The following is a 112236-nucleotide window of genomic DNA, read 5'->3' on the forward strand; positions in this document are numbered from 1 at the left end:
CGCACCCGACGCCGGTTCCACCACGGGCACCGGTGAGTCGGAGACCTTCGTCGGCCGGGTGGCCGGCCAGGACGTCGGCTACGCGGGCGAGACCGGCGCGGAGCGGCGCCAGGCCGCTGCCGAGGAGAACTGACGGCCCCGTCCGGGGGCTCGCCGTCCGTCAGTCCTTCGGGCGCCTGCCGATCTTCGAGCCGAGCCAGGTGAGCGGGTCGAACCTCCGGTCCACCACCCGCTCCTTGAGCGGGATGATGCCGTTGTCGGTGAGGTGGATGCCTTCGGGGCACACCTCGCTGCAGCACTTGGTGATGTTGCAGTAGCCGAGCCCGAAGTCGTCCTGCGCAGCGTCCCGCCGGTCGGTGACGTCGAGCGGGTGCATGTCGAGCTCGGCGAGCCGGATCAGGTAGCGCGGGCCGGCGAAGGCGCCCTTGTTGCCCTCGTGGTCACGGATGACGTGGCAGGTGTCCTGGCAGAGGAAGCACTCGATGCACTTGCGGAACTCCTGGGAGCGTTCGACGTCGACCTGCTGCATCCGGTGGCTGCCGTCCGCCTCACGCGGTCGCGGGTTGAACGCCGGGATCTGCGCGGCCTTGTCGTAGTTGTAGGACACGTCCGTGACCAGGTCGCGGATCACCGGGAAGGTGCGCAGCGGGGTGACGGTCACGGTGTCCCCCTCGCCGAAGGTGCTCATCCGCGTCATGCACATCAGTCTCGGACGGCCGTTGATCTCCGCGCTGCACGAGCCGCACTTGCCGGCCTTGCAGTTCCACCGGACGGCGAGGTCCCCGGCCTGGGTCGCCTGCAGCCGGTGGATGACGTCGAGGACCACCTCGCCCTCGTTGACGTCGACGGTGAAGTCCTGGAGGTCGCCACCGGTGACGTCGCCGCGCCAGACCCGGAAGCTGGCCGCGTAGGTCATGAGACCTCCTCGAAGATCTCGGCGAGCTCGCCGGGCATCTGGGGGAGCGGTTGCCGGGTCAGCGCCACGGAGCCGTCGGGGGCCCGGGAGCAGACGAGGTTGGTCCGCGCCCACTCGGCGTCGGTCGCCGGGAAGTCGTCGCGGGTGTGCCCGCCGCGGCTCTCCTGCCGCTCCAGCGCGGCCCGGGCGATGCACTCGCTGACGACGAGCATGTGCGGCAGGTCCAGCGCCAGGTGCCAGCCGGGGTTGTACTGGCGGTGCCCCTCGACCGACAGGTTGGCCACCCGCTCCTTGAGCGCGGCGATCCGCTCCAGCGCCTGCTCCATCTCCGGAGCGGTCCGGATGATGCCGACCAGGTCGTGCATCGTCTGCTGCAGGTCGTGCTGCACGGCGTAGGGGTTCTCACCGCCCTCGCGGTCGAACGGCGCCAGGGCGGCGCGGGCTGCGTCGGCGAGGGCCTCGTCGGGCAGCGCGATCCGGTCGATCCGCTTCAGCGCGTGCTCGGCCGCGGCCAGGCCGGCCCGTCGGCCGAAGACCAGCAGGTCCGACAGGGAGTTGCCGCCGAGCCGGTTGGACCCGTGCATGCCGCCCGCGACCTCGCCCGCCGCGAACAGCCCCGGCACGCGGGCCGCCTCGGTGTCGGGGTCGACCTCCACCCCGCCCATCACGTAGTGGCAGGTGGGTCCGACCTCCATGGCCTCGGCGGTGATGTCGACCTCGGCCAGCTCCTTGAACTGGTGGTACATCGACGGCAGCCGCTTGCGGATGTACTCGGCCGACCGGCGGGAGGCGATGTCCAGGAAGACGCCGCCGTGCGGAGTGCCGCGACCGGCCTTGACCTCGCTGTTGATCGCGCGGGCGACCTCGTCGCGGGGGAGCAGCTCCGGCGGGCGCCGGTTGTTCTTCTTGTCGTCGTACCAGCGGTCCGCCTCGTCCTCGGTCTCCGCGGTCTCCTTGCGGAAGAAGTCGGGGATGTAGTCGAACATGAAGCGGTTGCCGGCCGAGTTCTTGAGGACGCCGCCGTCACCGCGCACGCTCTCGGTCACGAGGATGCCCCGCACCGACGGGGGCCAGACCATCCCCGTGGGGTGGAACTGCACGAACTCCATGTTCACCAGCGTCGCGCCGGCCTGGAGCGCCAGGGAATGCCCGTCGCCGGTGTACTCCCAGGAGTTCGACGTCACCTTGTAGGACTTGCCGATGCCGCCGGTCGCCAGCACGACCGACGGCGCCTGCCAGGCGACGAACCGCCCGGACTCCCGCCAGTAGCCGAACGCGCCGGTCACTCCGTCGTCGTCGGTGAGCAGCCGGGTGACCGTGCACTCCATGTAGACGTCGATGCCGAGGGCGACGGTGCGCTGCTGGAGGGTGCGGATCAGCTCGAGCCCGGTGCGGTCCCCGACGTGCGCGAGGCGGGCGTAGCGGTGGCCGCCGAAGTCGCGCTGGCTGATCAGGCCGTCGGCCGTCCGGTCGAACAGCGCGCCCCAGTCCTCGAGCTCGCGCACCCGGTCGGGCGCCTCCTGTGCGTGCAACTGGGCCATGCGCCAGTGGTTGAGCATCTTCCCGCCGCGCATGGTGTCGCGGAAGTGCACCCGCCAGTTGTCCTCGGGGTAGAGGTTCGCCATGGCCGCGGCGATGCCGCCCTCGGCCATCACCGTGTGCGCCTTGCCCAGCAGCGACTTGCAGACCACGGCGGTGCGCGCGCCGTTCTCGTGGGCTTCGATCGCGGCCCGGAGGCCTGCACCCCCCGCCCCGACGACCACGACGTCGTACTCGTGCCTCTCGAGCTCCATCAGGAGAACCCCATCCTCAGAAGAAGCGGAAGTCGGTGATCGTGCCGGTGGCCAGGAGGAAGACGTAGGCGTCGGCGATCGCGACGCTGAACAGCGAGAGCCAGGCGAACTTCGCGTGCGAGGCGTTGAGCTTCGAGACCTGGGTCCAGGCCTTGTAGCGCAGCGGGTGCTTCGAGAAGTGGTTGAGGCGGCCGCCGACGATGTGCCGGCAGGAGTGGCAGGACAGCGAGTAGAGCCACAGCAGGGCCGCGTTCGCCAGGAGGACGAGGGTCCCGACCCCCATGTGTCCCCACTCGCCGGTCTCGTCGCGGAACCCGAGGATCGCGTCGTAGGTGAGGATGACGTTGAAGAGCAGCGCGCCGTAGAGCGCGTACCGGTGCAGGTTCTGGATCAGCAGCGGCGGCCGCGACTCACCCGTGTACCGCTTGTGCGGTTCGCCGACGGCGCAGGCCGGGGGAGAGAGCCAGAACGACCGGTAGTAGGCCTTGCGGTAGTAGTAGCAGGTCGCCCGCAGCCCCAGCGGGATCACCAGGATGTAGATGGCCGGGGAGATGAACGACGGCCCGGTGAAGAACTCCGGGAAGGTGTCGCCCTCGCAGCCGGTCGTGATGCAGGGCGAGTAGAACGGCGAGATGTAGGGCTCGGCGAAGTAGTACGCGTTCTGGAACGCCCGGAAGCTCGAGTAGACGACGAACGACAGCAGCACGACGACGGTGATCAGCGGCTGCAGCCACCACCGGTCGGTGCGCAGGTGGCGTGCCCGGATCGCCGCCCGCCGGGGCGCCGGTCCGCCATCACCGCGACCAGGGGTGACCGCCCCGGTGCCGCGGGGCGCGGTCGTCGTCACGAGGTCGTGCGATGGAAGCCGTGGCCGGGCGTGGGAGGTTCCGCTTGGTCTGGCCCGACCGGCATCGCTGCCTCCAGCTACGTCGCTGACGCCGCCCCACGCGGCGGAGGAGCGCAGTGGATCACGGACTCGGGGGAGGGGAAAGGGCTTTCCGGGCGGGAATCCGCCCTCGCCGGGCGTGTCCCGGGCGACACGGCCGCGCCCGGGGCCCGTTGACGGCGTCGTGTCCGGAGAGCCAGGTGATGGGCCAGGATGGTCGTCCGCACCCGCCCCAGAACAGGAGCACCGTCCGTGACCTCGCCCTCGGGACAGCAGCCGCCGGCCCCCATGCTCGTGCCGAAGTTCTTCGTCAAGCAGCGGATCACGCTGATGGTGAACCGGTACGAGGTCGTGGCCGCCAACCCCGACGGCACCGAAGGACACCTGCTCGCCCTGGCCGAGCAGAAGCGGATGAAGCTCAAGGAGGAGGTCGTCTTCTTCTCCGACGAGTCGAAGACCCGGCGGGTGTTCTCCTTCAAGGCTCGTCAGGCGCTGGACGTCTCTGCCGAGCACGACGTGTTCGACGAGAACGGCCGGGCGCTGGGCATGTTCAGCAAGCAGTTCGGGGCCAGCCTCATCCGCTCCACCTGGAACCTGTCGGTGCCGGGGCTGGAGTCCGTCGGCCGGGAGCGCCGTCCCGCCATCGCGGTCCTCCGTCGCGTCTGGGACGTCCTCCCCGTCGTCGGCGACGTCTGGGTGCCCTTCGTCTTCCACTTCGACTTCGTCGACAGCGCGAGCGGCGCGGTCGTCCTGGTCAGCGAACGCCAGAAGGCCATCCGCGACCGCTACGAGGTGACGGTGCCCGACCCGCGACTGGACTTCCGGGTCGCGGCGTCGATGGCGGTGGCGCTGGACGCCTTGCAGAGCCGCTGACGCGCGCGGGAAGCCCGACGCCCGGCGCTGCGTTGCACCGGGCAACCAACGTGAAGGGCTCTTCCATGCGCATCCCGGTGTCCATCCTCGACCTGGCCCCCATCCTCCGCGGGGAGTCGGCGACCAGCAGCATCGCGGCCAGCGTGGCTCTCGCGCAGCGCGCGGAGAAGCACGGGTACCGCCGCGTCTGGTACGCCGAGCACCACAACATGCCCTCGATCGCGTCGTCGGCGACCAGCGTGCTCATCGCGCACGTGGGTGCGCACACGCGCTCCATCCGGCTCGGGGCCGGCGGCGTGATGCTGCCCAACCACTCGCCGCTGACGATCGCCGAGCAGTTCGGCACGCTGGACGCGATGTACCCCGGCCGCATCGACCTGGGGCTGGGGCGGGCGCCCGGCAGCGACCAGAACACCATGTACGCCCTGCGCCGGAACCCGGACTCCGCCGACCGCTTCCCCCAGGACGTGCTCGAGCTGCAGGGCTACCTCGCGGGGGAGACCCGGGTGGCCGGAGTCGACGCGATCCCCGGCAAGGGCTCGGACGTGCCGCTGTACGTCCTCGGCTCGTCGATGTTCGGCGCCACCCTGGCCGCCGCGCTCGGTCTGCCCTACGCCTTCGCGTCGCACTTCGCGCCGCAGATGCTCCAGCCCGCGGTGGCTGCCTACCGGCGCGAGTTCCGCCCGTCGCGGCAGCTGGCCGAGCCGTACGTCATCGCCGGCGTCAACGTGGTGGCCGCCGACACCGACGAGGAGGCCCATGCCAACCTCGGGGCCGTGAAGCGGAACCTGGCCATCGGGCTCTTCGGCCGGGGGCAGACGCTCAGCGACGAGCAGGCCGACCAGTTGCTGGCCCAGGGGGCGGGCACGCACGTCACCTCGATGCTCACCCACACGGCCGTCGGCACCCGCGCCGAGGTGGGGGAGTACCTGGACCGGTTCCTCAAGACCGCCGACGCCGACGAGCTGATCGTCGCCCACCAGGCACCGACGACCGAGGCCCGGCTGCGGTCGGTCACGCTGCTCGCCGAGGCCCTGGAGGACCTCGGCGCCTGACGGCCCCGGGCCGCCTCCGGACGGCGGGTCCGCGCCCGCGCGCATACGGTCGACGCATGCGCATCCGACGTTCGATCGCGACCCTCTTCACCGTCACGGCCCTCTTCTCCGGCGGGACCGCGACCCTGACCGCCTGCGGCTCCGACACGGCGGAGGACACCGTCGAGAACGACACCGAGAACGACGTCGAGGAGGACGAGGGCAGCGAGGACGACGACTGACGTCCGTCCGCGTCGGCCCTGGATGCCCGGGGACTCCCCGGTCAGGCCGGGCCGGGCGGGCGCTCGGCCAGGAGCCGGCGCGACGCGCGGCAGGCCCAAGCCTCGGCGGCCAGCTCGGTGAGCGACTGCCCGTCGAGCTCCTCGAGCCGGCAGAGCACGATCGGGTAGCCGTCGAAGTGCGTCGTCGTGAAGTACAGCTCGGGCTCTTCGGCGATGAGTGCCTGCTTGGCGCCCTCGTCGGGGACGTAGGCGGCGACCACGGGACCGGTCGGCGCGGCGTCCCCGAGCTCGGCGGCGTCCTTCTTCCCGAGCGGGCGCTCCCAGACGAAGCCCTTGCCCTGCACCAGCCACTGCCGCCAGCCGCGCGTCGTCCCCTCGCTCGTGGCCGGCAGTGCCAGGCAGATCCGCGCGACGTCGTCCCAGGTCGCCATGTCAGGCCTCCGCGTGCCGGCTCACCAGGCGGCGCGGGGCGCGGGCGGCCCATGCCTCACCGGCGAGCTCGGTCAGTGACTCGTCGTCGAGCCGGTCGAGCCGGCAGAGGACCGCTGCCCACCCGTCGAAGTGCGACGTCGTGAAGTAGATGTCGGGCTGGTCCGCGAGGAGCGCCGCCTTGGCGCCCTCGTCGGGCACCGACGCCACCAGGACGGGGCCCTCCGGCGCGTCCCTGCCGAGCTCCTCGAGGTCGGTGCGGTGCAGCGGGCGGTCGCGCAGGAAGGTCCTGCCCCGCACCAGCCAGCGACGACGCCCGCTCGCGGAGACCGCCTCGGAGGTGCCGGGCAGCGCGAGCGCGATCCGCGCGACGTCGTCCCAGTTCGGCACGCCCGCAGCCTACGGAGGTCGGCCCTCCCGGCAGAGGGGTTGCTCCCCCGTGCGAGGGGGGCTGCCGACGTCTCGGGTTGCCGGCGCTGCAGAAGTCCGGTCGAACGGCCGATAGGGCTGCCATGCGTACGAAGCGACCTCGCGACGCCGAGGGCACGGCTGCCCGGGTGCGCGGTGCCGAGCGCCCACTGCGGATCGTGCGCGTCCTCGCCGTCCTCTTCGCCGGCACCTGGGCGGCGGGCCTGGCCGCCGGTGCCCTCGGCGCCACCGGCATCGGTGCGCTGCTCGCCTCCTCCGGCAAGCTGGTGTTCTTCGTCGGACTGGTCGCCATCCTCGTCGTCCGTGGCTTCGGGGCGAGGGAGGACCGCGGCTCCTGGTGGCTGCTGGCCGGTGCCGTCGCCTCCTACTTCGCCGGTGCCCTGGCCTTCGAGATGTACTACCGCTTCCTGCCCGTCGCCCCGCGACCGTCCTGGTCCGACCTGGGCTACATGGCCTTCTACCCGCTGGCGTTCGCCGCGCTCCTCGTCATGCTCCGCACCCGGCTGCGCCGCCTCACCGCGGCCACCTGGCTGGACTGCCTCGTCACCGGCCTGACCGCTGCGGCCTTCGCGGCGGCGGTGGCGCTGGGCGCGCTGGTCCGCGAGACCGACGGCGCGCTCGGCGCGATCCTGGCGGGCGTCGCCTATCCGATCGCCGACCTCCTGCTGCTCAGCCTGCTGGCCGGTGGGCTCGTCGTCATCGGCCGAGGGGCCGGGGCGAGCTGGTGGTGGCTGGCCGGGGGCGTCGCGCTGTTCGTCGTCACCGACACCGTCTACTCCTACCAGGTCGTGCACGGCCTCTACACGGTCGGCGGCCCCCTCGACGTCGCGTGGAGCGGCGCGTTCCTGTGCCTCGGCCTGGCCGCCTGCCAGCGCGGTCGCAGCGGCACGGCCACCGGGCTGGAGGGCCGGCTCGCCATCGTCGTCCCGGGCGTCTGCGCGCTGGCCGCGGTCGGCCTGCTGTTCTGGGGCTACCTGCGCGGCGGTGACCCGATCGCAGGGGTGCTGGCGCTCGGGGCCGTGCTGGCGGCGCTCGCCCGCACGGGCCTCACCTTCCGGGACGTCCGGGCCCTGGCCGACAGCCGTCGCCAGGCGCGGACCGACGAGCTCACCGGGCTGCCGAACCGGCGGTCGGTCTTCGAGGCGCTGCAGGCCGCGAACGGGCGGCTGCGTGCCGGGGAGAGCGTCGCCGTCCTCGTACTGGACCTGGACCGGTTCAAGGAGATCAACGACTCCCTCGGCCACGCCGTCGGGGATGCGCTGCTGCGGCAGGTCGGGCCGCGGCTCGCCCGCGAGCTCCGTTCGGAGGACGTCCTGGCCCGACTGGGCGGCGACGAGTTCGTCGTCCTGGCCTCCGACCTCGACGACGCGGACGCCGGGGCGCTGGCCAAGCGCCTGCTCACGCAGCTGCGGCAGCCCTTCCGCGTGGGCAGCATGACCCTCACCGTCGACGCCAGTGTCGGGGTCGCCATCGGTCCCGAGCACTCGGTGACCGCCGAGGAGCTCCTCCAGCTCGCCGACCTGGCCATGTACTCGGCGAAGGCCGGCCGCGGCGGCGTCGCGGTCTACGACGACGAGCGCGACGGCTCCGGCCGCCACCGCCTGGAGGCCGTCGAGCAGCTGCGCGCCGGCATCTCCGGCGGCCAGCTCGTCCTGCACTACCAGCCCAAGCTGGCCCTCGGCACCGGCGAGGTGGAGGGCGTCGAGGCCCTGGTGCGCTGGGAGCACCCCACGCGGGGGCTGGTGTACCCGGACCAGTTCATCGAGCTGGCCGAGTCCGCCGGGCTCATGGCCTCCCTGACCACGCGCGTCGTCGAGCTCGCCCTGGCCCAGTGCCGCTCGTGGGCCGACCAGGGACGCTGGCTGACCGTCGCGGTCAACGTGAGCCCGTCGAACCTGGTCGACGAGCAGTTCCCGGGAGAGGTCGCGCGGCTGCTGGCTGCGCACGACCTCCCGTCGGGCGTGCTCACCCTCGAGGTGACGGAGAGCATCCTCATGGAGGACCGCGACCGCGCCGTCGGCGTGCTGACCCGGCTGCGCGATGCCGGCGTCGGCGTCTCCATCGACGACTACGGCACCGGCTACTCCAGCCTCGCCTACCTCGCCACGCTCCCGGTGACCGAGCTGAAGCTGGACCGCGCCTTCGTCGGGGAGATGGCCGGCAGCCCGCGGGCGGAGTCCATCGTCACCTCCACGCTGCAGCTCGCCCACGCCATGGGCCTGTCCTTCGTCGCGGAGGGGGTGGAGGACCAGGGCACCCTGGACACGCTCACCTTCCTCGGGTGCGACGTCGTCCAGGGCTACCACGTGAGCCGGCCGTTGCCGCCCGAGCAGCTGTGGGCGTGGCTGTCCGAGCGCGCGTCCGAGGAGCTCGCCGTCCTCTGAGGGTCAGCTCTGGGGGATCGGGAAGACGAGCAGCGAGCTGGACGCCGTCGCCACCGACTTCCCGGCGGCGTCGAGGACCTCGCCCTCGGCGAAGGCCACCCGCCGGCCCGGCTTGATCACGCGCCCGACCGCGGTGAGGGGCCCGCTGCCCGCGTGCACCGCCCGCAGGTAGTTCACCTTCAGCTCGATCGAGGTGTAGCCGACACCGGCGGGCAGCGTCGTGTGCACCGCGCACCCGGCGACGGTGTCGAGCATCGTGCAGACCAGCCCACCGTGGACGACGCCGATCGGGTTGTAGACCGACTCGTCGACCTCGCAGGTGAACTCGACGCGGCCCTCCTCGATGTGCGTGATGCCCATCTGCATCAGCATGGCGATCGGCGGAGGCGGCAGGACGCCGTCCCGGATGGCCTCCATCGTCGCGAGGCCGGTGCGCTCCGATGCTCCGGCCGCGGTGATCAGCGGGTCGTGCCAGGTGACGGTCCGCGAGCGCGGGTCCCCCCAGCTCTCGGGTGCGGTCGCGGTCGTGGGCTCAGCGGTCATGCCGTCTAGGTTCGCACATCGAACTCAGGTGCAGAGCTCCCGGTACGACGAAGGACCCATCCCGCACCGGGATGGGTCCTTCATCGCAGGGTCCGAGCCGCTCGTCAGCTCTTGGGTCGCGCTCCGGCGCGGAGGGCACCGAGCAGGTCGTGGTTGAGCCGGGAGATCGTCTCCATGGAGATCCCCTTGGGACAGGCGTGCGAGCACTCCCCGATGTTGGTGCAGCCACCGAAGCCCTCGCGGTCCTGCTGGGCGACCATGTTGACCACGCGGTCGTCGCGTTCCGGCTGGCCCTGGGGGAGCAGCCCGAGGTGGGTGACCTTCGCGGCGGTGAACAGCATCGACGACGCGTTGGGGCAGGCGGCGACACAGGCGCCGCAGCCGATGCAGGTGGCGGCGTCGAACGCGGCGTCGGAGTCCTTCTTGGGCACCGGGGTGGCGTGCGCCTCGGGGGCGGTCCCGGTCGGGACCGAGATGTAGCCACCGGCCTGGATGATGCGGTCGAACGCCCGCCGGTCGACGGCGAGGTCCTTGATCACCGGGAACGGGCTGGCCCGCCACGGCTCGATGTCGATCTTGTCGCCGTCCTTGAAGGACCGCATGTGCAGCTGGCAGGTGGTCGTCTGCTGCGGACCGTGCGCCTCGCCGTTGATCATGACCCCGCACATGCCGCAGATGCCCTCGCGGCAGTCGTGGTCGAAGGCCACCGGGTCGTCGCCCTGCATGATCAGCTGCTCGTTGAGCACGTCGAGCATCTCGAGGAACGACATGTCCGGCGAGATGTCGGTGACCTTGTAGGACACCATCTTGCCCTTGACCGACGGGTCCTTCTGGCGCCAGATGCGCAGGGTCAGGTTCATGCCGCGCTTGCCGGCGTCGGTGTTCCCGACGCTGGACTGCATGGCGTCCTCACGTGTGGCTGTCACTTGAAGCTCCGCTGTATCGGTGTCACTTGTAGCTGCGCTGGGCCAGGTGGACGTACTCGTACTCGAGGTTCTCCTTGTGGAGCACCGGCGGCTCGCCCTCCGGCCTCCACTCCCAGGCGGCGACGTACGCGAAGTTCTCGTCGTCGCGCAGCGCCTCGCCCTCGGGGGTCTGGCTCTCGGCCCGGAAGTGGCCGCCGCAGCTCTCGCGGCGGTGCAGCGCGTCGATGCACATGAGCTCGCCGAGCTCGATGAAGTCGGCGACCCGGCCGGCGTGCTCCAGCGTCTGGTTGAACGAGTGCCAGTCGCCGGTGACCTTGAGGTTGCTCCAGAACTCCTGGCGGATCTCGCGGATGCGGTCGATGGCCTTGCGCAGGCCCTCGTCCGTGCGCTCCATGCCGCACAGGTCCCACATCAGCTGGCCCAGCTCGCGGTGGAAGGAGGCCGGCGTGCGGGTGCCGTTGATGTTGAGCAGCTTCTGCGTCTGCTCCTGCACGCCCCGCAGCGCCTCGACGGCAGCCGGGTGGGAGTCGTCGACCTTCTCGAACGGGCCGTCGGCGAGGTACTCGGTCATGGTGGCCGGCAGGACGAAGTAGCCGTCCGCCAGACCCTGCATCAGCGCCGAGGCGCCGAGGCGGTTCGCGCCGTGGTCGGAGAAGTTGGCCTCACCGATCACGAACATGCCGGGGATCGTGGACTGCAGGTCGTAGTCGACCCACAGGCCGCCCATCGTGTAGTGCACGGCGGGGTAGATCCGCATCGGGACCTGGTAGGGGTCCTCGCCCGTGATCTGGGCGTACATGTCGAAGAGGTTGCCGTACTTGGCCTCGACGGCCGGGCGGCCGAGCCGCTCGATCGCCTCCGCGAAGTCCAGGTAGACACCCAGGCCACCGGGGCCGACGCCGCGGCCCTCGTCGCAGACGTTCTTGGCCTGCCGGGAGGCGATGTCGCGGGGCACCAGGTTGCCGAACGCCGGGTAGAGGCGCTCCAGGTAGTAGTCGCGATCGCCCTCGGGGATCTCCCGCGGGTCGCGGTCGTCGCCGCGCTCCTTGGGCACCCACACGCGCCCGTCGTTGCGCAGCGACTCGCTCATCAGCGTGAGCTTGGACTGGTAGTCGCCCTTGACCGGGATGCAGGTCGGGTGGATCTGCGTGTAGCAGGGGTTGGCGAAGTAGGCGCCCTTCTTGTGTGCGCGCCAGATCGCCGTGGCGTTGGAGCCCTTGGCGTTCGTGGAGAGGTAGAAGACGTTGCCGTACCCGCCGGTGGCGAGGACGACGGCGTCGGCGAAGTGGGTGCTGATCTCACCGGACACCAGGTCGCGGGCGACGATGCCGCGGGCGCGGCCGTCGACGATGATCAAGTCCAGCATCTCGGTGCGCGCGTGCTGCTCGACGCTGCCGGCCGCGATCTGCCGCTCCAGCGCCTGGTAGGCGCCGTACAGCAGCTGCTGACCCGTCTGGCCGCGCGCGTAGAACGTGCGCGACACCTGGGTGCCACCGAAGGAACGGTTGTCGAGCAGGCCGCCGTACTCGCGGGCGAACGGCACGCCCTGGGCGACGCACTGGTCGATGATGCTGACGCTCACCTCGGCCAGGCGGTGCACGTTGTTCTCGCGGGAGCGGAAGTCGCCGCCCTTGACCGTGTCGTAGAAGAGCCGGTGCACCGAGTCGCCGTCGTTGCGGTAGTTCTTCGCGGCGTTGATGCCGCCCTGCGCGGCGACGCTGTGCGCGCGGCGCGGGCTGTCCTGGTACCAGAACGACTTGACCTTGTAGCCGGCCTCGCCGAGCGTGGCGGCGGCCGAACCGCCGGCCAGGCCGGTGCCGACGACGATGATCGTCATCTTCCGGCGGTTGGCCGGGTTCACCAGGCGGCCGCGGAAGCGACGCTCGCTCCAGCGCTCGCCGATCGGGACGTCGGTGGGGGCCTTGGTGTCGGCGATCGGCTCGCCGGTGGTGAAGAGTTCGAGAGGCATTGCTGGGGAACTCCTTAGTCCACGAGCCCGAAGAGGACGCTGAAGGGCACGAGCAGGAAGCCGCCGATGAGCAGCGTCGAGAACACCAGGGCGAAGGCGTTGACCGTGCGCTCGCGGCGGCGGTTGCTCTGACCCAGGGTCTGCGTGACGCTCCAGATGCCGTGCCGCAGGTGCATGCCCAGCAGGATCAGCGCGACGACGTAGAACGCGGTGATGAACGGGTTCTGGAAGCTGGCGACGAGCCGGTCGTAGGGCGTCGAGTCGGTGCCGTCGGGGTTCACCGCACCGACCGTGAGGTCGAGGATGTGCCAGATGATGAACAGCAGCACGATGACGCCGCCCCAGCGCATGGTGCGGGACGCGTAGCTCTGGGCCACCGACTTCTTCGTGACGTACGCCTGCGGGCGGGCCTTCTTCGCCTGGCGCCACAGGGAGACCGCGGCCCAGAAGTGTGCGACGACGGCGACGACCAGGACGATGCGGACGATCGTCAGCACGGTCTGGTGGGGGACGGCCGGCTCGCCGACGGTCCGGATCCACTCGGAGTAGCTGTTGAACGAGTCCCGGCCCGCGAAGACCTTGAGGTTCCCGACCACGTGGGCGACCAAGTACAGCAGCATGACGATGCCGCTGACGGCCATCACGACCTTCTTGACCACCGAGTTGGTCTTCGCGACCTTCGGTGTTCCGCGCCCTGTGTGCGTCACTGTCACCACATGCACAAGTTAGGCCGCGTGGACCGTTGCGGCGAGGTAAACACGTGGTGACTCAGCTCTCGTAAGGCTGCCCTCACCCGGCTCCACGCCATAGGGTCATCCGTTGCGCGGCGCCCGGCCCCGCGCTCGGCCGAAGGGAGAGGACGACGTGCCCGGACCCACCAGAGGATTCCTCGGACGCCGCGCCCGCGACCCGCGCCTGCCCCCGGGTCAGTACGACGTCGGCAGGGACTGGCCGGTGCTCACCGCCGAGCCCACGCCGCGGATCGCTCCCGAGACGTGGAGCATCACCGTCGACGGGAAGGTCGAGACGCCCACCACCTGGACCTGGGACGAGGCGCACGCCCTGCCCCCGTCGGAGTACCGCGGCGACATCCACTGCGTCACCACGTGGTCGAAGTTCGACACGCAGTTCGGCGGGGTGAGCGTCGACACGCTGCTCGAGGCCGCCCGCCCGACCGCCGAGGCGCACTTCGTCATGGCGACGTCCAAGACCGGGTACACGACCAACCTGCCGCTGGAGCACGTGACCGGGGGCAAGGCCTGGGTGGTCTGGGAGTTCGACGGCAAGCCGCTGCCGATCGAGCACGGCGGCCCGGTGCGGCTGCTCGTCCCGCACCTGTACTTCTGGAAGAGCGCGAAGTGGATCAGCCGGCTGACCCTCCTGACGCGCGACCAGCAGGGCTTCTGGGAGCAGAACGGCTACCACGACCTCGGCGACCCGTGGCGTCAGCAGCGGTACCAGGGCGATTGAGCGGCGGCGTGAGCGAAGGGCTGGGCCTCGGCGGCCCCGAGGCGCCCCGCGGCGGCTGGCGCACGGCGACCGTCTCGCGCGTGCGCCGGCCCATCCAGCGCTCGGTGGAGCTGCGCCTCGACGTGCACGACCGCATCGACCACATGGCCGGGCAGCACTACGTCGTCCGCCTCACCGCGGAGGACGGGTACACCGCCCAGCGGTCGTACTCGGTGGCCTCCGCGCCGGGGGACCCGCTCGTCGAGCTGTTCGTCGAGCGGCTGGACGACGGAGAGGTCTCCACGTACCTGGCCGACGTCGTGGAGCCCGGTGACGAGCTGGAGGTGCGCGGGCCGATCGGCGGCTGGTTCGTCTGGGACGGCGACACCCCGGCGCTGCTGGTGGCCGGCGGGTTCGGCGTCGTCCCCTTCGTGGGGATGATCCGGCACGCCCGCGCGCTCGGGCGGCTGGACCTGCTCCGGGTGGTGGTGTCCAGCCGGACCCTGGCCGAGCTGCCCTACGCCGACGAGCTGATGGACGCCGGGGCGCTGGTGATCCTCACCCGCGAGGCGCACGGCATCCGGCCGGCCGGCCGGCTGACCGCCCCGGACCTGCTGCCCCTGTGGGAGCCGGGGCAGACCGCCTACGTGTGCGGGTCGGCCTCGTTCGCCGAGGCCGCCAGCCAGCTGCTGGTCGGCATGGGCTTCCCCGCCGACGGCGTCCGGGTGGAGCGCTTCGGGCCCACGGGGGCACTCGCCTGAGCCGGGGCGGCTCAGCCGCCGGCAGCCGGCCGGTCAGATCCAGCCGTGCCGGCGGGCCTCGACGACGGCGGCGTGCCGGTTGGGCGCGCCCAGCTTCACCGCCGCCGCGGACAGGTGGTTGCGCACGGTGCCGGGGGAGAGGTGTGCCCGGGCGGCGATCTCCTCGACCGGCGCGCCGCCGGCGGCCAGCTCCAGGATGTCGGCCTCCCGCGGTGTGAGGGGGCTGTCGCCGGCGCTGATTGCCTCCGCCGCCAGTTCCGGGTCGACGTAGCGCCCGCCGCGGTGGACGGTGCGCACCACGTCGCTGAGGACACCGGCCGGCACGGTCTTGGGCAGGAAGCCGCGGACCCCCGACGCGAGGGCGCGCTTGAGGTGACCGGGGCGCCCGTGGCCGGTCACGATCACCAGCCCGCAACCGGGCAGCTCGGTGGCCAGGTCGGCGGCGAGCGAGATGCCGTCGCGGTCGGGCAGCTGGAGGTCCAGGACGGCCACCTCGGGGGCGTGCGCGCGGGCCATGGCCAGTGCCTCGTGCGCGGACGCCGCCTGGGCGACCACCTCGAGGTCATCCTCCAGCGAGAGGAGTGCCGCCAGCGCCGACCGGATGAGGTTCTCGTCATCGGCGAGCAGGATGCGGATCACGCGGCGGCCCCGGCCGGCAGCCTGGCGTCGACCGTGAAGGTGCCGGCGTCGGACTCCGCCCGGAGCCGGCCGTCCAGGGCGGCCAGCCGCTCGGCGAGCCCGGTGAGCCCGCTGCCCCAGCCCGCGCCCTCGTCGCCGGCGCCGTCGTTGACCACGGTGAGTCGGACCTCCCGCTCGGTGACCGTCAGGGTGATGGTGCACGCGGCGGCGCTGCTGTGCCGCAGCACGTTGGTGACCGCCTCGCGGACGACCCAGCCCAGGGCCGCGTGGAGCTGCTCCGGGAGGCCCGTCCCCGCGCCCTCGCCGACGACGGTGCAGGCGACGCCCGCCGCCCGGAGCACCGACCGGGCGCCGGCCAGCTCGCTCGCGAGGTCGGCGGAGCGGTACCCGCGCACGACCTCGCGCACCTCCCGCAGCGACCCCTCCGCGATCCGGCTGATGTCGGCCAGCTCGTCGGCCGCGCCCGCGTGGCCCCGTCGGACCAGCTCGGCGGCCAGCTGGGACTTGACCGCGATCGTGGACAGGTCGCGGCCCATCACGTCGTGCAGGTCGCGGGCGAACCGCAGCCGCTCCTCGGCGACCGCCAGGTGGAGCTGGACCTCCCGGCTGCGCGCCATCTCGCGCACGACGTCGAGCACCCAGACCGAGAACCGGAACCCCGTGACCACGGCGAGCACGGTGACGGAGAGCACGACCGCCAGCACCGCCGCGGCCGGCGCCCCGGCACCGTCGAGGTAGGCCACGAACGCGCTCAGCACGCCGATGACGATCGCCGGCGGGCAGAGCCGGCGCGTGGTCCACACCGTCGAGCACGCCGTCAGGACCGTGCCCAGGGGGAGGGCCACCGCCCAGAACACCACGGGCGTCGGCCCGTCGCCCCGCAACGCCCAGACCCCCACGCCCGCCGTCACACCGGCCGCGGCGAAGGCGGCCACCACCGGGAGCACGGGGAGTGGTTCGTCCCGGCGGTGCGCGGCCAGCCCGGTGCGGGCCACCACGATCGAACCGGCCGCCGTGGCTGCGCAGGCCGCCATGAAGAGGCCCACCCCGTGCGGCGGCGCGGGCTCCGCCCCGCCGTCGACCAGGGCCAGGGCGAAGAACGGGAGCGCACCGAGGAACGAGTAGAACGTCCACCTCGTGTAGAGGTAGAGACGATCCGTGTCGGAGCTGCTGCTCCACCACCTGACGACGTTCGGCACGGCGCCCATGCTGCCGGAGCGCCGTGCCACCGCCGTGCCGACCCGACTTCTCGCCGTGCCGACCCGACTTCTCGCCGTGCCGACCCGACTTCTCGCCGTGTCGGCCTGGTGGGTCACCGGCGCGGGGCCCAGCGGAAGCCCCGCCGCGCGAGCACCGCGCCCACCACGAGCCAGCCGGCCAGCACCGCCAGCGGCAGCGGCGCGGCGCTCCACGCCCCGGCCAGGTCCACCACGTCGCCGTCCCAGGTGCGCCCGGACAGGCCGAGCCGACTCAGCTCCACGACCGGGGTGAGCGGCAGGTACCGCGCCGCGGTGGCGAGCGCCTCGGGCATGAGCGACAGCGGGAAGAACAGCCCGCACAGACTGGAGGAGATGACCAGCAGGGGCAGCGCGGTGATCTGGGCGCTCTCCGAGGTACGGGTGAACGCCGTGCTGGCGGCAGCGAGCATCAGCATCAGGGCCGCGCCGCACAGCAGCGCCACCACCGGCAGGACCACGTCGACGGGCGCCGACCACTCTCCGATGACGGCGACCCCCAGCGCGACGACCGCGATCTGGCCGGCGGTGACCAGAAGGGTGGGGGCGGCGATGCCGAGGACGACCTCGAGTCCGGTGAGCTCCCCGGTGCGCATCCGCTGCAGGATCTGTTCCTCCCGGCGGGCCACGAACGTGGTGAGCAGGTTGTAGTACGTGAGGAACACCAGCATCACGCCGATGGCGGTGACGACGAGCTGCGGGCCGACCGGCCCGACCTCCTCGCCGATCCCGAGCGCCGGCACGGCCGCGACCAGGAGCAGCGGGAGCAGGACCGAGTTCACGACCGCGGTGCGGTTGCGGAGGAAGAGGCGGAGCTCGGCGCCGGCCAGGGCCAGCGTGCGGCTGACCCTGCTGGGCCCGGCGTCGACAGGGGCGTGAGCGGCGGTGATGGCGGCGGACATGGCGATCTCCTCAGCGGGATCAGGGATTCAGCGGGTCGGGACCGGGGTGCCGTCGGCGACGGCGAGGAAGGCCTGCTCCAGCGAGGCGGCACGGGCCTGGAGGCCACCCAGCTCCACGTCGTGGTCGGCGGCCCAGGTCAGGAGCGTGGTCAGGTCCGCCTGGAGGGCGCGGGTGTGCACGTCGACGGAGGGTCCGGGTGCGACGACGTCGGCGCCGGGCAGGGCGGGCAGCGCCGGGGCGTCGGCGGGGAGGGAGAACCGGATGGTCGAGGGCTGCGTCCCGGCGATCTCGGCGGGGGTCCCGGACAGCTCGATCAGCCCGGCCCGGAGCACGGCGATCCGGTCGGCGAGCTCCTCCGCCTCCTCCAGGTGGTGCGTGGTGAGCACGACGGCGGTGCCGCCGTCGACCATCTCGTGGACCAGACCCCACACCGCGCGGCGGCTCTCCGGGTCCAGCCCGGTGGTCGGCTCGTCGAGCACCAGCACCCGGGGGCGGCCCAGCAGGGCGAGGGCGAGGTCGAGCCGACGGCGCTCCCCACCGGACAGACTGCGCACGCGGACGTCCGCCCGATCGGTCAGGCCGACCTGCCCGAGGGCTTCGTCCACCGGCCGCGGATCGGTCAGCGTGCGCTGCCAGGTCGAGACGGTCTCCCGGACGCTGAGATCACCCGGCAGCCCGCTGGACTGCAGCAGCACACCGAGGTGCGGACGGACCGCCGCGCGCTCGAGGTGCGGGTCGGCGCCGAGGATGCGCACGGTGCCGCCGTCGGGCCGCGCCAGGCCCTCGAGCACCTCGAGCGCCGAGGTCTTGCCCGCACCGTTGACGCCGAGCAGGGCGAACACCTCGCCGGGCTGCACCGCGAAGGAGATGCCGCGCACCGCCTCGAAGGCGCCGTAGCGGCGGCGCAGGCCCGTCACCTCCACGGCCGGGACTGCGGCGTCAGGTCGCGGGACGGGCCGGACGGGGGCGTCGACTGGTTGCACGCTGACCTCCTCGAGTGGCCCGCCGGCCCCTCGTGGGGCCGTTCCGCCGGGCTCGACCCCACGGTGCCGCCGGTTCCGGCGCAGGTCGCGTGCGGTCCCTCACGATCTCGCGCGGTTCGTTCCCGGAAGACCCGTGACTGGTGTCAGGGGTGCACCGTGCGGTGGAGCGGCGGACCTCCGCGTGGGTGGCGGCCTCCCGGGGTACGGGCGCGGTGGACGGGGCCGATCGGCCGGCGCCCACGAGGAGGCACCGTGTCGGTCGACCATGCGCGCGAGGAGCTCGGCCGGAGCGACGCACCGGCGGAGGACGAGGTCGTCGAGGCCTTCGACCGCATCGTCGGCGAGGGGGCCCAGCGGCTGCACCGGACGTGGCGCGAGGTGCTCACCACCGGCCTCGCCGGGGGGCTCGAGGTCGGCGTCGGGGTGCTCGCACTGCTCGCCGTCTACGCCGAGACCGGCAGCCACCTGCTGGCCGGGCTGGCCTTCAGCATCGGGTTCATCGCTCTCCTGCTGGCTCGCAGCGAGCTGTTCACCGAGGGGTTCCTCGTGCCCGTGACGGCGGTGGTGGCCGGACGCGCCGGGGTGTCCCAGCTGGCCAAGCTGTGGGGCGGCACGCTGGTGGCCAACCTGATCGGCGGCTGGCTGGTCATGTGGGTGGTGGTCCACGCACTGCCGGAGCTCGGCACGACGGCGGTCGAGTCGTCGCTGGAGTTCGTGGACGCCCCCCTGGACCTGCAGTCGGTCTGCCTGGCCTTCCTCGCCGGGAGCACCATCACACTGATGACCCGCATGCAGCACGGCGCCGAGACCGAAGGCGCCAAGCTCGTCGCGGCCGTGGCCGGCGCCTTCGTGCTCGCCGGGCTCGTCCTCTTCCACTCCATCCTCGACTCGCTGATCATCTTCGGCGCGCTCCACGCCGGCGCCCCGTTCGGCTACGTCGACTGGCTGGCCTGGTTCTGGTACGTCACCCTGCTCAACATGGCGGGCGGGCTGCTCGTCGTCACCCTGCTCCGGCTGGTGCGCAGCAAGGAGCTGATCGAGCAGGAGCGGGAGGAGGTGCACGCCGGTCACTGAGCGCGCGCCTCTCGCCGCTCGCACGCCGTGGTGGCCATGCTGGTCGCGTGATCGAACTGGTCGGTCTGACCAAGGCGTACCGCACCCGGGTCGCGGTCGACGACCTCACCGTCACCGTCGAGCCCGGCCGGGTGACCGGCTTCCTCGGGCCGAACGGCTCGGGCAAGACGACGACGATGCGCTGCGTCCTCGGCCTCACCCGCCCGACGTCGGGGACGGCTCGTGTCCTCGGCCGCCCCTACCGGGAGCTGGCCCGGCCGATGCGTCGGGTCGGTGCGCTCATCGACCCCCGGGCGCGCCATCCCGGCCGCACCGCGCACGCGCACCTGCTGGCGCTGGCGCAGAGCAACGCCCTGCCACCCCGCCGGGTGGACCACGTCATCGAGATGGTCGGCCTCGAATCGGTCGCCCACGAGCGGGTACGCGGCTTCTCGCTCGGCATGGGTCAGCGGCTGGGCATCGCGGCCGCCCTCCTCGGCGATCCCGACGTCCTGCTGCTCGACGAACCGGTCAACGGGCTGGACCCCGAGGGCATCCGCTGGGTCCGGGAGCTGCTGCGCGACCTCGCGGACGAGGGCCGGACGGTGCTGGTGTCCAGCCACCTGATGAGCGAGATGGAGGACACCGCCGACCACCTCGTCGTCCTCGGCCGCGGGCGGCTGCTGGCCGACGTCCCGATGGCCGACCTGCTCGGCGCGCACTCCGCCGTTCGGGTCCGCAGCCCGCAGGCGCCGCTGCTCGCCTCGGCGCTGCGGCGGGCCGGCGGCATCGTCGAGCTGCAGCTGGACGGCTCGCTCCGCGTGGAGGGCCTGGATGTCCCCCGGGTCGGTGACGTCGCCTTCGAGGCCGGGGTGCGGCTGCACGAGCTCACCCGGGTCACCGCCTCCCTCGAGGCCGCCTACCTGGCCCTCACCGGCGACGACGTCGAGTACCGGGCGGTGGCGCCGTGAGCCGGGTGCCCTTCGGGGCGCTGCTCCGCAGCGAGTGGACCAAGCTCCGCTCCGTGCAGGCCACCTGGTGGTGCACCGGCCTGTACCTGCTGGTCGTCGGGGCCGCGGGCTGGCTGGCCGCCGCGAGCACCGACGGCGCGGCACAGGCCGACATCGCGGTGCAGACGGCGCTCACCGGCTTCGGCGTCGGCCAGCTCCTCCTCGTCGTCCTCGGGGTGCTGGCAGTGACCACCGAGTTCGCCTCCGGCCAGGTGCTGGTGTCGCTCACCGCGGTGCCCCGCAGGACCCGCCTGCTCGTCGCGAAGACGGTGGTCGTGGCCGCCTGGTGCGTCCTGCTCAGCGCAGTCCTCGTCGTCGTGTGCGCGCTGGCCGCACGCACCCTCACCGCCGTGCCCGGTGGCGTCCGGCCGACCGACCCCGCCGTGCTGCGGACCCTCGGTCTGCAGGTGGCGGCCGCCGGTCTGGTCGGGGTCCTGTCGGTCGCGCTGGGGGCGGTGCTGCGGTCCACCGCGGGGTCGACGGGCGCGGGCGTGGCGCTGACGTTCGTCCTCCCACCCGCCTTCGCGCTCGCGGGTGGGGAGATCGCCTCGCGGGTGTCCCAGGGGCTCCCCGCGCTGCGGGTGGGGCAGGACGCCTTCCTCGCCGTCGGCACCCCCTGGCCGGTCGGCATGGCGATCCTCGGCGCGTGGGCGGCCGTCGTCTGGGTCGGCGGAGCGGTGCTGCTCGAGCGGCGCGACGTCTAGGGGGTCGACGGACCCTCGCTGGTCCCCGTCTCCGTCGTCGTCGCCGGGGCGGTGCTGGCCGGAGGGGCGGTGCTGGTCGGAGGGGCGGTGCTCGTCGGAGGGGCCGTCGACGTCGGCGGTGCCGTGCTGGTGGGCGGCGCCTCGGTGGTGGTCGCGGGCGCGGACGTCGCGGGTGCCTCGCTGGTCGCCGGGGCCGAGCTCGCGGGCGCCTCCGGGCTCGGGGCAGCAGTCGTGGACGCCGCCACGGCCGCGGCCGGCGCCGGGGCCGATGTCCGGGGGGTCGTCCGTGCAGTGGTGCGGGCGGGGGTTGCGCGCGCCGCCGCCCGGGCGGTCGCGCCGGAGCCGGACTCCCGACCGCCCCCGGCCGCGGCGGCCGGCTGCGCCTCGGGGGTGCCAGCTGCCGGAGGGGCGGGCGGGCCGGCGACCCAGTCGGCCGGGTTCCACGTGGGCTCGCCGATCTCGCCGCCGGGCTCCCGCACCGGGTCCCGGCGGCTGTCGTCACCGGTGCCGACCGCGCCGGCGACCCGGTCACCTGCGGCGGCGGTGCCGTCGCCGTTCGCCGCGGGGACCACCAGGGCCAGGTACGCCGCGATCGCCACCAGGCCGACGACGGCCAGGGCGTCCAGCGGTCGGCGCCATCCGGGCATGGTCAGCCACGGTTCGGCCGCGGCGCGCCTGCCGCCCTGGGTGCGCGGACCGCGATCCGCAGGCTTCTGCGCCACGGGAGCCCCCGAAGGTCGTCGATGCTGGACGTGGCACACCTTCGTCACGGGGGCCGATGCGTGGGACGTGCGTGTCGCCGCACACGGGCCACGGCCGGCGTCCACGGCGGGTGGGCACGCACAGCGACCGGGGGAGTGCGCGCGGTGCGGCGGTGCGGCCGATCAGCCCCGCGCCGCGCGCCGGATCGCGGCCACGTACCGGTCGGTGGCCAGCCGCTGCGCGAGCAGGCTGGCCGGTCCGCCCAGCCGGGCCAGCGGCGAGGCCAGCCGGAAGAAGACGCGGATCTCGTAGACCACGGCGCCGTCGGGCGTCAGCCGGACGAGGAAGCACTCCTCCCCGCTCTCGGGGTGCCCGGGGAGCGTGCCGTAGGCGAAGCCGCGTTCGTCGCCGTCCGTGCGCGCCCAGACGACGCGGCATGGGATGTCGTAGCCGAGGCGGGGGAGACCCGCGGTCAGCACGACGACCGTGCCCGGCTCGCTGCTCGGCCCCGTGGCACGGACCCGCAGGCCGGCACCGCGCTGGGCCCGCCAGTCGAAGACCGCGGCCGCCGCCCGCTGGAAGTCCCCGCGTCCCCGACCGACGACGGCCCTGCGGTGCGCGCCCCGGAAGCCGGCGGGCACCTGCCCGGACCGGGCGGTGCCGACGGGGGAGTAGGTGAGCGGCGCGTCCAGCAGCAGGGCGGGGTCGGCCGCGCGGAGCAGACCCATCAGTGGGTCGGCGGCGCGTCGGTCACGTGCTCAGTCTGGTGTGGCGGCGGGTAGGACCGCCCGGTGGAGACCCGGGCGGCCCTGGTGGTCGGCGCGAGCAGCGACATCGGCGCGGCGATCGCCCACGCCCTGGCCACCGGCGGCTTCGACTGCCTGCTGTGGGGTCGGGACCGCGCGCGGCTGTCCGCGGTGGGTTCGCGGTGGGATGTCGTGGACCTCCGGTCGCCGGACGACGTGCGGGCGGGGATCGGCCGGCTGCCGGCCCGGTTGTCCGCCGTGGTCTACGCCGCCGGCCTGTTCGACCGGGCGCCGGCCGACACCGGGGACCCGGACGTGTGGGACGAGCTCGTGACGGTGAACCTCGCCGCGGCCATGCGGGTCACCCGCGGCGTGCTGCCCGCGCTGCTCGCCGCGGCGCCGTCGTCCCTGGTGCTGCTCGGTTCACTCGACGTCCGCGACCGCGACGTCGCCGTCACCCTGCTGTCGCCGGGACTCGTGGCAGCGGGAGCGGGGCTGGGCGCACCCGGCGTCCGGCCGGAGGAGCTCCTCCAGCCGGCCGACGTCGCCGACGCCGTCCGGTGGGTGGTCGGGACGCCGCCGCACGTCTGCCCGGTGGAGGTCGAACTGCAGCCGCAGCGGTCGCCAGGCACCGGCTAGGTTGACGGCACTGTGCTCCCCGCCGTCACCGCCACCCGCTACGTCACCCCGCTGCGCGAGGGTGGCTCGCTGCCGGGGCTCATGGAGGCCGACGACCTGGGCACCTACGTCGTGAAGTGGCGGGCGGCGGGCCAGGGCGTGAAGGTCCTCGTCGCCGAGGTGGTCTGCGCGGAGCTCGCCCGCGCGCTCGACCTGCCGGTCCCGGCGCTGGTGACCGTGGACGTGGCGCCGGAGCTGGCGGTGGGGGAGCCCGACGTCGAGGTCCAGGAACTGCTGCAACGCTCGGCCGGGCGCAACCTCGGGCTGGACTACCTGCCCGGTGCCCTGGACTTCGAGGCCGGGGCCGACGGCGTCGACCCCGAGCTGGCCGGCCGGGTGCTCTGGTTCGACGCGCTCGTCGGCAACGTCGACCGGTCCTGGCGCAACCCGAACATGCTGTTCTGGCACGGGCGCCTCCAGCTCATCGACCACGGCGCCGCGCTGACGTTCCACCACCACTGGCCCGGCGCGGAGGCGGCCGTCCGCCGCCCCTACGACGCCACCTCCCACGCCCTGCTCGAGTGCGAGCCCCGGGTCCCGGCGGCCGACGCCGCGCTGGCCGGCCGGGTGACGCGGCCCCTGCTGGAGAACGTCCTGGCTCAGGTGCCCGACGACTGGCTGGAGGAGGAGCCGGGCCCCCTCCGTACCCGCTACGTCGACCAGTTGCTCGCCCGCCTCGCCGCCCGGGACGCCTGGCTTCCGGGCCTGGTGGCCGCCGCCGAGGCGGGCGGCGGCGGCCGGCGCCGGGCCCCGCGTGGGGAGAACCGGCCGTCGTGGCTCGGTCCGCCACCGCCGGAGGGAGTGACCCAGCGATGAGCGGGACGGCGAAGAGGGAGACGTTCGAGTACGCGGTGCTGCGCGTCGTCCCCCGGGTCGAACGGGGGGAGGCGCTCAACGCCGGCGTCCTCGTCTACTGCCGGCAGCGCGACTACCTGGGCTCCCGCGTGCACCTGGACGTCGACCGGCTGCGGGCACTCGACCCGACGGCCGACGCCGAGGCGATCGGCCGGGCGCTCCAGGCGGCCACCGACGTGTGCAGTGCCGCGCCCGGTGCCGGGGCGGCCGGTCGGGAGGCGCTGGGCTCACGGTTCCGCTGGCTCACCGCGCCGCGGAGCACGGTCATCCAGCCGGGGCCGGTGCACACCGGCCTGACCGAGGACCCCGACGCCGAGGCCGACCGGTTGCTCCGCCTGCTGGTCCTGCCCGTCCAAGGCTGACAGCCCCGGGAGAGACGCGCCGGGAACGATCGACCGCTGTCCCGCGGTCACCATCCGTTCACGGACGGTCCATCCCCCGGAGGGAATGGCTGCTTAGCGTCCGCAGCGCCCCGCTCCCGACCAGAGGCCTCTGATGACCGACGTGCAGGAACCCCCGGCCCGTGCGCTGCTGCCCCTTCTCGACTCCGTGCGCCACGGCAGCCGGAGCCACGCGACGTGCTTCTACAAGTGCGGCAACGCGTGCGACTCCGCCATCCCGAACCAGACCGACAACCCCACCTTCGCCGATGTCGCGCAGGCCGCCTTCAGCCGCCGCAACCTGCTCAAGGCGGCCGGTGTCAGCGCTCTGGTCGTGGCCGCGGGCCCAGTGGGGGTCGCCGCGGCGTCGGACCGGCGGGGTGGCCCCGGCCGGCCGTCCGGTTCCCGCGGGGACCTGACCTTCCAGCCGGTCGAGCAGAACCTCCAGGACGAGCTCATCGTCCCGCCCGGCTACCGGTACTCGGTGGTCATGGGCTGGGGCGACCCGGTCGAGCGGGGTGCCCCCGCCTTCGACATCGACGCCCAGACGCCCGAGGCCCAGGCGAAGCAGTTCGGCTACAACTGCGACTACATCGGCTTCCTGCCGCTCGACGGCCGCGGCCAGCGCTTCCTCCTGGTGGTCAACCACGAGTACACCAACGAGCAGCTCATGTTCCGCGGGGTCGCCAGCGAGACCGCGCCCACGACGCCCGAGCAGAAGAAGATCGCGATGATGGCGCACGGCATCTCCGTCGTGGAGGTCCAGCGCGAGGGCAACTCCGGGAGCTGGAAGCCGGTGCGCGACGGTGAGCGCAACCGCCGGATCACCGCGGTCACCCCGATGGAGCTGACCGGCCCGGTCGCGGGCTCGCCGTACGTGCGGACCAGCGCCGACCCGCGCGGGCGCACCGTCCTGGGCACGCTCAACAACTGCGCCGGCGGCATGACCCCCTGGGGCACGACGCTGCACGGCGAGGAGAACTTCAACCAGTACTTCGGGGCGTCCACGCCGGTGACGGAGAACCCGAAGGAGCCCCGGTACGCCCGGTACGGCATCACCGCCTCGGCCCCTCCTGGCCGGCGCTGGCACGAGGTCGACCCCCGCTTCGACCTCGCGCGCGAGCCCAACGAGGTCAACCGCTTCGGCTGGGTGGTGGAGGTCGACCCCTACGACCCGCGGTCGACGCCGAAGAAGCGCACGGCGCTCGGCCGGTTCAAGCACGAGGGCGCGAACGTGCAGATCGCCGAGGACGGCCGCGTCGTCGCCTACTCCGGCGACGACGAGCGGTTCGACTACATCTACAAGTTCGTCTCCCGGAAGAAGATGAAGCGGGGGAACGACCGGCACGCACGGGCGCACAACCTGACCCTGCTCGACGAGGGCGACCTCTACGTCGCGCGGTTCGTCGGCGACTCCCCGGCGGCGGAGATCGACGGGAGCGGCCGGCTGCCGAGCGACGGCGAGTTCGACGGCTGGGGCCAGTGGATCCCGCTGGTCAAGGACGGCCGCTCGATGATCCCCGGCAAGGACGTGGCCTGGGTGCTGACGTTCACCCGCCTGGCCGCCGACCGCCTCGGCAAGCGGCTGGACCGCAACGGCGACTTCCCCGACCCGGCAGCCCCCGTGGTGGTCGACGCGGCGAAGGTGCCGACCCGCATGGACCGCCCCGAGGACATCCAGGTGAACCCGGTCAACGGACGGGTCTACGCCGCGCTGACCAACAACTCCGAACGCAACGGCACGGCGGGCCGCGGTGCCGACGAGGCCAACCCGCTGACCCGCTCCTTCGGCTACTCGAACGGGACCTACGCCGAACGGGCCGGCAACCGGAACGGGCACGTCATCGAGTGGGAGGAGACGCGGGGGATCGCCGGCGACCGGTTCGCCTGGCGCATCTTCCTCGTGGCCGGGGACCCGGCCCGCCCGGAGACCTACTTCGCGGGGTACGACAAGTCGAAGGTCAGCGCGATCTCCTGCCCGGACAACCTGGAGTTCGACCCCGCCGGCAACCTGTGGATCTCCACCGACGGCAGCGTGCTCTCGCGGGTGAACCAGGCCGAGGGGACCGTCGGGGGCACCAACGACGGGCTGTTCGCCGTCCCCACCCAGGGACGCGAACGGGGTCACCTCAAGGCGTTCCTCACCGTCCCGCTGGGCGCCGAGTGCAGCGGTCCGCTCATCACCGGTGATGCCCGGTCGGTGTTCGTGGCGGTCCAGCACCCCGGCGAGACGTCCGGCTCGACCGTGGACACCCCGACGAGCACCTGGCCCGACCGCCGGCCGGTCCGGCCCTATCCGCGCCCCAGCGTGGCAGTGGTCTTCCGGCAGGACGGCGGCCGGGTGGGCAGCTAGGGGCGGCGGCCGATCCGACGGCTACCGGGCGGAGGTCTTCCGCCCGGTAGCCGTCCGACCAGCGTCGATACAGCCGCTGTCGTCAGTCGGGGAGCAGCGCGTCGATCCGCCGGGCCAGCTCCAGGTCGAGGTCGGTGACCCCGCCGGCGGAGTGCGTGACCAGGCCCAGGTGCAGCGTGCGCCAGCGGAGATCGACGTCGGGGTGGTGGTCCATCTCCTCGGCGACGTCGGCGATCGCGACGATGGCGGCGACGGCGTCCCGGAAGGACGGCAACGCCACCGTGCGCCGGAGGCCGTCCCCGTCGCCGGACCAGCGCGGCAGGCCGTGCAGGGCGGCGGCGATCTCGTCGGGGGAGAGGCGGGGTGGCCGGGTCATGCGCCCATGGTGACGCGCAGGAACGGCCGACGCGAGGCCCTTCTTCAGGTGTGCAGGCCGCACTCGATCTTGTTCTTGCCGGCCCAGCGACCGGCCCGCGGGTCCTCGCCGGGGGCCACGGGACGGGTGCAGGGCTCGCACCCGATGGAGCCGTAGCCGATCTCGAACAGCGGGTTGACCGGCACCTGGTGCTCGGTGGTGTAGGCGTCGACCACGTCCTGGGTCCAGGCCGCGATCGGGTTGACCTTGACCATGCCGCGCTTGGCGTCCCAGTCGACGAGCCGGGTCGCGGCACGGGTCGGCGACTCGTCCCGACGAATTCCGGAGCCCCATGCCACGAAGCCGGCCAGCGCCTCGGCGAGCGGGGTCACCTTGCGCAGCGAGCAGCAGAGGTCGGGGTCCCGCTCGTAGAGTCTCGGCCCGAACTCGGCGTCCTGTTCCGCGACGCTCAGCGGCGGCGTGACGTTGAGCAGCGTGATCGGCAGGACGCTGCTGATCCAGTCGCGGGTGCCGATCGTCTCGGCGAAGTGGTAGCCGGTGTCGAGGAAGACCACGTTCACGCCCGGCACCACCCGGCTCGCCAGGTGCGAGAGCAGGCCGTCGGCCATCGACGACGTGACGGCGAACCCCGCGCCGAACGTGTCACCGGCCCACCGCAGCACGGCGAGCGCCTGCTCCACAGAGTCGGTGATGCCCTCGAACCGGGCGTCGGCGGCAGCAGCCAGTTCCGGGGTCGGCAGCACGGCGGTCGTCACCCGGTCACCCCCGTCGCGATCAGGCGGACCGTGAAGGCCCGCAGGCAGGCGCCGCAGCGCCAGGCGTCGGCGCCGTCCCCGTGCGGGGTCAGCTCCTCGTCGCCGCAGTACGGGCAGTGGAACACCGGCAGCTGCCGGGTCCTTCCCGTCCCCGCCTGGTCCGTCACAGCAACCAGTCCTCGTCCGCGCGGGAGACGTAGTGCGCGAACGACTCGCCGTCGGTCCGGCGCTCCTGGAAGCCGCGCAGCACCCGCTCGCAGTAGTCGGCGGTCTCGGCCTTGGTCACCTTGTGGCCGCGGAACTTGCGGCCGAAGGTCGCCTCGACACCGAGGTGGCCGCCCAGGTGCACCTGGAAGCCCTCGACCATCTCGCCGTTCGCGTCCTTCACCATCGAGCCCTTGAACCCGATGTCGGCGGTCTGGAACCGCGCGCAGCTGTTGGGGCAGCCGTTGACGTTGATGCCGATCGGCACGTCGAAGTCCGGCAGCCGCTTCTCCAGCTCCGCGTAGAGGTCCTGCGCGTGCTGCTTGGTCTCCACGATCGCCAGCTTGCAGAACTCCAGGCCGGTGCAGGCCATCGTGCCGCGGCGGAAGGCGCTCGGGCGCACCTGCAGGTCGTGGACCGCGAGGGCCTCGACCAGCGCCTCGACCTTCTCGTCGGGGACGTCGAGGATGACCAGCTTCTGCTGCGTCGTCGTGCGGATCCGTCCCTGCCCGTACTCGTCGGCCAGGTCCGCGATCGTCGTGAGGAGGGAGCCGCTGATCCGGCCGGTGCGCAGCGCGAAGCCGACGGCGTTGGCGCCGTCCTTCTGCTTGCTGACGCCGACGTGGTCGCGCTGGTCGTGCTTGGCCGGCGGCGGCGGCGGACCGTCGGGGAGCGCCTCGTGCAGGTACTCGTCCTGCAGCACCTGGCGGAACTTCTCCGGACCCCAGTCGGCCATCAGGAACTTGATCCGGGCGCGGTTGCGCTGCCGGCGGTAGCCGTAGTCGCGGAAGACGCTCGTGCAGGCCGCCCACACGTCGGTGACCTGGTCGGGCCGGACGAAGACGCCGATGCGCTGGGCGAACATCGGGTTGGTCGAGAGCCCGCCGCCGACCCACAGGTCGTAGCCGGCCTCGCCGTCCTCGTTCACGACGCCGAGGAAGGAGACGTCGTCGATCTCCGGCTCGGTGCAGTGGTCGACGCAGCCGGACATCGAGGTCTTCCACTTGCGGGGCAGGTTGCTGAACTCGGGGCTGCCCACGTACTTCGCCACGGTGTCGGCGATGACGCCGGTCGCGTCCAGCACCTCGTCCTCGAGGATCCCGGCGAGCGGGCAGCCGAGCATCACGCGCGGGACGTCACCGCAGGCCTCCATGGTGCTCAGGCCGACCGACTCGAGCCGGCGCCAGATCTCCGGCACGTCCTCGATGCGGATCCAGTGGTACTGCACGTTCTGCCGGTCGGTGACGTCGGCGACGTCCCGCCCGAAGTCGGTGCTGATACCGCCGATGACCCGCAGCGCGTCGCTCGTCAGCTGCCCGCCGTCGATGCGGGCGCGCATCATGAAGTAGGAGTCCTCGAGCTCCTCCGGCTCCAGCACGGCGGTCTTGCCGCCGGGGATGCCCTGGGCGCGCTGGGTGTACAGCCCCATCCAGCGCATCCGCCCACGGAGGTCACCCGGGTCGATGGAGTCGAAGCCGGCCTTCGCGTAGATGTCGATGATCCGCTGGCGGACCTCGAGGCCGTCGGAGTCCTTCTTCATCCGCTCGTTGGGGTTGAGCGGTTCCCGGTAGCCGAGCGCCCACTGACCCTGCCCCCGTTGGGGGCGGGTGCTGGTGCGGGGAGGGGTGGTCACGTCGAACTTCTTCCTGCGCTCACCTGCTCCGCGACCGCCGGCCGTCGGGAGGAGGGGCGCTGCAGATCGGGGGCGCAGCGGAGGCTGCGCGGAGGGACCGGGCTCAGCGCTGAGCGCGACAGACGGCGCTGGAGACGAGCGCCAGGTCGATGTGCAGACGCGCGACGAGAAGGCTGCCGCGGTCGGTCATGCCCCGATACTCCCATATCCCGACCGATCCGGTGTGTGACCCGGACGATGCGGGGGCGGCTGCGGCGCGGCTCAGCGCCCGGGGGAGTCCCCGAACGACCGCCAGGCGTCCTCGAGGGCGACGATCTCGGCGACGTGACCAGGCAGCTTGCCCGTGACCACGTCGGCCAGCGTCACCTCCTCGAGGACCCGGCGGTATCCCTCGCGGGCCGCGACCCAGACCGACGCCAGCGTCTCGGCGGCGCCGGGGTACTCGACGTCCTCCGGACGCTTGCCGTGCACCTCGGCCAGGAAGCCCTGTTCCACCCGCATCACCCGGGCGATGGAGATCTCCGCCGGGGGGAGGGCCAGCCGGTACCCGCCCTCGCGGCCCCGCTGGCTGGTGACCAGACGCGCGTGCTGGAGGTCGCTGAGGATCGTCTGCAGGAAGCGGGCCGGGATGCCCTGCGAGGTCGCGATCCGCTCGGCGGTCAGGGCCTCCGGGGCGACGGCGGCCAGCTCGAGAGCGGCGCGGACGGCGTAGTCCACGCGGGCGGTGATGCGCACTGTGCTCCTTCTTCTCCCGGGTCCCGATGCCCCGGTGTCCTCCCGTGTCCGTCCTGCCGTGTCCGTCCTGCCGGGTCCTGCAGCCCACATCCTGCCTGCTCTGCGAGGCTGGCCCCGTGTCCCGGCTGCGATTCACCACCTTGGTGGAGGCACCCCTGACCGTCGCCTTCGACGTGGCGCGGACGCTGGGGCGGCCGTGGGGCGCCCCGCTGGAGGAGGTCGTGTCGGTCCGGCCGTACCGCGACGTCTACGCCGTCGGCCCCGGCTCGGGGTGGCGGTGGCTGACCCATTCCCGCCGGTTCTCCGCGACCGGGACCGGCACCGTCGTCGACGAGCAGGTCGACTGGGAGACCGGTGCGCCCCGGGTGCTGGGCGGCCTGCTCGACCAGGGGGTGCTGCGCCGGCGCATCCAGGCAGCGATGCGGTCGCACCTGGACGCCTACGCCGCGGCGGCCGAGCGCCGGGCGCTGGACGTGGTGCAGGTCGTGGGTGCGGCGATCGTGTCCGACGGGCGCGTCCTCGTCGCCCAGCGGACCGGCGGTCCCTACGACGGGATGTGGGAGTTCCCCGGTGGCAAGGTCGAACCAGGGGAGTCCGACCTCGCCGCGCTGGTCCGTGAGTGCATCGAGGAACTGGGTGTCGCGATCGTACCCGGGTCGTTCGTGGGGGAGGTACTGCTCGACGGCGTGGTGGGCGGCGGTCCGCCCGGCGCCTCGACGCTGCGGGTCTGGGGGGCGCGCCTCGACGGCGGCGAGCCGGTGGCCCACGAGCACGCCGCGCTGCGGTGGATGCGGGCCGACGGGCTGGAGGACCTCGACTGGATCCCGGCCGACCGTCCGCTGCTCCCCGCCGTGCGCCGGCTGCTGGCCGGCCGCTGATCACTCCGGAGACGACGACGGACGCCGCGCTCCGGGGGAGCGGCGGCGTCCGTCGAGGAGGTCCTACCAGGAGGGCCTAGGACTTGAAGGCGTCCTTGACGTTCTCCACACCCTGCTTGAGATTGCTCTTCGACTCTTCCTTCTTGCCCTCGGCCTGGAGGTCGCGGTCGTCGGTGGCGTCGCCGACGGCCTGCTTCCCCTTGCCCGAGACCTCTTCGATCTTGTTGGTCAGTTTGTCCGTGCCGCTCATCGGTGCACTCCTCTGTCAATCGATCGTTCCGTGTCGATCACTCCCGGCACGCGTTACCCACGGTGCCCCGGACCTGAACCTCCGCAGGTCAGCGGGCCGCAAGCTGTCCGGCGAAGAGGCCCGGCGGGCGGAAAGACGTGCCCGGCCGCGGCCTGCGCGGGTGTCGAAGTTACGGTCGTGGTGCAGATCGTGAGCCCAGGTCACAACTCGATGACGTACGTGGACACCCCCTTCGGGGCGTGCCTAGGGTCCATCCGTCGTACAGGGGAGGTTCACCTCCCGGGTGCGTTTCGCTCGTGACCAAGCAGTCGTCCGATCGCCCGTCGAGGCGCGGATCGACCTGTCCGTTCCCCCCGCTCGAAGCGGGACGAGGGAGGCCTTGCACGTGAAGTTGAGCAAGCGGAGTAGTTCGCTCGTCGCGACGGCCATCGCCGCCGCGCTGCTGATGACCGCCTGTGGCGGCAGCGACGAGGGTGAGGAGGGCGGCACCGCCGACGGCGGAGGTACCTTCAGCATCTACATCGGTGAGCCGGAGAACCCGCTGATCCCGGGCAACACCACCGAGAGCGAGGGCCACCAGGTCATCTCCTCCCTGTGGACCGGCCTGGTGGAGTACTCGGCCGACGGTGAGGTCGAGTACACCGGCGTCGCCGAGACGATCGAGTCCGAGGACAACACGACCTGGACCGTGACCCTCAAGGACGGCTGGACCTTCCACGACGGCACCCCGGTGACGTCGCAGTCGTTCGTCGACGCGTGGAACTACACGGCCCTGAGCACGAACGCCCAGGGTGCGTCGTACTTCTTCTCGAACATCGAGGGCTACGACGACCTCCAGGGCGAGACGGACGACGCGGGCAACCTCGTCACCCCGCCCGTGGCGGAGGAGATGAGCGGCCTCCAGGTCGTCAGCGACACCGAGTTCACGGTCACCCTGGCGACGCCGTTCGCCCAGTTCCCCGTGACCGTCGGCTACAACGCCTTCTACCCGCAGCCCGAGTCCTTCTTCGAGGACCCGGAGGCGGCCGGCGAGCAGCCGGTCGGCAACGGCCCCTTCCAGGCGGAGGAGCCGTTCGTCCAGGGCACCGGCTTCACGGTGACCCGGTTCGACGACTACGCCGGCGAGCAGCCCGCGAACGCCGACTCGGTCGAGTTCCGGGTCTACGCCGACCAGGGCACCGCGTTCACCGACCTGCAGGGCGGCAACCTCGACGTGCTGCCCGACGTGCCGCCGGACGCTCTGGCCTCGATCGAGGACGAGTTCGGGGACCGCTTCCTCGAGGCGCCCTCGTCCGGGTTCCAGTACCTGGGCATCCCGACCTACGACCCGCGGTTCGCTGACGAGCGCGTGCGGCAGGCCCTGTCGATGGCCATCGACCGGCAGGCGATCGCCGACGCCATCTTCTCGGGTGGGCGCACGCCGGCGGACTCCGTGGTGGCTCCCGTCGTCGAGGGCTACCGCGAAGGCGCCTGCGAGTTCTGCGAGCTCGACGTCGAGCGCGCCAACGAGCTGCTGGACGAGGCGGGCTTCGACCGCAGCCAGCCGATCGACCTGTGGTTCAACGCCGGTGCCGGTCACGACGCCTACATCGAGGCGGTCGGCAACCAGCTGCGCGACAACCTGAACGTCGAGTACACGCTCCGCGGTGACCTCGACTTCGCCGAGTACCTGCCGCTCCAGGACGAGAAGGGCATGACCGGCCCGTTCCGGCTCGGCTGGAGCATGGACTACCCGAGCCCGCAGAACTACCTCGAGCCGCTCTACTCCACCGCGGCCCTTCCCCCGGCGGGCTCGAACACGTCGTTCTACTCGAACCCCGAGTTCGACGCGCTGATCCAGCAGGGCAACTCGGCGAGCAGCAGCGAGGAGGCCATCGAGTTCTACAACCAGGCCGAGGACCTGCTGCTCCAGGACATGCCCATCATCCCGATGTTCTACGAGCTCGAGCAGGCCGCTCACTCGGAGAACGTCAGCGACGTGGTCATCGATGTCTTCGGTGACATCGACGTCGCAGCGGTGTCCGTCACCAGCTGACGCACCAGCACGACCCGCCGGGGGCGCTGTCTCGACGGAGACGGTCGCCCCCGGCGGCGCGTGGTGCCCCGGTCGGGGGCACGATGGAATCCGGCGTGACCACCGACCGTGGTCGCGCACCTTCGGCACGACCCGCTGATGGCGGTCGCGCACATCCCTGAGGGGGAACATGGGCCGCTACGTAGCGCGCCGCCTCTTGCTGACGATCCCCGTCCTGCTCGGCGCGTCCTTCTTGATCTTCGCGATGGTGTACGCGCTGCCCGGCGACCCCATCCGCGCCCTGGCCGGTGAACGGCCGCTGTCGCCGGCCGTGATGGCCCAGCTGCGCGACGACTTCAACCTCAACGACCCGCTCGGCGTCCAGTACCTGAAGTACGTGGGCGACCTCCTGCAGGGCGACCTCGGCACCGACTTCCGGGGCCGGGCGGTCACGGAGACCATCGCCCGCACGCTGCCGGTCACGGTGAAGCTGACCGCGGTCGCCGTCGGTTTCGAGATCGTGATCGGCATCGTCGCCGGGGTGCTCGCGGGCATCCGCCGCAACGGGTACTTCGACAACCTGGTGCTCGTCTCGACGACGATCATCGTGTCGATCCCGATCCTGGTGCTGGCGTTCGTCACCCAGTTCGTGTTCGGGCTGAAGCTGGGCTGGTTCCCCATCGCCGGCACGCAGGAGGGGATCTACAGCTATCTGCTCCCCGGCCTCGTACTGGCCTCCGGGTCGCTGGCCTACGTGGCCCGGCTGACGCGGACGAGCCTGGCGGAGAACCTGCGCGCCGACTACGTCCGGACCGCGCGGGCGAAGGGCCTCCCGCAGCGGACGATCATCGTGCGGCACACGCTGCGCAACAGCCTGATCCCGGTCGTCACGTTCATCGGCGCGGACATCGGGGCGCTGCTCGGCGGCGCGATCGTGACCGAGTCGGTCTTCAACCTGCCCGGCATGGGGCGCGAGGTCTACAACGCGGTGCGCCAGCAGGAGGGCGCGGTCGTCGTGGGCATCGTGACGCTGATGGTGTTCTTCTTCATCTTCTTCAACCTGGTCGTGGACGTGCTCTACGCCGTCCTCGACCCGAGGATCCGTTATGACTGACTCGCAGCAGCAGCAGGACCTGCTCCATGACGAGGTCCAGGCGGGGACGACGACCGGCCTCGCCAGCCCGTCGGTCGACGTCACGAACGACCGGCAGAACAGCCTGTGGAGCGACGCGTGGAAGGCGCTCAAGCGCAATCCGCTGTTCTGGATCGGCGCGGTCCTCGGACTCGTCTTCCTCGTGATGGCGATCGTGCCGCAGGTGTTCGCCCGCGGCGCCGACCCCCGCGACTGCGACCTCGCCAACTCGCGGCAGACGCCGTCGTCCGCGCACTGGTTCGGCTACGACCAGCAGGGCTGCGACTACCTGGCCAACGTCGTCTACGGCGCCCGCAGCTCGCTGATCATCGGCGTGGTCGCCGTGCTGGTCGTGCTGCTGCTGGGCATCGTCGTGGGGGCGATCGCCGGCTACTTCGGCGGCTTCACCGACGGCCTGCTCTCCCGGGTGGCCGACATCTTCTACGGGCTGCCGCTCATCCTCGGCGCGCTCGTGCTGCTGCGGGTGGGGCCGTCGACCGACCTCCCCATCATCAGCTCCCGCGGTCCGGGGGCGGTCGCCATCGCCCTCGCGCTGTTCGGCTGGATGACGGCGATGCGGCTGGTCCGCTCGCAGGTCATCGCGGTCAAGAGCTCCGACTACGTGGCCGCGGCCCGGGCCATGGGCGCGTCCAGCCCGCGCATCCTGGTGCGGCACATCCTGCCGAACGCGGTCGCGCCGGTCCTGGTCTACGCGACCATCACCATCGGCGTGCTGATCGCCGCCGAGGCGACGCTCAGCTACCTCGGGGTGGGCCTCCAGCGGCCGGCCATCTCGTGGGGGCTGCAGATCGACGCCGGGCAGGACCTGCTGCGCACCGCGCCGCACCTGGTGCTGTTCCCCAGCCTCATCCTCACCCTGACGGTGATGGCCTTCATCATGATGGGCGACGCCCTGCGCGACGCCCTCGACCCGAGGCAGCGAGCATGACCACTCTTCCCGGTTCCGCCCCGTCCGTGCGGGACGGCGGCGGGTCGGCGCCGATCCTCGCCGTGGAGGACCTGTTCGTCGAGTTCCGCACCCGTGAGAACGTCGTCAACGCGGTCAACGGCATCAGCTACACCGTGTCGTCGGGGGAGACCCTGGCGATCCTCGGCGAGTCCGGGTCCGGCAAGTCGGTCTCGGCGCAGGCGATCATGGGCATCCTCGACACCCCGCCCGCGCAGGTCCCGAACGGCGAGATCTGGTTCGAGGGCCGGAACCTGCTCACCCTCCCCGCGGAGGAGCAGCGCAAGGTCCGCGGACCGGGCATCTCGATGATCTTCCAGGACGCGCTGTCGTCGCTGAACCCCGTCTACAGCGTCGGCTTCCAGATCGGCGAGATGTTCCGGGCGCACCGCGGCCTCTCGCGGAAGGAGGCCAAGAAGCACGCCGTCGAGCTGATGGACCGCGTCCGCATCCCGGCCGCCGCCCAGCGGGTGAACGACTACCCGCACCAGTTCTCCGGCGGCATGCGGCAGCGCGTGATGATCGCGATGGCGATCGCCCTCGACCCGAAGATCCTGATCGCCGACGAGCCGACCACCGCCCTCGACGTCACCGTGCAGGCGCAGGTCATGGACCTGCTCAAGGACCTGCAGCGGGAGACGGGGATGGGGCTGGTGCTCATCACCCACGACCTCGGGGTGGTCAACGAGGTCGCCGACAACGTGGCGGTCATGTACGCCGGCCGGATCGTCGAGCGCGGCACCGTCGACGACGTCTTCACGCGCCCGGCGCACCCCTACACCGAGGGCCTGATGAACTCGGTGCCGAACGTCGAGGTCAAGGGCGGCAGGCTGCAGCCCATCACCGGTCAGCCGCCGAACCTGTCCAAGATCCCGTCCGGCTGCCCGTTCCACCCGCGCTGCGCACGCCGTCGTCTCGGCGCGGAGGCGGCTCCCGGTCGCGACTGCGCCGGCGACCGTCCGCCGTTGCGCCTGGTCGTCCCCGGTCGCGAGGCAGCGTGCCACTACAGCGAGGAGGTGCTCGGTGTCTGAAGCCGCCGGAGCCACCGCAGCATCCGTCCCGTCCGACTCCGAGTCCGCCCTGCCACCGGCGCCCCCACCCGGGGCCCCGCTGCTGGAGATCAAGGGCCTGAAGAAGCACTTCCCGCTGACCCAGGGAGTCGTCTTCAAGCGGACCGTCGGGCACGTCCGCGCCGTCGACGGCGTGGACCTCACCCTTCGCCGCGGCGAGACGCTCGGCCTCGTCGGCGAGTCCGGCTGCGGGAAGTCGACGGTCTCCAAGCTGCTGGTCGCGCTGGAGAAGCCCACTGCCGGCGAGATCCTCTACAAGGGCCGGGACGTCGCGAAGATGGGCGGCCGCGCGCTCAAGCAGTACCGGCGCGAGGTGCAGATCATCTTCCAGGACCCCTACGCGTCGCTGAACCCGCGGATGACCGTCGGCGACATCGTCGCCGAGGGCTGGTCGGTGCACGCCGACATCGCGCCGCGCAAGGGCCGGCTCCAGCGCACCCAGGAGCTGATGGACCGGGTCGGTCTCAACCCCGACTTCGTCAACCGCTACCCGCACCAGTTCTCCGGTGGCCAGCGGCAGCGCATCGGGATCGCGCGGGCCCTGGCCCTGCAGCCGGAGATCATCGTCTGCGACGAGCCGGTCTCCGCGCTGGACGTGTCGGTCCAGGCCCAGGTCGTCAACCTGCTCGAGGACCTGCAGGACGACTTCGGCCTGTCCTACCTGTTCATCGCCCACGACCTGTCGGTGGTGCGCCACATCTCCGACCGCGTCGCCGTCATGTACCTGGGCAGCGTGGTGGAGGAGGGCACGGACGCGCAGGTGTACGGCTCGCCGTCGCATCCCTACACGCAGGCGCTGCTGTCCTCCGTGCCGCTGCACGAGCCGGCCCTGCGGGGGCAGAAGGACCGCATCCTGCTCCAGGGTGACGTGCCCAGCCCGGCCAACCCGCCCTCGGGCTGCCGGTTCCGCACCCGCTGCTGGAAGGCGCAGGACATCTGCGCCGTCGAGCCGCCGGCGCTGGTGGACCGCGGCCAGGGGCACCCGTCGGCCTGTCACTTCGCCGAGGCCCGCACCGTCGTCCCGGTGGACGTGGACTGAGTCCTGTCAGGACGATCCGGCAGGATCCTGGCGTGACTGCTGATCGCCGCATGCTGCTCGTCCACGCCCACCCCGACGACGAGACGATCAACAACGGCGCCACCATGGCGCGGTACGTCGCCGAGGGGGCGCAGGTCACCCTGCTCACCTGCACGCTGGGGGAGGAGGGCGAGATCCTCGTGCCGGAGCTCGAGCAGCTGGCCGCCGACCAGGCCGACCAGCTGGGCGGCTACCGGATCTGGGAGCTGCGCGCGGCGATGGACGCAGTCGGGGTGAGCGACATCCGCTTCCTCGGCGGGCCCGGCCGTTACCGCGACTCCGGGATGATGGGCGTGCCGTCCAACGGCAACCCGCGCGCCTTCTGGAACGCCGACCTCGACGAGGCGATCGGGCACGCGGTCGCCGTGGTCCGCGAGGTACGGCCGCAGGTCGTCGTCACCTACGACGAGAACGGCGGCTACGGCCACCCCGACCACATCCAGGCCCACCGGGTCGCGATGGGGGCGGTCGCGGCCGCCGCGGACCCCGCGTACCGGCCCGACCTCGGTGCGGCATGGACGACGGCGAAGGTCTACTGGTGCTGCGTTCCGCGGTCGGTGCTGCAGCAGGGCATCGATGCCATGGCCGCGGCCGGCGACACGACCTTCTTCGACGGCGCCACCAGCGCCGACGACATCCCCTTCGGCGTGCCGGACGAGGACGTGACCGCGGCGGTGGACGGCCGGGCGTTCGCCGCGCACAAGGACGCCGCGATGCGCGCCCACCCGACGCAGATCCTCGTGGACGGGCCCTTCTTCGCACTCTCCAACAACCTGGGCCTGGAGGTGGCCGGGGTGGAGTACTACCGGCTCGTCCAGGGCGAGCGCGGTCCCGCGGGCCCGGGCCCCGAGGGCTGGGAGGACGACCTCTTCGCCGGCACGGCCGGATGAGGGCCGCCGGCGAGCGGGCCGGCTGGGTCCTGGTCGCCGTCGTGGTGGCCGGCTGGCTGGCGCTCGTGGAGGTGTTCTGGCTGCCGCTGCGGGTCGGCGGTGTCCTGGTGCCGCTGTCGATCGTGGTCGCGGTCGTCGGCAACCTCATGCTCCCGGCGGCCGTCCTCCGGCTCTCCGGCAGCCGGCTGGCCGCCGTCCTGCCGGCGGTGGTCTGGCTGGTCGTGGCGGTGGGCGCGATGGTCCGGCGTCCGGAGGGGGACCTGGTCATGACCGGCGGCGGAGCCACCGGCGTGGTCAACCTGGCGTTCCTGATGCTCGGGGTCGTGGCGGCGGCGTTCTCCGTCGGCCGGGTGCTGGGCGGGCCTCGGCGTCCGCCGCTCAGGTCGGAGAGCGCGCCGGCGCCGGACCCAGCCGGTAGTGGTACCGGTGGTGCTCGGTGAAGCCGAGCCGTTCGTAGAGGGCGAGCGCGCCGGCGTTGTCGCCCGAGACCTGCAGCAGGCAGGAGTGCCCACCCCGGTCGCGGGCCCACGAGCCCAGCGCCGCCATGACCGCCGTCGCCAGGCCGCGCCGGCGCCACGCGTCGTCGACGGTCACCGCGGTCACCACCAGCCAGCCGTCGACGACCACCCCGCGGGCGACGGCCGCCGTCGGGGCTGAACCCGGAGCGGTGCGGACGGCGGCGAACACCGGGTCGTCGGCGTTGGCGAGGACGGCCGAGGCGACCGGCGGGAGCGGGGTGCCGCGGTACCGGTAGCCGCGCAGCCATGCCTCGTCCGGAGTCGGTGCCAGCTCGACCGGCACCGACGGCTCCGGCCAGGACCCGAGCGAGGCGGTCAGCACGAGGACGTCCTCCCCGCGGGCCCAGCCGGCGGCCGCGAAGGCGTCGTCGGCGGCCTCGCTCCCGGGTGACGGCACCTGGGCCATCGGCCGAGCGCCCCGTGCGGCGTACCACCGGGTCACCGCCGCGACGGCCGTGGGGAGGTCGGAGGGCGGATCGCCGACGACGAGCGCGGAGTTGGCGCGCCCGGAGAACCCGCCGCCGGCCCGCAGCAGCCAGTCGCCGTGCCGCTCCTCCTCGAGCCCGCGCCAGGTCCGGGCGGCCAGCCGCTCGAGATCGGGGACGCCGGGCATGGTCCCGATCATGCCGGGGGTAGGCAGCGGGCTAGGACGGCTGGTGGGTCCCGCGTCGGGAGGGGAGTCCGCGCTGGACCGGGATGGCAGTGCGGGGCACGGACGTCGGCTGGTCGGCCAGCCAGGCGAGGAACCGGTCGGCCGGCTGGGGCCGGGCGATGTGGTAGCCCTGCGCGTAGTCACAGCCCCAGGCCCGCAGTGCGGCCAGCGTGGCGGCGTCCTCGACGCCCTCGACCACCATGCTCATGCCCAGGTCCTCGCTCAGCTGCAGCGTGCTGCGGACGATGGCCGCCGCCCGCTCGTCCGACGTCAGGTTGCTGGCGAAGCTGCGGTCCAGCTTCAGCTCGTCCACCGGGAGGGCCCGCAGGTAGGCCAGCGACGAGTAGCCCGTCCCGTAGTCGTCGATGGACAGGCGGACGCCCAGGCGGCGCAGTGCGGCCATCACCTGCTGGCTGCGCGCGGCGTCGGACATGAGGACGTCCTCGGTGATCTCGAGGACGAGCGACCCGGCCGGCACGCCGAAGGCGTCCAGCAGCATCTCGACCTGCTCCGGCAGCGCGACGTCCTGCAGGTTGGACACCGACAGGTTCACCGCCACCGACAGGTCGAGCCCGTCGGCGCGCCAGGCCTGCAGGTCGCGCAGCGACCGCTCGAGCACCCGGAGTGCGAGGCGGCGCATCAGCCCGGCCTGTTCGGCCAGGGGCAGGAAGACGTCGGGGTAGAGCAGCCCCCGCTCGGGGTGGTTCCACCGGACGAGCGCCTCCACGCCGGTCACGCAGCCGGTCCGGAGGTCCAGCTTGGGCTGGTAGTGGACGTCGAGCTGGTCGGTGTCCAGCGCCGTCCGCAGCTGTTCGAGGGTCTCCAGGCGGTCGCGCGAGGCCGGGGTGCCGTCGGGTGCCCAGATCTCGAAACCGTGCTTCCCCCGCTTGGCGACGTACATGGCGGTGTCGGCGCGGGCCAGCAGCAACGACCGGTCGCGGCCGTGGTCGGGACAGAGCGCGATGCCGATGCTGGCGTCGACGTGCAGCGACATGCCGTCCAGGACGAAGGCGTCCCGCAGGGCGGCGGCGAGGTCGACGGCGACCTCCCGGGCTCGCCCCTCGTCGGCGCCGGGCAGGAGGACCGCGAACTCGTCGCCGCCCATGCGCGCCAGGAGGTCCCCGGGCCGCAGGACGCGCTCCAGGCGGGGTCCGACGAGGCAGAGCAGGTCGTCGCCGACGCTGTGCCCGAAGCTGTCGTTGATCTCCTTGAAGCGGTCCAGGTCGATCATGAGGACGGCGCTGTCGCCGGCTCCGGTCGCGTAGACGGTGGCCTCCAGCTCCTCGATGAACCGGCGGCGGTTGGCCAGCCCGGTCAGCGGGTCGTGGTGGGCCTCGACCGCCAGCTGCTGCAGGCGCTGCTGCTCGATGGCGCGCAGCGCGGCGTTCTCGACGACGAGCGAGCCCTCCAGGGTCACCTGCCGCACGGCCTCCCGGACGTCGGCGGACCACGCGCGCGCCTCGGTCACCGAGCCGGTCACCACCAGGCCGAGGAGCCGGTCACCGGAGAGCAGGGGCACGCTGACGTAGGAGGCGAGGTCGAGGGCCCGGGCCAGGCGCGGGTCCAGCAGGTCGCTGGTGGTCGTGTCCTCGACGAAGACCGCCGAGCGCTGCTCGGCGGTGAACCGCCAGAGAGGGACGTCGGCGGCCGGTCGGCCGACCAGCGTGCTGGCGACCACCTGCTTGTGGGCGTCGGGCCAGTCCACGTGCCGGACCTCGCCGATGCTGCCGTCGTCGTCGATCAGGTAGGCGGCGCTGCGGTGGGTGCCGGCCAGGCGCTGGACGGCGCGGGCCAGGACCTCGGCGGCCTCCGGGACGCCGGTCGCGTGCGCGCCGTCCACCAGCATCTGCCGGACGACGCGTGCGGTGGCCAGCGAGGCCGCGCGCGCCTCGCTGGTCCGGGCCTGCTCGATCACGCCACCGAGATGGGCGCCGGCCGCGGCGGCCAGCCGGCGGACGTCCTCGGAGAACGGCCGTACCTGCGTGCTGTCCAGCGTGAGGACACCGGCCAGGTGGGGGCTGCGCCCGATGGGGACGGCGAGGCCGGAGGCGACCCCGAACTTGTCGACCCACCACCCCGAGAGCAGGCCGGAGTCCTTGTCGGCTGCCATCGGCTCGCCGGTGCGGAGCACCGTCTCGGCCAGGTGCATGCCGACCGGGGCGTTGCGGAACTGCTCCCAGGTGGCCGGGTCCCGCCGGCCGTCGGCGTAGGCGGCCATCCGCGGGACGAGGCGGCCGTCCTCCAGCAGGAAGATGCAGGCCCGCTCCACCTCGCCGAGCTCGGCGAGCTGGCGGCAGGCGGCGCCGAGCAGGTGGTCCATCGACTGGGCCGTCGAGGCGGACTCGATGAGCGTGAGGAGCACCTCGGCCTGCGCGGTGCGGCGCTGCTCCGCCCGGCGCGTCCATGCCTCGGCCAGCGCGGCGGCGAGTCTCGGGGTCACCTGCCGCAGCAGGTGGGGGGCGGCCGCGGCGGCCGGCTCGACCGTGAGGACGCCGACGACCTCGCCGTCGACGAGCAGCGGTTCCCCGTGCGCGGACCGGATCCCGCGCTCGGCGAGCTCCCGGTCGGAGAGCCGCTTGCCGTCGGCCCTGGCCGCCAGCGAGCGGCGGCTCCGGATGACGGCGGACATGAAGGGGGAGCGGGAGAGCGTGATGGCGGTCCGGGGCGTCGACGCGGGATCGGCCGCGGTACCGGGGTCGGTGTCGTGCGGGTCGGCGACCGACTGCCGGTAGGGGACGATCATCTGCGTCGAGGCCTCGTGGACCCAGACGGAGACGCGGGTGGCGCCGGCGGACGCCCGCAGCCGGGCGAGCAGGTTCTCCAGGGCCGCCTGCGCGTCATAGGGCGACGCCGGCGCGGGATGCGTCGTCGTCCTGCGGTGCGTCCGCTCCTCTGGCACGTGATCAAGATCGGCAGCTGCTCCGCAGGCTTGAGCCGCACCCCCGGGTCACCCCCTTCGGGGGGAGTCGGGTTCGGGTTGCGGGACACCGGTCGGGCCCGGTCCGGGGCGGCGCGGCATACTGAGCGCGCACCGCCGCGCCCTGGCTGCGGCCAGCGCACACTGCTCCGCGCCCCCGGGAGGGAACCACCGTGACCTACGTCATCACACAGGCCTGCGTCGACGTCCTCGACAAGGCGTGCATCGACGAGTGTCCGGTGGACTGCATCTACGAGGGCGACCGGATGCTGTACATCCACCCCGACGAGTGCGTCGACTGCGGTGCCTGCGAGCCGGTGTGCCCGGTGGAGGCCATCTACTACGAGGACGACGTCCCGGACAAGTGGAAGGACTTCTACAACGCCAACGTGGAGTTCTTCTCCGACCTGGGCAGCCCGGGCGGAGCCGCCCGCACCGGCAAGGTCGGCAAGGACCACCCGCTCGTGGCGGCCCTCCCGCCCCAGGGCGAAGGCCACTGACCGCTCCGGTCCCCGGCGCGCCGCGCCCGCTGCCGGACTTCCCGTGGGACTCCCTCGCCGGCGCTCGCGCCCGGGCGGCGGAGCACCCGGGCGGCGTGGTGGACCTCTCGATCGGCACGCCGGTCGACGACACCCCCGCCGTCCTCACCGAGGCGCTGGCCGCCGCCGGTGACGCCCCCGGGTACCCGACGGCCCTGGGGACGGCGGAGCTGCGGACCGCCGCCGCCGGATGGCTGCGTCGTCGGCTGGGCGTCGAGGTGGCCGACCCGCTCGGTGCAGGTGGCCCGTCGCTGATCCCGACCGTCGGGTCGAAGGAACTGGTCGCGCTGCTGCCCACCCTGCTGGGACTGCGCACCGGCACGGTCGTCATCCCCGAGGTGGCGTACCCGACCTACGAGGTGGGCGCGGTGCTCGCGGGGCTGGCCGTGCGCCGCACCGACGTGCCCCCGCCGGACGCGGCCGGGGTGGTCCTCGTCTGGCTGAACTCGCCGGGCAACCCGCACGGTCGGGTGCTGTCCGACGACCAGCTGCGGGAGTGGGTCACCTGGGGCCGGGCGCACGGCGTACCGGTCGTCGCCGACGAGTGCTACGTGACGCTCGGGTGGGACGTCGAGCCCCGGTCCCTGCTGCACCCGGAGATCGCCGGTGCCGACCACGCCGGGCTGCTGGCCGTCCACTCGCTGTCCAAGCAGTCGACCGCGGCCGGCTACCGCGCCGGGCTGCTCTCCGGCGACCCCGGGCTGGTCCGGCCGGTCTGGGAGGTCCGCCGGCACCTCGGGCTGCTCGTGCCGGGACCGGTGCAGGCAGCCATGGCAGCCGCCCTCGACGACGACGCGCACGTGGACGCGCAGCGGGAGCGGTACCGGGCCCGGCGGGAGACGCTGGCCGCCGCCGTCCGGGGCGCGGGCCTGCGCATCGACCACTCCGAGGCCGGCCTCTACCTGTGGGCGACCCGCGACGAGGACTGCTGGGCGACCATCGAATGGCTCGCCGGGCTGGGCGTCGTCGCCGCGCCCGGCAGCTTCTACGGGCCGGCGGGGTCCACGCACGTCCGGCTGGCGCTCACCGCGACCGACGAACGGATCGCCGCGGCGGCGGAGCGGCTGACCGGCTGAGCCCCGCCGGTCGGGCTCAGTCCGACTCGCGGTGCACGATGACCGTCCCCGCGCCGGCCCGCCGTGCGGCGGTGAGGCTCACGAGCGCCCGCCGGAGCACCTCCGCAGCGCCGGCACCCGGCGTCAGCGGAGCGATGCCTGCGGCCGCGGTGAGACCCGGGATGCCCAGGCCGGGTACCGCGGAGACCAGCCGCGCCGCGGCGGTCTCCGCCGCGGTGGCCGGACCGGCCAGCACGACGGCGAACTCTCCCGGCCCCGACTTGCCCAGCCAGTCGTCGCCGCGCAGTGAACCGGCGAGCAGGGTCGTCACCTGCGTCAGGGTGCTCTGCGCGGTCGGCCAGCCGTCGTCGCGACGCAGCAGGCCGATGACCATCAGCGTGGCCGCGGCTGGGGAGGTCCGGCCCTCGGTGAGCCGGTCGAGGAGGGCCTCGCGCGACGGCAGGAGGGCCGTCACATCGGCGACCGCAGCCTCGGCGGCGGCGGGCGTGGCCGCGAGGGTGGGAGTGTTCGGCGCGATCGTCATGGTCGTGTTGTCGGCGCGCGGGAGCCCCTCATGGAGAGCTGCGCGAGCGCGGGTCCCTCCGTCGGGGGAGCGGTCCGGTCAGCTCCCCGGCCGGAGGACGACGGCGTCCGCCCCGACCTCCGGAGCGTCCGTCCAGCCGGCCTCCGGCGTCCACCGGCGGCCCGCGAAGTCGATGCCGGCCAGCTGGAGCCGGCCGGCCTGCGCGACGGCCCAGGTCGCGGCCGGCCAGCCCGCCGCGGGATCGACGAAGACGGCGCCACCGGCGCGGGGCATCGCGGCCACCCCGAGCTCGGCGGCGGCGACGGCCGAGACGTCGGCAGCGGACACCGGGGACGCCGGCTCGTAGCGGCAGTCCAGCCGGGACGGCTCGGGGGATCCCAGGACCGCGGTCAGCTCCGTGGCCAGGGGCTCCCACTGCTGGTAGGCCTCCGGGAAGCCGCTGCGCTGCACGGCCTGGGCCACCTCGGTGAGCCGGCCGGTGTCCCAGCCGGGCACCTCCACCAGCCGGTCGTAGAAGATGCTCGCCGAGTAGACAGGGTCCCTCACCTGCGTCTCCGTGCCCCAGCCCATCGACGGCCGCTGCTGGAACAGGCCGAGGGAGTCGCGGTCGCCGTAGTCGAGGTTGCGCATACGGGACTCCTGCTGCGCGGTGGCCAGCGCCAGGACGGCCGCGCGGTCGGGCAGCCCCCGCACGCGGGCGACGGCGGCGATCGTCGCCGCGGAGGACGCCTGCTCGGTGGTCAGCGTCAGGTCCGACCCGGCCACGGTGCACTGTCCTGGCACGCCCGGTACCCCCGTCGTCTCGGTGTCCCACGCCAGCCCCACGAGGACGGCGGCGGTGATCAGCAGCGCGGGCCACCAACGGGCGGCCTGCCGGCCGCCACCCCGGCGCCTGCGTGCCGCCTTCGTGGCCGGTCGGCGACGCGCCGACGCGCGACCGCCCCGCGCGGGGCTGCGCCGGGCGCTGCTGCTGCCGGCCCGGGCTGGGCGGGCGGCGGTCCGGGCGGTGGGCATCACGATCGACTGTAGGTGCGGAGCGCGGCAGCGCCGGGGTGCCCGAGGTCACGTCGGCGGGGCGGAGTCGTTGTCGTGCCGTGCCCGTCGTCGCTAGCGTGGGCGCCCCGTCGTCTCCCGGAAGGTCCCTCGATGCCCGATCAGGCGCTGGCCGATCTCCTCCTGCCCGGCATCGCCGCGACCCAGGTGTCCACCGCGCGACTGACGCAGTCGGTGCTGCACCCGGAGGGGACCGATCCCGCCGGGCCGGGGGAAGCGGTGCTCTTCGTGCACGGCAACGTCAGCTCGGCGCTCTTCTGGCAGCAGGCCGTCCTCGACCTGCACGGCACCGGACGGCACCGCGCGCTGGCGGTCGACCTGCGCGGGTACGGGGACACCGAACCGCTCGGGATCGACGCCACCCGCGGGGTGCGCGACTGGGCCGAGGACATCGCCGCGCTGGTGGACGTCCTCGGCCTGGACCGCGTGCACCTGGTCGGCTGGAGCATGGGTGCGGGGGTCGTGCTGCAGTACCTGCTCGACGCGCCCGACCGGGTGGCCTCCGTCGCCCTGGTGGCGCCGGTGTCGCCGTTCGGATTCGGAGGGACGGCGGGACCGGACGGCGCGCTCGTCCACGCCGACGGCGCGGGCTCCGGTGCGGGAGCGGCCAACCCCGACTTCGTCGCGTCGCTGGCCGCCGGTGACACCACGTCGGACAACCCGGCGGGCCCGCGCGCGGTGCTGCGGGCCTTCTACGTCGCTCCGGGTTCCCTCCCGCTGGACCCGCGGCTCGAGGACGTCTTCGTGGCCTCGATGCTCAGCACCCGCACCGGGGAGGACCACTACCCCGGTGAGACCGCGACGAGCGGCGTCTGGCCGGGGGTGGCACCCGGCAGGCGCGGGGTGCTCAGCACGATGGCGCCGACCGTGTTCGACGTGTCGGCCATCGTCGACCTGGCCCACAAGCCGCCGGTGCTGTGGGTGCGCGGCGACGCCGACCAGATCGTCTCGGACACGTCGCTGTTCGACCTGGCCCACCTCGGCTCGCTCGGGGCGGTGCCGGGCTGGCCCGGGGACGACGCCTTCCCGGCCCAGCCGATGGTCACCCAGACCCGGACGGTGCTGGACCGCTACGCCGCGACCGGCGGCGCCTACCGGGAGGTGGTCCTCCCCGGGGTGGGGCACTCACCGCACGTCGAGCGCCCCCAGGAGTTCGCCGTCGCGCTCCTGGAGCACCTGGACACCCCCGCCGACGCCCCCGCGAACTTGGCTTAGCGACGCTTGTCGTGCCGAGTGGGACCCGGAGGGTTCCGCGCAGGCGCGATAGACCCATGGCCCCGTTGCAGGGTCCCGCCGCGAGCCTGCGAGCGGTGGGGGGCAAGGGGGTCCTTCAACTATGTATTGGCGTGCAGGGCGGCGTTCAGCTCGCCCCAGGTGCCGGTGCGGGGGAGGGCCTCGAGCGCACCGCTGACGCTGTTGCGCCGGAACAGCAGCCCGTCGCGGCCGGACAGCTCGCGCGCCTTGACCACCGAGCCGTCGGGCAGCGTGACGCGGGATCCGCCGGTCACGTAGCACCCGGCCTCGACGACGCAGCCGTCGCCGAGGGAGATGCCGATGCCGGAGTTCGCCCCCAGCAGGCAGCCGCTGCCGATCGAGATGACCTCGGTGCCGCCGCCGGAGAGGGTGCCCATGATCGAGGCGCTGCCCCCGATGTCGCTGTCGGGCCCGACGACGACCCCGGCGCTGATCCGGCCCTCGACCATGGACGGCCCGAGCGTGCCGGCGTTGTAGTTGACGAACCCCTCGTGCATGACCGTGGTGCCCTCGGCGAGGTGGGCGCCCAGGCGGACGCGGTCGCCGTCGGCGATGCGGACGCCCGAGGGGATGACGTAGTCGACCATCCGCGGGAACTTGTCGACGCCGAAGACGGTGACCTGGCCGACCGCCGCGCGCAGCCGGTGGGCGTTGAACCCGGCCGCCTCGACCGGGCCGGCGCTGGTCCAGGCCACGTTGGTCAGCAGCCCGAAGATCCCGGTCAGGTCGGCCTCGTGCGGGCGGATCAGCCGGGTGGACAGCAGGTGCAGCCGCAGCCAGACGTCGTGGGTGTCCACCGGGGGCTGGGACAGGTCGGGGATGACGGTGCGGACGGCGATGATCTCCACCCCACGCGCCTCGTCGGTGCGCACCAGCCCGCCGTAGTCGGGGCCGAGCTCGCCGGAGAGTTCGAGGGCCCCCAGGCGGGTCGTGCCGGCGGTGGCCCCCTCGGGAGCCCCCAGCCGGGGCTCGGGGTACCAGGTGTCGAGGACCGTCCCGGAGGGGGTGACGGTCGCGAGACCAGCGGCCACGGCGGAGACAGGAGCAGCAGTCACGACGAGGACGCTACCGAGCGTCGTCCGTGGCCGGACCGTCCGGTCGTTAGGCTCGACAGTCGTGACCGACGTGCCGCCGCTCGACCTCTCCTCCGACGTGCTCGCGCTGACCCGGGCCCTGGTGGACGCGCCGTCGGTGTCGGGCTCGGAGGAGCCGCTCGCCGACGCGGTCGAGGCGGCGCTGCGCGGTCTCGGTGGCCTCGAGGTCGAGCGCGTCGGGAACTCGGTGCTGGCGCGCACCTCGCTGGGCCGGCCGTCGCGCGTCGTGCTGGCCGGCCACCTGGACACCGTCCCCATCGCCGACAACGTGCCCTCCGACCTGCGGGAAGTCGACGGGTTACAGCGGCTGTACGGATGTGGCACCAGTGACATGAAGGCCGGCGACGCGGTCATGCTGCGGGTGGCCGGCAGGTTCGGCGTCCCCGGTGCCGAACCGGCGCACGACCTCACGTTCGTCTTCTACGACAACGAGGAGGTCGAGGCCGTGAAGAACGGCCTCGGCCGGGTCGCCCGCGAGCGGCGGGGCTGGCTCTACGGCGACCTGGCGATCCTGCTCGAGCCCACCGACGGCGAGATCGAGGGCGGCTGCCAGGGGACGCTGCGGGCCCGGCTGGAGACGACGGGCCGCCGGGCGCACAGTGCCCGCAGCTGGCTCGGGGTCAACGCGGTGCACGGTCTGGCCAGCGCGCTGGCGACGCTGGCCGCGTACGAGGCCCGCGAGGTCGAGATCGACGGGCTGACCTACCGGGAGGGCCTCAACGCGGTCGGGGTGTCCGGCGGCGTCGCCGGCAACGTGATCCCCGACGAGGCGTCCCTCACCGTCAACTTCCGCTACGCGCCGGACCGGGACGAGGACGCCGCGGAGGCGCACGTCCGCGAGGTGTTCGCCGAGGCGCTGGCGGACGGCGTGACCCTGACCGTCACCGACAACGCCGGTGGTGCCATGCCCGGCCTGTCCGAGCCCGCCGCGGCGGCGTTCGTGGCGGCCGTCGGCCGGCCGGCGCGGGCCAAGCTCGGCTGGACCGACGTCGCTCGTTTTGCCGCCTTCGGCATCCCTGCGGTCAACTACGGGCCCGGCGATCCCCAGCTGGCCCACACCCGTGAGGAACACGTCCTCGTCGACCGGCTCCAGCCGGCCGAGGACGCCCTGATCGCCTACCTGTCCGGGAGTCCCGCATGACCGTTCCGCCGACCCCGCCCGCGTCCGACGCGCCGCTGCCCGACGGGCGCCGTCCGCGCCCCACCCGGCACCGCGGCCCCGTGGTCCTCCGCGGCGGCGAGCCGTCGGCGCAGGAGCAGGACTCGACGACGGACCAGCGGCTGCTGGACCGGCGCGGGCCGAGCGACTGGGTGCACACCGATCCGTGGCGCGTGCTCCGGATCCAGAGCGAGTTTGTCGAGGGCTTCGGCCTGCTCGCCGAGCTGCCCCGCGCGGTCAGCGTCTTCGGCAGCGCCCGCACGCCGCGCGACCACCCGCACTACGCCGCTGGGGTGGCCATCGGCGCCGCGCTCGCCCAGGCCGGGTACGCGGTCATCACCGGTGGGGGACCGGGGGCGATGGAGGCGGCCAACCGCGGCGCCTGCGAGGCCGGTGGCCTGTCGGTGGGCCTGGGCATCGAGCTGCCGTTCGAGCAGGACCTCAACGAGTGGGTCGACGTCGGGATCGCCTTCCGCTATTTCTTCGTGCGCAAGACGATGTTCGTGAAGTACGCCCAGGCGTTCGTGATCCTCCCCGGCGGGTTCGGCACCCTCGACGAGCTGTTCGAGGCGCTGACCCTGGTGCAGACGCGCAAGGTGACCCGCTTCCCCGTCATCCTCTTCGGCAGCGAGTACTGGTCCGGTCTCCTCCAGTGGATCCGCACCACGCTGGCGGCCACCGGCACCATCAACGCCGCCGACCTCGACCTGATCACGGTGACCGACGACATCGGCGAGGTGATGTCGGTGATCCAGGCAGCCGACGCGGCCCGCCGGAGCGGGGACGGCGGTGGCGGCATGCAGCACGTCCCGGTCGAGCAGGGCCCGCTCGAGGCCTGATGCTCTCGTTCGTCGCCTTCGTCCTGGGGGTCCTCGTCGTGGGCGCCCTGCTGTTCCTCGGCGCCTCGCTGCTCCTGGGCCGAGGGGAGACGCAGGAGCCGGCGGACCCCGAGACGTCACCGGTCGTCCTGCCGGGCAGCCGGCCCGTCACCGGCGACGACGTCCGCGCACTGCAGCTGTCGGTCACGGCCCGCGGCTACCGCATGTCGGAGGTGGACTGGCTGATCGACCAGTTCGCCGCGGCCCTCGACGAGCGGGACGCGGAGATCGCGGGGCTCCGGGCGCCGCGGCAGGTGCATCCGGCGGCTCCCGGGCCGGCGAAGGAGGACGGGGAAGCGGTGGTCGACGACGGCGCCGTGCCCGCCGCAGTTCCCGACGACGAGGAGTTCCGCCGTGCCTGAACTGGTCGAACGGGTCGACGTCGACGCGCCGCCCGAGAAGGTCTGGGCGACGCTCACCGACTGGGCGAGCCAGGGTGAGTGGATGCTGGCCACCGACGTCGAGACCGTCGGTGGGCCGGCGCAGGGCCTGCACGGGCGGCTCGCCGCCCGCACCGGGATCCCGCTGCCGAACGGGCGGCACCTCGGGGTGCTCGACACGATGATCATCACCGTGTGGGATCCGCCCCGGCGGGTGGAGGTCCAGCACACCGGCCGGCTGATCCGCGGCCCGGGCATCTTCGAGATCGAGCCGCGCGGCGACGGTTCGACCTTCGTGTGGACCGAGCGGCTCTACCTGCCCTACGGGTACGTCGGCGTCGTCGGCTGGTTCCTGGTCCGGCCGTTCGCCCTGTTCGGCATCCGGAAGTCGCTGAAGCGGTTCGCCGCCGTGGCCGCCCGGGGCTGAGGCCCCGCCCTGCCGCAGCTGCACGATCCCTCGTCGCCCGGGCGTCGCGGGCGACCCGCCGTGGGCGAGGATGCCGGGGTGACGACGGTGGTGGGGCGGCCGTGAGCCGTCGCGGCTGGGCGCTGTTCCTGGCGATGTCGGTGATCTGGGGCGTCCCGTACCTGCTGATCAAGGTGGCGGTCGACGAGGTCTCCCCGGAGATGCTGGTCTTCGTGCGCTGCGTGGTCGGAGCGGCGCTGCTGCTGCCCTGGACCATCGCCAAGGGGCAGCTCCGGCCGGCGCTGCGGCACTGGCGGGCCCTGCTGCTGTTCACCGTGCTGGAGATGGCCGGCCCCTGGTTCCTCATCGCCTACGCCGAGGGCTCGCTGTCCAGTTCGCTGACCGGCCTGCTGGTCGCGGGTGTCCCCTTCGTCGCCGCCCTCGCCGCGCGCATCGCGGGGGAGGACGACCGGCTGACCCCCGTCCGGATCCTGGGCATGGCGATCGGGGTCGTCGGCATCGGTGTCCTGCTCGGCCTCGACATCGACGGCGCCCAGCTCCTGCCCTTGCTGGCGATCGCCCTGGTGCTGATCGGCTACGCCACCGGCCCCCTCGTCGTCACCAAGGCGCTGCCCGAGGTGCCCGGTGTCGCCGCCAGCTCCATCGCCCTGTTCGTCACCGCGGTCGTCTACGCACCGTTCGCCCTGCCGCAGACCGGCGACCTCACCCGGCTGTCGTCACCGGCGTGGCTCTCGCTGGTCGGACTCGGCGTCGTCTGCACCGCGCTGGCCCTGGCGCTGTTCTTCACGCTCATCCGGGAGGTGGGACCGCAACGGGCGCTGGTGATCACTTTCGTCAACCCGGCCGTCGCCGTCCTGCTCGGGGTGGCCCTGCTGGACGAGCCCTTCACGCTCGGCATCGCGATCGGGCTCCCGCTGGTCCTGGTCGGCTGCGTGCTGGCCACCCGGCGCAGCCCGGCCCGCACGGATTCGTCGGAGCTCCGCGACGTCGACTCCGCCGTGCCCTGACCCCCGCCTGCCGTGACCCCCCGGCGCTGTCGGAGGCGCGCGCTAGCGTCCGCCCCGTGGACGACGACCGGACCCGGTGCGGATGGGCGACCAGCGCCCCCGAGTACGTGCGCTACCACGACGAGGAGTGGGGCACCCCCCTGTACGGGGACGACGCCCTGTTCGAGCGGCTGTCCCTCGAGGCATTCCAGTCCGGTCTCTCCTGGATCACCATCCTGCGCAAGCGGCCCGCATTCCGGGCGGCCTTCGCGGGCTTCGCCATCGACGCCGTCGCGGAGTTCGGCGACGAGGACGAGGCCCGCCTGATGGCCGATGCCGGGATCGTCCGCAACCGGGCCAAGATCGCCGCTGCGGTGCGCAACGCGCGGGCGGCGCAGCAGCTGCCGGAGGGGCTGTCCGTGCTCCTGTGGTCCTTCGCGCCGGCCGGTCCCCGGGCCCGCCCCGCGACGCTCGACGACGTGCCCGCGACCAGTCCTGAGTCGGTGGCGATGGCCAAGGAGCTCAAGCGCCGGGGCTTCGCCTTCGTCGGGCCGACGACGGCCTACGCCCTCATGCAGGCGACCGGGATGGTCGACGACCACGTCGCCGACTGCTTCCGAGCCGGCGCGGGAGGGTGACCCGCGGGGGGCTCATGTTGGACGGACGCGGGTCATACGGGATCATTGGTGCAGAGCGCACAGCAGCGACCGACGCCACACCCCTTCTGCTCCGGCAGAGGAGTGGGCCGATGAAGGAGGCACGCATGGCGGCCATGAAGCCGCGCACGGGTGAAGGTCCCCTCGAGGTCACCAAGGAGGGGCGCGGCCTGGTCATGCGCGTACCGCTCGAGGGAGGCGGTCGCCTGGTCGTCGAGCTGTCGCCCGACGAGGCGGCGGCGCTGTCGGAGGCACTGAAGGGCGCGACCAGCTGAACACTGCCGCGAGTCTGCCCACGGGCAGCCCCGCGAACGACTCGGCCCCGGCCGTCGGCAGCTCGCCGGCGACCGGGGCCGCGCCGTTGCCGCGGGTCGAGATCCTGTCGGAGGTCCCCGCGCTCGGGCCCGACGACGTCCTCGCCGTGCCCGTCGGGACCGGTGGCGCGCTGCCGGCCTGGCTGAACGCCTCGGCGTCGGCCCCGCCGGTGAGCCCCGAGCTGCTGACCGGCGCACTGGCCGACACCGGCAACAAGGGGTCCGCCGGCGCGGTCACCAACATCCCGGTCGCCGGACGCCGCCCGCGCAGCGTCGTCGCCGTCGGGATCGGCGAGGGCACCCTGCCCGACCTCCGGAGCTACGTCGCCACCGCGGTGCGCCGGGCGCAGACCCTGGCCGAGCACGGTGCCCGTCGGCTCGTCCTCCCCGTGGACAGCACGGTGGCACCGGCCGGAGCCGTGGAGGTCCGTGCGGCCGTCGAGGCCGTGCTGTTGTCGGGTTACCGGTTCCGGGAGCTCTCCCGCCCGCATCCGCCGCGGCTCGAGACGGTCACCGTCGTCGCCGCGGACGCCGGCGATCCCGCCGTCGCCGAGGCGGCGGACAGCGGCCGGGTCACGGCCGAGGCGGTCGCCTGGGCCCGCGATCTGATCAACACCCCCAGCAACGTGAAGAACCCCGCCTGGCTCGCCGCGCAGGCGGTCGAGCGGCTGGCCCCGCTGCCGCACGTGACGGTGCGGGTCCTGGAGGTCGACGAGCTGCGCGCGGGCGGGTTCGGCGGGGTGCTCGCCGTCGGCGGCGGGTCGGCGTCCCCGCCGTGCGTCGTCGTGGCCACCTACCGGCACCCGGAGGCCCCGTCGGGGCATCCGGTCCTCGTGGGCAAGGGCATCACCTTCGACACCGGTGGTCTGTCGATCAAGCCCAACGCCGGCATGCGCGAGATGAAGACCGACATGGCCGGCGGTGCCGCCGTCCTGGCGGTCGTCGAGGCGGCCGCGCGGCTGGAGCTGCCGGTCGCGGTGACCGCGGTCGTCCCGGCGGCCGAGAACGCCGTCTCCGGGTCCTCGTACCGGCCGGCCGACGTCGTCCGGCACGTGGGTGGGCGGACCACCGAGGTCCTCAACACCGACGCCGAGGGCCGCATGGTGCTCGCCGACGGGCTCGCCTTCGCCCGCCTGGAGCTCGGTGCGACCGTGCTCGTCGACGTCGCGACCCTGACCGGGGCGATGAAGGTGGCGCTCGGCGCGCGGACGGCCGGTCTGTTCGCCACGAGCGACGGTCTCGCCGACGCCCTGCGGACGGCGGGGGCGCAGGCGGGCGAGCAGTCGTGGCGGATGCCGCTGCTCGAGGAGCACCGCGACCTGCTCGACAGCGACGTGGCGGACGCCAACAACGCGCCCGGGAACCCCGGTGGGACGACCGCCGCGCTCTTCCTGCAGCCGTTCGCCGGCGACCTGCCGTGGGCCCACTTCGACGTCGCCGGCCCGGCGCGGGCCGGCTCCGACGACGCCGAGGTGGTCAAGGGCGGTACCGGCTTCGGCGTCCGCACGCTCCTGCACTGGCTGGAGGCCGGCGCGCCGGTGGACGAGGTCGACACGGTCCTGGACTGACCGGTGGTGGCGGCCCGTGGGCCGCCACCACCGCTACTCCCCGGTGACGCCGTCGATCGCTTCGCGGAGCAGGTCGGCATGGCCGGCGTGCCGTGCGGTCTCCTCGATCATGTGCAGCAGCACCCAGCGCAGGTCCCAGCGGTCGCCGGTGCGGGTGGACGTCTCGACGGACAGCTCGTCGAGGCTCGGCGCCGCGGCGACGATCTCGCGGCTGCGGGCGCACGCGTCGGCGTACCGCCTCCGCAGCTCCTCCGGTGTCAGGTCGACGGCGGTGCGGAACTCGTGGTCCGGATCGGCGTGCCAGTCGACGCCGGCCCAGATCTCGTCCTCCGGATGTCCGGCGAACCGGACCCGGAACCAGGAGTCCTCCACCAGCGCGAGGTGGTTGATCAGCCCGGCCAGCGTCAGCGAGGACGACGGGATGGTCTGCGCGAGCTGCCCGGCGGTCAGCCCCTCGGCCTTGAGGAGCAGCGTCTCGCGCTGGTAGTCGAGGAAGCCGCAGAGCAGGTCGCGTTCGGAACCGGAGTCCGGCGGGTCGCTGCGCACCGCGACAGCCTCGCACCGGGTGCTGACATCGCGCGGCCGGGTCTGGTGCGCGGCAGCGGTGGTCGCGAGAGTGGTTGCCGGCGGACGAGGAGGCCGGCATGGCGCGGATGATCGAGGCACCTGCCCTCTGGAAGGTGCTGCGGACGGGCAACCTCCGCGCCCGGCTGCGGGCGACCCGGGACGGTGTGGCCGCCCTCCGGCTGCACGTCGCCGGTGCGGCCATCGGAACCGGCGTCCTCGACGCGCTGGCGGCCGGGAGCGCCACGACCGATGAGCTGGCGCGCCAGATACGCGTCGCCGACGAGGCGCTGCTGGGCGCCTTCCTGCGGGTCGTGGCCTCGACCGGGCTCGTCCGCGGCGACAAGGGACAGGGGCCCTGGCGGCTCACCGAGAAGGGCCGCGCCGCGATCGACGACCCCTTGGTGCGGGCCTCCTACGAGGGCTTCCCGGGCTTCCACACGGCGCTCTACCGCGAGCTCGGACCGCTGCTGGCCGGTGGGCCGCCCCGCCGGGACATCGCCGAGCAGGGCGAGCTCATCGCGCGGCTGTCCGGTGGGTTCGAGCCCCTGGTCCTCGGCGTGCTGCGCCGCGCCGTCGCGGAGCACGCACCGCAGCGGGTGCTCGATGTGGGCTGCGGAGCGGCGCTGGAGCTCGCCATGATGCTGGAGGCAGCGCCGCAGGCGCGGGGCGTCGGCATCGACATGGACGCGGGCGCCATTGAGCTGGCCAGTCGAACGCTGGCCGACCGAGGTCTCGCCGGGCGCGCGCAGGTGCTGCACTCGGATGTCCGCGATGCTCTGACCGCCTCGGACGCGCTCGCCGAGCCGTTCGACTTCGCGCTGCTCGCCAACGTCCTCTACTACCTGCCGATGGGCGAGCGGGCGGGCTTCCTGCGGGGCATCGCCGACCGGCTGGCCCCCGGCGGTGTGCTGTTCCTCGTCACGACCGTGGCCGCGCCGCAGTTCTTCAGCCGCCACTTCGACCTGCTGCTCCAGGCGCAGGAGGGGCAGATGGAGCTGTCCGACGCCGCAACCCTGACCGACCAGCTGACCCAGGCAGGCCTCGTGGCCGGACGGCCGAAGCCGGTCGCCGTGGGCACTCCGCTCGTCACCGTCACCGCGACCCGTCCTGGCTGAGGCCCGGGTGCGTCACGCCGGCCCGACGAGCCCCGCGACGATCTCGGCCGACAGGGTCACCAGGGGAAGGCCGCCGCCCGGGTGGGCCGATCCGCCGACGAGGAAGAGCCCCGGCACCGGCGACGCGTTCGCCGGGCGGAGGAACGCGGCGCGCGCCCCGTTGCTCGAGGAGCCGTAGATGGAGCCGCCGACGCTCCCGGTGGCGCGGCCCAGGTCGGCGGGCGTCCGGACCTCGCACCAGCGCAGCCGGGCGCGGACGTCCAGGCCGCGCCGCGCCAGCACGGCGAGCAGATCGGCCGCGTACCGGTCGGCCAGTCCGGGCTCGTCCCAGTCGACCCCCCGCTCCGGGTCGTGCCGGGGCGCGTTCACCAGGACGAACCACGACTCGCTGTCCTCGTCGGGACGCAGCGCCGGGTCGTCGGGCGCGCTGACGTAGACCGTCGGGTCGGGGACCGGCCGGGGCGACCCGCGCAAGGGGCCGGTGCCGAACACCGCGTCGAACTCGGCGTCGTAGTCGTCCGGGAAGAAGACCGTGTGGTGCGCCAGCCCGGGGGTCCGGCCGCGGAGGGCGAGCAGCAGCACCACGCCCGACAGCGAGGGGGTGGCACTCGCGAGGTCGCGGCGCGGCCCGCGCGTGCGCCGGTCGGGTGGCAGCAGGTCGCCGTACAGGCCGGACGCGTCGACGCCGGAGACGACGACGTCGGCCGGCAGCCGCTCCCCGCCGTCGAGCTCCACGCCCGCGGCCCGGCCGCCCTCGACGAGCACCCGCCGGACCCGGCTCGCGGTGCGCAGCACGGCCCCGGCCCTAGTGGCCCGTTCCCCCACCGCCAGGGCGAGCCGGTGCAGCCCGCCGCGGACGTACCAGGAGCCGAACGCCTGCTCGGCGTACGGCACCGTGGCCAGCACCGCCGGTGCGCGCCGGGGGTCGGAACCGGAGTAGGTCGCGTAGCGGTCGAGCAGCATCCGCAGCCGGACGTCCGACAGCTGCCGCTCGCCGATCCCGCGCAGCGTCTGCCAGGGCGCGATCGTCGCGACGTCCGCGGGGCTGCGGGCGAGCCGGGCAAGGGTGGCCGCACCCCGCAGCGGCGTGCGCAGGAACGGCTGCTCGCTGATCCGCCACATCGCCTCGGCACGCGCCATCAGTGCCGTCCACTCGGCGCCGGAGCCGTTCCCCAGCGCCTGCTCCAGCGCATCGGGGACGGCTCCGGGGGTGCCGGGCACGTCCACCCGGGTGCCGTCGGCGAAGCGGTAGGCGACGGCGGGGTCGAGGCGGACGAGGTCGACCTGGTCCTCGAGCCGGGCACCGGTGGCCGCGAACAGGTCGCGGTAGACCTGCGGCATGGTCACCAGGCTCGGGCCGGTGTCGAACACGTGGCCGTCGCGCTCGTAGCGGCCGAGCTTGCCGCCCACCTGCTCCGCCTGCTCCAGCACGGTCACGGCGTGGCCGGCCGCCGCCAGTCGTGCGGCCGTCGCGAGCCCGCCCAGGCCTGCACCCACGACCACGACCCGAGCCACCCCGTCACGGTAGCCGCGGTGCGGCGCGGGCCGCGTCAGCTCGGCGGGGCCGCCGGCACGCCCAGGGCCAGGACCGCGAGGTCGTCGGCCTCGTGCGGGGAGCCGATCACCTGCTGCTCGACGGCGGCGGCGACCGTCGCGACGGCGAGCTCCGGATCGCCCGACGGTAGCTGCCGGAGCACCCGGGCGAGCCCGTCCTCCCCGAACTGGTCTCCGGCTCGGTCGCGGGCCTCGGTGACGCCGTCGGTGTAGAGCACCAGCATGGCGCCGCGGGGGAGGACGACGGTCGCCTCGTCGAAGTGCACGCCGGCGTCGATGCCCAGGGGGCGGCCGGGCGCGCCGACCTCGGTCACCGCACCGTCGGCCGAGCGCAGCAGCGGGAGGGGGTGGCCGGCCACGCTCACCCGGGCCACGTGCCCCCCGTCCGTCGCCTCGAGCACGAGACAACAGGCCGTGACGAAGCGCAGCGGACCGCCGCGCTGCTCGCGCAGGAGCGCCGTGTTCACCGCGCACAGCACCTCGCCCGGCTGGCCGGCTGCGGCCGCAGCCCGCGCGGTGTGCCGGGCCAACGCCGTCACGGCGGCCGCTTCCGCCCCGGTGCCGCACACGTCGGCGATCAGGATCATCCAGCGGCCGTCCGGCAGTGGCATCACGTCGTAGGTGTCCCCGCCGACCAGGGCCGACCCACCGCCGGGCCGGTAGCGCGCGGCCAGCCCCATGCCCGGGATCGCGGGCAGGTGCGAGGGCAGCAGGCTGCGCTGCAGGGTGTCGGCCAGCTCGCGGACCTCCGACTCCGCGTGCAGTCGGGCGAGGAACTGCCCGATCTGCCGGCCGGCGTGGGCCAGCACGTCGAGCAGCTCCGCGGGGACCTCCCGCTGCTCGCGCGAGAAGAGTTCGCAGACGGCGAGCAGGGTGTCACCGCGCATCACGGGGAACGCGACGCCGGTGCGGACGGCGTCGAGCCTGGCTGCCGCCGGGCGGAGGAAGCGCGGGTCGGTCCAGAGGTCCTCGACGACGACGGGTTCGCGGTGGAGCCAGGCCAGGCCGGGCAGGCCCTCCCCGCGCGCGAAGGTGCGGGTCGCGGAGTCGGCCGCCAGTGCCCGCACCGAGGCGCCCGGCGCCTCCCACGTGCGGGTGTGGACCAGCCGGCGGCTGTCCTCGTCGGGCTGCCACAGCGTGGCGGCGTCCCAGTCGAGCTCGGTGCAGAGCGTGGGCAGGAGCTGTGCGAAGGCCACGACGGAGTCCGGCGCCTCGGTCAGGGCAGCCGTGACCCGCAGCGTGGCCGCGAGGTACCGGCTCACCTCGAACTGGCGCTCCAGCAGGATGGTGGTGCTGGCGTCCCGGAGGACGGCCACCACCAGCGCATCCTGCGATGACCGGCCGCCGGTGGGCTCGAGGCGGGAGAGTGTGAGGTCGATGGGCACCTCGTGTCCCGCGGCGTGCAGGGCCGGCACCTGCGTCGTCGCGCCGACCAGCTTGCCCTCCCCGGTGGCCCGGTACCGGGAGAACCCCTCGCCGTGGCCCCGCCGCAGACGTTCGGGCATGAGGACCTGCAGTGGCCGACCCAGGAGGTCCGCCGGGTCGTGGCCCAGGAGCGCGGTGACCGCCGGATTGACGTAGGCGATCCGGCCCTCCGCGTCGGCGACGATGACGGTGTCGGGCAGGGCCTCCACGAGGGCGCGGGCAGGCAGCGCAGCGTTCAGCATTGGTGCGTTGCTCCCCCCGGGCATCGACAGCACCGTTGCCATGAGGATCGCATACGTCCCGTCATTCTCCGACCACTGACTGTCAATATGTATCCAAGTCGACAATTCGACACGACGACCGACGTCAGAAGGCGTACCGGACGTCCAGCCACGGCGCGTGGGCCGCGATGAGGGACCGCAGCGTGGCCACCCCCGCCCGCTTGACGTCGTTGCGGTACCGGACGTTGTCCTGCCCGTTGCCGCTGCGCTTGGGCTGCTGGATCTCCGGCCGCCAGAGCAGGTCCTCGGCCTTCGGGTGCCAGCCGAGATTGACCTCGTGCAGGTCGCGGTTGTGGGTCAGCAGGATGACCTCCGCAGCAGCCTGCGCCTTGGCCGCCGGCGACAGGGTGTCGTCGAGCTGCCGCAGCAACGTCGTCCAGTCCCGCTCCCAGCCGTCCCGGAGGACGACGGGGGAGAGGTTGAGGTGCACCTCGTAGCCGGCCGACACGAAGTCGTCGACGGCGGCGATCCGCTCGTCGACCCGGCTGGTGCGGATGTCCAGCAGTCGCGCGTCGTCGTCGGGCATCACCGAGAACCGGATCCGGGTGCGGCCGGCCGGGTCGAGGTCGAGCAGCTGCCGGTTGACGTACTTGGTGGCGAAGGACGCCTTCGCCGTCGGCAGGCCGCGGAACGTGGCGATCAGGTCGGCCACGTTGTCGCTGACCATGGCGTCGACCGAGCAGTCGCTGTTCTCGCCGATGTCGTAGACCCAGCTGACCGGGTCGCACTGGTCTGGCGCGGGCTTCACGCCCTGGCGGGCCACGTGCCGGCGCACGTAGCCGGTGATCTGGTCGATGTTGGTGAAGACCGTGATCGGGTTGGCGTAGCCCTTGCGCCGGGGCACGTAGCAGTAGGCGCACGCCATGGCGCAACCGTTCGCGGTGGACGGGGCGATCCAGTTCGCCGACCGCTCGTTGGGGCGGGCCGCCAGCGACTTCTTCACCCCGAGCACGAGGGTCTCGGTCTTGACCCGGACCCAGCGGTCGACGTTGCCCGCGTTGCCGTGCAGATCCGGGATCTGCCAGTGCGAGGGGACCTCGACGACCTCCGCGTCCGGGAAGCGGGCGATCACCTGACGTCCGCGGGAGGAGGAGGCGGCAGCCGGCTCGGCGTAGATCTGCCGGACGCGCAGCATCCGGTCATCGACCGGCGCCTCGCTCACCGGGTCCGGGTCGTCGAAGAGGGTGAGCGCGTCGCCGGCTGTCACACCGGTTCCAGCGCCTCGGGGAGGGGCGGCATTCCGGTCCACCCGCGCGTCGGACCTGGGGTTGCGGTGGTCGCAGTCCGGGCACCCCGTCGTCGAGCGCCGTCCGGTCCGGACAGGCGCACCACGACGGGAGACCCATTGAAGGCAGTGACCTGGCACGGACAGCGGGACGTGCGCGTCGAGGAGGTCCCCGACCCGTTCGTGCAGGAGCCGACGGACGCCGTCATCCGCGTGACGACGAGCAACATCTGCGGGTCGGACCTGCACCTCTACGAGCCGCTGTCGCCGTTCATGGGCGTGGGCGACATCCTCGGCCACGAGAACATGGGGCAGGTCGTGGAGGTCGGCTCGGCGGTCGGCGACCTGAAGGTGGGGGACCGCGTCTCGATCCCCTTCCAGATCTCCTGCGGGCACTGCTGGATGTGCCAGCAGCAGCTCTACACGCAGTGCGAGACGACGCAGGTGCGCGAGCACGGCACCGGCGCTGCCCTGTTCGGGTTCTCCAAGCTCTACGGCGAGGTCCCGGGCGGCCAGGCGGAGTACCTGCGGGTGCCCCAGGCCCAGTTCACCCACATCAAGTTGCCGGAGGGGCCGGCCGACGACCGGTTCGCCTACCTCTCCGACATCCTGCCGACCGCCTGGCAGGGCGTGGAGTACGCGGCCGTGCCCGAGGGCGGCACGCTCGTCGTGCTGGGCCTCGGCCCGATCGGTGACTTCGCCTGCCGCATCGCCAAGCACAAGGGGTTCCGGGTCATCGGCGTGGACCTCGTCCCGGAACGGCTGCACCGAGCGCGGCTGCAGGGCGTGGAGGTCGTCGACCTGCGCGAGCACGAGAAGGACCTGGGCGACGCCATCCGGGACATGACCGGCGGTCGCGGCCCCGACTCGGTGCTGGACGCCGTCGGCATGGAGGCGCACGGATCGCCGGCGACGTCCTTCGTCCAGAAGATGGCCGGGCTGCTGCCCAAGGCGATCTCCGCGCCGCTGATGGAGCACGCGGGCGTCGACCGGCTCAACGCCCTCTACTCGGCGATCGACATCGTGCGGCGCGGCGGCACGATCTCACTGTCCGGCGTCTACGGCGGGGCGGCCGACCCGCTGCCCCTGATGACGATGTTCGACAAGCAGATCCAGCTGCGGATGGGTCAGTGCAACATCAAGCGCTGGGTGCCGGACATCATGCCGCTGCTCACCGACGACGACCCGCTCGGCGTGGACGACTTCGCGACGCACCGGGTGCCCCTGTCGCGGGCGCCGGAGATGTACCGGAAGTTCCAGCAGAAGGAGGACGGCGCCGTGAAGGTGCAGCTCAAGCCGGAGCTGTGACCGACCGGGTGCTGGACTGCCCGCGTGGCTGAGGTGCGCGTCCGGGGTCGCGGTGGGGGCGCAGCTCTCCTACCGCGACCTCGCCGGCTTCGGCGCTGGTTCATCGACGTGGAGCCCGGTGAGCCGGCCGACGACGTGCTCCACCAGCTCGCCGCGCTCGACGGCATCGCCCGGTCCGTCGGCACCCGGGTCTCCTGGGTGAAGCCGCACGGTGCCCTCTACGGGGTGACCGTCGGCCCCTTCGCGACCGGGGGCGCCTGGTCCTCGGTCGGCTGGTCCTCGGTCGGCTGGTCCTCGGTCGGCTGGTCCTCGGTCGGCTGGTCCCCGGGCGGGAGCAGGTCCTGCGCACGCATCGGGCCGGACAGCAGGTCCGCCGCGACGTCCTCGATCGTCCGGCCGCTGCCGAAGGCCGCCGCCCGCATGAGCTGCAGGGCGTCCGGGGCGTCGATGCCCAGCTCGACGCCCACCTTGCCCATGGCCTCCCACACGGCCGCGCGGCGCCGCGGTGCCGGTCCCTGGAGCCATTCGGGGCCCTCGGTGGGCGACCACGACGACCAGACGGCGGCCTCGCTGAGCACCGAGCTCACCAGCTCACCGACGGCCATGGCCTCGAAGACGTCGAGGCGGGTCACCTCGCCGGACCGACGGAAGTACAGGTCGATCGCCCCGGCACCCGCCAGCGCCGGCTGCAGCGGCAGGGCCACCACGGCCCGGTAGGAGGTGGCGCCGACCAGCAGGTCGGTGAAGACCGGCCACCGGTGGCGCAGGTCCTCCGCGACGGCGAACACCGGCTGCCGCGTCTCCTGCGCCGTCATGCACGGTCCGGCTCCGACGGTGAACTGCAGTCGCTCGGCGACGGCGGCCTCCTCCGAGCTCGCGCCGAGCGGCACCCGCTGCTGCGCGCCGTCGAGGAACGAGAGGCCGGCGCCGGCGACCTGCAGCGTCCGGGCGCAGGCGCGCGCCAGCCGCACCGGCAGCAGCTCCGGGCCCCGGAGCGCGGGGTCGTCCTCGTCGTCGAGCGCCGCCTCGAACCGCCCGGCGATGGTCATGCCCGAGTGTCCGCCCGCGCGGTCGGCAGCACACCCCGGGGCGGTCAGGCCTCCAGGGCGCGGGCGACGGCGGCCACGTTGGACCGGCCCTTCCCGTAGTCGACGAGCGTCGTCGCGACGACCGGGCGGCTGGAGACGACGGCCTCCGGCGCGGACGGGTCGCCGGTGAGCTGCACCGAGACCTCCTCGCCGAAGCTCTTCCACGTCGTCGTCGTGCGGGCGCGGTAGCGGCCTGCGGCCACGTCCGCCTCGCGGATCTCGGCCGGGAGCCCGCGCAGCGCAGCCATGATCCGGTCGGGCAGGTCCGGGCCGGAGCGCACCGCGACGGTCCGGTCCTGGCGCGGGCCGCGCGGGGCGCCCTTCGGGGCCCGGTCGCTCACCGCGTCCACCGTCCCCAGCACGGCGGCCATCACACCCCCGAAGACCAGCCCCGCGCCGACGCCGGCGAGCAGTCCGGCGCGCACCGAGCCCAGCACGAGTCCGGTGGCCAGACCCGCGAGCGCACCGAACGGGACGGCGGTGGCGACGAACAGCAGCAGACCTGTCCGGAGTGAACGCACCGGTGCCTCGTCACTCAGCCGTGGGGCCGCGGTCGGGCCGGTAGCTGTAGGCCGCCTGGCGGACGGCGTCGTCGCTCTCCAACCCGGCGCCGAGCGCGCCGCCCACGGTGGCCAGCGAGCTGATCAGCCAGGCCAGCTCGAGGTAGTCCGACACGCCCGCCGCGTGTCCCAGCCCGCCGGTGAACAGCGCCGGCACCACCAGCAGCAGCGATCCGGCCAGGGCCAGCAGGAACAGCACCGCGTAGAGGGTCAGCACGCCGATGAGGACGGTCGCTCCGGTGGCCAGGTTGAACAGCGTCACCTGCTTCCTGACCCGCCGGCTGTGCGGGCGCTCCCAGAGCTCGGCACCGACCACGAGGGTGGCGGCGGTGGCGACCACCGACCCGACGGCGACCACGGTGAGCCGCAGCCAGCCGAAGTTGTCCGCGAGCCGCCAGATGTCGGGGGTGATGAGGGCGAAGACGCCGGCGGCGATCGCGGCGGTCAGTGCCCGGGTCAGCCGGGCCGCCAGCCGCCACGGCCGGTTCGCGCGCACCATCCCGACCAGCAGCCGCAGGTTCCCCGTCAGCACGCGGGCGGTGAAGCGGACGCCCTCGGTCGTGTCGGACGGATCGGTCGCCAGCTCCCGGAGGCGGCGACCGACCAGCGCGCGGTCGTCGGGGTCGTCGCCGTCGTCGTCGCCCAGCAGGGTGTGGACCAGGCCGGTCGCCGCCTCGAGCGCCCGCCGCCCCCGGCCGACGGCGCCCAGCGCGGGCACCGACAGGACGGCGACGCCGTGGACCGGGCTGGCATGCCCCACGACCGGCCTCCGGGAGACCTCGAGCGGCACGTCGGTGAGGCAGAGGACGAGGTCCCAGTCCTCGGTGAGGAGGCGTCGCCGGGCCGCGTCGACCAGCTCGTCGTCGTCGAATGGTGGCTGCACCAGCCCGTCGACGACCGGCCGCACGTCCCAGGTGACGTCGGGGTGTCGCGCTGCCAGCGCCTGCGTCAGCTCACCGCTCAGGGACGCCGCGACGTCGGCGGGCGCCCCGGGAGCGGCGACGAGGCCGAGGACGACGACGACAGGTGAGGGCTCGGCCTCCGGTTGCTGCTGGCGGGAGGCGGCGTGCTGCTCGGTCACAGGACGAGCTGGTCCTCGCGTCCGGTGCGCCACTCGACGACGACGATGCTGGCGTCGTCCTGCAGCCGGCCTGCCTGGTGGTCCAGGACGCTGCGCATGAGCCGGCGCAGGGTCTCCGGGGGCGGGTCGCCGGCCGCCTCCGCGCGGACGACGAAGTCGGCGAGGCGTTCCTCGCCGAAGAACTTCCCATCGGGGGACCGCGCCTCCACGATGCCGTCGGTGTAGAACACGACCCGGTCGCCGGGCTCCAGCTGGACCGAGCACTCGTGCGCCGGTCGGTGCTGCAGTCCCAGGGGGAGGGACGACGGGCACGGGTGGGCCGGTAGCAGCGTGTGGTCGCGGATGACGAGCGGCGCGGGGTGCCCGGCGTTGACCCAGGTGAGCCGGCCGCTGTCGAGGTCGAGCTGGGCCAGCACGGCCGTGGCGAACCGGCTCGCCGGGAACTGCTCCGCGATCACCCCGTTCACCAGGGCCGACACCTCGGGCAGGCCCAGGCCCTCGCGCCGGCCGTTGCGGTAGGCGCCCACGGCGGCGGAGGCGAGCAGCGCCGCGGGCAGCCCGTGGCCCACTGCGTCGAGGACCATCAGCTCGGCGATCGGCCCGTTAACGGCGTAGTCGAAGGTGTCCCCGCCGATCTCGTAGGACGGTTCGAGGGCACCGGTGATGACGATGCGCTCGCTGCTGAAGGTCAGCGGGGGCAGCAGGTCCCACTGGATCTCCGCGGCGAGCGCCATCGGGCGGCTCCTGCGCAGGCGGGCGAAGACGTCGCTGTAGGCGTCGCGCGTCACCGTCAGCTCGGCGACCAGCGAGGTGAAGGGCCGGGCGTGCTCCACGTCGGCCGCGGTGGGCTCGTGCGGGTAGACCAGTTCGACGACGCCGGCCCGCTCCGATCCGTCCAGCAGCGGCAGCCACAGCCGCGCCTGGCCGTCGTGCAGCGGTGAGCGGGCGATCGTCACCGTGCGGAAGGCCTCCCCGGCGATCGACGCGTCGATGGGCTGCGGGGTGCGGTCCGGCACCCCCTCGCCGAGCACCGGCATCAGGTGGTGCTGCTCGTAGTCGCTCAGGTAGACCACGGCGGTGGTCGCGCCCAGCATGCGGGCGTGGTCGGCGACCATGCTGCCGAGCTGATCGGCCGGCAGGTGGTGGGAGGCGTGCAGGAGCGACCGCAGCGCTTCCGCTTGCGCGGGCATCCGGTCGCTCATCCGTCCCAGCCTTCCAGCCAGGCCGCGGGAAGGCGAATGCGCACCCGGCAACCTGGCTGGTCAGGCTGGCGTCCCACCGTCGATCACGGCACGGCGGAGCGCACCGGGAGCACCGCGGGACCCGACGGTCCGTGGACCACCTGGGCGCGGGCCCCGTAGTGGGTGCTCAGGGCCTGCGCGGTCAGCACGTCGGCCGGTGTCCCCTCCGCGACGACCCGGCCGTCGGACAGCAGGGCGAGCCGGTCGGCGTACTGGCCGGCCAGGGTGAGGTCGTGCAGCGTGCTCACCACGGTGAGCCCGTCCTGCCGGCGCAGGAGGTCGACCAGGTCGAGCACCTGCTGGGCGTGCCCGAGGTCGAGGGCCGCCGTCGGCTCGTCGAGGAACAGCACCCGGGGCTGCTGGGCCAGCGCGCGGGCGAGCACCGCGCGCTGCTGCTCCCCGCCCGACAGCGTGCTCAGCCGGCGCTCGGCGAGGGCGCCGAGCTCCAGCCGGTCCATGACGTCGGCGACCACCTCCCGGTCCACGGCGCGCGGGGCAGCCAGCAGTGCCCGGTGCGGAGTGCGCCCGAGGGTCACGTAGTCGCGGGTGAGCACGCCGTCGGGCAGGACGGGGGCCTGCGGTGCGTAGGCCATGGACCGGGCGCGCTCCCGGCGCCGCATCCCGCTGGTCGGGACGCCGTCGACGCGCACCTGCCCCTCGTGCGGGTGGAACCCGAGCACCGAGCGCAGCAGCGTGGACTTGCCGGAGCCGTTGGGCCCGATGACGGCCAGCCAGCCGCCCGGCTCGACGGTCAGCCGCACGGAGTCGAGGACCGGGGTGCGGCCGTATCCGGCGCTCAGGCCGACGACCTCGACCCGCGCGCCGCCCGGGCTCGTCGGTCCGCCCGCGCTCATCGCCGCCGCGCCCCGGCCCACAGCAGGCCGGCGAAGAAGGGTGCCCCGATGAACGCCGTGACGACGCCGATCGGCAGCTCGGCGGGGGACAGCACGACCCGCGCCACGAGGTCGGCGAGGACCAGGAACGCGCCGCCGACCAGCAGCGACATCGGCAGCACGCGCGCGTGCGAGCCGCCGACGAGGCGGCGGACGATGTGCGGGACCACCAGTCCGACGAAGCCGATCAGGCCGCTCACGGCGACCGCGGCGGCCGTGGCGAGCGAGGCGGCGAGGATGACCACCAGGCGCAGCCGGCCGGGGTGCACGCCCAGCGAGCTGGCCTCGTCGTCGCCGACGGCCAGGACGTCCAGCGCGCGTCCGCAGAGGAGCAGCACGGTGCCCGACACGACGAGGTAGGGCAGCACGAGCACGACGTCGGACCATTGTGAGTTGCCCAGCTGCCCGAGCAGCCAGCCGTAGATCTGCCGCAGGTCGTCGGTGTTCGCCTGCTGGACGAGGGTCTGTCCGGCGGCGAGGAAGGCGGCGACCGCGACCCCGGCCAGCAACAGGGTCGGGGTGTGCGAGCCGCCGGCGACCGTGCCCAGCGCGATGGCGCAGCCGACGCCCACCAGGGCGCCCACGAACGCCGCCAGCGGGACGATGCCGATGGGTCCGACCGACTGCACGGGGGACCACGCGATGACGACCGTGGCACCGAGCCCCGCACCGGCCGCGGCGCCCAGCAGGTACGGGTCGGCCAGCGGGTTGCGGAAGACGCCCTGGTAGGCGGCGCCGGAGACGGCGAGCCCGGCGCCGACCAGGGAGGCGAGCAGCACCCGGGGGAGACGGAGCTCCAGGAGGACGGCGGCCCGCGTCCCCTCCAGGCCGCCGGGGACCGAGCCGCCGAACGGGGCGACGAGGCGGTCGAGCAGGGTGACGACGACGGCGCCCGGAGGGAGCGGCAGGGCGCCCACCCAGACCCCCGCCAGCAGGGCGAGGACGAGGGCCAGCGCCGCGCCGGTCAGCGCCGGCCACGACCTCCGGCGGGTCGCCGGCGCGGTCGCCGGGCCCGCGGTGCCGGGAGCCGTCGTGGTCATGGATCCGCCGTCCTCAGCCCTGCAGGGTCTCGGCGACGGCCTCGGCGAAGTCCGCGACCCGTGGGCCCCAGCGCGATGCGATGTCGTCGTCGGCCTCCAGGATCCGCCCCTCCTGCACGGCGGGCAGGGTGTCGAAGGCGGGGCGCTGGGCGACGACCTCGGCGGACTGCTCGCAGCACTTGGTGTCGGCGAGCACGATCAGGTCCGGTGCCTGCCCGGCGATGTACTCCGCGGACAGCTGCGGGTAGCCGCCGGAGGCGTCGGGCGCGCCGTCGGCGATGTTCTCCAGGCCGAACTGCGTGTAGATGCTGCCGATGAAGGTGCTGCTGGCGGCGGAGAAGAAGCTCGGGTCGAGCTCGTGGTACACCCGCAGCCCCTCGGCGTCCGCGGGTACCGAGTCGATCGCCGCGGCGATCCGGTCCTGCATGTCGGCGACGACCTCGTCGGCCTCCTCGGCGTGCCCGGTCGCGTCCCCCAGGGTCTCCAGCTGCGCGTAGCTGTCGTCGAGCGTCTCGGCCGCGGGGAGCAGCAGCGTCGGGACCTCGAGGGCGTCGAGGGCGTCGACGATGCCGTTGAGGTCGTCGCTGAGCACCACCAGGTCCGGGGCGTACTCGGCGATCGCCTCGGCGTTCGGCGTGAACGCCGACAGGTCCGTGGTGGGCGCGTCCTCGGGGAAGTTCGAGTTGTCGTCGACGGCCTCGACCTGGTCACCCGCGCCGATGGCGAAGAGCATCTCGGTGGCGGTGGCCGACATCGACACGATGGTCTCGGGCTGCTGCTCGAGCGTGAGGTCGCCGTCGGCACCGGTCACCGTGACCGGGAAGGCGTCGTTCGAGGAGCCGGCGGCGGGGTCGTCGGAACCCGACGGGTCGCCACCGCAGGCGGTGAGCCCGAGCGCCAGCGCCAGGGGGACGGCGAGCAGCGGGCGGGGGAGGGAACGGGGCACGGGGGAAGGCCTTCGCGAGAGGCGGCAGTGCCGCCCATGAGCTGCCCCGTGCTGTCCGGCGGTGCCCGATGCGCGACCCCTGCCGCGAGGGTCGGGAACATGGCGCACGGCAGGCGATCTGGCTCAGGCCCTCGGAGGACCATCACAGTTGCGGGACAGCGCCGGGTTCTCACCGGCTTCGCTGCGCGTGCGTCGCCGACGAGTCGGCAGCTGGAATCTACCAGCGGAACCGGTCAGGCCCGTGCGGCGAGGACCGCGGAGTAGACCTCGACGGTCTGCTGCGCGATGGCCGGCCAGCCGAACTCCGCGAGCACCCGCTCGCGACCGGCCGCGCCCATCGCGGCCGCCCGGGCAGGATCGGCGAGCAGTTCGGTCATGCGCTCGGCCAGCCCCCGCTCGAAGGCGGCGACGTCGTCGGGGTGGTAGGGCACCAGCAGACCCGTCCGGCCGTCGTCGACGACCTCGGGGATGCCGCCGACGGCGCTGGCGACGACCGCGGTCCCACAGGCCGCCGCCTCGAGGTTGACGATGCCGAGGGGCTCGTACACCGACGGGACGACGAAGACCGTGGCACCGGTGATCAGCGGCACCAGCTGGTCGCGCGGCAGCATCGCCTCGATCCAGACCACCCCGCTGCGCCGTGCCTGCAGCTCGGCGACGGCGTCGGCCACCTGCTGCCGCTCGCCCGGGGTGTCCGGGGCGCCCGCGCACAGGACGAGGCCGTACTGCTCGGGCAGCTGGTCGGCGGCGCGCAGCAGGTGCATCACGCCCTTCTGCCGGGTGATCCGACCGACGAACAGCGCATAGGGGCGGTCGGGGTCGACGCCCAGGCCGCGGACGACGTCGGGTGCCTCGACGGGTCGGTAGGCCTCGGCGTCCACCCCGTTGCCGACGACGTGCACCCGGGCGGGGTCGAGGTCGGGATAGGCGTCGAGCACGTCGGTGCGCATCCCGTGGCTGACGGCGACGACCGCGTCCGCGGCGAGGTAGGCGCTGCGCTCCACCCAGGAGGAGAGCCGGTAGCCGCCGCCGAGCTGATCGGCCTTCCACGGCCGGCGTGGCTCCAGCGAGTGGGCGGTGACCACGTGCGGAACGCCGTGCACGAGGGCGGCCAGCATGCCGGCGCCGTTGGCGTACCAGGTGTGGCTGTGCACCAGGTCGACGTCGCCGAGGGCCGCGGCGATCTCGACGTCGACGCCGACGGCCTGGAGTGCGCCGTTGGCGTCCCGCAGCCCGGCGGGGACGGCGTGCGCGGTCGCGTCGACGCGCGGCTGGCCGAAGCAGTGGACGTCGATCTCGGGCCCCGCCGACAGGGACCGCAGGGCGGCGACGAGGTGCTCGATGTGCACCCCGGCTCCGCCGTAGACGTCCGGCGGCCACTCCCGGGTCACGATGCCGATGCGCACGTGCTCACCCTAGGGGGCGGTTTGAGCGCCGCGCAGGGCGCGGAAGCACAGCTCAGCGGCTACGTTTCGAGCATGCGCGGCGGTCCACGGGTTCTCGGCATCGTCCTCGCCGGCGGTGAGGGCAAGCGACTCTCGCCCCTGACGGCGGACCGGGCCAAGCCGGCCGTGCCCTTCGGGGGGCAGTACCGGCTGATCGACTTCGTGCTGTCGAACCTGGTGAACGCCGAGATCCGGCAGATCGCCGTCCTCACCCAGTACAAGAGCCACAGCCTCGACCGGCACATCACGACCACCTGGCGGATGTCGCAGCTGCTCGGCAACTACATCACCCCGGTGCCGGCCCAGCAGCGGCTCGGCCCGCGCTGGTACACCGGCAGCGCCGACGCGATCTTCCAGAGCCTGAACCTGATCTACGACGAGCGGCCCGAGATCGTCGTGGTCTTCGGTGCCGACCACGTCTACCGGATGGACCCGGGCCAGATGGTCGACCAGCACCTGCAGACGGGCGCCGGCGTGACGATCGCCGGGCTCCGCGTGCCCCGCCGGGAGGCGACCGAGTTCGGTGTCATCGACGCCACCGCCGAGGGCAAGGTGCGCGGGTTCCTGGAGAAGCCCGCCGACCCCCCGGGGCTGCCGGACTCGCCCGAGGAGAGCTTCGCCTCGATGGGCAACTACGTCTTCACCACCGACGCCCTGCTCGAGGCGCTGCGCAGCGACGCCGAGGACGACTCCTCGGTGCACGACATGGGCGGCTCGATCATGCCCATGCTGGCCGACGCCGGTGAGGCGTGGGTCTACGACTTCTCGACCAACATCGTCCCGGGAGCCTCCGAGCGCGACCACGGCTACTGGCGCGACGTCGGGACGATCGACGCCTACTACGACGCGCACATGGACCTGGTGTCGGTGACGCCGGTGTTCAACCTCTACAACGACCGCTGGCCCATCTACACGCTCCCGCCGCAGCTCCCGCCGGCCAAGTTCGTGCTCGGCGGGCGGGCCGAGGAGTCGATGGTCAGCGCGGGCGCGATCATCGGCGGGGGCTCGGTCCACAACTCCGTCGTCTCGCCCGGGGTCCGGGTCGAGCGGGGCGCGCGGGTCGAGGACAGCGTCCTGATGGACGGCGTGCACATCGGGGAGGGCGCCTACGTGCGCCGGGCGATCCTGGACAAGAACGTCGTCGTCCCGCCGTGGGCCCGCATCGGGGTGGACACCGCCGCGGACCGGCAGCACTACCACGTGAGCGAGGGCGGCGTCGTCGTCCTCGGCAAGGGCGCCCGGGCTGTCGTCTGATGAAGGACCCCCTTCTCCCCACCCCTCGCACGCTCGGGGCGGTGCCCTGAAGGGGGCCGGGATAGACGCTTCCCCCTTGATCGTCACGCTGCTGCTGGAGAACGCGGCGCAGGAGCGGTTCGACCGCCTGCGGGCGGCGCACTTCCCACCGGAGCGCAACTATCTGGCCGCGCACGTGACGCTGTTCCATGCGCTGCCGGGGGAGCAGGTGGACGCCGTCCTGGCGGACCTCGCCGAGGCTACGGACCGGCCGGCTTTCGACGTCGCCGTCACGGGGGTCCGGTTCCTGGGCAGGGGAGTCGCGTACTCGCTCGCCTCGGAGGATGTGAGCGCGCTGCGGAGCGGGCTGGTCGCGTCGTGGCAGCAGTGGCTGACGCCGCAGGACCGGCAGAAGCACGCGCCGCACGTGACGGTGCAGAACAAGGTGCAGCCCGCCGTCGCCCGGGCGCTGCACGAGCGGCTGCTCGCGGAGTTCGTGCCGTACGACGTCCGCGCCCGTGGGCTGGGGCTGTGGCGCTACCTCGGCGGCCCGTGGGAACCCGTGGCGGAGCTGCCGTTCCGGTGACCTGCGCCGCGTGAGCAGCTGAGGGTCGCCGACACGCGCCGACCCGCCGCTGCGTGCGACGGCAACTGCCCCCTCGCGGAGCAGGCGGTCAGCTCCGTTTGGTGGCGACCAGCAGGCCGGTGCCGATCGGCAGGACGGCGGACAGCAGCGTCTCGTCCTCCTTGACGGTGCGCGAGATCTCCCGCCAGGCCACGGTCTGCGGATCGCGCACGGCACGGTCGGCGATCCGGCCACCGGCGAGCAGCCCGTGGCAGGTGAAGGTGCCGCCCACCCGCACCAGGTCCAGCAGTCCGGGCAGGTGCTCGGAGTAGTCCCGCGGCGGCCCCGCGCAGACCACCATGTCGTAGGCGCCCGGGGAGAGCCGGGGCATGACCTCGCCCGGGGTGCCGAAGATCAGCCGGGCGCGGCCGGCCGGGACACCGGCGTCGGCGAACGCCGCCCGGGCCGCCCGCAGCTGCTCCGGATCACCGTCGAGAGCGGTGAGGACGCCGTCGGGGCGCATCCCGCGCAGCAACCACAGCCCGGCCAGCCCGCCGCCGCTGCCGATCGACACCACCGATCGCGCCGCCGCACCGGCGGCCAGGACGGCCAGCATCGCCCCGACGGCCGGCTCGACGGGCGGGGGGCCGGAGAGGTGGGCGACGCGGGAGCGTGCGTCGACCATCTCGGGCGTCTCCACGGCGAACCGGTCGGCGTAGGCGGCGCCCTCGGCGGTGCCGCCTGCCGGCGGTGGCTGGGCGCTCATCACCGACCGAGGGTAGTGGCCGCGGAAGATCGGGCCCGGTTCCTGTGGGTTTCCTGCGAGCCGCTGTGGGCGGGAACACCGGCGCTGCCGCCGCCCGTTGGACCGGATGTGCGCCTGAAGCGAGCCGCGTCGTCCGAAGCCACCCCTGCCGGGGAGGTGTCGGGCCCCCCGGTCTGCGATCCTGAGACCGTGACCGAGCCCGTCGTCGCCCCTGCGGCCCTGCAGCCCGAGGCCGACGTCTGGGTCGCCCCGACGTGGGAGCAGGTGGTCCGCGACCACTCGGCGCGCGTCTACCGGCTGGCCTACCGCCTCTCCGGCAACGCCCAGGACGCCGAGGACCTCACCCAGGAGACGTTCGTCCGGGTCTTCCGCTCGCTGGCCGACTTCTCGCCGGGCACCTTCGAGGGCTGGCTGCACCGCATCACCACCAACCTGTTCCTCGACATGGTCCGGCGCCGGCAGCGCATCCGCTTCGACGCCCTCCCCGAGGACACCGAGCGGCTGCCCGGCACCGCCCCCAGCCCCGAGCAGGTGTACGCCGACACCCACCTCGACCCCCAGGTGCAGGCCGCGCTCGACGCCCTCTCCCCGGAGTTCCGCGTCGCCGTCGTCCTGTGCGACATCGAGGGGCTGACCTACGAGGAGATCGCGGCGACGCTCGGCATCAAGCTCGGCACGGTCCGCAGCCGCATCCACCGGGGCCGCGTGCAGCTGCGCCAGGCGCTGGCCCACCTCGCCCCCCGGCGCCCCGCCGTCGAGGCAGCAGTCGAGGCAGGAGGCGCGCCGGCATGAGCATCCCGGAGAGCCACCTGGCGCAGGAGGCCATCGCCGCGCTGGTCGACGGCGAGCTGACCGCCGGTCCGGCCACCCGCGCCGCCCGTCACCTCTCCGGCTGCATGCAGTGCCGCCTGGCCGTCGAGGCCCAGCGCGAGGCGAAGGAGGCGCTGCACGAGTCGCAGGACGTCGCCGTCCCCGGTGACCTGATGTCCCGCCTGTGCGCCATCCCGTTCACCACGGACGTGCCCGGACCCGGCTTCGGCAACCTGTCCGCCGGGCCCCGCGGGCTCACCATGCACGGTGACGGTGGGGCCTGGTCGGTCGACCTGGAGCCGCAGGACCGCCCGCAGCGTCCCGGTCACGCGCGCTGGCTGCGCCGGGGGCTCGCCGGGACGATGATCGGGCTCGGTGCCGGTATCACCGCGCTGGCCCTCAACCTGCCGGCGAGCGGAGCCGCCGACCCGGAGCCCACCGGCCCGGTGGCGGGTCCCACCGCGCCCGACCAGCACACCGAGGTCGTCCCACCGGTGGTCCGCACCGTCACCGTCGGCAACACCGCCGCGACGCCGGCCCCGGGCGGGACCCCCTGAGCACGTCCGACGACCGCCCGTCCGAGGGCAGCGCCAACGGTTCCGGGACGGCGCCCCGCGAGGACACCGTCTTCGCCCGCCCCTCGGGCCAGGACGGCGCGTTCGCCGACGTCCCGGACCGGCTCACCCCCCGGCCGGTGTCCGCGCCGGAGCCGTCCCCCGGTCAGGCCGCGGCCTTCGGGCGGCCGGACACCGCCGTCGGCGGGTTCGCCGACGGCCGGCCCACACCACCGCCCCCGCCCGTGCGGCCGCCGCCCGCCGAGGCGCTGCTGCGGGCCTTCGGTCCCGGTGCCACCGGTCAGCGCGGGCTCCAGGAACCGCCGACCGGCCGGCCCGGTCGCCGGCGCACCGCCGCGGGACCGTGGTGGAAGCCCGACGCGCGCAGCGACCCCTGGCGCGACCCGTACGCGCCCGTGGCGCTCGGGGCGCCGGCCGTCTACGACGAGGGGACCCAGCCGGGTCCCGTCGTGGTCGACGCCCAGGGCCGCAAGAAGCTCCGCTTCCGCGACCTGTCCGTGCGGCTGTCCGTCCTGGGGCTGCTCGCCGTCCTCCTCATCGGTGCCATCGGCGGCGGCATCGGCTGGTACCTGACCAAGACCCGTGACGAGACGCCGCTGCTCGCGCCCGGCACCCAGCTCTCCGAGGTCGACCCGGGGATCACCCGCGAGCCCGGCTCGGTGTCGCAGATCGCCGAGGACGTGATGCCCGCCGTGGTGTCGATCGAGGTCCGGGTGGGCCAGGCGGGCGCGACCGGCTCCGGCGTCGTCATCGACGGCGAGAACGGCTACATCGTCACCAACAACCACGTCGTCTCCGGCGCCGACGACGTCGAGGGCGCCGAGATCCGTGCCGTGTTCTTCGACGGCAGCGGGTCGTCGGCCCGCATCGTCGGCCGTGACCCGGCCAGCGACATCGCCGTCCTCAAGGTGGAGAAGCCGGGCCTGGTCACCGCCGCACTGGGCAGGTCCGAGGACGTCGTCGTCGGCGACCCCGTCGTCGCGATCGGCTCGCCGCTCGGCCTGGCCGGCACGGTGACCAGCGGCATCGTGAGCGCCCTGGAGCGTCCTGTCCGGCTGGCCGGCGAGGGCAGCGACACGAACGCGGTGATCAGCGCCGTGCAGACCGACGCGCCGATCAACCCGGGCAACTCCGGTGGTGCGCTGGTCGACGCCACCGGCTCCCTCGTCGGCATCAACACCGCGATCGCCTCGACCGGCGGCGGATCGATCGGGCTCGGGTTCGCCATCCCCGTCGACACGGTCCGGGACGTCGCCGAGCAGCTGATCTCCACCGGGTCGGCGGTGCACGCCGCGCTCGGGGTGAACACGCGGTCGGTCACCGACGGCACGCGCGACGGCGCACTGGTCCTCAACGTGGAGCCGGGCAGCGCCGCGGCGGCGGCCGGCATCCGCGAGGAGGACATCGTCATCGCCGTCGAGGGCGAGCCGGTGGGCAGCTCCGAGGAGCTCGTCGTCGCCGTCGACGCGTTCGACCCCGGCGATACGGTCACGGTGGAGGTCGTGCGCGGCGGCGGGTCCACCGAGGTCGAGGCCACTCTGGACGCTGCGTAGGCCTCCACGCTGCGGAGGGCATGCCCTCAGGGGCGCCTAGGCTGAGGTCGACAGGGAGGAGCGGCGGTGTTCGACTCGATCGGCTGGGGCGAGATCATCGTCCTCGCACTCGCTGCGCTGTTCATCTTCGGTCCGGAGCGGTTGCCCGACCTGGCCAAGGACGCCGCCTCGGGGCTCAAGCGCGTGCGGTCGGCGGTCACCGGCATCCGGGAGCAGGTCAACGACTCCCTGGGCGACGACCTGCCCGAGCTGCGCGACCTCGACCTGCGCAAGTACCACCCCAAGACGTTCATCCGCAGCCAGCTGCTGGGTGACGACGACGACGGCCCGACCGTGCACCGGGGCAGCGCGAACGGTGCGACCGCGGCCTCTGCGGTCGTCCCCACCGCGGCGCGGCCCCGCGACCACGCGACGCCGCCCCCGTTCGACCCCGACGCGACGTGACCGGAGCGGTCAGCCCGCCGCGTCGCCCTCCGCGGCGGCCTTGAGCCGCTCCAGCGTCCCGGTGATGCCGTCGCGGTTGCGCTCGGGGAACTTCGCGCCCCGGACCACCTTCGTGGCGGTGGGGCTCGCGCGCGACATGTCGAACGTCTCGGTGACCGTCGTCCCGCCGTCGGTCGTGGGCGTCAGCTCGTAGCGCCACCGGTTGGCCGTGCAGTGCCGCCACGCGATCCGCCGGTCGGCCTCGAACTCCACGACGCGGTTCACGATGACGTACGGGACGCCGAAGAGCTTCATCCGCACCGCGAACGTCTGCCCCTCGGCCGTGAGCCGGTCGGGGGCCTTGACCACCGCACCGACCGACCCGGACCCGTCGATCCGCGAGTGCTGGCGCGGATCGGCCAGGATCGCGAAGACGGCGGCGGGCGGGGCCGCGACGGTGATGGTCCCGAAAACCTGCTGGTCAGCCACCTGCTGACCGTACGGGCGCGGTCCGGGAGGCGCAGGACGGCGGTCGGTCCGGGCATGCTGCCTGCCATGACGGATACCTCCGCCGACTGCTGGTTCGACCCCAGCTGCCCCTACACCTGGGTGACCGCCCGCTGGCTCCGCGAGGTGGAGCGCGTCCGCCCGGTCCGCGTCCGGTGGCACGTGATGAGCCTGACGATCCTCAACGAGCACCGGGACGACGACCCGGAGGGCGATCCCGAGGGCTGGTTGCGGCTGCCGGTCCGTGTCTTCGCCGCCGTCCAGGAGCGGTTCGGGCAGCAGGCGCTGGTGGAGCTGTACGAGGCCTACGGCCGGCAGGTGCACGACGCGAGCATCTGGGGGGACCTGTCAGACGTGCTGGCGGCGGCGGGACTGCCGGCGGAGCTGGCCGCCGCCGCGGACGACGAGGACAACGACCTCCTGGTGCGGGCCTCCCACGAGGCCGGGGTCGCGCTGGTGGGCCCGCACGTCGGCACACCGATCGTCGCCGCGGACGGCGCCGCCTGGTTCGGTCCGGTGCTCTCGCGGGTGCCCCGGGGCGAGGAGGCCGGCCGGTTGTGGGACGGCGTCGTGCGCGTCGCCGGCGTCGACGGGTTCCACGAGCTCAGGGGCCGCCCGCACGCACCGCCCCGCTCCGGCCCCTGAGCCGGCGCCTCGGCGCTACTTGCGGACGGGGGTGAGCCCCAGCGACATGCCGGAGAGGCCGCGCTGGCGGACGGCGAGGCCCTCGGCGATCTTCTCCAGCGCCTGCGCGGCGGCCGTCTCGGGGTCGGCGAGCACGATCGGCGCACCGGCGTCGCCGGCCTCGCGCAGCCGGGTGTCGAGCGGGATCTGGCCCAGCAGCGGCACGCGGGCGCCGAGGGTCTTGGTGAGCGCGTCGGAGACCGCCTCGCCGCCACCGGAGCCGAACACCTCCATGCGCGAGCCGTCGGGCAGCTCGAGCCACGACATGTTCTCGACCACGCCGACCACCTGCTGGTGGGTCTGCGTGGCGATCGCCCCGGCGCGCTCGGCCACCTCGGCGGCGGCGAGCTGCGGCGTCGTGACCACGAGGATCTCGGCGTTCGGCACGAGCTGCGCCACCGAGATCGCGACGTCGCCGGTGCCCGGGGGGAGGTCCATGAGCAGGACGTCGAGGTCGCCCCACCAGACGTCGGCGAGGAACTGCTGCAGCGCGCGGTGCAGCATCGGCCCGCGCCAGACGACCGGGGTGTTGCCCGGGGTGAACATGCCGATCGAGATGACCTTCACGCCGTAGGCCTGCGGCGGCATGATCATGTTGTCGACCTGCGTCGGCTTGTCCTCGACGCCGAGCATGCGCGGCACCGAGTGGCCGTAGATGTCGGCGTCGACGACGCCCACCGACAGGCCGCGCTTGGCCAGCGCCGCCGCCAGGTTCACGGTGACGCTGGACTTGCCGACGCCGCCCTTGCCGGACGCGACCGCGTAGACGCGGGTCAGCGAGCCGGGCTGGGCGAACGGGATCACCGGCTCGGCGGCGTCGGTGCCGCGGACGGTCTTGCGCAGCTCGGCGCGCTGCTCGTCGCTCATCACGTCGAGGACGACCGACACCGAGGTGACGCCGGGGACGGCGCCCACGGCCTGGGTGACCCGGTTGGTGATGGTCTCCCGCATCGGGCAGCCGGCGACGGTCAGGTATACCTCGACGCGGACGGAGCCGTCGCCGCCGATCTGCACGTCCTTGACCATGCCCAGCTCGGTGAGCGGGCGGTTGATCTCCGGGTCCTGGACGGTGGCCAGAGCGGCGGTCACGGCGTCGAGCGCCGGCGTGCCGGTCAGCGTGTCGGACATCGTTGCGTGTGTCTCCTTCGACGGGGGAACCCGGTCGACGATCGGCGAGTGCGCGGCGACCTGCGCGATCGGGTCGTCTGCCACTGTACGGCGGGAGGCGCGGGGCGCTGCGGACGGCGGAGTGATCTGCTGCGCACCCCGTCTGAGGCCCTCAGACCCGGCGGCCGTCCGCCTAGGCACCGCCGGGGCACGGGGACTGCCCGGTCGCCCGATGCCGCGGGGTGCCCCTCAGAACGATCGTCGTCGCCATGACCACGACGCTTCTCCGCCCCGACGCCACCCGGACCCCCACCACCGACGTGCTCCGCGTCCTCCTCGACGAGGTCCTCTCCGAGGTGGCCGACGACGCCACCGACCGGTACTCCAGCCGGACGCCGGCGGGGCGCGCCCTCCTGTCGCTGGCCGCGCTGGCCCGGCGGGCGGCCGGCGCCCTCGGCGCCGACGCCGGCGTGGCGCTGACCTCGGGGCCCGGCGTCGTGGTGCAGCGCGAGCTGGCCGCGGCCACCCACCTGCTCGACCAGGCCGTCGGGGCGGCGGGCGGGGAGTCGCCGGAGGTCGCCGAGTTCGTTGTCCCGGCCCAGCGGCTGCACGCGCACCTGCTCCAGGCGCTCGCGGCGACCGACCGCTGAACCTCGACCGGCGGCGCCGGGCACCGGGCGGCTCGTTAGGGTCGCCAGACATGTCCGCCCCTACCCGCTCGACGGTCCTCCGCGACGCGATCGGGCTGGGGCTGGCGGTCGGTCTCTACGGCGCCGCGTTCGGTGCGGCCGCCGATGCCGCCGGGCTCGACGTCTGGCAGGCCATGACCCTCTCCGCCCTGATGTTCACCGGTGCCTCGCAGTTCGCCCTGGTCGGGGTGCTGGGTGCCGGCGGCAGTGCCCTGGCCGCGGTCGGCAGCGCGCTGCTGCTCGGCACCCGCAACACCGTGTACGGCGTCCGGCTGGTGCCGCTGCTCCGGCCGCGCGGGGTCCTGCGCCGGCTCGGGACGGCGCACTGGGTCATCGACGAGACGACCGCGCTGTCGATCGCCGCGCCGGACCGCGGCCTCGCCCGGCTGGCGTTCCTCGCCGGGGGCGCGTCGATCTTCCTGATGTGGAACGCGACCACTGCCATCGGTGCGCTCGGCGCGGCCGCACTCACCGGACCCGCGCTGGCCGCGCTCGACGCGGTGGTCCCGGCCGCCTTCCTCGCGCTGCTCTGGCCACGGCTGCGGGCGGGCTTCCCGGAGGCCGGCGTGCAGCTCCGGGTCGCCGTCGGCGGGGCCGTCGTCGCCCTGGCGCTCACCCCGTTCGTGCCGGCCGGCGTCCAGGTGATCGCAGCCGTCGTGGCCGTGGCCCTCGCCGGACGGCCGAAGCCGCGGGCGGCGGCCCGATGAGCGGGACGGGGCTGTGGGCGGCGGTGCTGGCCGGGTCCATCGGGTGCTACCTGCTGAAGCTGGCCGGCCTGTCGGTGCCGGCCGCCTGGGTCGAGCAGCCGTGGGTGGCCCGGATCGTCGACTTCGTGCCCGCGGCGCTGCTCGCCGCGCTCGTGGCGGTGCAGGCGTTCACCAGCGGCCAGGAGCTGGTGGTCGACGGACGGCTGGCCGGGCTGGCCGTCGCGGCGCTCGCGCTGGCACTGCGGGCGCCGTTCATCGTCGTCCTCCTGGCCGCCGGGGCCGCCGGGGCCCTGGCGCACGTCGTCGCCGGCTGAGCCGTCGGAGGACCGCCATGACCCCGGATCAGGACTCCCTCGTCGACGTCCGCGCGGCGATCGACACCGTCGACGGCGAGATCGTCGACCGGCTCGCCCTGCGGCAGCGGCTGGTCCGGCGGGCGGGCCGACTCACGAGCGACGCCGCGGCCGTCCGGGCACCGGCGCGGGTGGCGGCGGTCATCGCGCGGGTGCGGGACCTGGCGGCGGGTGCCGGAGCCGATCCGGATCTCGTGGCGCGCGTCTACCGGACGATGATCGCCGCCTTCGTCGAGCTGGAGCTGGCAGAGGCGGGCCTGCCCGACCGGCCGCTGATCGGGCCGGCCGACCCGGCCGACGCCGGCGAACTGCTGACCCTGCAGCGCGCCGCGTACGCGACCGAGGCCCGCCTCTACGGCGATCCGGAGCTCCCGGCCATGGTGCAGACCCTGGAGGAGCTCACCGCCGAGCTGGCCACGGGCATCGCGCTCACGGCCACCCGGGGCGGGCGGATCGTGGGAGCCGTTCGGGGGCGTGCCGCGGACGGCGTCCTGCACGTCGGCCGGCTCACCGTCGCGCCCGACCAGCAGGGGCAGGGCATCGGGACCGCACTGCTCGCCGAGGTGGAGGCGGCGGCCCCGCCCGGGACGCGGCAGGCGACGCTCTTCACCGGACACCTGAGCGTGGGGAACCTGCGCCTCTACGAGCGGCTCGGCTATCGCGAGCAGCGGCGCGAGCGGCTCACCCCGTCCGTGGAGCTGGTGCACCTCTCGAAAGCGCTGCCCGGGGGCCGGCCGGCCTGACCTGCGCGTCGTCCGCCCGAGACGGCCCTGCTCGGCCACCATCGGTCCGGTGACCACAGTCGGGAACCGCCTCGCACGACCGGAGCTGCGGATCGTCGCCGGCTTCGTCATCCTCGGGCTCCTCGCCGGTGTCGCGGCCAAGGCGGCGGACGAGTCCGGCTGGCGGTGGGCTGCCGACCTCGGCAGCTATCCGGCCGCGTGGGTGCTCGCCGTGGCGCTGATCGGCCGGTCGGCGCCGACCCTGCCGACGGCGGCCGGCCGGGCTGCCGCGTTCTTCGCCGCCATGACGCTGGCCTACTACGCCTGGGCGGCGTGGGCCCTCGGGTTCGGCTGGAGCCGGTTGCTCCCCGTGTGGCTCGTCCTGTCCGCCACCGCAGTGGCGTTCTTCGCCGCGGTCGTGCACTGGGCCGCCCGGCACACCGGCCTGCTGCCCGGGGCGGTCATCGCGCTGGCGGCCGGGACGACGCTGGCCGGCGGCGCCTTCCCCGGCCTGTGGTCCGGGCTCACCGGCGGCCCCGACCCCGGGCACCCGGTGCAGGGCGTCGTCGACGTGCTCGTCGCCCTCCTGCTGCTCGCCGTCCTGCCGGCCACGCCCCGCACCCGGCTGTGGGCCGTGCTGCTCGTCGTCCCGGCGGCCGTGGTGGCCGGGCGCCTGCTGGACGTGCTGCGCGCCGTGATCGGGTGACTCAGCCGCTCACGGGGCGGGACCACGACCGGACGTGCTCAGGCACCGCGATGCCCGGCTCGAGGTCCGGTGAGGGGACAGGAGCAGCGGCGACCGTGCTCAGGGGCAGCACGCCGGCCCAGTGGGGGAGTCCGAGGTCCTCGTCCTCGTCGTTCGGCGGACCGGAGCGAACCTTCACCGAGACCTCCTCGAGCGGCAGGCGCAGCACCGTCGTCGCGGCGTACTCCTTACGCGTCGGTGGACGGCACCCCGCCACGCGCCCGGCCGCGATCGCCTCGACGAGCGCGTCCAGCGCCTGCGCCTTCTCGGTGGCGTCGGCCACGACCGTCGCGGTGCCGTGGGCGACCACCGAGCGGTAGTTCATCGAGTGGTTGAACTGCGACCGTGCCAGCACGACACCGTCCAGCAGCGTCACGGTGACGCAGACGTCCAGTCCCGCGCCGGTGGCCGCCCGCATGCCCCGGGCGCCGGTCGACCCGTGCAGGTAGAGGACCTCGCCCACGCGGGCGTGCAACTGCGGCAGCACCACGGGGCGCCCGTCGACGACGAACCCGACGTGGCAGACCAGGGCCTCGTCGAGCACCGCGTGCACCGTGGCGCGGTCGTAGCCCACCCGGTCGGGCGTCCGGCTGGGCGTGGTGCGGGAGCTGGGGGGATAGGCCGTCGTCACCGGGCGATGATGCCGGTCCCGACGGACGGGGACGACCGGATTCCGGTCAGGCGACGGGATCGCGCCGCTTCTTGGCCTTCTTCTCGCGCTTCTCGCCGTCGTCCCCGCTGTCGCCGGTGAGCCGGTTGAGCTCGCTGCGGATGAAGTCGCGGGTGGCCAGCTCGCCCACGGCGACGCGCAGCGACGCCAGCTCCCGCGCCAGGTACTCGGTGTCGGCACGCACGGCGGCCGAGCGCGCCCGGTCCTCCTCGGCCTGCACGCGGTCCCGGTCGGCCTGCCGGTTCTGGGCCAGCAGGATGAGCGGGGCGGCGTAGGCGGCCTGGGTGGAGAAGGCCAGGTTCAGCAGGATGAACGGATAGGGGTCCCACCGCAGCTGCACCGCGAAGACGTTCAGCGCGATCCAGACGATCACGATGATCGTCTGGACGGCCAGGAACCGGCCGGTGCCGAGGAACCGGGCGATCGTCTCGGCGAACGCCCCGACCGCGTCGGGGTTCAGCCGCAGGAAGCTGCCGAACCGGCGGGTCTGCCCGCGCGGGACGTCCAGCCGGGGAGCGTCAGCCACGACGGGCCCGCTCGCGCCAGTCCTCGGGCAGGAGGTGGTCGAGGACGTCGTCGACGCTCACCGCGCCGACCAGGTGCCCCTGTGCGTCGACCACGGGGGCGGCGACCAGGTTGTAGGTCGCGAAGTAGCGGGTGACCTCCGCCAGCGGCGCCTCGGGCGTCAGCGGCTCGAGGTCGTCGAGCACGCCGCTGACCAGCGACGACGGAGGTTCGCGCAGCAGCCGTTGGATGTGCGCCAGCCCGAGGTACCGGCCGGTGGGCGTGGCCGACGGCGGCCGGCAGACGTACACCTGGCTGGCCAGCGACGGCGTGATCTCCGGCTCCCGAACCCGGGCGAGTGCCTCGGCGATCGTGGCGTCGGGCGCGAGGATCACCGGCTCGCTGGTCATGATCCCGCCGGCGGTGTCCTCGGAGTACTTGAGCAGCTGGCGGACCGGCTCGGCCTCGTCGGGCTCCATGAGCTCGAGCAGCCGGTTGCGGTCGACGTTGGACAGCTCGGCGAGCAGGTCGGCCGCGTCGTCGGGGTCCATGACCTCCAGCACGTCCGCCGCCCGGCGCTCGTCCAGGGTGCCGAGGATGACCACCTGGTCGGCCTCGGGCAGCTCGCCGAGGACGTCGGCCAGGCGTTCGTCGTCCATCGCCTCGGCCACCTCGTGCCGGCGCTTGATCGGCAGCTCCTGCAGGGCGTGCGCGACGTCGGCGGCGTTCAGGTCGCGGTAGGTCGCGATCAGGGTCTCGGCGCCCTGGCCGGTCTGGGGGAGGGCGAGCCCCTCGACCTCGTCCCAGGCGAGCTGGTGCAGCTGGCCGCGCCGGCCCAGCCGCCCGGGCTCCTGCACGGCGAGACGGGAGACGACCCAGTCGCCGGTGCGGATCTGCTCGATGCCGGCGTCGACGACGTGCGCCGGCCGGCCGGACTCGCTGATCCGCACCGTGCGGTCCAGCAGCTCGCCGAGGACCAGGGTCTCGCCGCCCCGCTGCTCGAAGCGCTTGAGGTTGAGGGTGCCGCTCGCCAGCATCACCGCGCCGGGGTCGACGGCGGTGACCCGGCCCATCGGCACGAAGATCCGCCGGCGCGCGACGACCTCGACGACGATGCCCAGGACCCGCGGGGTGGCGGTCCCGACGCGGAGGGCCACGACGACGTCGCGCACCTTCCCGACGCGGTCGCCGTTGGGGTCGAACACCGTCAGCCCGGCGAGCCGGGAGACATACGCCCTGCTCGCGGTGGTCACGGGTTCTGAGGTTACCGTCGGCGCCGTGCCGCCCCGGGATGAGCTGGACTACGAGATCGTCGACGTGTTCGCGCCGCGGGCGTTCGCGGGCAATCCCCTCGCCGTCGTGTTCGACGCCGACGACCTGACCACCGCCCAGTGCCAGGCGCTCGCCTTCGAGTTCCACCTCTCGGAGACGTCGTTCGTGTGCGCGCCGACGGCCCCCGCCGCCGACTACAAGGTGCGGATCTTCACGCCGTTCGCGGAGCTGCCCTTCGCCGGTCACCCGAGCGTGGGCGCCGCCCACACGCTGGTCCGCACCGGCCGGCTGTCCGCGGGCACCGTGCGCCAGGAGTGCGGCGCCGGCGTCCTCGACCTGGTGGTCGACGACGAGGGGGCGCAGCTCTCGGGTGGGCGGCCCACCCTCGAGGACGGGCCGGCCCCGGCCGAGCTCGCCGCGGCCCTCGGGCTGGGCGAGGACGACGTCACCGGCGTCCCCGCGGACGTCGCCGGCTGCGGGCTGCCGTTCGCCTACCTGTCGGTGCGCCCGGACGCCGTCGACCGGGCCGTCCCCGACCAGCGGGCCCTCGACGCGCTGGGCGTGGGGGAGGGCGTGTCGGTCCTGTCCTGGGACGCCGCGACGTCGACGGCCTACGCCCGGGTGTTCGCGGGCGACCTGCGGTGGGGCGAGGACCCGGCCACCGGCTCGGCCGCTCTGGGCACTGGTGTCTGGCTCGTGGAGAGCGGGTTGCTGCCGGCGGAGGGGACGTCGTCCTACACCGTCCGGCAGGGGGAGAAGCTCGGCCGCCCGTCGGTGCTGGAGTGCACGGTGAGCGCAGCGGGGAGCAAGGCCGTCGCCGCCACCGTGCGGGGCGCCGTCGTGCCGATCGCGCGCGGCCGCATCCGGATCCCATGAAGGACCCCGTTCCCCTCGCGCCTCGCTCCGCTCGGCACGAGCCTCTGAACGGGGCCGGGGGGGCCTGGGCGCTGCACCGCCCGGGCTCGCGGGACGTCGGGCTGCTCTCCCTCGCCGTCATCGGCGTCTCGCTCTCCGCCCCGCTGACTGCGATGGTGACCGCGCCGATGCTGGCGCTGGCGTTCTGGCGCAACGCCGCCGGGGCCGCCGCGCTCGTCCCGGTCCTGCTCACCCGCGAGCGCGCCACGCTCACCGGCCTCCGCTGGCGCGACCTGCGCAGCTCCGTCGTCGCCGGCCTCTTCCTGGCCGCGCACTTCGCCGCGTGGTTGCCGAGCCTGTCGATGACGACCGTCGCGGCGTCGGTCGCGCTGGTCACCACCACCCCGATCTGGACGGCGCTGGCCGCACGGATCTCGGGGGTGCTGCTGCCGGCCGCCGTCTGGTGGGGGCTGCTCCTCGCGTTCGTCGGCGTCGTGCTGATCGTCGGCGTGGACGTGACGGTGAGCCTCGAGGCGCTCGCCGGCGACGGCCTCGCGGTGCTGGGGGCCATCTGCGCCGGTGGCTACGTGCTGGCCGGGGCACGCGCCCGTCAGCGGCTCGCGACGTCGGCCTATGCGGTCGTCTGCTACTCGGTCTGCGCGGTCGTGATCGCCGTGTCGGCGGTCCTCGTCGACGTGCCGCTGGCCGGGTTCGAGGCGCGCGAGTGGTGGCTGATCGCCGCCATCACGGTCTCCGCGCAGCTCTTCGGCCACACGCTGCTCAACCTCGTGCTCTCCACCGTGGGGCCGACGGTCGTGAGCCTCGCCGTCCTGCTGGAGGTGCCCGGCGCGCTGATCTTCGCGCTCGTCCTCCTGGGTCAGGCACCGCCGCTCCTGGCGCTGCCCGGCGTGGCGCTCGTCGTCGCCGGGGTGGCGCTCGTCGTGCGGGCCAGCCGCCCGCAGACGCTGGTCGAGCCGGCCACCTGACGCGCTTCGGGCCGCTCCCGACGCCGAGTGGGCAGTCGTTGTCGCCCGAACCGGTGCGTCGGGGCGTGTCGTCGACCACAACTGCTCTCTCGTCGAGCGGGCGGGGGATCCGCCGGTCGGCGACGTGATCACGCCGTCGCTACTCTCCGGTAACCGACTTTCCGACTGATAGCGGAGGCACCGTGGCCGAGCTCCGATCCCGTCGTTCCAACCTCGCCGTCCCGGGGAGCAACCCCCGGTTCCTGGAGAAGGCCAAGGGCCTCCCCGCCGACCAGGTGTTCCTCGACCTCGAGGACGCGTGCGCGCCGCTGGCCAAGCCCGGTGCCCGCAAGAACATCGTGGCGGCGCTGAACGAGGGCGGCTGGGGCGACAAGATCCGCACGGTCCGGGTGAACGACTGGACGACGGAGTGGACGTTCCAGGACGTGCTCGAGGTCGTCGGCGGCGCGGGAGCCGAGCTCGACTGCATCATGCTGCCCAAGGTCCAGGACGCCGCCCAGGTGAAGGCGCTGGACCTGCTGCTCACCCAGATCGAGAAGGCCAACGGCCTGGAGGTCGGCCGGATCGGCATCGAGGCGCAGATCGAGACGGCGCAGGGCCTGATCAACGTCAACGACATCGCGTTCGCCAGCGACCGGATCGAGACGATCATCTTCGGCCCGGCCGACTTCATGGCCAGCATCAACATGAAGTCGCTCGTCGTGGGCGCCCTGCACCCCGACTACCCGGGCGACCCGTTCCACTACATCCTCATGCAGATCCTCATGGCCGCCCGCGCCCGTGGCGTGCAGGCCATCGACGGTCCCTTCCTGCAGGTGCGCGACGTGCCTGCGTTCGAGGAGGTCGCCAAGCGCTCGGCGATGCTCGGCTTCGACGGCAAGTGGGTGCTGCACCCGGGCCAGATCGACGCGGCCAACGAGATCTACGCGCCGTCGCAGGAGGACTACGACCACGCCGAGCTGATCCTCGACGCCTACGACTGGGCGACGTCGGAGGCCGGCGGCAAGAAGGGCTCGGCGATGCTCGGCGACGAGATGATCGACGAGGCCAGCCGCAAGATGGCCCTGGTCATCGCCGGCAAGGGCCGCGCGGCCGGCATGGAGCGGACGTCGTCCTTCACCCCGCCGGAGCAGTGAGTTCGCCCCACTGACGCACCTCGACGCGGCGGTGCCCCGACCGGGGCGCCGCCGCGTCGTCGTTCAGGAGAAGCCGTTGCTGCTGAACGCCGCGAAGGCGACCAGCCAGAGCACGATCATGCCGACGAAGATCGCCGTGACGATGCCGCCGACGATGATCCCGGCCAGCGCCAGGCCCTCGCCGTCCTCACCGGTCTGCCGGATCTGCCTGCGGGCGACGATGCCCAGGACCAGCCCGGCCGGCGCGAAGACGAACGCCATCACCAGGGCGAGGATCGCCATCGTGTTGGTCGGCCGCCCGTAGACCGGCGGGTAGCCCGGCGGCGGCCCGTACGCCGGGGGCGGGAAACCCGGCTGCCCGTACCCGGGCGGGCCGTAGGCCGGTGGGCCGTAGCCGGGGGCCGGTTGGCCGTACCCGGCCGGCGGCGCCCCCGCGGGGGGAGGCGGCGGTGGGGACGGCGGATCGCCCCGGTAGAGGTTCTCGTCGTTGCTGCTCATGCGTCCTCCTGGCGGGCGGTCCCGGTCGGGGGGTACTCCACCACGCGGACGGGCGATGCCTGACCAGGCACACGGCGGAGGGCCCCGGGATGTGGCCCATACTCACCGGTAACTCGGACACCGCCGTCCCGAATGGAGCGCCCGTTGACCCGCTTGGCCCAGACCGCCGATCTGACCGACATCCAGCGCGAGATCCTGTCGACGGTCAGGAGCTTCGTCGACAAGGAGATCATCCCGCACGCGCAGGAGCTCGAGCACGGCGACGTCTACCCGCAGGAGATCGTCGACGGGCTCAAGGAGCTGGGCATCTTCGGGCTGATGATCCCCGAGGAGTACGGCGGCCTGGGGGAGTCCCTGCTCACCTACGCGCTCGTGGTCGAGGAGATCGCCCGCGGCTGGATGAGCGTCTCCGGCGTCATCAACACGCACTTCATCGTCGCCTACATGATCAAGCAGCACGGCACGCAGGAGCAGAAGGAGCACTACCTCCCGCGGATGGCCACCGGTGAGGTACGCGGCGCCTTCTCGATGTCGGAGCCCGGGCTGGGGTCCGACGTCGCCGGCATCCGGACCAAGGCCGTCAAGCAGGCCGACGGCGGCTACGTCATCGACGGCCAGAAGATGTGGCTGACCAACGGCGGCAGCTCCACGCTGGTCGCCGCGCTCGTGCGCACCGACGAGGGTGCCGAGAAGGCCCACCAGAACCTCACGACCTTCCTGGTCGAGAAGCCTTCGGGCTTCGGTGAGGTCAAGCCCGGGCTGACCATCCCCGGGAAGATCGACAAGATGGGCTACAAGGGCGTCGACACCACCGAGCTGGTGTTCGACGGCTACCGGGCCGAGGCCGGCGACATCCTCGGTGGGGCGCCCGGCAAGGGCTTCGCCCAGATGATGGACGGCGTCGAGGTCGGCCGGGTCAACGTCGCCGCCCGCGCCTGCGGCATCTCCATCCGGGCCTTCGAGCTGGCCGTCGCCTACGCCCAGCAGCGGGAGACCTTCGGCAAGCCGATCGCGCAGCACCAGGCGATCGCCTTCCAGCTGGCCGAGATGGCGACCAAGGTCGAGGCCGCGCACCTGATGATGGTCAACGCCGCCCGCCTCAAGGACGCCGGACAGCGCAACGACGTCGAGGCCGGCATGGCCAAGCTCATCGCCAGCGAGTACTGCGCCGAGGTGACCACGCAGTCCTTCCGGATCCACGGCGGCTACGGGTACTCGAAGGAGTACGAGATCGAGCGGCTCATGCGCGAGGCGCCGTTCCTCCTCATCGGCGAGGGCACCAGCGAGATCCAGAAGACGATCATCAGCCGAGGGCTGCTCAAGGAGTACAAGCTCAAGGGTTGACGCAGCGTGGAACCACAGAGGCCCGGAACCGAACTGGTTCTGGGCCTCCGTGGCCCTTCACGCGGGGTCGTCGGTGAAGCGGACCTCGACCTCGTCGACGCCCAATGCCCCGGCGAGGCCGGTCAGCATGGCGCGGGTGTTGGTCTCGGCGCGCTCGCGGAGGTCGCTCTCCGCTGCGGCTGCTGTGATCCGGTCCTCGGCCTCCGCGTAGACCGCGCTGTCGTCGACCGGGTCGTCGCCGACGGCGTCGCCGATCCGTTCGAACAGGCCGCGGTCGCGGTCGAGGACGCGGCTCTCCTCCGGGTCGATGCGGACCTCGTCCAGCCGAGGGGCCGGCAGCTCGATGGTCGCGGACGTGCCGTCCGCGGAGAGCGTCACCGCACCGGCGTCGAGGGCCGCGAAGTCGACGTAGGCGTCGGCGGTGCCGGTCGCGAGCAGCTGGACCCGCTCGCCGCTGATCGCCGAGGGCACGTAGCGGGTGTCCACCTCGCGGTCGACGACGACCTGGAAGGTGCCCGTCGCCGCGTGGTACTCCTCCAGGTCCTGGAGGGTGAGCAGCAGCGGGGTCGTGCTCCGGTCGACGACGTCCTGCCCGAAGAGCTCCCCGGGCAGCCAGTCGGCGACCTTCATGCCGACCGGCACGAGGACGACGACGCCGACCCCTGCCGCGACGAGCCGCAGCGGGACACGGCGACGGCGGCGCGGCGCCGGCTCGGCGGACACGGGGCGGGACGACAGCAGCGTGGGCATGCGCGGCCTCTCGGGGGCAGGGGAGGAGGGGGCGGTGCTCACCCCGTGCAGCGGTGTGACCGCCCTCTCCATTCCCGACACCGCGAGATCTGCACACTCGCCGCCTTTCCACGCGCGATGAGGGCGAGTGTGCAGATCTCGTCGGGCGGTGCGACTCGTTCAGCGGGCCGGACGGCGCTCGTAGTTCCGGCGCGCCCATAGGTAGCCGACCAGTGCCAGGGCCGCGCACCACGCCGTCGCCACCACGCCGCTGGAGCCGATCGCCGTGCCGGTGAGCAGGCCGCGCAGCGTCTCGATGATCGGCGTGAACGGCTGGTGCTCGGCGAACCAGCGCAGGCCGGCCGGCATCGACTCCACCGGCACGAAACCGCTGCCGAAGAACGGCAGGAGCATGAGCGGCATCGGCAGGTTGCTCGCGGCCTCGACGGTCTTCGTGTGCAGCCCCATGGCGATGGACAGCCAGGACAGCGCGAAGCTGGTCATCGCGAGGACGCCGAGCACCGCGAGCCATTCGACCGGGTTCGCCTCGGGCCGGAAGCCGATCAGCAGGGCGACGGCGACGACCATCGCCAGGCCGACCATCGTCTGGATCACCGCGCCCACCACGTGCCCGGTGAGCACCGAGGCGCGGGCGATGGACATGGTGCGGAACCGGGCGATGATGCCCTCGGTCATGTCCATGGCGATGCCGATCGCCGTCCCCTGTGCGCCGCCGGCGATCGCGAGGATCAGGATGCCCGGGACGACGTAGGCGAGGTACTCCGCCCGGCCGCCGGACGGCAGCCCCAGGCCGGCGCCGAGCGTCCCGCCGAAGACGAAGACGAACATCAGCAGGAAGACGATGGGCAGCGCGGCGACGATCACGGTCAGCCCGGGATAGCGCACGGCGCGCTTGAGGTTGCGGCGCAGCATCGTCGCCGAGTCGCGCGCGGTCAGGGCCAGCGTGCTCACGAGGTCACCTCTGCGGGGGTCGGGCGGCCGGTGAGGGCCAGGAAGACGTCGTCCAGGTCGGGGGTGTTCACGGCGAGACCGGCGACGTCGACGCCGGCCCCGTCGAGCCGGGCGAGCAGCGCCTTGAGCGTGGCGACGCTGCCGTCGCCGGGGACCTCGAGGGTGAGCGCGCCCTCGTCGGCCGGTGGCATCCCGAGGAGGCGGGCCGCGCGCTGGAGCGGCTCGGCTCCGGCGAACTCGAGCCGGATGTGGCCCCCGGGCACCATGCGCTTGAGCTCGTCGGCGGTGCCCTCGGCGACCAGCCCCCCGGCGTCCAGGACGCCGATCCGGTCGGCCAGCTGGTCGGCCTCCTCCAGGTACTGGGTGGTGAGCAGGATGGTGGCGCCGTCGGCGACGAGGCCGCGGACGATGTCCCACATCGCCCGGCGGCTGCGCGGATCCAGACCGGTGGTGGGCTCGTCGAGGAAGACCACGCGGGGGTCGCCCATCAGGCCCATCGCGAGGTCCAGCCGCCGCCGCATGCCGCCGGAGTAGGTGCTGGGCACGCGGTCGGCGGCGTCGAGCAGGTCGAACCGTGCCAGCAGGTCGGTGGCCCGGCGCTGACCCTCCCGGCGACCGACGTGCAGCAGGTCGGCCATGAGCCGCAGGTTCTCCGCACCGGTCAGCAGGTCGTCGACGGCGGAGAACTGGCCGGTGAGCGCGATCGAGGCGCGCACGGCGTCCGGCTCGCGACGCAGGTCGTGGCCCGCGATGCGGACCTCCCCGCCGTCGGCGGGGATGAGGGTGGACAGGATGTCGACGGTGGTCGTCTTCCCGGCCCCGTTCGGGCCCAGCAGGGCGAAGACCGTCCCCTCGGGCACGGTGAGGTCGAGCCCGTCGAGGACGACCTTGGGGCCGTAGGACTTGCGCAGGCCGGTGACGGCGATGGCCGCGGTGGGCTTCATGGTCAGGTCCTCTCAGGCCCGGCGGATGAGGATGTCGCCGTAGGACGTGCGGGCGTGGATCTCGACGGTCTCGCCGGCGCCCTCGGGTCCTTCGGTCTCGGTGAGCGTGTTGCGGATGCGACCGGAGCCCGACTGGACGTCGAGCCAGGCCGCCGTCCCCTCCCGGACGCCGGCCTCGACCTCGCCGTAGGCGGTCTCCAGCACCAGTGAGCCGCGGACCGCCTCGCCGACGCGCACCTGGCCGTACTTCGTGCTGCCGGTGAGCGAGTCGAGGGCCCGGTCGACGGTGACGTCGCCGTAGCCGGTGCCGAGGCGGGTGGGGCCGGCGGCCTCACCGACGCGGACGTTGCCGTAGGCCGTGGTCACGTCCGCCTCCCCGTCGACGGCGGCCGCGGAGACGTTCCCGCTGGACGTGCGGGCACGCAGGCTGCCCGCGCGGTCGAGACGCAGGTCGCCGTGCTTGCTCTCCAGGGCGACGGCGCCCAGGCGGCCGGCGCAGGTGATCTCGCCGGCGAGCGTGCGGACGTCGACGGAGGATCCGGCGGGGAGGACGACGTCGACCTCGATCTCCGGCCCCGAGCCGAAGAAGAGCAGGCGCGGGCGGCTGGTCGACCGGACGAGCAGCTCGCCGGCGGTGAAGGTGACCACCGTCTGCTCGGCCGCGGCGACGTCGGCGGCGCTGCGCTCGCTGCGCGGGCGGACGGTGACGACGGTGTCGTGGCGGTCGTCGGCGCGGACGCGGACCGATCCGGAGACGACCTCGATGCGGGCCGCGATGGGTCCGGGGGTGTCGAACGTGGGCATGGCTGCGCCTTCCTCAGGGCAGGGGTGGGTGCCCCCGGGCCGGTCGGCCGGGGTGGCGGTGCGGTGCGGTGCGGGCGGGGCGCGGGCTAGCGCGCCCATCCCGTGTACTGCGAGCCGCCGGCCCACCGGCCGCGACGGGCGTCGGACGACGGGCGGGGCGTGGGCTCCATCGCGGTGGCGACGGCGCGGACGAGCCAGGTGTTGACCGAGACGCCCAGGCGTGCGGCGGCGTCGTCGACGCGGGCCTTCAGCTGCTCGGGCAGCCGCAGGGTGATGCGGAGCGTGCCCCCTTCGTCGAGGTCGATGAGGGGGTCCTGCGCCTGGGGGCTCTCGGGTGCGGGGGAGTCGGCGGCCGGGCCGGCGGGCGGCTCGACCGGGGGAGAGGTGACGGCGAAGCCGAGGTCGCTGCCGCGGAGCCGCACGTCGACGGTGCCGGGAGCGAGCTGGCCGGTGATCTCCTCCGCCGCCTGGGACAGTGCGCTGAGCAGCGCCAGGCGGACCGAGGACTCCAGCGGAGCGGTGAGTCGCTCCGCCAGCGCGCGGGCCTCCTCGCCGCCGGCATCGGCCGCGGTGAGCAGGTCGCGGCGGAGCTGGTCGACGAACGGGGTGAGGTCCATGGCGTCACTATGACACCAGGATGACGTCAACCGCAAGAGGAATGACACCACCGTGGTGTCACGAGGGGGCTCCCGCCCCTCCCGGGCCCCCTGTCCAGCGGCGTGTAGGCAGGACGCATGCGTGCCGCGGGAGTGACCGAGTTCGGTGGGCCGGAGGCCTTGCACATCGTCGACGTGGAGCCCGAGCCCCTCGGGCCGGGTCAGGTGCGGCTCCGGGTGGAGGCAGCCGCGGTGAACCCCACCGACACCTACGCCCGGTCGGGTGCCTATGCCGAGCGCGACCCGGTGAAGACGCCGCCGTGGGTGCCGGGCATGGACGTGGCCGGGGTCGTCGCCGAGGTGGGCGAGGGTGTGGACCATCTGGCCGTCGGCGATACGGCGATGGGCATCGTCGTCCCGTTCGGTCCCCACGGGGCTTACCGGGAGGACAAGGTGCTGTCAGGGAACTCGGTGGTCCGCGTGCCGGCGGGCATCGGCGCCGTGGCCGCCTCGACTCTGCCCATGAACGGGCTCACGGCCCGCTTCGCGCTCGACCTCATGGCGCTGAGGCCGGGGCAGGTCCTCGCGGTGACCGGTGCGGCCGGGGCCTTCGGCGGCTACGTCGTCCAGCTGGCGAAGGCCGACGGGCTGACCGTCGTCGCCGATGCCTCCGAGGCCGACGAGGCGCTGGTCCGCGAGCTGGGGGCCGACGTGGTGGTGCGGCGGGGTGCGGGTGTGGCGGCGCGGATCCGCGAGCACGTCCCGGAGGGCGTCGACGGTCTGGCCGACGGCTCCGTGCAGGACGCCCAGGTGCTGCCCGCGGTGAAGGACGGCGGCGCGGTGGCGACCGTCCGCGGCTACCGCGGCGACGGGCAGCGGGGCCTCCGCGTCTTCCCGACGCTGGTCCGCAGGGTGGCCGAGGACCGCGCCGCCCTCGATCGGCTGCGGCAGCAGGCGGAGGACGGCGTCCTCACCCTGCGCGTCGCGCAGACCCTCCCGCTCGAGGAGGCGGCGGAGGCGCATCGCATGCTGGAACGCGGTGGTATCCGCGGCCGGCTGGTGCTCACTTTCTGATCTCGGGTGGCGACCCCTCCGTAGTCGTGTGACAGTCCGGTCGCAGACCGACGAGGGGGCGATGTGGGCAGGGCGGGGCAGCACTGCCGGCCGCCCGGCCCCGCGCAGGCGCCCGCCATCCGATCGGGTGGCCCGGCAGCAACGAGACGGACTGGTCCGTCTAGTGTGCTGACCGCAGACCGCCCTCGTCCCCTCGACCGGCCGGCCCCGGCGCGTACGCGCAGCTCGGGCCGGGGGTCGCTTCGGGACGGCGGGCCTTCACGACACGGGGGATCTTTGTGACGGGCACTGTGCGTCGGCCGTTCTCGGCGTTCCGGACGGCCATCGGACGCCGGTGGGGTGTCACCGCCGGCGCGACCGCCGTGCTCCTGGGCACCGCCGCGGTCACGGCTCCGGTCGTCTTCGCCGAGGAGCAGCCGAAGCGGGCCCTCCAAGCGGTGACGATCGCGCTGGCGAACGACGGTGCGGTCACCGGCCTGACGTCGACGCTCGTCAGCCGGGACGAGGACGGGGAGAGCCCCAGCACCACGAGTCGCGCGCTGAACCCGGCCGAGCACGCCGGTGACCTGCCCGTCCGCGTCACCACCTCGTGGCGCCACGACGGCCGGGTCGGCACCGACCTCTCCGACGTCGAGGGCGTCAGCGGTCGCGTCGAGATCAACGTGACCGTGCAGAACACGACGATGCGGCCGGAGCTCTTCCGCTACGACGCCGCCGGCGTCGCCCGCGAGAGCTACGAGCTGGTGACGACGCCGATGACGGTGGTCGCCAGTGCCACCCTCCCCGGGGACAGCGCCGGACAGCTCGTGCAGCCGCAGGCAGGGAGCACGGAGCCCGGGACCACGAACGGGGTGGTGAGCACCGACGAGGAGACCACGACGGTCCAGTGGGCCTCCCTCCTCGCGCCCCCGCGGATGGCACCCAGCACCACCTTCACCCTGGTGCAGGACGCCGAGGAGTTCCGGCTGCCCCAGATCGACCTCGCCGTCCAGCCGGGCCTGGCCACGGACAACTCCGTGGCCCGTCTGGTGAGCGACGTGTTCGGCGGATCGGCCGCCCTCGTCGGCGCCGAGAACAACACCATCGGGCTGATCGCCGAGGTCAACGCCACGCTCGCGCAGGTCACCGACAGCCTCGCCACGGTCCAGCAGACGCTCAGCGTCAACGCCGGCGAGGTGGGAGCAGCGGCCACCACGGCGCTCACAGCGACCGCGGACTCCGTGGACGTCTCGATGCAGGCACTGATGGCCGACCTTAAGGCTCTCGACGACTCGGTGGGCGCCACGGTGGAGGGCGCGAACAGCCGCGCGACCGGCGCGCTCGACCAGAGCGTGCAGGGCGTCCTCGACTTCTTCGGCACGCCGGACGAGGCGCAGGGTCCGGTCGAGGCGGGATGCGGCGACCAGACCGCGGCCGAGGCGCCGGCCACCACGCTGCTCGGGCAGCTCTCCACCGTCAGCCGTCAGCTGCGCGGGCTCGCGTCCGCCAGCGGTGACTGCGTCGGCGAGCTGCGCACCGCGCTGCAGACCAGCATCGGCTCCGCGGCGGACTGCGACGCGCAGTCGACGTCCCTGGTCTGCCAGCTGACGGGCGCCGGCTCGAAGCTCACCGGCCTGGCCGACACGCTCGGCACGCAGGTCGCGGGCATCCGCAGCCTCGTCGAGACCGACGCGATCACCGACGTGAAGACGCAGCTCGCCGACCTGCGCGGCGCGCTCGCGGCGGCGCAGCGGGCAGGGGCCGATCTCCACCAGCCGCGGAACGCCGGCACCACGGGACAGCTCACCGCGCTGAACGCCATCGCGAAGGCGATCACGGACGCCTTCGCCGCCGTTCCGGCACCGACCGACCACACGTCCCTCATCGCCGAGTTGAACGCCGTCAGCGCTCTCGCGGACGAGCGGGTCGGGGACCTGACTCCGGCGGATCTCCAGGCAGTCGCGAACCAGGTCTGCGCGCTCACCGGGACTGACCAGGCGTCGGTGAACGCGGTGAGCGAGGCCATCGGGGGAGGGACCTGCGACGACTCCGAGGGGACCGCCACAGAGCCGTCGCTCCTCGACAAGCTGACCGACCAGGTCGCGGACTGGCAGCGCGTGAAGACGGTGACCGCCAACGCCGCGAGCGCGCTGACCGCGGCCCAGAGCCAGGTCGCCTCCCTCCGCGCCGCGCTGACCGGCCTGCAGTCCGACGTCACCGACCTTCGCGGGCTCGTGGTGGGCGGCGACACCTCGCTCGGCACGGCCATCGATGGACTGAGGGCGCAGCTCGACGCGCTCTACGACGACCAGGCGGTCACCCCCGACTGCACCAGCACGCCGGGCACCACGCCTTCGGTGAATGCCGTCGCTGCAGCCTTCGCCGTGGTGGAGTGCAACCAGGCCGACGTCGCGACCGCCCTTGGCGGCCTCGACACCACCGCCACCGACGTCCGGGGCGCAGGAGCCGACGACGTGGCCAAGGCTGCCGAGGACGCCGAGCTGGCCGGTACCGCCGCCGACGCGTCGCTCGGCGGGCTCTCCACCACGCTGGCCGACCGCCTCAACGGTTCCGCCGACCAGCAGCTCGAGCAGGGCCGGGCCGTCGTCGCCGCGCAGACCGCGCGGCTGCAGGCCGTCGAGGCCGCCGCCCAGCAGGAGCTCGACGCCGCCGCGCAGGAGGCGGTCGGCCGGCTGGCCGAGCAGATCAGTGCCGCGACGACGTCGCAGACGGCCGCCGCGGACGAACTGCAGGCGCAGCTGCAGAAGGTGCTCATCGACCTGGGGTCGGCGGCCGAGGGCCGCGGGCTGCTGGGCGTCATGCAGAACAGCGCCGGGCAGACCGGGGTGCGCAACGAGCAGGTGCAGGAGACCAGCGAGGACGCCGCGAGCTACCGCGGCGTCCGGCTGGCCGAGGTCGCCGACGCGCAGCTCGAGCAGCAGCAGCTGGCCCGCTCCCTGCAGGCAGCGCAGCGCACCGGCGCGTTCGCCGAGGACCTGCCGGCCGGGTCGGTCAGCTCGACCGTCTTCTGCTTCCGCATCGGCGGGGACGCCTGACATGCGCAGGTTGCTCAGCTGCCTGGCCGTCGCGGCCGTGACGACGGCGGGGTGCACCTCCGGGAGCGACGAGGCCGCGCCGGAGGAGGACTTCCAGCCCGCGGCCGCGCCGCAGATCGAGGTGGACCTCCTGCAGGAGCTCGACGAGCCGGTCCGCGTCGGCGTCGTCCTGACCAGCTCCGGCCCGCGCGGCGAGGGTGCGGAGTTCGCGGCGCTCGCCGCCGGCGCCCGGGTCGCCGAGTTCCGCCTCGACGAGCCCGATGCCGACCGCGTCCAGCTCGAGGTGGTCGACGACCGCGGCACCGCCGAGGGGGCGCTCGCCGCCACCGAGCAGCTCGTGACGTCCGGGGTCGCCGGCATCGTCTACGCGTCCGCCGGCGCGCACCTGGACCCGGCCCTCGCCGCGGCGGAGGTGGCCGGCACCGCGGTGCTGCTGCCCTACGACCCGCGCGAGTCCGCGGCCGGCGCGACGACGTGGCGCACCGGCCCCAGCGAGGGCCAGGTCGCCGACCGGGTCGCCGAGCTGCTCGCGGAACGGGCGCAGCGGGCACCACTGGTGCTCACCGCGGAAGGACAGGGCGCCGGTCTGCCCGAGCTGGCCGACCCCTCCCGCGTCGCCGCCCTGACCGCCGGGGACGCGCTCGTGCCGCAGGTGTCGTCCGCCGCCGCTGCCCTCACCTCGGGCGGCGCCGACGGCGTCGTCGTCGCCGCGTCGGCGCCCACGTCCGCCGAGACGGTGGCCGCCCTGCAGGCGGTGGCGCCCACGGTGCCGGTGGTCCTCGGGCCCGCCGCCCTGGCCCCGGCGTTCGCCGGCACGCTCACCGACCTCGGGGCATCGGGTGGGGCGACGACGGCCGGCCAGTTCTTCACCGTCGGCCCGGCCGCGACGGACACCTCCGCCGAGGACGGCGTCGTGCGGTTCCTGGCCGCCGTGCGCCTGGCCGCCCAGGACGTCGAGCTGACGTCCCTCGACGGGGCCACGGGCTTCGGGCAGGCCGGCGCGGCGACGGCCGACGTCCGCGGCCACGACGCCGTCCTCGCCATCGCGGCGGCCGCGGCGGCCGCCGGCTCCGCCTCGCCGTCGGCCGTGCTCGACGCGCTGCGCGAGCTGGACCTCGACGCCGCGGACGGGCTCGCCGGACCGGCGCTGTCCTTCACCGCGGGCAGCCAGGCCCTCGACGACGACGGCGTGGCCGTGCTCCAGGGCACCACCCGCGGCGCGGGCCGGGGTGTCGAGGAGGACGCGCCCGCACTGTCGTGGTTCGTGCTGCCCACCGGCACCCCCTGATAGGCACGGGGCATGCAGACGACCCGTGCGCTCGGCAGCCGGTACCTCCTCGAGCGTGAGCTCGGGTCCGGCGCCATGGGTCAGGTCTGGGTGGCCCTGGACCAGCGGACCGGGGAACGGGTGGCCGCGAAGCTGCTGCGCCCCGAGTTCGCCCGCGACCCGGAGATCCTCACCCGGTTCGTCCAGGAGCGGTCGATCCTGCTCGGACTGGTCCACCCGAACGTCGTCCGGGTGCGGGACCTCGTCGTCGAGGGCGACGACCTGGCCATCGTCATGGACCTCGTCGACGGCGCCGACCTGCGCGCCCGGCTGCGGGCGGCGGGGACCCTCCCGGCAGGGGAAGCGGTGCGGATCACCGTCGACGTGCTGGACGCGCTGGCAGCGGCGCACCAGGGCGGCATCCTGCACCGCGACGTGAAGCCGGACAACGTGCTGCTCACCGCGGACGAGCCACCCACGGTGCTGCTCAGCGACTTCGGCATCGCCCGGCTGGCCCAGGAGACGACGGTCCGGATGACCGGCGTCCTCGGCACCGCCGACTACATGGCCCCCGAGGTCTTCACCGAGGAGACGGCGAGCGCGGCCTCCGACGTCTACGGCGTCGGCATCCTGCTCTACGAGCTCCTGGCCGGCCGCACGCCGTTCGCCGGGGGCGGTACCGGCTACGCGATCGCCAACCGGCACGTGACGGCCGAACCGCCGCCGGTCGAGGGCATGCCCGCAGCGCTGGACGCCGTGCTCCAGGGGATGCTGGCCAAGGACCCGACCCGCCGTCCGCCCGCCGCCTCGGCGGCCGCCGCGCTGCGGACCGCGCTCCCGCAGGTGGCCGACGTCGCGGCCCTCCCGGTGGCACCGCAACCGCGCAGCTGGACGGCGGCGACCACCGGCCCGGTGCCGGCCTTCGGTGTGGTGGGCCACCGGGCGCCCGCCGACATCGACCCCGGCCGCACCAACATCAAGGGCGCGGCGGCGCAGGACGCTGCGGGCCCGGCTGCGGTGACGGACGGGGCCACGCCGTGGGTGGCGCCCTTCGGCGACCACGACGACGACCTGGCCGGCGCGCAGACCATGCTCCGGTCCCCGCGTTCCCGCCCCGCCGAGGCAACGGCCGCCGCGGCGCCGGAGACCGAGCCGGCCCGCTCCTGGGTCCGCGACAAGCGCACCTGGCTGATCGGGGCCGGCTCGCTCGTCGCCGTCGGCGCCGTCGTGGGCGTCGTCGCGCTGACCGGCGGCGGGGACGACGCGCCGCGGACCCCGACCGGCGGTGGCGCGGCCGCGGCGGCGGAGATCACCACGCTGGCCCCCTCCGAGCAGCTCCCGTCCGGGCTCACGACCGTGCGGGAGGCGGCCTACGACCCCGGGTCCGGCAGCCTGACCACGACCGTCACGTGGTCGGCCGACGTCGCCCTCGCCGGCCCGCTGTTCGAGTCCGTGCCCGCCGCGGGGGACGGCAAGCCGTGTCCCGACGCGTTCTGGTCGGTGCCCGCCGTCCGCGACGTGACCGCGGGCGTCCCGGCGACGGCGTGCGGATGGGAGATCCCCGTCGACGTCCCGGCCGGCGGCAGCGTCACCGCGGAGTACACCGTGCCCGTCGCCCTGGACGAGGGGGAGGAGACGCAGGCCATGCGGGAGCGGCTGTCCGAGCAGGGCACCGCGACCCGGACCGCGCTGGAGGGCCTGTCCGCCACCGCCGTGTACCCGGCCCAGCGGCTGGACGACCTCGAGGTGCAGATCGGCGGCACCGTCCGCGTGGGCGCCCCGGTGGAGCTGGTCGTGCTCCCGGTGTGGAGCGGCACGGGATCGGCGGACAACATCTCCGTCGTGTTCAGCAGCCGCACCCCGCAGCCCACGCTGCTCCTCGAGCAGCTCGGCGGGCAGCTGGAGGTGCGCACCGACGACTGCTCGGGGTCGCTCGCCTTCACCGATCGCGTCCCGTACGCCAACACGATCGGCTCCCGGTGCACGGTGTCGGTGCGGCTCGGCGGGCTCGAGGCGCGCAGCCGCACGTTCGACGTCCTCCAGAACACCGCCGGCTGACGGGCGGGCTCCGGTGCGACTGCAGGTGACCGTCGGGCAGGCCGACGGATCGGTGATCGACGCGGCCGTCGACGTCGACGACGACCTCCCCGTCTCGAAGGTCGCCGCCACGCTGGGGCAGGTGGCCGGGGTCCGCCCGGAGGGCCTGTTCGTCGCGGGTGAGCAGCTGGACGACGACCAGCCGGTCGGGGAGACGGCGCTGGTCGACGGCAGCGTCGTGCACCTGTGCGCGGACGCCGTCCCCGCAGGACAGCTGCTCCCGCCCGCGCGGGGATGGCAGCTGCGGGTGGTCAGCGGCCCGGGGAGCGGCCTGGTCGCCGAGCTCCCCGTGGGCAGCTACGAGCTGGGGCGCAGCAGCTCCTTCGGCTTCAGCGACCGCTCGATGTCCCGCCGGCACGCCACGCTGGAGGTGACCGCCGACGGTGCCACGCTGACCGACCTCGGCTCCTCCAACGGCACGCTGGTCGAGGGGACGCCGGTCGGGGAGGAGCCCGTCCCGGTCGAGCCGGGGCAGGTCTTCCAGCTCGGCGACACCCAGTTCGCCATCGTCCCGGCCACCGCCTCCGACGCCGCGGTGGAGCCCGCCGGGCCCGGGACGCGGGCCTTCGTGCGCGCCCCCCGCCTGCTGCCCTCCCAGCGCGTCGTCAAGGTCCAGCTCCCGGCGGAGCCGCGCGCCCGCGAGCCGCGCCGGTTCCCGCTGGTCATGGTGCTGGCGCCGCTGGTCATCGGCATCGTGCTGGCGATCGTCCTGCGCTCGCCGCTGTACCTCATGTTCGCCGTCGCCAGCCCCGTGATGATGGTCAGCAACACGGTGGCCGACCGCCGCCAGACCGCCCGGGAGGACCGCCGCGCCCGCGAGGAGTACGAGGCGGAGCTGGCGAAGGCCCAGGAGCGCATCGCCACCGCGCTGGCCGAGGAGACCGTCCGGCGGCGGGACGGCCACCCCGACGCGGCCGCCGTGCTGCTCACCGCGGTCCTGCCGCTCAAGCGGCTGTGGGAGCGGCGCCGGACCGACCCGGACGCGCTGAGCCTGCGGCTGGGCGCGGCCGACCTGCCCGCGGAGGTCGTCGTCACCGACCGCAACGGCACCGAGCCGGCCGAGGGGGAGCGGACGGTGCGGGCGGTCCCGGCGACCGTGCCGTTGCGGGAGTCCGGTGTCCTCGGGCTGGCCGGACCGGCCGAGCCGCTCGCCGGCCTGCTGCGCTGGGTGGTCCTCCAGCTGGCCGTGCACCACCCGCCCCGCGACCTCGCGCTGACCCTGCTCGCGCCGCGCGGGCGCGCGGACTGGAACTGGGTCCGCTGGCTGCCGCACGCCCGCCCCGCCGACGGCGAGGGCCCGGTGGCCTTCATCGGCAACGACCCGGAGACGGTCACCGCCCGCGTCGCGGAGCTCGTCGCCCTGGTGAAGGCGCGCCGGGACGCCACTCCCACCGGCGGACGCATCGAGGCGGCCTCTTTCCCGGCGCACGTCCTCGTCGTGCACGGCTTCCGCGCCCTCCGGACGACGCCCGGGCTGGCGCAGGTGCTGCAGGACGGCCCCGCCGTGGGCGTCTACGCGATCTGCGCCGACGAGGAGGAGCGCTTCCTTCCCGAGGCGGCCACCGCGACCGCGGTGTTCGACCGGGAGGACGACGCCCTGGTCGACGTGCGGCGCAGCGGGCACGACCCCGTGCGCGGCGTCCTCGCCGAGCCGGTCTCCGCGGAGCTCGCGGACGCCGCGGCCCGGGCACTGGCCCCGCTGCGCGACGTGAGCGTCGAGGACGACGACGCGGTGCTCCCCGACAGCGTGCGGCTGCTCGACGTGCTCGGCCTCGAGCCGCCCACCGTCGACGACGTCCGCGCCCGCTGGCAGCTGGAGGGGCGGACCACCCGCATGGTCGTCGGGTCGGGGCTGCACGGGCCGTTCACCCTCGATTTGCGCAGCGACGGCCCGCACGGGCTGGTGGCCGGCACGACCGGCGCCGGGAAGTCCGAGCTGCTGCAGACGATGATCGCCTCGCTCGCGGTGGGGAACCGGCCGGACGCCCTCAACTTCGTCCTCGTCGACTACAAGGGCGGCAGCGCGTTCAAGGACTGCGTGCACCTGCCCCACACGGTCGGCATGGTGACCGACCTCGACGCGCACCTGGTCGAGCGTGCGCTCACCTCCCTGGGCGCGGAGCTGAAGTTCCGGGAGCACTGGCTGGCCGCGGCCGGGGTCAAGGACATCGACGACTACCTCGAGCTGCAGGCCCGCGAACCGGACCGCCCCTCGCTGCCCCGGCTGCTGATCGTCATCGACGAGTTCGCGTCCATGGCCCGCGAGCTGCCGGACTTCGTCACCGGGCTGGTGAACGTCGCCCAGCGCGGCCGGTCGCTGGGCATCCACCTGGTGCTGGCCACCCAGCGCCCCAGCGGCGTCGTGTCGCCGGAGATCCGGGCGAACACCAACCTGCGGATCTCGCTGCGGGTCACCGACGGCGCGGACAGCAGCGACGTGCTCGACGCCCCCGATGCCGCCCGCATCCCCAAGTCTGCGCCGGGCCGTGGTTTCGCCCGGCTCGGGCACGGGGGGCTGGTGCCGTTCCAGGCCGGGCGGATCGGTGGCCGCCGTCCCGGCCAGGGCGCCGTCGCGGCGGCGGTGCCGTTCGTCGTCCCGCTGGGCTGGCACCAGGTGGGCTACGCGGCGCCGCAGAAGCCGGCCGCCGCGTCCCGCGTGTCCGACGTCGAGGTCACCGACCTGTCCGTCCTCGTGGAGGCGATCCGCGGGGCGTCGGTCGCCGAGGACGTGCCGGCCCAGCGCAGCCCCTGGCTGGAGGCCCTGCCGCAGCGCCTCACCGTCGCCGAGCTCGACGTCCCGGAGGCGGACGGCACGCTGCACCTGCCGTTCGGGGCCCAGGACCTCCCTGCCCGGCAGGAGCGGCGGGTCGCCGCGTTCGACCCGGCGACCGACGGCCACCTGCTGGTGATCGGCTCGCCGAAGAGCGGCCGGTCGCAGGTGCTGCGCACGCTCGCGGCCGCGGTCGGCGGGCGGTGCTCGGCTGCCGACGTGCACCTCTACGGCCTGGACTGCGGGAACGGCGCCCTGCTGCCCCTGACCGACCTGCCCCACTGCGGCGCCGTCGTGCAGCGCACGCAGACCGAACGGGCCGTCCGCCTGTTCGACCGCCTCAAGAAGGAGCTCGACCGCCGGCAGCAGGTGCTCGCCGACGGCGGGTACGCCGACATCACCGAGCAGCGGCGCGGTGCTCCGGCGGAGGAGAGGCTGCCGCACATCGTGCTGCTGCTGGACCGGTGGGAGGGCTTCACGCCCACGCTCGGCGAGGTCGACGGGGGCCGGCTCACCGACGTCCTCATGGCGATCGTGCGCGAAGGGGCCTCGGCCGGGATCTCCGCGGTCATCACCGGGGACCGTTCGCTGGGGACGTCGCGGCTGGCCTCGCTCACCGACAACAAGCTCGTCCTGCGGCTGGCCGACCGTGGTGACTACCCCCTGGTCGGCCTGAGCTCGCGGCTGGTCCCGGCCCAGGTGCCGCCCGGCCGTGGCTTCACCGTCGACGGCACCGTCGAGACCCAGGTGGCGCTGCTGTCGGCCGACGACTCCGGTCAGGGCCAGGCGGCCGTCCTGGCCGAGATCGCCAAGGCGGCCCACGTCCGCGACGCCGTGCTGCCCCGCGCGGCGCGGCCGTTCCGCGTGGACGTGCTGCCCTCCCGCATCTCCTTCGACCAGGCCTGGGACATGCGCCCGCGCGATGCCGGGCCGCTGTTCGCCCTCGTCGGCGTCGGCGGTGACGAGCTCGCCGGGACCGGGCCGGACCTGGGCGCGGGCAGCGGTCCGGCGTTCGTGGTCGCGGGGCCCGCCCGCGCCGGCAAGAGCTCGGCCCTCGCGGTGATGGCCGAGTCGCTGCTGCGGCAGGGGGCGGCCGTCGTCCTCGGCACGCCCAAGGCCTCGCCGCTGCGGGCGCTGGCCGGTCGGGACGGGGTGCTCGGCGTCGTCGAGGACGCGAGCGCGCCGGCCGATCGCTGGCGGGAGCTGCTGGCGGCCGACCCGGACCGCCCGCTCGTCGTCCTGCTTGACGACGGCGACGTGTTCCGCGACTGCCCCGCGTCGGAGGTGTTCCGCGAGATCGTCAAGGGCGGTGCGGGACCGGGCCGGAGCCTGGTGCTCGCGGGCAACGCCGACAGCATCTGCACCGGTCTGTCGGGGTGGCAGGTGGACGCCAAGCGGTCGCGGCAGGGCCTGCTGCTCAGCCCGCAGGGGAGCACCGACGGCGACCTCATCGGGGTGCGTATCCCGCGCAGCGTCGTCGGGCAGCCGGTGCAACCGGGGCGCGGCCTGCTGCACCTGGGCGACAGCGCGCCGCTCACCGTCGCCGTCCCGACACCGCCGGCGATCGGGGAGCCGTCGTGACTCCCGGCGGTAGCCCGGAGCGCTACGAGCTCGTCGTGCCCGACGGGTGGTGGGCGATCGACCTCGATCCCGGACGCCGGGAGGCGAACGTCGCGGCACTGGTGGAGCAGCAGTGGCGCGGCATCGACGACGCCCCGCTGCTCAAGGCGCAGGCCCGCGAGGAGCTGGTCCGGCGGGCCGAGGAGGCCGCCCGGGTCGGCGGCCGGCAGCTGTTCCTGTCCGTCGGCACCCTGGCGGGCGTGCCGCTGTCGGCGTCCCTGCTGGTCAGCACCGTGCCGCTGGCGACGCCGGGGGAGCTCACCGAGCTCGCGGAGTCGCGCCGCGAGGCCGGGCTGGACGTGGGGCACGTGGCGCTGCCGGCCGGGCCGGCGCTGCGCACGCGCTGGCGGGAGGCATCGGTGGAGGGGCCGGACCAGCCGACCACCACCTGCCTGGACCTGCACGTGCCCGTGCCCTCGGAGCCGCGGGTGCTGCTCCTGCAGTTCCGTACGCCGATGGAGCCGCTGGCGGACGCGCTGGTCGACGTCTTCGACGCGATCGCCGGCACGCTCCGCTGGTCCTCGGTACCCGGGCGCTCCGGTCGCCGCTGACGCGTGCGTCGATAGGATTTCGTCGGTTCCGACGGGGAGAGGGTGGGATGAGCGACAGGTTGGTCGTCGACCTCGCGGCGTTGGAGGAGGCCGGCCGTCAGCTGGACTCGCTCGGCCGGGAGTTCCAGCAGGCCGGTGACATCGCCGACGACGCCCGCGCCGCCGTGGGGCACGCCGGGTTGTCCAGCCGGCTGGGCGAGTTCGTCGACGGGTGGAAGGTGCGTCGCGAGGACTACCTCGAGGACATGACCTACCTGGCCGAGCTCACCCACCAGGCGGCCAGCACCTACCGCGAGGTGGACGACCAGCTGGCCGCCGCCTTCGAGGAGACGGGCCAGTGAGCCGCAGGCCCACCGACTGGTCGCCCCTGGCCGGCAGCGACCCCGTCCCGGGGGACCCCGACGAGGTGGAGCGCGTCGGCAACCGGTACGTGAACACCGCCGAGGCGCTGCAGCAGCAGGCGGCCCGGCTGCGCGCCCTCGCGAGCGACCGGAGCTGGGAGAGCGACGCGGGGGAGAACTGGCGGCACCAGGGCCGGGAGGTCGCCGAGAAGCTCGACAAGGTGGTCGGCCGCTACGACAAGGTCGGTCGCGCGCTGCGCACCTACGGCGGGCAGCTCCGGTCGGCGCAGAGCCAGGCCGACCGCGCGCTCGACCTCGCCCAGGACGCCGAGCGCCGGGCGCGTGCGGCCGACACCGCGCGCCGCGAGGAGGTCCGGCGGCACGCGTCCGCGCCGCCGGAGACCCCGCCGCCGGACACCTCGCACCTCGACCGGCAGGCGGGCCAGGCCGCCGACGACCTGGCGCGTGCCCGCACCCAGATGCAGGCCGCCCGGTCCGCTCGCGACAGCGCCGCGGAGACGGCGGCCGGGTCGATCGAGGGCATCACCGGCAGCGACGGCCTGAACGACGGCCGCTTCGCGGGTGTCGGAAAGGTCTTCGGGGACGCCGTCGAATGGGTCGACCGGAACCTCAAGGCGATCACCGACCTGGCCAGCACGATCGCGATGGTCGCCGGTCTGCTGGCCCTGGCGGTCGGCTGGATCCCGGTGATCGGCCAGATCGCCGCCGCCGTGCTCACCGGGATCGCCGCGCTCGCCTCGCTCATCGCGCTGGCCGGCTCCCTGGTGATGGCCCTGCAGGGGCGCGGCAGCTGGCTCGACGTCGGGCTGGCGGCCTTCTCCCTCGTCACCCTGGGGATGGGCCGCGCCGCCCTCGCCGGCGTCAAGGTGGGTGCCCGGGGCATGCGTGCGGCAGCGCAGTCGGCCAAGACCGACGAGCTCGTGTCCGCGGCCGTGGCCGCCCGCGGCGGCGCGCACGTCGGCGGGAAGACGTTGCGCCGCATGACCATCGCCGCCCGGCGGCAGGCCAAGGCCGAGCCCGGCATGGGGCTCACCCGCGACCAGGTCGCCGACGGGCTCTCCCACGCGGCCACGCGGCGGCCCACCGGTCTCGCGGCGGCGTTCAACCCGGTCACCATCGCCCGGGAGACCGGTCAGGGACTCGCCGACCTGGGGCGCTACGCCGCTCCGGTCAACTGGGGCCACACCGCCACGCTCGTGCGCGGCGGGTCGGCCGGCAGCCCGCTGCTCGACGACGCGGCACGGCTCGAGACGTCGATCGCCCAGCAGCTGTCCCCGGCCGCGCAGAATCTGCCCGGCGTGAGTGCCTACGCCAATTCCCTGCAGTGGCAGATGGGCACCCTCACCGGCGCGACGCTCGCGCCGGTGGCCAGCGACACCGCCGACAAGGCCGGACTGCTGGACGGGCTCAAGGAACGCACCATCACCCCGCCGAAGTGAGCGAGCCCATCGCCGAGGGCATGTCCGCCTCCGAGTCGGCCGCGGCAGGGTCGACCGCGTCGCCGGCCGTGCGCCTCGTGGGACGGGGCCTGCCCAACCGGGCCGTAGTCCGCGGCGCCCGGGTGGAGTCCGTGCCCGGGACGCTGCTCGTCAGCCGGGACGGCCGCACGCTGCGGACGTTCACCGTCGGCCCGCAGGGGGACGTGGTGGCGGCCGCGCACCTGGGCGGGCCGCTGCTCGCCGACATCGCGCCGCACTCGCTGGGCGCCGTCGACCTGCTGGACGCCGACGAGCACCGGGTGGCCCGCTTCGACCTCCGCGACTGGGTGCCGGAGGCCGACGAGCTGACCCGGTCCCGCGACGCGCTGGAGCGCTCGGGCCTGGTGCCGCTCCTCGAGCACGCCGGGCTGGCCCTGCGACCGGTCCCGGCCTCGGGGCTGGCCGCCGCCCTCGACGCCCGCCCGCCGTCGGTCGCGCCGTGGCGAGGGCTGCCGGTCGCCTACACCGTGCTGCGCACGGTCGCCGTGGTGCTCGCGGTCGGAGCGCTGCTCGTGTCGATCTTCGCCACGCCGCCGGACGTGCTGTGGTGGGCCGCGAGCGCCGGGCTGCTGATCAGCACGCTGGCGGCGGGCGGGCTCTGGCTGCGGGCGGTGGTGGCCGACCGTCTCCCGACGAATGGCGTCCCCGAGCTCCGGCCGCGCCCGGCCGGCGCTGCCAGCCGCAGGTTCCGCCGGACGGCGAGGCTGCGCGCTGAGCCCGGCGAGGTCGTGCTGCTCGACGGGCTCGGCCGGGAACGCCGCCTGCCGAGGACCGGGCCGTTCGCGGTGACGTCGGCCGCCGTGGTCCGCGACGGCACCCCGAACGCCCAGCTGGAGCTGCGCACCGCGGCCGGCGTTCCCCGGGCGACGCTCCCGTGGGACCACTGGTTCGGCGGGGAGGGCGGCCGGGAGGCGCTCGACGAGTGGTGCGCGGCGGCCGCCCTGCCGCTGGAGCGCCGGGCGGCGCCGGCCCGGCGTCACCGGACGGAGGAGGAGGCAGCCCGCATGATCTACGCGCCGCCGATCCGGGAGATCGTGGCCGCCTCCACGTGGCCGCACGGGCTCCCCGGCCAGGCCGCCGTCTGGCAGACCGCGCCGTTCGCGTTCTTCCTGCTCCTCTACTCCTACGCGGGTTCGCCCGCGGGCGTGCCGTGGGTGCTGGTGGCCACGGTGCTGCTGACGGCCGGCGTGCAGTGCGCGCGGCTGCTGGCCCGGCGGATCTGGCTCGACGTCCCGGTCCGGTCGTCGTGACCGAGCACCTGGAGATGGAGCTGGAGCCCGATCCCGGCTGGTTCGAGGTGCCCGAGGAGGGCGCCGACCTGGAGGAGTGGTCGCTCGACCTGGTCCGGAGGCTGGCCGGGCCGGAGAACGACCCGGAGGCCATCGGCGCGTCCGCCGCCGTCGTCGCCGAGCACGCCCGGGCGGCGCACGACCTGCTCGTGGAGCTCGCCTTCGTCTTCCTGCCCGAGCCGCTCGCGCCGGTGGTGGCCACCTGCCACATCGAGCTGGTCTTCGGCCCGGCCGGGGACATGCCCGATCCTCCCGAGGTGCACCGCAGCCTCGCTCTGCGCCGGGACGACCACCTGGAGGACCCCGAGGTGGGGGAGCGCCTCCTGCAGGCGGGGCGGTCGGTGCGGCAGCACGTCCTCGTCACCGAGGAGGACCGGGTGACCGAACGCGTCACCCACGTGGTGTTCGTGCCCGAGCTCGAGGACGCCCTGGTGCGGATCACCACGTGGTGGCGGGCGCTCGCCCTGGGCGACGCCCTCGTCGAGCAGGCCGACCGGATGGCGGCCGCGCTGGTCCTGCGCACCTCCTGACCGGCTCAGGACGCGACGAAGGGCCGCCCCGCGCGTGCGGGAGCGGCCCTCCGGAGGACGAGCGGGCGATCAGCGACCGAGGGCGCTGGCCAGCTGGGTGTCGGCGTCGCGGAAGGTGGCGGCGGCCTGGTTGAGGTACTGGGCCATGCCGTCGAGCCCGGCGATCATGTTCTTGGCGCCGGTGTTGAACTCGTCGTAGGACGCCTGGAAGCTCTTGCTGGAGCTGTCGGTGACGTAGCCCTCGGCCACGAGCTGGTCGACGAGGCTCTTGAGCTGCCCGAGCATGCCGTCGATCTCGGTGCGCCCGTTGGTCAGCCGGCCGGCCGCATCTTCCATCTGCTGGTAGGTGACGTTGACGTTCGCCATGTGAGTCCAATCAGGAGCGGAACGGATACCGATCGGACCGTAACAGCAGGTCATGTCGCACGCTCCCCCTGTTCCCCGTCCTGTGGACGGCCCCGGCCGCCGCGCTGGAGTCGCGTGCCGTCGTCGTCCCCTGTTGGCTGGGCGGCGAGGCGCCGGCAGCGGAGCCCGGGACACGGAGGTGCGGCGTGGTGCACAGGCTCGTGGTCAGCTACGGACAGCCGGCGGACCCCGCCGCGTTCGACGCCCACTACCGCGACACGCATGCGCCGCTGGCCCGGCAGATGCCCGGCCTGGTCCGCTACACCTACGGCCACCCCCGGACCCTCGACCCGGAGCAGCCCGCGCCGTACCTGGTCGCCGAGCTCGACTTCGACTCGGAGAAGGCGATGGGGGAGGCGTTCCGGTCGCCGGAGGGACAGGCGGCGTCCGCGGACGTGCCGACGTTCGCCAGCGGCGGCGCCACGATGACCTCCTTCGACGTGCTGACGGTGAGCTGACCGGTGAACGGCGCCCAGGCCCTCATCCGCACCCTCGTCGACGCCGGGGTCGACGTCTGCTTCGCCAACCCCGGGACGTCGGAGATGCACTTCGTCGCCGCGCTCGACGACGTGCCGGACATGCGTGCGGTGCTCACCCTCTTCGAGGGCGTCGCCACCGGCGCTGCCGACGGGTACGCCCGCATGGCCGGGCGCCCGGCGGCCACGCTGCTGCACCTGGGACCGGGCATGGCCAACGGTCTGGCCAACCTGCACAACGCCCGCCGTGGCCGCACCGCCATGGTCAACGTGGTCGGCGACCACGCGCGCTCGCACAAGCGGCTCGACGCCCCGCTGGAGTCCGACATCGACGCGGTCGCCGGCACCGTCTCCGGCTGGGTCCGCCGCTCGCTCGACCCGGCGGACGTCGCGGCCGACGCCGCCGACGCGGTGGCTGCCGCCTGCGGGTCCCCCGGCACGATCGCGACCCTGATCCTGCCGGCGGACGTGTCGTGGGAGGACGGTGCCGAGGTGGCGCCGCCGGTGCCCGGCCGGCCCGCGCCGCGGGTCGCGCCGTCGGTGGTCGACGACGTCGCCGCGGTGCTGGCCTCGGGTGAGCCGGCGGTGCTCCTCCTGGGCGGAGACGCGATGACCGAGGCGGGCCAGCTGGCGGCGGCCCGGGTGACCGCCGGTACGGGTGCCCGGCTGATGTCGGAGACCTTTCCGCCGCGGGCCGCCCGTGGCGCGGGGCTGCCGGACCTGACCCGGCTGCCGTACCCGCCGGAGATGGCGATCGCCGCGCTGGCCGGCACGAAGCACCTGGTGCTCGCCGGCGGGACGTCGCCCGTGCACTTCTTCGCCTACCCGGACGTGCCCGGCACGCCCGTGCCCGACGACTGCACGGTGCACGTGCTCAGCGCGCCGGGGGAGGACGCCGTCGCGGCACTGGAGGCGCTGGCCGAGCGGGCGGCCCCGGACGCCGAGCCGGTGCTGCTCGAGGCGGAGCGGCCGGAGCTGCCGAGCGGGCCGCTGACCCCGCGCAGCATGGCGGCGGTCATCGGCGCCCTGCTGCCCGAGCGGGCCATCGTGGTCGACGAGGCGCTCACCTCAGGCGTCGGCCTCAGCGAGCTCACCTCGGGCGCGCCCCGGCACGACTGGCTCCCCCTGACCGGCGGTGCGATCGGCGACGGGCTGCCCATGGCGCTGGGCGCGGCGGTCGCCTGCCCGGACCGGCCGGTCATCGGCATCCAGGCCGACGGCAGCGCGATGTACACGATCTCCGCGCTGTGGAGCTACGCCCGCGAGCAGCTCGACATCACCACGATCATCTGCGACAACGGCTCGTACGCAATCCTGCAGCACGAGCTGTCGCGGGTCGGGGCGGCCAGCGACGGGAAGCGGGCCAAGCAGCTGCTCGACCTCGGGGGACCGGGGCTGGACTTCGTGGCGCTCGCGACGGGGATGGGCGTGCCGGCGACGAGGGCGACGACGGCGGAGGAGCTCGCCGAGCAGCTACAGAAGGCGCTCGCCGAACCGGGGCCGCACCTCATCGACGCGGTGCTGCCGCGCGGTTAGCGCCCCGCGGGGGGCCGACGGACGCGGCCGGCATCCGGCTGAGCCGGCGCCGGTCGCGTCCCTCGGGTCAGTGCTTCTTGCCGGTCGTGACGTTGTCCATCTGCGAGCCGGAGCCCGCCTTCGCGGCCTTCTTCTCGCCGCGCTTCTCCTTGATGGACTTGCCGCTGGCCTTCTTGGTCATCGACTGCCGGGGGGACTTGTCACCCATGATGTGCGCTCCCTCATCGTGGACCTGAACGGCTCCGTGGGTCGACGCTACGCGGGCTCCGCGCTCCCTGGGCGTGCCGCGCTCAGCGGTGGGTCTTGGCCTCCGCGGCCAGGCGCGCCATCTGCGACTCGGTCATCTGTTCCTTCGCCTTGCGCTCGGCCCGCTTCTC

Annotated in this window: 116 protein-coding genes (2 of these 116 running past the window's edge); 63 read left to right on the forward strand and 53 right to left on the reverse strand. The window is 73.8% G+C overall.

Going from position 1 to position 112236, the window contains the following annotated elements; translation table 11 throughout:
- Window positions 1–133: the 3' portion of a hypothetical protein gene (locus tag CRP30_RS14990; RefSeq protein WP_097184719.1), read on the forward strand. 86 nt of this gene lie to the left of the window's left edge; 133 of the gene's 219 nt are visible here — the last part of the coding sequence; its start codon lies off the left edge, out of view; the stop codon is at window positions 131–133.
- A 27-nt stretch (window positions 134–160) separates the two neighbouring features.
- Here the strand turns inward: CRP30_RS14990 and CRP30_RS14995 are convergent, their stop codons facing one another.
- The 3 genes from CRP30_RS14995 to sdhC are packed head-to-tail and all read right to left on the reverse strand — an operon-like array spanning window position 161 to window position 3556.
- Window positions 161–916, reverse strand: coding sequence for a succinate dehydrogenase/fumarate reductase iron-sulfur subunit (locus CRP30_RS14995; protein ID WP_097184720.1), 756 nt, complete (start codon window positions 914–916; stop codon window positions 161–163).
- On the reverse strand, window positions 913–2709 hold the full coding sequence (locus CRP30_RS15000) for a fumarate reductase/succinate dehydrogenase flavoprotein subunit (protein ID WP_200814762.1): 1797 nt from the start codon (window positions 2707–2709) through the stop codon (window positions 913–915). Before CRP30_RS15000 ends, CRP30_RS14995 begins: the two co-directional genes overlap by 4 nt.
- 16 nt (window positions 2710–2725) lie before the next feature.
- The gene (gene sdhC / locus CRP30_RS15005) at window positions 2726–3556 is read right to left on the reverse strand and encodes a succinate dehydrogenase subunit SdhC (protein ID WP_097184722.1); all 831 of its coding nucleotides are present in this window, start codon (window positions 3554–3556) and stop codon (window positions 2726–2728) included.
- Between the two features lie 291 nt (window positions 3557–3847).
- Here sdhC and CRP30_RS15010 point away from each other — a divergent pair, with 291 nt between their 5' ends.
- From CRP30_RS15010 to CRP30_RS22530, 3 genes are all read left to right on the forward strand, one after another.
- The gene (locus CRP30_RS15010) at window positions 3848–4468 is read left to right on the forward strand and encodes an LURP-one-related family protein (RefSeq protein WP_235003424.1); all 621 of its coding nucleotides are present in this window, start codon (window positions 3848–3850) and stop codon (window positions 4466–4468) included.
- 65 nt (window positions 4469–4533) lie between these two features.
- Entirely contained in the window at window positions 4534–5523 is a 990-nt protein-coding gene (locus tag CRP30_RS15015; RefSeq protein ID WP_097184723.1) for an LLM class flavin-dependent oxidoreductase, read from the forward strand.
- 56 nt (window positions 5524–5579) lie between these two features.
- Complete coding sequence (locus CRP30_RS22530) at window positions 5580–5744, forward strand: hypothetical protein (protein ID WP_159961744.1); 165 nt, start codon at window positions 5580–5582, stop codon at window positions 5742–5744.
- A gap of 41 nt (window positions 5745–5785) precedes the next feature.
- Here the strand turns inward: CRP30_RS22530 and CRP30_RS15020 are convergent, their stop codons facing one another.
- Both CRP30_RS15020 and CRP30_RS15025 read right to left on the reverse strand, forming a co-directional pair.
- Window positions 5786–6175: an MmcQ/YjbR family DNA-binding protein gene (locus CRP30_RS15020; RefSeq protein WP_097184724.1), complete on the reverse strand. Its 390-nt coding sequence runs from the start codon at window positions 6173–6175 to the stop codon at window positions 5786–5788.
- Window position 6176: 1 nt separating this feature from the next.
- Entirely contained in the window at window positions 6177–6563 is a 387-nt protein-coding gene (locus CRP30_RS15025; protein WP_097184725.1) for an MmcQ/YjbR family DNA-binding protein, read from the reverse strand.
- Between the two features lie 122 nt (window positions 6564–6685).
- Between CRP30_RS15025 and CRP30_RS15030 the strand changes: the two genes are divergently transcribed.
- Window positions 6686–8986 carry a putative bifunctional diguanylate cyclase/phosphodiesterase gene (locus tag CRP30_RS15030; protein WP_143278475.1) on the forward strand — a complete coding sequence of 767 codons (2301 nt, stop codon included), beginning with the start codon at window positions 6686–6688 and terminating at the stop codon, window positions 8984–8986.
- Window positions 8987–8989: 3 nt separating this feature from the next.
- Here CRP30_RS15030 and CRP30_RS15035 read toward each other — a convergent pair whose 3' ends face one another.
- From CRP30_RS15035 to CRP30_RS15050, 4 genes are all read right to left on the reverse strand, one after another.
- Complete coding sequence (locus CRP30_RS15035) at window positions 8990–9529, reverse strand: PaaI family thioesterase (RefSeq protein ID WP_097184727.1); 540 nt, start codon at window positions 9527–9529, stop codon at window positions 8990–8992.
- A gap of 104 nt (window positions 9530–9633) precedes the next feature.
- Complete coding sequence (locus CRP30_RS15040; RefSeq protein ID WP_235003426.1) at window positions 9634–10455, reverse strand: succinate dehydrogenase/fumarate reductase iron-sulfur subunit; 822 nt, start codon at window positions 10453–10455, stop codon at window positions 9634–9636.
- Between the two features lie 22 nt (window positions 10456–10477).
- The gene (locus tag CRP30_RS15045) at window positions 10478–12424 is read right to left on the reverse strand and encodes a fumarate reductase/succinate dehydrogenase flavoprotein subunit (protein WP_097184728.1); all 1947 of its coding nucleotides are present in this window, start codon (window positions 12422–12424) and stop codon (window positions 10478–10480) included.
- Window positions 12425–12438: 14 nt separating this feature from the next.
- A complete protein-coding gene (locus tag CRP30_RS15050; protein ID WP_235003428.1) occupies window positions 12439–13131 on the reverse strand; it encodes a succinate dehydrogenase cytochrome b subunit in 693 nt (230 codons plus the stop codon).
- Between the two features lie 157 nt (window positions 13132–13288).
- On the opposite strand from CRP30_RS15050, the gene CRP30_RS15055 reads away from it, so the two are divergent.
- Complete coding sequence (locus CRP30_RS15055; RefSeq protein WP_097184730.1) at window positions 13289–13894, forward strand: sulfite oxidase-like oxidoreductase; 606 nt, start codon at window positions 13289–13291, stop codon at window positions 13892–13894.
- 8 nt (window positions 13895–13902) lie between these two features.
- The gene (locus CRP30_RS15060; protein WP_235003430.1) at window positions 13903–14634 is read left to right on the forward strand and encodes an FAD-binding oxidoreductase; all 732 of its coding nucleotides are present in this window, start codon (window positions 13903–13905) and stop codon (window positions 14632–14634) included.
- A 33-nt stretch (window positions 14635–14667) separates the two neighbouring features.
- On the opposite strand, the gene CRP30_RS15065 is transcribed toward CRP30_RS15060, so the two are convergent.
- The 4 genes from CRP30_RS15065 to CRP30_RS15080 all read right to left on the reverse strand — a co-directional run bounded on the left by CRP30_RS15065 (window position 14668) and on the right by CRP30_RS15080 (window position 18394).
- Window positions 14668–15273: a response regulator transcription factor gene (locus tag CRP30_RS15065; RefSeq protein WP_097184731.1), complete on the reverse strand. Its 606-nt coding sequence runs from the start codon at window positions 15271–15273 to the stop codon at window positions 14668–14670.
- On the reverse strand, window positions 15270–16472 hold the full coding sequence (locus tag CRP30_RS15070) for a sensor histidine kinase (RefSeq protein ID WP_200814763.1): 1203 nt from the start codon (window positions 16470–16472) through the stop codon (window positions 15270–15272). The genes CRP30_RS15065 and CRP30_RS15070 overlap by 4 nt, the downstream gene beginning before the upstream one ends.
- 113 nt (window positions 16473–16585) lie before the next feature.
- On the reverse strand, window positions 16586–17410 hold the full coding sequence (locus CRP30_RS15075; RefSeq protein ID WP_097184733.1) for an ABC transporter permease: 825 nt from the start codon (window positions 17408–17410) through the stop codon (window positions 16586–16588).
- A gap of 27 nt (window positions 17411–17437) precedes the next feature.
- Window positions 17438–18394 carry an ABC transporter ATP-binding protein gene (locus CRP30_RS15080; RefSeq protein WP_200814764.1) on the reverse strand — a complete coding sequence of 319 codons (957 nt, stop codon included), beginning with the start codon at window positions 18392–18394 and terminating at the stop codon, window positions 17438–17440.
- Between the two features lie 252 nt (window positions 18395–18646).
- Here CRP30_RS15080 and CRP30_RS15085 point away from each other — a divergent pair, with 252 nt between their 5' ends.
- The 3 genes from CRP30_RS15085 to CRP30_RS15095 are packed head-to-tail and all read left to right on the forward strand — an operon-like array spanning window position 18647 to window position 21161.
- A complete protein-coding gene (locus tag CRP30_RS15085; RefSeq protein WP_097184735.1) occupies window positions 18647–19468 on the forward strand; it encodes a formate/nitrite transporter family protein in 822 nt (273 codons plus the stop codon).
- Between the two features lie 47 nt (window positions 19469–19515).
- Window positions 19516–20418: an ABC transporter ATP-binding protein gene (locus tag CRP30_RS15090; protein ID WP_097184736.1), complete on the forward strand. Its 903-nt coding sequence runs from the start codon at window positions 19516–19518 to the stop codon at window positions 20416–20418.
- Entirely contained in the window at window positions 20415–21161 is a 747-nt protein-coding gene (locus CRP30_RS15095) for an ABC transporter permease (RefSeq protein ID WP_097184737.1), read from the forward strand. The genes CRP30_RS15090 and CRP30_RS15095 overlap by 4 nt, the downstream gene beginning before the upstream one ends.
- On the opposite strand, the gene CRP30_RS15100 is transcribed toward CRP30_RS15095, so the two are convergent.
- Complete coding sequence (locus tag CRP30_RS15100; protein WP_143278476.1) at window positions 21158–21808, reverse strand: hypothetical protein; 651 nt, start codon at window positions 21806–21808, stop codon at window positions 21158–21160. The two genes, CRP30_RS15095 and CRP30_RS15100, sit on opposite strands and share 4 nt — an antisense overlap.
- A gap of 237 nt (window positions 21809–22045) precedes the next feature.
- Window positions 22046–22591: a DUF1990 domain-containing protein gene (locus CRP30_RS15105; RefSeq protein ID WP_097184739.1), complete on the reverse strand. Its 546-nt coding sequence runs from the start codon at window positions 22589–22591 to the stop codon at window positions 22046–22048.
- A 63-nt stretch (window positions 22592–22654) separates the two neighbouring features.
- On the opposite strand from CRP30_RS15105, the gene CRP30_RS15110 reads away from it, so the two are divergent.
- From CRP30_RS15110 to CRP30_RS15125, 4 genes are all read left to right on the forward strand, one after another.
- Complete coding sequence (locus CRP30_RS15110; protein ID WP_097184740.1) at window positions 22655–23248, forward strand: SDR family oxidoreductase; 594 nt, start codon at window positions 22655–22657, stop codon at window positions 23246–23248.
- 12 nt (window positions 23249–23260) lie between these two features.
- Window positions 23261–24103, forward strand: coding sequence for a HipA family kinase (locus CRP30_RS15115; RefSeq protein WP_097184741.1), 843 nt, complete (start codon window positions 23261–23263; stop codon window positions 24101–24103).
- Entirely contained in the window at window positions 24100–24504 is a 405-nt protein-coding gene (locus CRP30_RS15120; RefSeq protein ID WP_097184742.1) for a DUF3037 domain-containing protein, read from the forward strand. Before CRP30_RS15115 ends, CRP30_RS15120 begins: the two co-directional genes overlap by 4 nt.
- Window positions 24505–24637: 133 nt before the next feature.
- The gene (locus CRP30_RS15125) at window positions 24638–26875 is read left to right on the forward strand and encodes a PhoX family protein (RefSeq protein WP_097184743.1); all 2238 of its coding nucleotides are present in this window, start codon (window positions 24638–24640) and stop codon (window positions 26873–26875) included.
- An 82-nt stretch (window positions 26876–26957) separates the two neighbouring features.
- On the opposite strand, the gene CRP30_RS15130 is transcribed toward CRP30_RS15125, so the two are convergent.
- The 5 genes from CRP30_RS15130 to CRP30_RS15150 form a co-directional block, all read right to left on the reverse strand.
- A complete protein-coding gene (locus CRP30_RS15130; protein WP_097184744.1) occupies window positions 26958–27251 on the reverse strand; it encodes a 4a-hydroxytetrahydrobiopterin dehydratase in 294 nt (97 codons plus the stop codon).
- Between the two features lie 44 nt (window positions 27252–27295).
- Window positions 27296–28006 carry a phosphoadenylyl-sulfate reductase gene (locus CRP30_RS15135; protein WP_097184745.1) on the reverse strand — a complete coding sequence of 237 codons (711 nt, stop codon included), beginning with the start codon at window positions 28004–28006 and terminating at the stop codon, window positions 27296–27298.
- A complete protein-coding gene (locus CRP30_RS15140) occupies window positions 28003–28173 on the reverse strand; it encodes an Insertion element protein (RefSeq protein WP_097184746.1) in 171 nt (56 codons plus the stop codon). The genes CRP30_RS15135 and CRP30_RS15140 overlap by 4 nt, the downstream gene beginning before the upstream one ends.
- Complete coding sequence (locus tag CRP30_RS15145) at window positions 28170–29843, reverse strand: nitrite/sulfite reductase (protein ID WP_097184747.1); 1674 nt, start codon at window positions 29841–29843, stop codon at window positions 28170–28172. Before CRP30_RS15145 ends, CRP30_RS15140 begins: the two co-directional genes overlap by 4 nt.
- A gap of 261 nt (window positions 29844–30104) precedes the next feature.
- Window positions 30105–30578, reverse strand: coding sequence for an RrF2 family transcriptional regulator (locus CRP30_RS15150; RefSeq protein ID WP_097184748.1), 474 nt, complete (start codon window positions 30576–30578; stop codon window positions 30105–30107).
- A gap of 116 nt (window positions 30579–30694) precedes the next feature.
- On the opposite strand from CRP30_RS15150, the gene CRP30_RS15155 reads away from it, so the two are divergent.
- A complete protein-coding gene (locus CRP30_RS15155) occupies window positions 30695–31456 on the forward strand; it encodes a (deoxy)nucleoside triphosphate pyrophosphohydrolase (RefSeq protein WP_097184749.1) in 762 nt (253 codons plus the stop codon).
- A gap of 76 nt (window positions 31457–31532) precedes the next feature.
- Here CRP30_RS15155 and CRP30_RS15160 read toward each other — a convergent pair whose 3' ends face one another.
- Window positions 31533–31706 carry a CsbD family protein gene (locus tag CRP30_RS15160; protein WP_097184750.1) on the reverse strand — a complete coding sequence of 58 codons (174 nt, stop codon included), beginning with the start codon at window positions 31704–31706 and terminating at the stop codon, window positions 31533–31535.
- Between the two features lie 385 nt (window positions 31707–32091).
- Here CRP30_RS15160 and CRP30_RS15165 point away from each other — a divergent pair, with 385 nt between their 5' ends.
- The 7 genes from CRP30_RS15165 to CRP30_RS15195 all read left to right on the forward strand — a co-directional run bounded on the left by CRP30_RS15165 (window position 32092) and on the right by CRP30_RS15195 (window position 39297).
- Window positions 32092–33741 (forward strand): peptide ABC transporter substrate-binding protein, encoded by a 1650-nt coding sequence (locus CRP30_RS15165; protein WP_200814765.1) that lies wholly within the window; start codon window positions 32092–32094, stop codon window positions 33739–33741.
- Window positions 33742–33910: 169 nt separating this feature from the next.
- Window positions 33911–34834 (forward strand): ABC transporter permease, encoded by a 924-nt coding sequence (locus CRP30_RS15170; RefSeq protein WP_097184751.1) that lies wholly within the window; start codon window positions 33911–33913, stop codon window positions 34832–34834.
- Window positions 34827–35801, forward strand: coding sequence for an ABC transporter permease (locus tag CRP30_RS15175; protein ID WP_097184752.1), 975 nt, complete (start codon window positions 34827–34829; stop codon window positions 35799–35801). Before CRP30_RS15170 ends, CRP30_RS15175 begins: the two co-directional genes overlap by 8 nt.
- Window positions 35798–36850 (forward strand): ABC transporter ATP-binding protein, encoded by a 1053-nt coding sequence (locus tag CRP30_RS15180; protein WP_097184753.1) that lies wholly within the window; start codon window positions 35798–35800, stop codon window positions 36848–36850. The genes CRP30_RS15175 and CRP30_RS15180 overlap by 4 nt, the downstream gene beginning before the upstream one ends.
- Window positions 36843–37928: an ABC transporter ATP-binding protein gene (locus CRP30_RS15185; protein ID WP_097184754.1), complete on the forward strand. Its 1086-nt coding sequence runs from the start codon at window positions 36843–36845 to the stop codon at window positions 37926–37928. The genes CRP30_RS15180 and CRP30_RS15185 overlap by 8 nt, the downstream gene beginning before the upstream one ends.
- Before the next feature lie 32 nt (window positions 37929–37960).
- A complete protein-coding gene (gene mshB / locus CRP30_RS15190; RefSeq protein ID WP_097184755.1) occupies window positions 37961–38857 on the forward strand; it encodes an N-acetyl-1-D-myo-inositol-2-amino-2-deoxy-alpha-D-glucopyranoside deacetylase in 897 nt (298 codons plus the stop codon).
- Complete coding sequence (locus CRP30_RS15195; RefSeq protein ID WP_097184756.1) at window positions 38854–39297, forward strand: hypothetical protein; 444 nt, start codon at window positions 38854–38856, stop codon at window positions 39295–39297. Before mshB ends, CRP30_RS15195 begins: the two co-directional genes overlap by 4 nt.
- On the opposite strand, the gene CRP30_RS15200 is transcribed toward CRP30_RS15195, so the two are convergent.
- The gene (locus CRP30_RS15200; protein ID WP_235003432.1) at window positions 39236–39988 is read right to left on the reverse strand and encodes a GNAT family N-acetyltransferase; all 753 of its coding nucleotides are present in this window, start codon (window positions 39986–39988) and stop codon (window positions 39236–39238) included. The genes CRP30_RS15195 and CRP30_RS15200 overlap by 62 nt on opposite strands.
- Before the next feature lie 31 nt (window positions 39989–40019).
- Entirely contained in the window at window positions 40020–42926 is a 2907-nt protein-coding gene (locus CRP30_RS15205; protein WP_097184758.1) for a bifunctional diguanylate cyclase/phosphodiesterase, read from the reverse strand.
- Window positions 42927–43117: 191 nt separating this feature from the next.
- Between CRP30_RS15205 and fdxA the strand changes: the two genes are divergently transcribed.
- Together fdxA and dapC are read left to right on the forward strand one after the other, a co-directional pair.
- Complete coding sequence (gene fdxA, locus CRP30_RS15210) at window positions 43118–43444, forward strand: ferredoxin (protein ID WP_097184759.1); 327 nt, start codon at window positions 43118–43120, stop codon at window positions 43442–43444.
- A gap of 29 nt (window positions 43445–43473) precedes the next feature.
- Window positions 43474–44559, forward strand: coding sequence for a succinyldiaminopimelate transaminase (dapC, locus tag CRP30_RS15215; protein ID WP_304528906.1), 1086 nt, complete (start codon window positions 43474–43476; stop codon window positions 44557–44559).
- Window positions 44560–44575: 16 nt separating this feature from the next.
- Here dapC and CRP30_RS15220 read toward each other — a convergent pair whose 3' ends face one another.
- Window positions 44576–45082 (reverse strand): diguanylate cyclase, encoded by a 507-nt coding sequence (locus CRP30_RS15220; RefSeq protein ID WP_097184761.1) that lies wholly within the window; start codon window positions 45080–45082, stop codon window positions 44576–44578.
- A 78-nt stretch (window positions 45083–45160) separates the two neighbouring features.
- On the reverse strand, window positions 45161–46096 hold the full coding sequence (locus CRP30_RS23235; RefSeq protein ID WP_200814766.1) for a hypothetical protein: 936 nt from the start codon (window positions 46094–46096) through the stop codon (window positions 45161–45163).
- Window positions 46097–46228: 132 nt separating this feature from the next.
- Here CRP30_RS23235 and CRP30_RS15230 point away from each other — a divergent pair, with 132 nt between their 5' ends.
- The gene (locus CRP30_RS15230) at window positions 46229–47350 is read left to right on the forward strand and encodes an alpha/beta hydrolase (protein ID WP_235003433.1); all 1122 of its coding nucleotides are present in this window, start codon (window positions 46229–46231) and stop codon (window positions 47348–47350) included.
- A 119-nt stretch (window positions 47351–47469) separates the two neighbouring features.
- Here the strand turns inward: CRP30_RS15230 and dapD are convergent, their stop codons facing one another.
- Entirely contained in the window at window positions 47470–48444 is a 975-nt protein-coding gene (gene dapD, locus CRP30_RS15235) for a 2,3,4,5-tetrahydropyridine-2,6-dicarboxylate N-succinyltransferase (RefSeq protein WP_097184762.1), read from the reverse strand.
- A gap of 61 nt (window positions 48445–48505) precedes the next feature.
- On the opposite strand from dapD, the gene dapE reads away from it, so the two are divergent.
- The 8 genes from dapE to CRP30_RS15275 all read left to right on the forward strand — a co-directional run bounded on the left by dapE (window position 48506) and on the right by CRP30_RS15275 (window position 54851).
- Window positions 48506–49624, forward strand: coding sequence for a succinyl-diaminopimelate desuccinylase (gene dapE, locus CRP30_RS15240; RefSeq protein WP_097184763.1), 1119 nt, complete (start codon window positions 48506–48508; stop codon window positions 49622–49624).
- Window positions 49621–50481 carry an LOG family protein gene (locus CRP30_RS15245; RefSeq protein WP_097184764.1) on the forward strand — a complete coding sequence of 287 codons (861 nt, stop codon included), beginning with the start codon at window positions 49621–49623 and terminating at the stop codon, window positions 50479–50481. The genes dapE and CRP30_RS15245 overlap by 4 nt, the downstream gene beginning before the upstream one ends.
- Window positions 50481–50882, forward strand: coding sequence for a DivIVA domain-containing protein (locus tag CRP30_RS15250; RefSeq protein WP_143278477.1), 402 nt, complete (start codon window positions 50481–50483; stop codon window positions 50880–50882). Before CRP30_RS15245 ends, CRP30_RS15250 begins: the two co-directional genes overlap by 1 nt.
- Window positions 50875–51327 (forward strand): SRPBCC family protein, encoded by a 453-nt coding sequence (locus CRP30_RS15255; protein WP_097184765.1) that lies wholly within the window; start codon window positions 50875–50877, stop codon window positions 51325–51327. The genes CRP30_RS15250 and CRP30_RS15255 overlap by 8 nt, the downstream gene beginning before the upstream one ends.
- 101 nt (window positions 51328–51428) lie before the next feature.
- A complete protein-coding gene (locus CRP30_RS15260) occupies window positions 51429–52334 on the forward strand; it encodes a DMT family transporter (RefSeq protein WP_097184766.1) in 906 nt (301 codons plus the stop codon).
- Window positions 52335–52390: 56 nt separating this feature from the next.
- Window positions 52391–52951, forward strand: a complete 561-nt coding sequence (locus CRP30_RS15265) for a DNA-3-methyladenine glycosylase I (RefSeq protein ID WP_200814767.1) — start codon at window positions 52391–52393, stop codon at window positions 52949–52951.
- Window positions 52952–53061: 110 nt separating this feature from the next.
- Entirely contained in the window at window positions 53062–53244 is a 183-nt protein-coding gene (locus CRP30_RS15270; protein WP_172442521.1) for a DUF3117 domain-containing protein, read from the forward strand.
- Window positions 53245–53330: 86 nt separating this feature from the next.
- Window positions 53331–54851 carry a leucyl aminopeptidase gene (locus CRP30_RS15275; RefSeq protein WP_097184767.1) on the forward strand — a complete coding sequence of 507 codons (1521 nt, stop codon included), beginning with the start codon at window positions 53331–53333 and terminating at the stop codon, window positions 54849–54851.
- Window positions 54852–54884: 33 nt separating this feature from the next.
- On the opposite strand, the gene CRP30_RS15280 is transcribed toward CRP30_RS15275, so the two are convergent.
- Window positions 54885–55397, reverse strand: a complete 513-nt coding sequence (locus tag CRP30_RS15280; RefSeq protein WP_097184768.1) for a DinB family protein — start codon at window positions 55395–55397, stop codon at window positions 54885–54887.
- A 98-nt stretch (window positions 55398–55495) separates the two neighbouring features.
- Here CRP30_RS15280 and CRP30_RS15285 point away from each other — a divergent pair, with 98 nt between their 5' ends.
- Complete coding sequence (locus CRP30_RS15285) at window positions 55496–56533, forward strand: SAM-dependent methyltransferase (protein WP_097184769.1); 1038 nt, start codon at window positions 55496–55498, stop codon at window positions 56531–56533.
- A 12-nt stretch (window positions 56534–56545) separates the two neighbouring features.
- Here CRP30_RS15285 and CRP30_RS15290 read toward each other — a convergent pair whose 3' ends face one another.
- From CRP30_RS15290 to CRP30_RS15300, 3 genes are all read right to left on the reverse strand, one after another.
- Window positions 56546–58048 (reverse strand): phytoene desaturase family protein, encoded by a 1503-nt coding sequence (locus CRP30_RS15290; protein ID WP_097184770.1) that lies wholly within the window; start codon window positions 58046–58048, stop codon window positions 56546–56548.
- Window positions 58049–58083: 35 nt separating this feature from the next.
- Window positions 58084–59796 carry a SpoIIE family protein phosphatase gene (locus tag CRP30_RS15295; RefSeq protein ID WP_235003434.1) on the reverse strand — a complete coding sequence of 571 codons (1713 nt, stop codon included), beginning with the start codon at window positions 59794–59796 and terminating at the stop codon, window positions 58084–58086.
- 82 nt (window positions 59797–59878) lie between these two features.
- Window positions 59879–61000, reverse strand: a complete 1122-nt coding sequence (locus CRP30_RS15300; RefSeq protein ID WP_235003435.1) for a spore photoproduct lyase family protein — start codon at window positions 60998–61000, stop codon at window positions 59879–59881.
- Between the two features lie 171 nt (window positions 61001–61171).
- Between CRP30_RS15300 and CRP30_RS15305 the strand changes: the two genes are divergently transcribed.
- Complete coding sequence (locus tag CRP30_RS15305) at window positions 61172–62326, forward strand: alcohol dehydrogenase catalytic domain-containing protein (protein WP_369406764.1); 1155 nt, start codon at window positions 61172–61174, stop codon at window positions 62324–62326.
- Between the two features lie 218 nt (window positions 62327–62544).
- On the opposite strand, the gene CRP30_RS22800 is transcribed toward CRP30_RS15305, so the two are convergent.
- The 8 genes from CRP30_RS22800 to glgA all read right to left on the reverse strand — a co-directional run bounded on the left by CRP30_RS22800 (window position 62545) and on the right by glgA (window position 70581).
- The gene (locus CRP30_RS22800; protein ID WP_200814768.1) at window positions 62545–63375 is read right to left on the reverse strand and encodes an ANTAR domain-containing protein; all 831 of its coding nucleotides are present in this window, start codon (window positions 63373–63375) and stop codon (window positions 62545–62547) included.
- Between the two features lie 44 nt (window positions 63376–63419).
- Window positions 63420–63935 (reverse strand): hypothetical protein, encoded by a 516-nt coding sequence (locus CRP30_RS15325; RefSeq protein ID WP_097184772.1) that lies wholly within the window; start codon window positions 63933–63935, stop codon window positions 63420–63422.
- A 10-nt stretch (window positions 63936–63945) separates the two neighbouring features.
- On the reverse strand, window positions 63946–65055 hold the full coding sequence (locus CRP30_RS15330; RefSeq protein WP_097184773.1) for a hypothetical protein: 1110 nt from the start codon (window positions 65053–65055) through the stop codon (window positions 63946–63948).
- The gene (locus tag CRP30_RS15335) at window positions 65052–66257 is read right to left on the reverse strand and encodes a PP2C family protein-serine/threonine phosphatase (protein ID WP_235003437.1); all 1206 of its coding nucleotides are present in this window, start codon (window positions 66255–66257) and stop codon (window positions 65052–65054) included. The genes CRP30_RS15330 and CRP30_RS15335 overlap by 4 nt, the downstream gene beginning before the upstream one ends.
- A gap of 83 nt (window positions 66258–66340) precedes the next feature.
- Window positions 66341–67150, reverse strand: a complete 810-nt coding sequence (locus CRP30_RS15340; protein ID WP_097185020.1) for an ABC transporter ATP-binding protein — start codon at window positions 67148–67150, stop codon at window positions 66341–66343.
- Window positions 67147–68229 (reverse strand): FecCD family ABC transporter permease, encoded by a 1083-nt coding sequence (locus tag CRP30_RS15345; protein WP_097184774.1) that lies wholly within the window; start codon window positions 68227–68229, stop codon window positions 67147–67149. The genes CRP30_RS15340 and CRP30_RS15345 overlap by 4 nt, the downstream gene beginning before the upstream one ends.
- A gap of 13 nt (window positions 68230–68242) precedes the next feature.
- The gene (locus CRP30_RS15350) at window positions 68243–69175 is read right to left on the reverse strand and encodes an ABC transporter substrate-binding protein (RefSeq protein WP_200814769.1); all 933 of its coding nucleotides are present in this window, start codon (window positions 69173–69175) and stop codon (window positions 68243–68245) included.
- 233 nt (window positions 69176–69408) lie between these two features.
- A complete protein-coding gene (gene glgA / locus CRP30_RS15355) occupies window positions 69409–70581 on the reverse strand; it encodes a glycogen synthase (protein ID WP_097184775.1) in 1173 nt (390 codons plus the stop codon).
- Between the two features lie 72 nt (window positions 70582–70653).
- On the opposite strand from glgA, the gene glgC reads away from it, so the two are divergent.
- Entirely contained in the window at window positions 70654–71874 is a 1221-nt protein-coding gene (gene glgC, locus CRP30_RS15360; protein ID WP_097184776.1) for a glucose-1-phosphate adenylyltransferase, read from the forward strand.
- Window positions 71875–71950: 76 nt separating this feature from the next.
- Window positions 71951–72439, forward strand: a complete 489-nt coding sequence (locus CRP30_RS15365; protein ID WP_235003439.1) for a 2'-5' RNA ligase family protein — start codon at window positions 71951–71953, stop codon at window positions 72437–72439.
- A gap of 88 nt (window positions 72440–72527) precedes the next feature.
- Here CRP30_RS15365 and CRP30_RS15370 read toward each other — a convergent pair whose 3' ends face one another.
- A complete protein-coding gene (locus tag CRP30_RS15370) occupies window positions 72528–73184 on the reverse strand; it encodes an O-methyltransferase (protein ID WP_097184778.1) in 657 nt (218 codons plus the stop codon).
- Between the two features lie 189 nt (window positions 73185–73373).
- Here CRP30_RS15370 and sigE point away from each other — a divergent pair, with 189 nt between their 5' ends.
- The 4 genes from sigE to CRP30_RS15390 all read left to right on the forward strand — a co-directional run bounded on the left by sigE (window position 73374) and on the right by CRP30_RS15390 (window position 76566).
- Window positions 73374–73976 (forward strand): RNA polymerase sigma factor SigE, encoded by a 603-nt coding sequence (sigE, locus tag CRP30_RS15375; protein ID WP_097184779.1) that lies wholly within the window; start codon window positions 73374–73376, stop codon window positions 73974–73976.
- The gene (locus tag CRP30_RS15380; protein WP_097184780.1) at window positions 73973–74551 is read left to right on the forward strand and encodes an anti-sigma factor family protein; all 579 of its coding nucleotides are present in this window, start codon (window positions 73973–73975) and stop codon (window positions 74549–74551) included. The genes sigE and CRP30_RS15380 overlap by 4 nt, the downstream gene beginning before the upstream one ends.
- A gap of 137 nt (window positions 74552–74688) precedes the next feature.
- Window positions 74689–76122 carry a S1C family serine protease gene (locus CRP30_RS15385; protein ID WP_097184781.1) on the forward strand — a complete coding sequence of 478 codons (1434 nt, stop codon included), beginning with the start codon at window positions 74689–74691 and terminating at the stop codon, window positions 76120–76122.
- A gap of 66 nt (window positions 76123–76188) precedes the next feature.
- Window positions 76189–76566, forward strand: a complete 378-nt coding sequence (locus CRP30_RS15390) for a twin-arginine translocase TatA/TatE family subunit (RefSeq protein ID WP_097184782.1) — start codon at window positions 76189–76191, stop codon at window positions 76564–76566.
- A 9-nt stretch (window positions 76567–76575) separates the two neighbouring features.
- Here CRP30_RS15390 and CRP30_RS15395 read toward each other — a convergent pair whose 3' ends face one another.
- On the reverse strand, window positions 76576–77034 hold the full coding sequence (locus tag CRP30_RS15395; RefSeq protein WP_097184783.1) for an SRPBCC family protein: 459 nt from the start codon (window positions 77032–77034) through the stop codon (window positions 76576–76578).
- 66 nt (window positions 77035–77100) lie between these two features.
- On the opposite strand from CRP30_RS15395, the gene CRP30_RS15400 reads away from it, so the two are divergent.
- On the forward strand, window positions 77101–77697 hold the full coding sequence (locus tag CRP30_RS15400) for a mycothiol-dependent nitroreductase Rv2466c family protein (protein WP_097184784.1): 597 nt from the start codon (window positions 77101–77103) through the stop codon (window positions 77695–77697).
- Window positions 77698–77712: 15 nt separating this feature from the next.
- On the opposite strand, the gene CRP30_RS15405 is transcribed toward CRP30_RS15400, so the two are convergent.
- Entirely contained in the window at window positions 77713–78864 is a 1152-nt protein-coding gene (locus CRP30_RS15405; protein WP_097185022.1) for an Mrp/NBP35 family ATP-binding protein, read from the reverse strand.
- A 248-nt stretch (window positions 78865–79112) separates the two neighbouring features.
- Here CRP30_RS15405 and CRP30_RS15410 point away from each other — a divergent pair, with 248 nt between their 5' ends.
- Genes CRP30_RS15410 through CRP30_RS15430 form a run of 5 tightly spaced genes read left to right on the forward strand, consistent with a single transcriptional unit; the run spans window position 79113 to window position 82020 of the window.
- On the forward strand, window positions 79113–79493 hold the full coding sequence (locus tag CRP30_RS15410) for a hypothetical protein (RefSeq protein WP_143278478.1): 381 nt from the start codon (window positions 79113–79115) through the stop codon (window positions 79491–79493).
- A gap of 50 nt (window positions 79494–79543) precedes the next feature.
- On the forward strand, window positions 79544–80239 hold the full coding sequence (locus CRP30_RS15415; RefSeq protein ID WP_097184786.1) for an AzlC family ABC transporter permease: 696 nt from the start codon (window positions 79544–79546) through the stop codon (window positions 80237–80239).
- Window positions 80236–80553 carry an AzlD domain-containing protein gene (locus tag CRP30_RS15420; RefSeq protein ID WP_097184787.1) on the forward strand — a complete coding sequence of 106 codons (318 nt, stop codon included), beginning with the start codon at window positions 80236–80238 and terminating at the stop codon, window positions 80551–80553. Before CRP30_RS15415 ends, CRP30_RS15420 begins: the two co-directional genes overlap by 4 nt.
- 17 nt (window positions 80554–80570) lie before the next feature.
- Entirely contained in the window at window positions 80571–81335 is a 765-nt protein-coding gene (locus CRP30_RS15425; protein ID WP_097184788.1) for a GNAT family N-acetyltransferase, read from the forward strand.
- Window positions 81336–81384: 49 nt separating this feature from the next.
- Window positions 81385–82020: a hypothetical protein gene (locus tag CRP30_RS15430; RefSeq protein WP_097184789.1), complete on the forward strand. Its 636-nt coding sequence runs from the start codon at window positions 81385–81387 to the stop codon at window positions 82018–82020.
- Between the two features lies 1 nt (window position 82021).
- Here CRP30_RS15430 and CRP30_RS15435 read toward each other — a convergent pair whose 3' ends face one another.
- Genes CRP30_RS15435 through CRP30_RS15445 form a run of 3 tightly spaced genes read right to left on the reverse strand, consistent with a single transcriptional unit; the run spans window position 82022 to window position 84486 of the window.
- Entirely contained in the window at window positions 82022–82690 is a 669-nt protein-coding gene (locus tag CRP30_RS15435; RefSeq protein WP_097184790.1) for a pyridoxamine 5'-phosphate oxidase family protein, read from the reverse strand.
- A 46-nt stretch (window positions 82691–82736) separates the two neighbouring features.
- Window positions 82737–83255, reverse strand: coding sequence for a DUF1003 domain-containing protein (locus CRP30_RS15440; RefSeq protein ID WP_097184791.1), 519 nt, complete (start codon window positions 83253–83255; stop codon window positions 82737–82739).
- The gene (locus CRP30_RS15445; RefSeq protein WP_097184792.1) at window positions 83248–84486 is read right to left on the reverse strand and encodes a magnesium transporter MgtE N-terminal domain-containing protein; all 1239 of its coding nucleotides are present in this window, start codon (window positions 84484–84486) and stop codon (window positions 83248–83250) included. The genes CRP30_RS15440 and CRP30_RS15445 overlap by 8 nt, the downstream gene beginning before the upstream one ends.
- A 25-nt stretch (window positions 84487–84511) precedes the next feature.
- On the opposite strand from CRP30_RS15445, the gene CRP30_RS15450 reads away from it, so the two are divergent.
- From CRP30_RS15450 to CRP30_RS15460, 3 genes are all read left to right on the forward strand, one after another.
- A complete protein-coding gene (locus CRP30_RS15450; RefSeq protein ID WP_200814770.1) occupies window positions 84512–85381 on the forward strand; it encodes a PhzF family phenazine biosynthesis protein in 870 nt (289 codons plus the stop codon).
- Window positions 85378–86346 (forward strand): DMT family transporter, encoded by a 969-nt coding sequence (locus CRP30_RS15455; protein ID WP_235003441.1) that lies wholly within the window; start codon window positions 85378–85380, stop codon window positions 86344–86346. The genes CRP30_RS15450 and CRP30_RS15455 overlap by 4 nt, the downstream gene beginning before the upstream one ends.
- 182 nt (window positions 86347–86528) lie before the next feature.
- Window positions 86529–87482 (forward strand): HpcH/HpaI aldolase/citrate lyase family protein, encoded by a 954-nt coding sequence (locus CRP30_RS15460; RefSeq protein ID WP_097184793.1) that lies wholly within the window; start codon window positions 86529–86531, stop codon window positions 87480–87482.
- Between the two features lie 63 nt (window positions 87483–87545).
- Here CRP30_RS15460 and CRP30_RS15465 read toward each other — a convergent pair whose 3' ends face one another.
- Window positions 87546–87980 (reverse strand): DUF4190 domain-containing protein, encoded by a 435-nt coding sequence (locus tag CRP30_RS15465; RefSeq protein WP_097184794.1) that lies wholly within the window; start codon window positions 87978–87980, stop codon window positions 87546–87548.
- Window positions 87981–88124: 144 nt separating this feature from the next.
- Between CRP30_RS15465 and CRP30_RS15470 the strand changes: the two genes are divergently transcribed.
- A complete protein-coding gene (locus tag CRP30_RS15470; RefSeq protein ID WP_097184795.1) occupies window positions 88125–89324 on the forward strand; it encodes an acyl-CoA dehydrogenase family protein in 1200 nt (399 codons plus the stop codon).
- A 57-nt stretch (window positions 89325–89381) separates the two neighbouring features.
- On the opposite strand, the gene CRP30_RS15475 is transcribed toward CRP30_RS15470, so the two are convergent.
- The 5 genes from CRP30_RS15475 to CRP30_RS15495 form a co-directional block, all read right to left on the reverse strand.
- Window positions 89382–90074, reverse strand: coding sequence for a DUF4230 domain-containing protein (locus CRP30_RS15475; RefSeq protein ID WP_097184796.1), 693 nt, complete (start codon window positions 90072–90074; stop codon window positions 89382–89384).
- A 159-nt stretch (window positions 90075–90233) separates the two neighbouring features.
- Window positions 90234–91025 (reverse strand): ABC transporter permease, encoded by a 792-nt coding sequence (locus CRP30_RS15480; protein WP_097184797.1) that lies wholly within the window; start codon window positions 91023–91025, stop codon window positions 90234–90236.
- Window positions 91022–91969 (reverse strand): ATP-binding cassette domain-containing protein, encoded by a 948-nt coding sequence (locus CRP30_RS15485; RefSeq protein WP_097184798.1) that lies wholly within the window; start codon window positions 91967–91969, stop codon window positions 91022–91024. The genes CRP30_RS15480 and CRP30_RS15485 overlap by 4 nt, the downstream gene beginning before the upstream one ends.
- A 12-nt stretch (window positions 91970–91981) precedes the next feature.
- Window positions 91982–92773: a DUF4097 family beta strand repeat-containing protein gene (locus CRP30_RS15490; protein ID WP_097184799.1), complete on the reverse strand. Its 792-nt coding sequence runs from the start codon at window positions 92771–92773 to the stop codon at window positions 91982–91984.
- 86 nt (window positions 92774–92859) lie between these two features.
- Window positions 92860–93390 carry a type II toxin-antitoxin system HicB family antitoxin gene (locus CRP30_RS15495; RefSeq protein WP_097184800.1) on the reverse strand — a complete coding sequence of 177 codons (531 nt, stop codon included), beginning with the start codon at window positions 93388–93390 and terminating at the stop codon, window positions 92860–92862.
- A 117-nt stretch (window positions 93391–93507) separates the two neighbouring features.
- Between CRP30_RS15495 and CRP30_RS15500 the strand changes: the two genes are divergently transcribed.
- From CRP30_RS15500 to CRP30_RS15545, 10 genes are all read left to right on the forward strand, one after another.
- Window positions 93508–94443 (forward strand): quinone oxidoreductase family protein, encoded by a 936-nt coding sequence (locus CRP30_RS15500; protein ID WP_097184801.1) that lies wholly within the window; start codon window positions 93508–93510, stop codon window positions 94441–94443.
- Between the two features lie 278 nt (window positions 94444–94721).
- Window positions 94722–97478: a hypothetical protein gene (locus tag CRP30_RS15505; RefSeq protein ID WP_143278479.1), complete on the forward strand. Its 2757-nt coding sequence runs from the start codon at window positions 94722–94724 to the stop codon at window positions 97476–97478.
- Between the two features lies 1 nt (window position 97479).
- The gene (locus CRP30_RS15510) at window positions 97480–98766 is read left to right on the forward strand and encodes an ABC transporter substrate-binding protein (RefSeq protein ID WP_097184803.1); all 1287 of its coding nucleotides are present in this window, start codon (window positions 97480–97482) and stop codon (window positions 98764–98766) included.
- A gap of 12 nt (window positions 98767–98778) precedes the next feature.
- Window positions 98779–100803 carry a serine/threonine-protein kinase gene (locus CRP30_RS15515; protein ID WP_097184804.1) on the forward strand — a complete coding sequence of 675 codons (2025 nt, stop codon included), beginning with the start codon at window positions 98779–98781 and terminating at the stop codon, window positions 100801–100803.
- A 25-nt stretch (window positions 100804–100828) separates the two neighbouring features.
- Window positions 100829–105193, forward strand: a complete 4365-nt coding sequence (locus CRP30_RS15520) for a type VII secretion EssC family protein (protein WP_200814771.1) — start codon at window positions 100829–100831, stop codon at window positions 105191–105193.
- Entirely contained in the window at window positions 105190–105783 is a 594-nt protein-coding gene (locus tag CRP30_RS15525; RefSeq protein ID WP_097184805.1) for a hypothetical protein, read from the forward strand. The genes CRP30_RS15520 and CRP30_RS15525 overlap by 4 nt, the downstream gene beginning before the upstream one ends.
- 47 nt (window positions 105784–105830) lie before the next feature.
- A complete protein-coding gene (locus tag CRP30_RS15530; protein ID WP_097184806.1) occupies window positions 105831–106124 on the forward strand; it encodes a DUF6317 family protein in 294 nt (97 codons plus the stop codon).
- A complete protein-coding gene (locus tag CRP30_RS15535; RefSeq protein ID WP_097184807.1) occupies window positions 106121–107584 on the forward strand; it encodes a WXG100 family type VII secretion target in 1464 nt (487 codons plus the stop codon). The genes CRP30_RS15530 and CRP30_RS15535 overlap by 4 nt, the downstream gene beginning before the upstream one ends.
- Window positions 107581–108873 (forward strand): hypothetical protein, encoded by a 1293-nt coding sequence (locus tag CRP30_RS15540; protein WP_097184808.1) that lies wholly within the window; start codon window positions 107581–107583, stop codon window positions 108871–108873. Before CRP30_RS15535 ends, CRP30_RS15540 begins: the two co-directional genes overlap by 4 nt.
- Window positions 108870–109442, forward strand: coding sequence for a hypothetical protein (locus tag CRP30_RS15545; protein WP_097184809.1), 573 nt, complete (start codon window positions 108870–108872; stop codon window positions 109440–109442). Before CRP30_RS15540 ends, CRP30_RS15545 begins: the two co-directional genes overlap by 4 nt.
- Before the next feature lie 69 nt (window positions 109443–109511).
- Here CRP30_RS15545 and CRP30_RS15550 read toward each other — a convergent pair whose 3' ends face one another.
- Window positions 109512–109808 carry a WXG100 family type VII secretion target gene (locus CRP30_RS15550; protein ID WP_097184810.1) on the reverse strand — a complete coding sequence of 99 codons (297 nt, stop codon included), beginning with the start codon at window positions 109806–109808 and terminating at the stop codon, window positions 109512–109514.
- 185 nt (window positions 109809–109993) lie between these two features.
- On the opposite strand from CRP30_RS15550, the gene CRP30_RS15555 reads away from it, so the two are divergent.
- Together CRP30_RS15555 and CRP30_RS15560 are read left to right on the forward strand one after the other, a co-directional pair.
- Window positions 109994–110305, forward strand: coding sequence for an EthD family reductase (locus CRP30_RS15555; RefSeq protein ID WP_097184811.1), 312 nt, complete (start codon window positions 109994–109996; stop codon window positions 110303–110305).
- A 3-nt stretch (window positions 110306–110308) separates the two neighbouring features.
- Window positions 110309–111859 carry an acetolactate synthase large subunit gene (locus CRP30_RS15560; protein WP_097184812.1) on the forward strand — a complete coding sequence of 517 codons (1551 nt, stop codon included), beginning with the start codon at window positions 110309–110311 and terminating at the stop codon, window positions 111857–111859.
- 67 nt (window positions 111860–111926) lie between these two features.
- Here the strand turns inward: CRP30_RS15560 and CRP30_RS22805 are convergent, their stop codons facing one another.
- A complete protein-coding gene (locus tag CRP30_RS22805) occupies window positions 111927–112067 on the reverse strand; it encodes a hypothetical protein (RefSeq protein WP_200814772.1) in 141 nt (46 codons plus the stop codon).
- 82 nt (window positions 112068–112149) lie between these two features.
- On the reverse strand, window positions 112150–112236 hold the 3' portion of the coding sequence (locus CRP30_RS22535) for a hypothetical protein (protein ID WP_159961746.1). Its footprint extends 60 nt past the window's final position; 87 of the gene's 147 nt are visible here — the last part of the coding sequence; its start codon lies beyond the right edge, outside the window; its stop codon occupies window positions 112150–112152.

The sequence above is a fragment of the Blastococcus haudaquaticus genome (assembly GCF_900230285.1).
Classification (GTDB): domain Bacteria; phylum Actinomycetota; class Actinomycetes; order Mycobacteriales; family Geodermatophilaceae; genus Blastococcus_B; species Blastococcus_B haudaquaticus.

Bases quoted from the DNA above. Each gene is read 5' to 3' on its own strand.
- CRP30_RS15105 (WP_097184739.1), bottom strand. From the start codon at position 22,591: ATGGGTCTGCTCCGCGCGGCCGACCCCGCCCTGCTGCTGGACGCGCCG.
- CRP30_RS15515 (WP_097184804.1), top strand. From the start codon at position 98,779: ATGCAGACGACCCGTGCGCTCGGCAGCCGGTACCTCCTCGAGCGTGAG.
- CRP30_RS14995 (WP_097184720.1), bottom strand. From the start codon at position 916: ATGACCTACGCGGCCAGCTTCCGGGTCTGGCGCGGCGACGTCACCGGT.
- CRP30_RS15475 (WP_097184796.1), bottom strand. From the start codon at position 90,074: ATGCCCACGCTGCTGTCGTCCCGCCCCGTGTCCGCCGAGCCGGCGCCG.
- CRP30_RS15500 (WP_097184801.1), top strand. From the start codon at position 93,508: ATGCGTGCCGCGGGAGTGACCGAGTTCGGTGGGCCGGAGGCCTTGCAC.
- CRP30_RS15100 (WP_143278476.1), bottom strand. From the start codon at position 21,808: ATGCCCGGATGGCGCCGACCGCTGGACGCCCTGGCCGTCGTCGGCCTG.
- CRP30_RS15200 (WP_235003432.1), bottom strand. From the start codon at position 39,988: ATGCCCGGCGTCCCCGATCTCGAGCGGCTGGCCGCCCGGACCTGGCGC.
- CRP30_RS15020 (WP_097184724.1), bottom strand. From the start codon at position 6,175: ATGGCGACCTGGGACGACGTCGCGCGGATCTGCCTGGCACTGCCGGCC.
- CRP30_RS22800 (WP_200814768.1), bottom strand. From the start codon at position 63,375: ATGACCATCGCCGGGCGGTTCGAGGCGGCGCTCGACGACGAGGACGAC.
- CRP30_RS15220 (WP_097184761.1), bottom strand. From the start codon at position 45,082: ATGACGATCGCGCCGAACACTCCCACCCTCGCGGCCACGCCCGCCGCC.
- CRP30_RS15045 (WP_097184728.1), bottom strand. From the start codon at position 12,424: ATGCCTCTCGAACTCTTCACCACCGGCGAGCCGATCGCCGACACCAAG.
- CRP30_RS15125 (WP_097184743.1), top strand. From the start codon at position 24,638: ATGACCGACGTGCAGGAACCCCCGGCCCGTGCGCTGCTGCCCCTTCTC.
- CRP30_RS22805 (WP_200814772.1), bottom strand. From the start codon at position 112,067: ATGGGTGACAAGTCCCCCCGGCAGTCGATGACCAAGAAGGCCAGCGGC.
- CRP30_RS15130 (WP_097184744.1), bottom strand. From the start codon at position 27,251: ATGACCCGGCCACCCCGCCTCTCCCCCGACGAGATCGCCGCCGCCCTG.
- CRP30_RS15000 (WP_200814762.1), bottom strand. From the start codon at position 2,709: ATGGAGCTCGAGAGGCACGAGTACGACGTCGTGGTCGTCGGGGCGGGG.
- CRP30_RS15120 (WP_097184742.1), top strand. From the start codon at position 24,100: ATGAGCGGGACGGCGAAGAGGGAGACGTTCGAGTACGCGGTGCTGCGC.
- CRP30_RS15295 (WP_235003434.1), bottom strand. From the start codon at position 59,796: ATGGCAACGGTGCTGTCGATGCCCGGGGGGAGCAACGCACCAATGCTG.
- CRP30_RS15180 (WP_097184753.1), top strand. From the start codon at position 35,798: ATGACCACTCTTCCCGGTTCCGCCCCGTCCGTGCGGGACGGCGGCGGG.
- CRP30_RS15015 (WP_097184723.1), top strand. From the start codon at position 4,534: ATGCGCATCCCGGTGTCCATCCTCGACCTGGCCCCCATCCTCCGCGGG.
- CRP30_RS15285 (WP_097184769.1), top strand. From the start codon at position 55,496: ATGGCGCGGATGATCGAGGCACCTGCCCTCTGGAAGGTGCTGCGGACG.
- CRP30_RS22530 (WP_159961744.1), top strand. From the start codon at position 5,580: ATGCGCATCCGACGTTCGATCGCGACCCTCTTCACCGTCACGGCCCTC.
- CRP30_RS15405 (WP_097185022.1), bottom strand. From the start codon at position 78,864: ATGTCCGACACGCTGACCGGCACGCCGGCGCTCGACGCCGTGACCGCC.
- CRP30_RS15425 (WP_097184788.1), top strand. From the start codon at position 80,571: ATGACCCCGGATCAGGACTCCCTCGTCGACGTCCGCGCGGCGATCGAC.
- CRP30_RS15035 (WP_097184727.1), bottom strand. From the start codon at position 9,529: ATGACCGCTGAGCCCACGACCGCGACCGCACCCGAGAGCTGGGGGGAC.
- CRP30_RS15370 (WP_097184778.1), bottom strand. From the start codon at position 73,184: ATGAGCGCCCAGCCACCGCCGGCAGGCGGCACCGCCGAGGGCGCCGCC.
- CRP30_RS15465 (WP_097184794.1), bottom strand. From the start codon at position 87,980: ATGAGCAGCAACGACGAGAACCTCTACCGGGGCGATCCGCCGTCCCCA.
- CRP30_RS15175 (WP_097184752.1), top strand. From the start codon at position 34,827: ATGACTGACTCGCAGCAGCAGCAGGACCTGCTCCATGACGAGGTCCAG.
- CRP30_RS15030 (WP_143278475.1), top strand. From the start codon at position 6,686: ATGCGTACGAAGCGACCTCGCGACGCCGAGGGCACGGCTGCCCGGGTG.
- CRP30_RS15510 (WP_097184803.1), top strand. From the start codon at position 97,480: ATGCGCAGGTTGCTCAGCTGCCTGGCCGTCGCGGCCGTGACGACGGCG.
- CRP30_RS23235 (WP_200814766.1), bottom strand. From the start codon at position 46,096: ATGCCCACCGCCCGGACCGCCGCCCGCCCAGCCCGGGCCGGCAGCAGC.
- CRP30_RS15490 (WP_097184799.1), bottom strand. From the start codon at position 92,773: ATGCCCACGTTCGACACCCCCGGACCCATCGCGGCCCGCATCGAGGTC.
- CRP30_RS15250 (WP_143278477.1), top strand. From the start codon at position 50,481: ATGCTCTCGTTCGTCGCCTTCGTCCTGGGGGTCCTCGTCGTGGGCGCC.
- CRP30_RS15530 (WP_097184806.1), top strand. From the start codon at position 105,831: ATGAGCGACAGGTTGGTCGTCGACCTCGCGGCGTTGGAGGAGGCCGGC.
- CRP30_RS15495 (WP_097184800.1), bottom strand. From the start codon at position 93,390: ATGGACCTCACCCCGTTCGTCGACCAGCTCCGCCGCGACCTGCTCACC.
- CRP30_RS15335 (WP_235003437.1), bottom strand. From the start codon at position 66,257: ATGAGCGACCGGATGCCCGCGCAAGCGGAAGCGCTGCGGTCGCTCCTG.
- CRP30_RS15340 (WP_097185020.1), bottom strand. From the start codon at position 67,150: ATGAGCGCGGGCGGACCGACGAGCCCGGGCGGCGCGCGGGTCGAGGTC.
- CRP30_RS15245 (WP_097184764.1), top strand. From the start codon at position 49,621: ATGACCGTTCCGCCGACCCCGCCCGCGTCCGACGCGCCGCTGCCCGAC.
- CRP30_RS15170 (WP_097184751.1), top strand. From the start codon at position 33,911: ATGGGCCGCTACGTAGCGCGCCGCCTCTTGCTGACGATCCCCGTCCTG.
- CRP30_RS15550 (WP_097184810.1), bottom strand. From the start codon at position 109,808: ATGGCGAACGTCAACGTCACCTACCAGCAGATGGAAGATGCGGCCGGC.
- CRP30_RS15415 (WP_097184786.1), top strand. From the start codon at position 79,544: ATGTCCGCCCCTACCCGCTCGACGGTCCTCCGCGACGCGATCGGGCTG.
- CRP30_RS15270 (WP_172442521.1), top strand. From the start codon at position 53,062: ATGAAGGAGGCACGCATGGCGGCCATGAAGCCGCGCACGGGTGAAGGT.
- CRP30_RS15160 (WP_097184750.1), bottom strand. From the start codon at position 31,706: ATGAGCGGCACGGACAAACTGACCAACAAGATCGAAGAGGTCTCGGGC.
- CRP30_RS15455 (WP_235003441.1), top strand. From the start codon at position 85,378: ATGAAGGACCCCGTTCCCCTCGCGCCTCGCTCCGCTCGGCACGAGCCT.
- CRP30_RS15420 (WP_097184787.1), top strand. From the start codon at position 80,236: ATGAGCGGGACGGGGCTGTGGGCGGCGGTGCTGGCCGGGTCCATCGGG.
- CRP30_RS15485 (WP_097184798.1), bottom strand. From the start codon at position 91,969: ATGAAGCCCACCGCGGCCATCGCCGTCACCGGCCTGCGCAAGTCCTAC.
- CRP30_RS15230 (WP_235003433.1), top strand. From the start codon at position 46,229: ATGCCCGATCAGGCGCTGGCCGATCTCCTCCTGCCCGGCATCGCCGCG.
- glgC (WP_097184776.1), top strand. From the start codon at position 70,654: ATGCGCGGCGGTCCACGGGTTCTCGGCATCGTCCTCGCCGGCGGTGAG.
- CRP30_RS15410 (WP_143278478.1), top strand. From the start codon at position 79,113: ATGACCACGACGCTTCTCCGCCCCGACGCCACCCGGACCCCCACCACC.
- CRP30_RS15195 (WP_097184756.1), top strand. From the start codon at position 38,854: ATGAGGGCCGCCGGCGAGCGGGCCGGCTGGGTCCTGGTCGCCGTCGTG.
- CRP30_RS15400 (WP_097184784.1), top strand. From the start codon at position 77,101: ATGACGGATACCTCCGCCGACTGCTGGTTCGACCCCAGCTGCCCCTAC.
- CRP30_RS15075 (WP_097184733.1), bottom strand. From the start codon at position 17,410: ATGTCCGCCGCCATCACCGCCGCTCACGCCCCTGTCGACGCCGGGCCC.
- CRP30_RS15380 (WP_097184780.1), top strand. From the start codon at position 73,973: ATGAGCATCCCGGAGAGCCACCTGGCGCAGGAGGCCATCGCCGCGCTG.
- CRP30_RS15345 (WP_097184774.1), bottom strand. From the start codon at position 68,229: ATGACCACGACGGCTCCCGGCACCGCGGGCCCGGCGACCGCGCCGGCG.